Origin of the sequence: Nodosilinea sp. AN01ver1 (genome assembly GCF_050565655.1) — a bacterium.
Lineage (GTDB): Bacteria > Cyanobacteriota > Cyanobacteriia > Phormidesmidales > Phormidesmidaceae > Nodosilinea.
Genome location: NZ_JBNXVS010000010.1, coordinates 1 through 115,343, shown reverse-complemented (window position 1 = coordinate 115,343; position 115,343 = coordinate 1). Strand labels below are relative to the sequence as shown.

Sequence of the window (115,343 nt, the reverse complement as noted above, 5' to 3'; positions counted from 1 at the left end):
GACGTGGTACACCGAGGCCAGCGGCAACAGCGCCTGAATACCGGGCATTAGCGCCAGCCCCGCCCGCAAGATCGGCACGATCATGGTTGGTACGTCGGGGTTAATAAAGGTGGCCGGAGCCGGGCCTAGGGGCGTATCGACCGTCGTATCCATCGTTGGTAGCCAGTCGCGCACCGCCTCATAGGTCAGCCAGCGGCCCAACTCTTCCATGGCCGAGCGAAACAGCGGCCCCGGCGTTTCGGCATCGCGAGCTACCCCCAGCCAGTGCTTTACCAGAGGATGCGGCGGAACATAAATACGCAGTTGGAACGATGACATAGCCCGGCTACCACAAAAAATCTGCCACATCATAACCTGGAAGCCCTGTTGAGCGGCGATACGTCGGCAGTTAATAGGGCTTTACGGCTTTTGCCCTACGGTCGATTCGGTGTAAAAACCCCGCTTTTACAGGGGTAAGCCACACCTGTATTTGGGCTTTGGTTTTGTCAAGATAGTTTTGTCAGCGAAAGGAGATAGCAATGGCAAAGCGATTTTTTGGTAAGCCTTTTATGAACTGGTACCGTAAACTGCTGCGGAACTCGAAATATCGTTGGGTGGTGTTATTTGGCACCCTGGTTTACCTGGTCAGCCCCATTGATATTTCCCCTGACGTATTCCCCGTTTTGGGTTGGATTGACGATGGCTTAGTCGCCACGATCGCCATCACAGAAATCACCCAAATTTTGCTCGATCGCAAGCGCAACCTGCGCCAGGTTGACGAAGCCGTGAGGATGACAGAAGCCGTGGACAATAACGAGCAAGTCATTGATGTCGATTCTGTCGCAGTAATTTAGTGCCGAACAAATTGAGCTGTAGGTACTTTTTTGTGAACACTCTACAGCTCGTTGTTGAGATGGTTTAGACAACCCTAACCCCCATTTTTAATTAGGAGAAGCCCCCATGACTAATACTGTGCAAGACCGCGTTAAGACCGAGTGGGAAAAAGCCCAAAAAGAGGGCGGTCAGCGCTTGGAACGGATTCGCGACATTGTTAAAGCCGCCGCGATCGAAACGCTGGCTGAGCTTAGAGAAGGCTCGGGCGAAATTGAAACTCAGGGCCGCAAAACGCTGGCCGAAATGATTGAGCAGCTCAAGGCTAACGAAGCTGCCGACGCCGCTACCGCTGAAGCTGTCGCCGATGCCGTAGCTGAGGCTGTCCAGGCCGAGGCCGACCACACTGAGACGGTCTATACCGAGGCTGCCAACGAGACCACGGCCCCTACCTGGGCTCAAATCTTTGCCGACCTGCGCTACTTAGCCAACGATCGCAAGGTGGACTGGGCCCAGCAGCTGCTTGCCAGCCTGCAAACTCACCTCGATCGCTTTGATGCCGATATGGTCAGCGAGTACGGCGATCGCTACAAGCCATTCCGCACGCTGGTGCGCGGGGTGCGCTCCCTGATTGCAATGGCCTACAGCAAAGTTAGCCAGGCGGCTGAACCTACCGCTCACACCCCCGTCCAGATTGAGGTGATCGAGGTGGTGGATGACACTGAGCACCGGGGTGACGCCCAAGCCTAGGTTTTGAGCTGGTTGTGTGATTAACCCTTAGACAAGGCTAGAGCGCTGCGATCGCAGCGCTTTTTTTGTTGCGTCAACTAAAATCCTGAGAACGGTAACAAACCTACAGCATTAATATTGCGCTCTGCGAACCTGTGCAACGTTTCCTGGCAACGGGTTAACGATCCGCTAAGCCGCTTGGTAGAACAATGAAACTAAGGTTGGGTGGCTAGCTCTACCCACTGGTCATCGTCCAAGAATCGGCCTTCGGGCCACCGCAATATCCTCACACTTTGGCGAGTGTTTACCTATGGTTAGCTCTCCTCTCGCCCCGTCGTCTCCCTTTTCCCAGCGCCAGCAGGTGAACCGCCCCGTCGCTACCGACCCCCAGCTGGCTCTGGCGGTCGCCGACGACAGCTTTTTGCGATCGCTCCTAACCGAGAGTTTGCCCGCGATCGCCCATCCCCACGAAATTGGCTCTGTCACCGTTGAGGTTGGCGTACCCCTGCCCAATGCCGCCCAGGGCCGGATGGATGCCGTGCTCACCTTCGAGCACATCAACTGCGTGCTGGCCGGGTCTTACCCCGATGCGCCGCCGCTGCCCGACCTCCACAACCACCGCGAATACCAGGCCATTACCCCCTGCCACTCCGACCTGTCTACCCTGGCCCAAAATGTGTCGCTCTCCGAGGCGGAGGCACTGCTGGCGCGATCGGGCTTTGAGCCAGACGATGTACAGCACATTCTCAACCTGCCCTCCCAGGGGTGGCACAAGTCGTGGTGGTACAGCCTCGCCCCGGATGGGTTTCTCACCCTGCCCTTTCAGCGCCACATTCGCAGCCGCTGCTATGCCGATGGCACCGTCACCCTACAGTTCAAAGATCACTACGCCCAGCAGCGACCCGAGGGCTTTCGCAGCCAGCCCCAAAAGCTGCCGGTGGTGGTGCATTCGCCCCAGGTCAGCTTTGGCGACAATCTGGCCGCCATCAACCTCAGCCGCCAGGCCTTAGCAACTCCCCAAGCCATTTTGATTGCCGACGACCTGACCGAGCTTGAGGTAGAGGGCTACATTCGCCAAAACGTCAGCCTCCACCGCCAGCGCAGCCTGGAGTATTTACTCAACGCCAACTGCCGCTCCTGCGGTCAGGCCAAATGCCCGCTTCAGGGGGTAGGCTCGTCGCCCGTGCTGGCCTGCAGATCGTTTAAGCCCGTAGACGTAGGGATGTAAACTTGCCCCGGCGGCTGTAGCATAACCGGCATTTTGCTCGATGTGGCATGGCGCTGAATTTGCCCCCAGCTCAGGGTTATGGCCCCGCCCGCCAGCAGCAGCCCAAACAGAGCCAGCGATACTTTTTCCTCCGCTGACCCCATTAAGCCATCTACAGCGCCAACGGTGAGCGCCGTAGCCAGCCACGGTTGTTTTCGAAACAGTGCCTTAATGATCAGTCTCCCAACAAATACAAGGGACGGAGGGGAACGGGTTAGAGGTTCAAGGTGTAAGGTTTCGGGTTTCGGGGGTGTAAGGTTTCGGGTTTTGGGGTCGAGGCAAAGCGCCAGAACCTGCACCTTAACCTAAGACCTAAAACCCTTCTACCGCAGCCCCAGCCAGGTTACGATCGCCTGCCCGGTCGCCCACTCAAACAGCACCAGCCCAACAAAACCGAGCATAGCCGCCCGTCCGTTTAGCCGTTCGGCGTAGTCGTTGAAGCCCGCCTTAGAGCGCTCGATGGTGGGGGTAACGGTGGGTTCGAGATTGGCCATGGGTTCGAGTAATATCATTTGTTTTCTTAGACTACCCCATGGGTTGCCCGTTGTGGTATTGCGTGTGCCATAGGCAACGACTGGCCCGCCGGGGCGATCGCCGCCTGCGGTAGCAAGGGGGCTTCAACTCGGCCTAGCAGCAGCCACCGCCGGAGTAGTGCCAGGTCGATGGCGTAATCAGCACGTCAGCATGCCCGCTCAGATTTGTGGCGGTTTTGTCGCAGACAGCGGCGGGCACCCCCTTGCTCAGGTAGTGGCCTGCTCCGTCGTCAAAGGCTGAGTCTGGGCCGACATAAACGGCGGTTTTGCCGGTAAAAATGCAGGCCCCATCGGGGGCGATCGGCACCTTAAACGACACCGTGTCCAGGCTTTCTAGCAGCAGGGGCTGATCGAGGGTGTACTGCACCGAGTCGAGCGCCCGGTAGGGACGGCGGGCCCGCACTTCGATCTGGCCAAAGCCGGTGCTAATCAGGTGCTGCGTATACTCGTCGTAGGTGAGCGCCCCCGACAGACAGAGGGCGCGCAGGCGATCGTCTTGCTGTAGGTGGACTGGGATGGGGCGGGTCGCGATCGGGTCGCTCATGATCAGCCTGCCGCCGGGCTTTAGCACCCGGTAGGCTTCGCCCAGCGCCCGCATCAGATCGGCGGGTTCAAAGATGTTAAACAGGCAGTTTTGAGCCACCACATCCACCGACTCGTCGGCCAGAGGCAGAGCAAAGGCATCGCCCAACCGCAGGGTGACAAAATCGGTCTCAAACCAGTCGTTGAGCTGGGCGGCCTCGGCCAGGTTGGCGGCGGCGGCCTGACGCATCTCATCCACCGGGTCGATCGCAACTACCGCCCCAGGGCGGCGCGAAAAGTAGCTAAACTGCAACGCCTCTAGACCACCGCCCACGCCCACGTAGGCGATCGTGGGCTGCCCCGATAGCTCTGCCGGGTGCACGGTGGTGCCGCAGCCGTAGTTCATCGCCTGCATCCGCTTTGGAATTACTAGCCCTGGCATGGTCAGCGGGCTGCTCTGCACACAGCACAGGCCTACCTCGGGCGTGGTGGCGACTTCGGCGTAGAACTCAGCGGTAGCGTCAAGATAAGTCATGGGTAAAGAATTTTAGAGGAGCCCAGCCAATATTTTAGGAGATTTGCAGAAAGTACTGGCCCCGTCATTCCCGCAGAGGCGGGAATCCAGCGGCGCAGCTGGTTGATATCGGATATTTTTTCCAGAGAATACCTTAGCCGTCAACGTCGGGTTGATCGGCCATGCGATCGCGCCCTGTGCTCAGCAGACACCAACCCCTCCCCTTACAATAGGTACTCATCCCCCGACGACTGGAAACCGCTGTGGCAGCCAACCCCTCCCAGGCCGACAGGCCCACCCTCATGCTGGTCGATGGCCATTCTTTGGCCTTTCGCTCGTACTTTGCCTTTGCCAAAAATGCCGACGGCGGCCTGCGCACCTCCACCGGCATTCCCACCAGCGTGTGCTACGGCTTTCTCAAGTCGCTGCTCGACATGATGGAGGTCGAAAAGCCCCAGTATGCCGCCGTCGCCTTTGACCTCGACCAGCCCACCTTTCGCCACACCGCAGACAGCACCTATAAAGATGGTCGCCCTGAGGCTCCCGAGGGCTTTAGCGAAGACGTGCGGAATCTGAAGGAACTGCTGAACGACTTCGGCCTCAATATCTACGTCGCCCCTGGCTTTGAGGCCGATGACGTGATCGGCACGCTGGCCACCAAAGCACTGGCGGAAGGCTTCTGCGTCAAAATTCTCAGCGGCGATCAGGATCTGTTTCAGCTGATCGACCCCGATGAGTGCATTACCGTGCTGCACCTGGGCAGCGCCTTTGCCAAGGGGCCGAAGAATAGCCTGGCCCAGGAGTTCAAGATTGAGGAGGTCAAGGCCAAGCTCGATATTTTTCCCCACCAGGTGGTGGACTACAAAGCCCTGTGCGGCGACTCGTCTGACAATATCCCCGGTGTAAAGGGCATTGGAGCCAAAACCGCCGCCAAGCTGCTGGCAGAATACGGCGACCTAGACGCTATCTACGCCGACATCGACAACATCAAAGGCGCGACTCAAAAAAAGCTGATCGAGGGCAAAGAGTCGGCCTACCACTCGCGCTACATGGCCAAAATTATTACCGATATTCCCGATGGGGAGTTGGCCATCGACCTGGCCACCTGCAAACTGGATGGGTTTGACCCCGATGTGGTGATACCGGCGCTCAAGAAGCTGGAGTTTCAAAACTTTGTCAACCGCTTGGGCAAGCTACAGGTAGCCTTTGGCGGGGCGGCAGCAGAGGAGACCGCCGCCAAGGCCGCTCAGGCCCTGAACGCTAGCAATACTGGCAGTGATCAGCCGTCCACTAAGCCCCGCTTTCACGATACCGGCGGTGCCGATGTGGCCTTCTTTACGGCGGAGGAAACCGACAACGCCCAGGGGGTCGATGAGGTGGCCATTCAGCCCCAAATTATCGCTACCGAAGCCCAGCTCTACGAACTGCTCGACATTCTTTCTGAGCAAAAGAATCCTGAAACTCCTGTCGCCTGGGACACCGAGACTACGTCGCTGGAACCGCGAGACGCCGCTCTGGTGGGCATCGGCTGTTGCTGGGGCACCGGGCGAGATCAGATAGCCTATATTCCGGTCGGTCATGCCGAAGGCCAAAACCTTCCTCTAGACATGGTGCTCGACAACCTGCGCCCGATCCTGGAGAGCGACGAGTTTCCCAAAGCGCTGCAAAATGCCAAGTACGATCGCCTGGTGCTGCGCCACCAGGGCATTGCGCTGGCGGGGGTGGTCTTTGACACCATGCTGGCCAGCTACGTGCTGAACCCCGAAGCCAGCCACAACCTGAGCGACCTCAGCCTGCGCTACCTCAATCTGGTGGCCCAGAGCTACGAAGACCTGGTGCCCAAGGGCAAAACCATTGCCGATATGGCGATCGCCGCTGTGGCCAACTACTGCGGGGCCGACGTACACACCACCTATCTGCTGGTGCCCAAGCTGCAGGCTGAGCTAGACCAGGTACCCGATCTCAAAACCCTGTTTACCGACATCGAAATTCCCCTGGAGCCGGTGCTGGCCGAGATGGAGTGCACCGGCATTCGCGTGGACCCCGACTACCTGGCCACCTTCTCCAAACAGCTGGAAACCGACCTGGCTCGCATTGAGCAGGAGGCCTATGAGCACGCGGGAGAAACTTTTAACCTGGGTTCGCCCAAGCAGCTCAGCGAACTCTTGTTTGAAAAGCTGGGCCTCGACAAGCGCAAGTCGCGCAAAAACAAGTCGGGCGGCTACTCTACCGATGCCGCCACCCTCGAAAAGCTCCAGGGCGACCATGCCGTAGTGGACTTGGTGGTCGAGCACCGCACCCTCTCAAAGCTCAAATCGACCTACGTAGACGCCCTGCCGACGCTGATTCGCCCCGAAACCCACCGGGTACACACCGACTTTAACCAGGCGGTGACGGCTACGGGTCGGCTGTCGTCGTCGAACCCGAACCTGCAAAATATTCCGATTCGCACCGCCTTTAGCCGCCAGATTCGAGCGGCCTTTATTCCAGAGCCGGGCTGGCAGCTAGTGGCCGCCGACTACTCGCAGATCGAGCTGCGCATTCTCGCCCACCTCAGCGGCGAGTCGGTGCTGGTGGAAGCCTACAGCACGGGCGACGACGTTCACGCCCTGACGGCTAAGCTGCTGTTTGAGAAAGACGAGATCACCTCAGAAGAGCGGCGGGCGGGCAAGGTGATCAACTTTGGCATTATCTACGGCATGGGGGCATCGCGCTTTGCCCGCGAGGCCGGAGTCAACCGCGCCGATGCCAAAACCTTTATCGATCGCTACTACGATCGCTACCCCAAAGTGTTTGAGTACCTGCAGCAGATGCAGCGCGAGGCGATCGCCCAGGGCTACGTGCAGACCATTCTTGGCCGACGACGGTACTTTAACTTTACCGATGGCAAGCTGCGATCGCTGCGCGGCAGCGACCCCGCTTCTATAGATTTAGACACCATTCGCCCCGGCGGCTACGATGCCGGATCGCTGCGGGCCGCCGCCAATGCCCCCATCCAGGGCAGCAGCGCCGACATCATCAAAATCGCCATGATTCGCCTGCACGAGTTGCTGAAAGATTACCAGGCCAATTTGCTCTTGCAGGTGCACGACGAACTGGTGTTTGAGGTGCCCCCTGCCGAGTGGGAGGAGCTACAGCCCAAAATTATCGCCACGATGGAGTCGGCGGTAGAGCTGAAGGTGCCCCTCAAAGTCGAGGCCCACGCTGGCCCCAACTGGATGGAGGCGAAGTAGCCTACTGCACCACCTGGCGCATGTAGTTGCCCCACACTGCCGCCGCCTGGCCGCTGCTGCCCCGCGTCGGGGTGTTGTCGTCGTTGCCCAGCCACACGCCCGTCGTCAGGTCGCGCCCCGGCACAAAGCCTACAAACCACAGGTCGCGGTTATCGTCGGTGGTGCCGGTTTTGCCCGCCTCGCCCAGGCCCAAAAAGGCGCTGCGCCCGGTGCCGCCCTGCACTACCCCCTGCAACAGCCCCGTCAGCGTGCTGGCAATACCAGGGTCGATCGCCTGCCGGTTAGAGTCGCCCGCCTGACCAAACTCATAGATTACCCGGCAGGTGCTGATGTCGTTGGGGTCGGTGCAGTCGCTGCTGTCGAGCACCCGCTCAATGCCGTGGGGGCGGTTCCACACGCCCTCATTGGCCACTGCCGCAAAGGCTCCGGTAATTTCGAGCGGGGTGACTTCGCTTTCGCCCAGGGTTAAACCAGGGGAGGCCACCAGCTTAGACTCAATGCCCAGCCGCTGAGCCAGATCTATCACGTTGCGCAGGCCCGCCTCTTGGGCAATTCGCAGGGCTACCACGTTCTCAGAGCGGGCCATACCGGCGTACATATCGAGCGCCCCCGACCCTGAGCGGCAGCCCGCAAACCGCTGCCCGCTCCAGTTCATCGGTGCGCAGGAGAACGACTGACCAGGCGAAATGCCCTGCTCCAGAGCCGCACCATAGGCGAACAGCTTAAAGGTAGAGCCCGGCTGGCGCAGGGCCTGGGAGGCGCGGTTGAACTGGCTTTCGCCAAAGTCAACGCCGCCGACCAGGGCGCGAATGGCCCCACTGCTGCTCTCAAGGGTGACGACCGCCCCCTGAGAATAGGCGAGAGCCGCGCCCTGGGTCGCGACATCCTGGCTGAGGGCACTTTCGGCGGCGGCTTGCAGGTCGAGATCAACGCTGGTTTGCACGTAAAAGTTGCCCTCGCGAGCCAGAGATGTGCCCAGCACGGCATCGAGTTCTTCGAAGACGTAGCTGTAGAAGTAGGGAGCCCGAGTGTTTTGCAATTGGCGGGTGGCATCGGGGCTGATTTCAATGCGCGATCGCCGCGCCCGCCGCGCCTCCTCCTGGCTGACCATGCCCAGGTTCACCATGCGATCGAGCACGCGATCGCGGTAATACACCGCAGCATCGTAGTTCTGCACGGGGTTAAAGGCGTTGGGGCCAGGCAAAATGCCCACCAGAGTCGCCGCCTCCGACAAGGTCAGGTCGCGGGCGGGCTTATCGAAATAAAACTGAGAGGCATCCTCAAAGCCGTAGAGGTTGTCGCCCAGGTAAACCCGGTTCAGGTAGGTGAGCAGCAGGTAGTTTTTGCTGTAGAAGGTCTCTAGCTTGAGGGCTGTCACCGCCTCGCGCAGCTTGCGCCCCGCCGAATCGTCGGTGCCCACATACTCACGGTAAACGCTGCGGGCCAGCTGCTGAGTAATCGTGCTGCCCCCCTGGAGCACGCCGCCGCCGCGCAGATTCACCACCACCGCCCGCAAAATGCCGAGGGGGTCTACCCCCAGGTGCCAGTAGTAGCGACTATCTTCAGAGGCGAGCAGAGCCTGGGGCAAGTAAGGCGAAAAGTCGCCCATGCGACGCAGTTCTTGGTGAGACTGGGTCAGCTGCTCCCGCAGGGGCACGGTCGCGCCATCGTCTTCACCCAGTACCACCACAGGGCCTTGTACCGAGTCGGGCAGAGGCCGCATCGGAATTTTGGGCCACTCGACGCCGACAATCCAGGCTCCTACCGCCAGCGATAGCCCTGTGAACCCGTAGAGGGTGTAGCGGGCCGTTTTGACATACCAGGGGGGCGGTTCGCTGAAGCGTAGCGTAACGGCGTCTTCGAGTTCTGGCGGGCCAAGGGTGTAGACATCGCCGTGGTTCATCACCGCCTGGGTCAGCCGCTTTTTGCCCCGGTAAATGCCGTTGGTTGAGTTGCGATCCTTCATTACGAAGGGCTGGCTGGGGCGATTGGTGTCGCGAGTGAGGGTGGCGTGCACCTGGCTGACGATGGGGCTGGGGGCCACAATGTCGCACTGGGAGCTGCTGCGCCCCATGATGTAGTGCTCACCCAGCAGAGGATAGCTGGTGGGCTTGCCGTTCACCGTGACTTCTAGCTCGGCAGCGCGAGCACCGGGCTTGACCGCTAGCTTGCCAAAGTCGACCTTGGCTTGCACGGCCTGAAACGCCTGGGTAACGGTTTTGAGCAGGGTGCGGGGCGGGGATGGAGGTGAGGGCGACATGGCGAGTGGCAATAAGCCCAACCGAAATACTGCCTTATTGTAGTCATAAGCTCCGCGATCGCTCTGGCAAGTAGGCCACTTTCAGAGATGGTTAATGCCGATATCCCTCATCAAACGACGCTGTAGGGTGTGCTGTGGCGATAGCTCAACGCACCGCAGAGTCTAGGCTCGGTGCGTCACACTGGGCGATGAATTACCCGACGAACAATTGCGATCGCCTATTGATTCAAAGCGCTGACGCTGCGATCGCGCGAGCAGCCTCTGCTCACCATCCAACGCGGAGTACTGTTTGGCAATCCCAAAAGGTTTATTTTGCCCTTGGTCGTTGCGTGCGGCAGTACTGCACTAGAGCGACGAAGATCGCCGTTCCCACCGCATACTTCAACGCGTTTGGAATCCAGGTTTGGGGCGAGAAAAATCCTTCAATCAGCCCAGCAATCACCAGCAGAACAATAACGCCGTAGAGCAGCTGGGCCGCCTGCAGCCCGTAGAGCTTGAGGGCATCGATGCGGCGGTAGGGGCCGGGCAGCAAAATACCTCGGGCCAGCAGCAGCCCCGCGCCGCCAGCCATAAAAATAGCCGGTAGCTCCAGCGCCCCGTGGGGAAAGACAAAGGCCCAAAGGTCGTAGGCCAGGTTAGCCTGGGCCACCAGCACCCCCACGCAGCCAATCATCACACCGTTGACCACCAGCAGAAAAACGGTGAAGGCCCCCGGAGGGGTAAGCATCGGCACCGAGGGCACAACCATGGTGACGCCGCCCAAAAGCGCCCTCAGCGAAACCCCAATGTTGTTGATCATGATGCCGCTAGAGGCGACGGGTTCCACCCCCATGATCGAAACCGTCCAGAGTTCCTGGCTATTTTTCACTTCCTCGACAAACTCCTGGCCCAGCACCAGGGTGAGAAAGGCTGGGTCTTGCCAGGCCAGCCACCAGCCCAGCAGCCCACCAATCACAAACAGAGCCGTTGCGATCGCAATATAGCCCCAGCTCTGCTGCACCACCGCCGGAAAGCCATAGCGGCAAAACTCCAGCAGCGCCTGCCACTCCTGCCGCCGTGAGCCCTGGTAGATCTGGCTGTAGCTGCGGCTGGTGAGCCGCTGCAGGTCTTTGATTACCGCCTGCCCCACGCCGTTGCCCTTGGCTCGGGCCAGATCGGCAGACACCGACCGATAGAGGCTGGCCATCTGCCGCACCTGCCCCCCCGAGAGCGACCTGAGCCCGTTCTTTTCGGCCTGGGTCAGCAAAGCCTCAAGCTGCCGCCAGCTCGCTTCTCGTCGTGCCATCCAACGCTGAACATTCATGAAGCAAAGGAGAAAAAACGGGCATTCTACAGAGCAGTGTAGGCTAACCTCAAAATGAACGAACATCAGCCCGCATTCCAGCACACACCAGCCTGTTTTAACCAACTTAGAAGGCGGCACCGATGAACCCATCCACACAGCAGGGTAGCCAGCTCGGCCCCCTCAACCCCGGCGACGTCGTGAGCGCCGCCCTGCGGCTCTATAAAGATCGCTTCAAAACCTTCTTTCAGCTGGCACTGTTGGCAACGCTGTGGATAGTAGCGGGGCTAGTGGGTCTGGTGCTGGCGATCGCCATTCTGGCGGGCATTGGCGCTGGGGTCGGCGGCGATGTTGGAGCCGTGATCGGTGGCCTGGTGGGGTTGCTGGTCGGGTTTGCGCCCCTGCTCTACGGCTCAGCCAAGTACTACGCCCTCGCTAGCGTCATTGGCCGCCTGTCGTTTCACGATCTCATCAATCAGCCCGAGACTTCCCTCGATGCCCGGCGTCAGGTGGCCCCCCGCCTGGGGCAGTTTTTGCTGCTGGGCTTTTTGCTGCTGCTGGCCTATATGGCCTCGTACCTGGTGGGGACCATCGCCGCAGCGATCGCTGGCGGCAGCGTCGGGTTTTTAACGGCAGGCATTTTAACCGCCCTGATTAATCAAACCGTGGGCGGTGTAGTAGGCGTCTTTTTGGGCCTGGTGCTGGGCCTCGGAATTTTGCTAATCGCGCTGATTTGGGTGGCCTCGCGCCTGTTTATTGCTGAGGTAGTGCTCGCCATCGAGCCCCAGCAAGACGCGGGCGGTAGCATGACCCGCAGCTGGGAGCTTACCCAAACGGCAATTATGCGCATTCAGGTGGTATTTCTAGCCACGTTTCTAATTCAGCTGCCCCTGCTCTCAGTTACCAACTACATCCCCAGCATTTTGCTAGAGCTACTGCCCGCCGACGGCGTTGTCTACGGCATTACCTTCGCCCTCAGCCTGGTGCTCAGCCTGCTGGGCAGCATGGTAGTGCTACCCCTGTGGCAGGCCGTCAAAGGCGTGCTCTACTACGACCTGCGCAGCCGCCGCGAGGGCCTGGATTTGGCTCTGCGCCATGAGGGGGAGCCTGAGGTGTAGATAAGGGGGATGAGGGGATGGGGAGAGGAATGCAAAATGCAAAATTGAAAATTCAAAATGTAGACGCACAGTAGCTTGCCGCAGGATGGTGCTAGGGAGTAGATGAATGCAAAATTCAAAATTAAGAATTCAAAATTTTGCACTTTGCATTTTGCACTCCCCTGCCCTCACCCTCCTCACCTTCCCCACCCTCCTCACCTTCCCCTTCTCCCAATGCCCCTCTTCAACACCGTCACCATCCGCACCCCCGAGAGCGTTGAGCTAGAGTTTGTATTAGCTGGGGTGGGCAGCCGAGCGGTGGCGCTGACCCTCGATTACCTGTGTTTGGGCGCAGGGCTCACGGGGCTGGCTCTGGTCTACAGTTTTTTGCTGGTGCGGCTGCTGGCGATGGATACGGTGCTGTCGATTCCGAGTGAGACGGTGCAGCTGTGGGTAACAGCGATCGCAGCCGTTCTGGCGTTCTTTCTCTACATTGGCTACTTCGCGCTGTTTGAAACCTGGTGGTATGGTCAAACCCCCGGCAAGCGCTACGCCAAAATTCGCGTCATTCGCGACGACGGCCAGCCCGAGCGGCTGCCCCAGGCCACGCTGCGATCGCTGCTGCGACCCATCGACGACATTTTGTTCATCGGCTTTTTCTGCATTTTGCTCAGCAAGACCGAGAAACGGGTGGGCGACTGGCTGGCGGGCACTCTGGTGGTGCAGACCGACCCGGTTACCGCTGGCGAAATTCAGGTGCCGGAGCGATCGCAGGCGATCGGCAAAGACCTGCTGGGGCTGGTCGATATCACCCGCCTCTCCCCCGACGACTTGGCTACGGTACGCGAGTTTTTGCAGCGGCGGCAGGCCATGAGCCCCAAAGCCAAAACCCTGGTCAGCGACCAGCTCGCCCGCCGGTTCAAAGACCAGCTAACGCTGGAAACTTTGCCCACCGAAATGACCACCGATACCTTCTTAGAAGCTCTTTACTCCGCCTATCAGCAAAGTCGATGAGGGGGTAAAGACCGATCAGGTGGGTGAGGGTTCAAAGTACATAATTTAAATTATGAGGAGCACCTTAAAGCTTAGAGAATTCTTATAGTCGGCCTGTTATCATTCGCAGCATGGTTTCGCTAGTTAACCCTTCATTCTGTTTCAGGTCATGTTCTTCGACCCTATTTACATCCTGCTGGTTGCTATTCCCACAGCGGTTCTAACCTTTTGGGCGCAGAGTAAGGTCAAAGGCACCTACCGCAAATACTCACAAGTTCAGTCCAACATGGGCATGACGGGAGCCCAGGTGGCTCAAACTATTCTGGCCAAAAAGGGCGTGCGCGGTATCAAAGTCGAGCCTGTAGCGGGTGAACTGACCGACCACTACGATCCCAGCGCCAAAGCGGTACGACTCTCCCAGGGCATCTACGGCTCCGGGTCGCTGGCGGCGGCGGCGGTGGCGGCCCACGAGTGCGGCCACGTGCTGCAAGATGTAGAAGGCTACAAGTTTATGAACCTGCGGGCGGCGCTGGTGCCAGCGGTGAATTTGGGCTCTCGGCTTGGCCCCATCCTGATTATGGCCGGGCTAATTCTCAACGTTTTGAACCTGGCCTGGCTGGGGGTAATTTTCTTTGCCGCCGTGCTGCTGTTTCACGTGGTAACCCTGCCGGTCGAGTTCGATGCCTCACGCCGCGCCCTGCGGCTGGTCGACGAACTGGGCATTTTGCAGGGCGAAGAGAATAAGGGAGCGCGGGCCGTGCTGAGCGCGGCGGCTCTAACCTACGTAGCGACCGCTTTTACGGCATTTCTCAACCTGCTGTACTACATCATGTTAATCAACCGGCGTCGCTAGGGGCCGTCATCAACTGGCCTCCGAAGGTTCAGAAAACAACGGTTACAGACCCAACCTGTTTTTAAGGTCGGGCGGGGCAATCCTGATAGGATCAGGACTATAGCCAGAATTGATGACACGCCCTGGCTCCGTGCTGCCATGACTGCGCCGTCACCCGCTCCCTCGCCAACCGTTGAGTTTTACGAAGGGATTGCCGAAACCATCGACAATATTAGCCTCAGGCGCGATCAGGCGACGGGCGATCGCATTGTGCTGCTGACCTTCAATCAGCTGCGGGCGATCGAGCAGTTTCAGAGTTTTCGCAGTCGGTTTGCCAAGGCCCTCAAGCTGGTGGATGAGGAAGGCGCGATCGCCATTGAGCCCGAGGGCATTAAGTTTATTTTTGGTGGCCCCGAGGGCGACGACCTGCAGCGGGTAGAGTGCAAGCTAGTCATCGATCGCGACGATCACTGGGATCGCCTGATGCGCTTTATGCAGCGCTATGCCCAGGCAAACGGCATGGCCTATGGTGAATCGCCCCAGGCAGATGGTTTATCCTAGACCAAGCCCACCGCTATGGCAGGGTTTTGTTTACCCAGAATCAGGTGCCCATGAAAATTGCAATTACTGGAGCCACAGGTTTCGTCGGCAGTCGCCTGGTAGAACGGCTCCAGGCCGACGGCCATAGCGTGGTGGTGCTCACCCGCAGCGTTGAGCATGGTCGTCACGTCTTTCCCGCCGCCAATTTCCCCAACGTTGAGGTCGTGGGCTACAGCCCGCTCGAGTCGGGCGAGTGGCAAACGGGCCTGTTCTCAGGCTGCGATGGCGTGGTAAACCTGGCCGGAGCACCAATTTCAGAGCGCTGGAGCGACGAACACAAGCAGGCCATTCTCGACAGCCGCCAGATCGGCACCCAAAAGCTGGTTGAAGCCCTGGCCCAGGCCGACCCAAAGCCGACAGTATGGGTCAACGCCTCGGCTATCGGCTACTACGGCACCAGCGAAACCGCCACCTTTGACGAAACCAGCACCCCGATCGAAAACGACTTTCTCTCTCAGGTGTGCCAGGCCTGGGAAGGGGCGGCTCAGTCGGTTAAAGACTACGGCACTCGCCTGGTGATTTTGCGCTTTGGCATTGTGCTGGGCATGGGCGGAGCGGTGGCCAAAATGCTGACCCCCTTTCGCATGTTTGCGGGCGGCCCCATCGGCAGCGGTCAACAGTGGTTTTCCTGGATTCACCGCGACGATGTTGTCAACTTGATTCTGAAAGCCCTGCAAGATCCGCAAATGGAGGGGGTTTACAACGCCACCGCGCCGAACCCTGTGCGCATGGGTGAGTTCTGCAAAACCCTCGGCAAAGTGCTCAATCGTCCCTCCTGGTTGCCGGTGCCCGACTTTGTGCTGGAGGCGATTTTGGGCGATGGGGCCCAGGTCGTTCTGGAGGGACAGCAGGTGCTGCCCAAGCGCACTGAGGCCAGCGGGTTCACCTACCACTACAACCAGGTGAAAGCCGCCCTCGAAGATATCGTTTGAGCTTAAGTGTTACTCCTTGAAATGAACTAAAGCACGCCATGGATATTGGTGAACTGCGTCGCGACTATACCCAGCGAGGGCTGGATGCCAGCGACCTTGACCCCGACCCCTATGCCCAGTTTGAGCTGTGGTTTCAGCAGGCCCGTGACGCTGAGCTGCTAGAGCCCAATGCCCTGGTGCTATCGACAGTATCGGCGGAGGGGGCACCCTACCAGCGCACGGTGCTGCTCAAGTATTTCGATCGCGATGGCTTTGTTTTTTTCACCAACTACGGCAGCCGCAAGGCCCAGCACATGGCGGCCAATGCCCAGGTTTCGATGCTGTTTCCGTGGTACCCATTAGAGCGACAGCTGGCGATCGCGGGTACCGCCAGCAAAATTTCGGCAGCAGAGTCGCTCCGGTACTTTTCGTCGCGCCCTCGCGGCAGCCAGATTGGGGCCTGGGTGTCGCAGCAGAGCAGCATTATTTCCTCGCGGCAGCTGCTAGAGATGCAGTTCGAGAAAATGAAGGAGAAGTTTCTCAATCAGGAGGTGCCCCTGCCCGACTTTTGGGGCGGCTACCGAGTCAAGCCCACCAGCTTTGAGTTTTGGCAGGGGCGACCCAGCCGCTTGCACGATCGCTTTTTATACAGCTTTGACCAGGGGGAATGGAAAATTTCCCGGCTATCGCCTTGAATGTTGGAACTAACCCTATACAAAAAACTCAGCAGACTCTTCTCTAAAGAGAGGATACGAAGCCGAAAATCTGTTATTTTTTGCCTCTGAGTTCATTTGCCGTACCAGTAAAAGCCACTGCCATAAAATGTTTAGCAAATTGTCAGATATATAACTTATCTTAGCAACTCAAGAGGAGAGAATTAACTAAGACGGTTCAGCTGTCGATCTCTAGATTCAGCTTTCTGCTTTAAGCAAAAGCCTTGCCTGTTTTACTGATCAATTCTATATCAATAAGAGGATGAGCAAACGCGGAAGGATTTTTATTTCGTATAGACGAGCTGATAGCCTCTCCGAGAGTGGACGAATTTACGATTGCTTGTCCTCAGAGTTTGGCGAGAATTATGTATACAAAGATGTTCATTCTATTTCAGCCGGGTCAGATTACAGAAAACACATAAAAGATGCCCTTAAGAAATGTGATATTTTGATAGTTATCATAGGTAAAAGCTGGCTAACCGTAATGGAGGCGGATGAGCAAACGCGACGATTAGATAATCCGGAAGACTGGGTTAGACTTGAAATAGAAACAGCTCTAAAGCGCAAAATAGTTATTATTCCCGTTCTTGTGGGCGGAGCAAGTCTACCTAAAGCTCATGAGTTGCCTAAGAGCTTAAAAGATATCACGTACTTAAACAGTGTTTGGATTCGTGAGGATCGAGATTTTCGCAATGATATAGACTATTTAGTTGAAAGCATTAAGGATCATTTTTCTAAGCGAAATCTTGCCGTCGGAAACTCTCAAAAGACTGAAAGAAATCAGAACACAGAAGTGGTTCAGGTCGCTTTTCGACTGCCCAGAATAAAAAAGAAAAGCGATATATCTCAGGGAGATAGAATAGCCTGTTTTGTATTTACTGTTTTAGCTTTCGCTTTTCCAGCAGTTGCCTCTAATATTGTTAGTGCCATGTTTGGCTGTGTTTTTCTTGCCATGATCGCAGTTACATGTATCTACCGATTAGAAAAATAAAGCCAAAATGTAGCAATCAGGATTGATTTATACAGGTAGGACGGGCATCTGATCGGTGTAGGCAAAATGCCTTCCTACAGGTTTTCGCGATTTACAGAAATAATCGTCATCGCTACAATGTAGGCCAGTTTAAATTGACCACCAGGTCAAACCCACCAGCTTTGAGCCCTAGCAGGGACAACCCAAGCGTCCTTAGAATCGCTTTCTATGCAATCTAGATGCGAAAGAGTGGGAATTTTCTCGTCACTCCCTAAGCCAGCAGGCTAAAGTCTACCCGCTCGTAGATATCCATCATCGGCAGGCGAGCATCGGTAATCGCCAACTCCACCACCGAGTCAAGACCAGTCTGCGCCGTCATGCCCCACAGGTGTTCCTCGGCTCGATAAAATTGCTCAACCCGCGGCTCAGTCTGGTGCACGAATACATAGGCCTGTAGGTAGGGAATAGCTCGGCAGTAGCGAAAAATACTTTCCCGCTCGGGCAGCGTAGTCGCCTCTGGACCGTAGCCAGGGGTAGGATTGGCCAGAATCTCAAACATGACGCAGGGGTTGAGCACGCGATCGTCCTGGCCGTTGTGCAGCAGCGGCTCTCCCGCCACTACTATCAAATCAGGGTAGATGCCTTTACTCCGCTCTGGCAGCCACACCTGCACCCCTCGAGGCAGCACCTCGTAAAGACTGTGGCCGCAGGTGACATCCATCAGGCGCATCAGGTTGCGCAAAATGCGGCCCTGGTTAACCGAGCCGTTACTCATACCAGTCTTCGGCTTCGCCCCCTACAACCACGTTGCGAATCCGCAGGCTGGGGCCGCCACAGCCTACCGGCAGCCCATTTTGCCCACCCTTGCCGCAGCCGCCCGATTCATCCCAGTAAAAGTCGTCACCGATCGCCTCGATATCGGCCAGAGTGCGAAACACGTTGCCCGACAGAGTGACATCGCGCACGGGCTCGGCAAGCTGCCCATTGCGAATCATCCAGGCTTCCCCAGCCGTAAAGGTAAACATTTCGCCGTTGGTCATGCCCTCTAGCCAGTTGCGGGCATAAACCCCTTCTTTGATATCAGCCAATAGATCATTAACCGGAGTGGTGCCGCGCTCAATCCAGGTGTTGGTCATGCGCACCAGGGGCGAGTAGTGATAGTTGAGGCAGCGGGCGTTGCCGGTGGGCTGCTCGCCCAGCTTACCTGCCGTCTCGCGAGAGTGCAGCCGACCCACCAGCACCCCATCCTGAATCAGCTGGGTGGTGGTAGCAGGGGTGCCTTCGTCGTCGTAAAAATAGCTGCCGCGATGGCCCTCTGGGGCTGCCCCGTCGAAAATTTGCAGACCGCTGGGGCCAAATCGGCGTCCCATACTCATCGATTCCAGTAGGTCGGGGTTCTCGTAGGCCATATCGGCCTCCGAAAGGTGACCAAAGGCCTCGTGCACAAACAGCCCAGACAAAATGGGGTCAATCACCACGTCATAGGCCGCTCCCCGCACCGGGGGCAGCTCCAGCGCCGCCACAGCCCGCTGAGCCGCTCCCATTACCTGGGTATCCAAATTCTCCAGGTCCTCGTAGGCTTTGCGTGAGCCAGTCGTTTCGCGCCCGGTTTGTACGGTATCGCCATCGCGGGCGGTAGCGGCAAACCGCATTTCCATATCTGACCAGGCCTGATCGATCAACGTACCTTCGGAGGTGGCTAGCAGCACCCGTTGTGCGACATCGGTGTAGCGTACGGAGGTGGTAGCAATGCGATTATCTACGCTCTGGAGTAGGTCAGCGTAGTGGCTACACAGTGCTTTTTTGCGGGCTAACGGAATAAAGCGTGGGTCACTACCCGTCAGGGGTAGGCGACGGGCAACTTGCACGGGGTCAATGGGAGCCAGCAGGGTTTCATCATGGCCGACCAGACGAGCGGCTGCTACAGCCGCCTCCACGCAGGGAGCCAAACTCTCTAGGTCGTTAAAGCTGGCAAAGCCCCAGCCGCCTCTATAGCAGGCTCGCACATGACCACCGATCGCGATCGCCTCGCTGAGGGTCTCGGCCTGCCCGCCCCGCAAAAAAATATCGGTGCCCTCTGACTGCTCCAGGCGAATCGCCAGGTAGTCTACCTGCCCGCCCCAGCGATCGCACAGTTCCTGCATTCGGGTCTTAGCCTGATCAATCGCCTCTGTCATGCCCTAAAACCCCCGACGCTTTACCCAAATGTATCATTCAGAAGCCCCTGCCCAGGCTAAGATCACAGGTATGACTACAGACTTCGACTACACCCTACCTCCCGCCGTGCGGCGCATCTCAGGCTCCTTTCGCCTGGTAGGCTGGATCAGCTTTTGGACGCAAGTGGTGCTGGCCGCCATCTCTAGCCTGGTGTTGATGTTTGCCCTGGTAAATTTGGGGGCGCGATCGGGCCAAAACAGTAACCCTGGCACTGGCGTCGGGCTACTGTTAGCGGCCCTCGGCCTGGTAGCGGTTTATCTCAGCGCCTTTTGGGCCTTTCGCTACACTCGCTTAGGGCGGCGGCTGCGCAGCCGTGACACCGCCAAGCGCCCCAGCCCCAAAGATGCCCTCCAGACCCTACGGCTAGGCACCGTCATCAGCATGGCAGGCATGTTGGTAACCCTGTTTGGTAGCCAGGCGCTGATTGGGTCACTGTTGGGCAAGGCTCTGGCTCAGCCTCAAGGGGGTACAGTGTTTGTGCCCGGCAACGTAGGGCAGTACGTCGAAGCGTTCGATATTTTTGTCGTGCAGGCCAACACCAACACGCTGCTGGCCCACTTTGTGTCGCTGGCTGCCACGCTCTGGCTGCTGCGCACCGTCAACCGCGCGTAGGAAAAACCGGATTTCTACTCTTGCTGTTACCGGCCAATAGCGCCGCTGACCCAGAAACCCAGTTTCTTAAAGCATCGCTAAGCCATCACCATGCCGCCATCGACGTTAAAGACCTGCCCAGTGATGTAGGCCGCCGCCGGATCTGCCGCCAGAAATCGCACCATACCGGCAATATCTTCAGGCTGGCCAAACCGCCCTAGGGGAATGAACTTGAGAATGTCTTCGGTGTTGTTGAGCTCGCCGGTCATATCGGTTTCAATGAAACCGGGAGCAACCGCATTGGCCGTTACCCCCCGACTGGCCAGTTCTTTAGCCACAGTTTTAGTAAAGCCGATCACTCCAGCCTTAGCGGCGCTGTAGTTAGCCTGCCCAGGGTTACCCATCTGCCCGGCTACCGATGCGATATTAATAATGCGGCCCGATCGCTGCTTCAGCATAATTTTGGCTACAGCGCGGGTACACAAAAACACACCAGTCAGGTTGAGGTCAATCACGGCCTGCCAGTCTTCGGGCTTCATGCGCAGCAGCAACGTATCGCGGGTAATGCCGGCATTGTTGACTAAAATATCGACCCGGCCGAATTTCTCCAGGGTACCAGCGATCAGCGCATCCACCTGATCTGCCTTGGAGACATCGGCTTGAATCGCTACAGCACTGCCACCACCCTTCGCTATTTCGGCCACCACCTCATCGGCAGCAGCGCTAGAGCGGGCATAATTGACAACGACTTGAGCACCAGCAGCAGCAAGCGCTATTGCCACCGCTCGACCGATGCCGCGTGACGCCCCCGTAACGACAGCAACCTGGCCCTCTAAAGATGGGGATGATGCGCTCATAGGGTCACCTCGCTCAGCAAAACGTGCCCATTGTTTTTATCACAAAATGGGGGCCAGGCGAGAGTGGGCAGCCGCAGCGCCGCGAGTTTCACTGCTTGAGAATTTGCCTGCGTATGCAACAGTTTAGTCTCAGCTAGTTAAGGCCAACTCTGGGGTTGTCGCACTCGGTATTGTTGGCGGTTTTGAGACTGCCCAGCAGATTAGCCACAATTACACACTGCTGAATTGTGCCTGGGCCGCCACTAATAGTAATTACAAAGGGGAGCCTAGTTCTATCGGTAGGTAAGCCCTGGTGGTTGAAGGCGATACTGTTTACCGCCGTGTTTTTGGTACCGTTTGGCAGTACCGTATATGCGCTCAGCGTAATTTGCCCTGTTCGGCTAGCTTCTCCCCCGAGCACCTGCTCCCTACCGTTAAATACCGAGCTGCCGCTACTAAAATCTAACGAGCCAATTCTGAGGGTGGGTGGGGTACCCGGAGTTGTAACAACCTCTATCTGTCTAGCCTGTCGCAGTTGGATAGCATCTTGCTGGGCGTTTTTAACGGCTTGAATAACGTCGCTGCGTACGGCGATCGCCCGCTGACGGCTGGAAAAGGCAAACCAACTCGGCGCTGCGATCGCAGCTAAGACCGCAGCGATCACCACCACTACCAGCAGCTCGATTAGGGTAAACCCTGCTTCAGACTGTTTAGCCGACGTGCTCAGGCGTTTCATAGCAGGCACCAAAGTAAAACAACTCAATTTGAACTAACCTCAAAACGCACCCAAGCGGCTACAGCCCAGGCTGCTTGTCTAGCACACCCCGAATCAACACCTCAGACCTCAGCGTGGGCAATCTGCCAGCTTGTGAAAAGGTACCAAGAGCAGGATTCTCAGTATCAGCATTGCCCCGCAAAAACACAATTAGCGTTTGGTTGCTGCCCACAGTTAAACTGGCATCGTCAGGGTTAGCTTGCGTAGTATCTTGCAGTACGCAGGCATAAAAGTTGTTGGCATTAGCTGGAGTTTGCAGATAGCCGACTGGACAGAGGCCAGTCGTGGTTGCCCCTGGGTCGCTATTATCGACAAAGTCGGTAAGTACCGACCGGTTGCCTTCGGGAGTCCCTGTTCCCTTAGTCCAGTTTTGAAAATTATTAGTGCTTCCTGTCGGTTCTGCATAGCCGGGTGTGATGGGTAGGCTAGTTGCCCCAATTGCAGTGTATTTAGGTAGCTCGTAGCGCACAATTCTAGATTTGCCACCCCAAATGTCGTTGCCGGTATTTTGTTGCTGAGCATAGATTACCAGGGTGTAGTAGCTCTGACGAAGCTTCAATGTGTTGCATTCACTCAGTCTGCTCGCAAAAGCCGTAGAACAGCTGCTATTAAAAAAAGCTCTCACGTTTGCATTGTTGGGGTCTAGCGGGTCTAGCCGCCAAAAGGCCAGCACTGGCACTTCAGTAGCTCTGGGAAAGTTAGTCCCTAACTGGCCAATAACCGCAGCAGGGCTTGAGTAGATATAGACAGCTTCACCAGCGTCGCGGGTAATGTAGTCGATCGCGCGACGCATATCTTGCTGAGTTTGAGTGAGGACTTCTTCTCGGCGGTTGATTTTTAGCAGCTCAACCACCAGAAAGAGCATAGTGCCAACAATGAGCGACCCCACTACGATCGCAACCAGCAGTTCAACCAGGGTAAAGCCACGCTGCCCGGTTCGTTTAGCCCGTAGTAGCCAAGCAAGCATTGAGTTCATAGCGGCTTCTTTAGCCATAGGGTGTCACCCTCAAGAGACGATTGTAGATCGCACGATTCGTTGCAGCTAGTTACAGCCGGTAGGTACCGAAGCTGTGGCATTGATATGCTGAATGTACTGGCAGAGAGACGTACCCCCCTCACCTACCGTGACATTTGTGTAGAGCGCAACTAGGGGGCGTCGGCCCCGCTGCCCTACACCGTTGACCATACGTAAAGCAGCGGGGTTTTTGTCTAAGTTACCGGTGCCGTTTAGGACGGCATCGTAGTCATACACGCGCACGCCCATGCCAAAGGTAACGGGCACACTGCCTACAAACCTGCCCGGCGTCCGGTAGACCTGCACCGCAAACTGGTTGCCATTGAGGTTTGCGGTGCGAGTTTGAAAGGCCGTCGTGGGTGCAGCTACAGGGGCACCGTAAGCTGGACCTGCGACCTCAGCCACCCTAGTATCTGGGTTGGTGCCTGTAATAGGTGCTGAGGGAGGCAGGTTAAAGGTGTTGGCCTCAGACCGCTCGACGAGTAGGCGCACCCGGTCAATTTCAGACTGAGCCAGCTCTAGGGCCTGCTCGGCCTTTTGGCTTTGTACCCGAGTGGCTACCGAAATAACCAGGGCGGGGGCAATGGCGCTGCTAACCAGACCCACAATAATAATGGCGACTAGACATTCAATCAGGGTAAGGCCCTGCTGCCCCTGGGCTGGGGAGCACCCCCCAGCCTGGTAGTAGCGTTTGAGACGGTTAATCATCGTGCGGTCTCCCGGTATGACAGTGCGAGGGCAGTGGTTAATTAGGCTCTTGTACAGAGATTGGGCATCAACCTTGCACCAGCGGCATTCCTTGCGCAGCGCAGATTGACGATGTAAGGATCGTCGGCGGGCAGCTCGCGGTAGTACTCACTGCGGGGGGTGCCAATGCTGACAAAGCGACGGGCAGCTGGGGCAGGAGGCACATAGAGCAGCGCCACATCGTAACCCCAGCGACGGCTAGGAGGCTTGTAATAGCCCAATGCCTCGTCGGTGGGAGGCAGAGCGGCACTTGGGTGCCAGAGGTCATGCTCGAAGGGGCCAGTAGCATTGGTCGAAAAGTTGAGTTGAATCAACGACCCGGCAATGTGTAGCTCAACATTGTCATTCCAATCCTCCAAAAAGCGTAAGAAGTTGTGAAGGCCACCGTAGCCCTGCTGGGGTCTTTGAGGGACTAAGCCACTAACAAAGGTGCCGTTGACAAAGGTTTCGGTAGCGCGCTGTGTGTTTCGATGTCTCTCAGAGGTTGCTGTAGAGAAATTAGTCCAATCACTATTGCTGTTGTACACACTATAGAAAGGCTGGATTGGTGAACCAGTCGTCATGTTGCTGCGGTAGTAGGTGCCGTTGCGGTCAACCCACACCGGAGCGCCTGTAGCTGCACTCTCACGCACCCAGTTCGTTTGGTCAGCCGTCAGGGTAGGGCGATTTTGGTTCATGTAAGACGAATTAGCACCCCCTGCGCTTGCAGGCCTAGCTTTGGTAAAGGTGTCTTCTACAGCACCGTCTTTAAAGCTGCCCGAGAGAACGGTAATGGCATCGGCCAAAATCTCTACGGGTCGCCAGTGGTCTGAGGTCAGTGTGGCAAAGGTGCCGGTATTGAGCTCGTTAGCAGTTCGATTGTTGTAGAAGGGCAGGCCAAAAGCGGCGGCAGGGGTCTTGTCGTAGAGGGTATCCGTAAACTCCTCAATGATGTTGTCAACTCCTCCAGTGGTGCTGTGGGGGTTGAAATCGCCCTGAATGTAGACGCTGTTGTCGGTGACAAAGGTCATCCCTACCCGGCGAGCAAAGGCAGTGCCGCTAAAGTCGGCTGGGTTGCCGCTAAAGGTGCGGAGCCTAAAGCCATGCGCTCGGCGTTCTGGGTCGGCAAAAAAGTCTACAGGTTTGAGACTAATTAATTCTGTCGTTAAAGGAGGATCCTGAAAGACAGGAGTTGTACCAGGCTCAACCCGCATGTGGCAGGTTTGTTGGGTTTCGATATTGAATCGTACGGGACCAGAGCCGTCTTGGTTTTGGCAATAGGCAGCAGTGACGGTGGCAGTCGCGTTCTTAGGCCGCGTAATTTCGTCTTCTCGCACGGCGTCTTCTCTAAAGGCAAAGACCACGCCCTCACCCCTATTGTCTGGGTTGGCCGAGAGCCAGAAGTCGCCACCAGAAGTAGTACGCCTGGTAAGCGCTTCAATGTCAATGTCGAGCACCCGAGCATTCAACTGCTCGCGACCGTTGTAGACACCTTTATCTAGGAAGGGAACCCGAATGACCGCGCCACTAGGGCCAAGAATTTTGAAGGCTTGAGCCTGATCGCTGATGTTGGCGGTTGTGGGTGCCCCAGTAGTACTGGCAGCAGGTATAGTCCAGGTGCTAGCAGTAGCCGAGGCGGGCACCGCTGCAAGGTTGTCGACATCTGCGACGGGGTCAGTGCCAGAGCCTACTCGGCGGAAAATAACGGTGGTGGAGCCAGGAGGATTAACTGCCCTTACATACGGGTTAGTGATGTACTCCTCAGCACCCTGGGGGATAGGGAAAACAGTGCCATCGGGTTGCTGGGTGCGGCCATCGCCATCGAGGTCGTGGTTGACCAAGGGAAACAGGTAGTACAGCGACGGATGGCGAACAGCCATGACTGTAGATTGGCTACAGCCAATGTAACCAAAGACCGCGACGTCATCTCCTCCTCCAGATCCCCCAGCAACTGTTTTGCTATAGAAGTTGGGGTCGCACCGCAGTTTAAATTTGGCGTCGTAGTTGGGAAGTTGAATGGGGGCTGTGTAGCCAGTTGTACCATCCCAGTTTACAAAATTTCCTGGAGCAGTTGAAGGACTAAGGGAGGTCGCTGGCAATCCTTGTCTAAAGCCAAGTTCGCGATCGCGAATAGTGCTAGTGAGAAAATCAATCTTTTCAGCGAAATTAGCAATTAACGTGACTTCAGCAGGGGTGGCGGTGGTAGCATCGCTGCTGAGAATTTTAATCCAGTCTTCGCGGGTGTACTCGGCGAAGTATTCGCCAAAATCACACTCTCTTTGATAGCCTGCGGCATCGGTAAAGCCAGTTTCACAAGCGGCATTGTCGATGTTGTTATCTACCCAAGGCCTGCTTTTGCCCAAAATGGCAAACAGCTCAGAAACCCTTAAACCTGCCCTAATTAAAGGGTCGTTAGAGGTAGACGACATGTAATTGCTGATGCGCATCACCGCGTTGCGCATGTTGGAACCAATATTTTGGAAGTTAAAGCCAGGATTGTCTGCCAGGGCGCGCGCTTCTAGAATGTCGCTCTGGATGTTGTAGGCCAGCAAGCTGACGGTGCAGGCGGCGCTGTGCAGAGTCGCTTTATCAGCGGGGCTAAGGTTGGCATAGGTAACGGCTGGAGACGCATCGAGATATTCAGCAAAGACGCGGCGCAGCGGGGAGAAGTCGCCCCACATGTTGAGATAGGGGGCCGGATGCACCTCAGAACCAACGGCACCAGCTACATCCTGCACTGGCTTAAACGAGGGAGCACCGCCCTTGGGGTCGCCCGCGAAATAAGCCAGGTTTCTGAGGGCGTTGCCCAGAGGTTCGCCAGAGGCAATAGCCCCAGCGAATTCGCTTTCGGTGTTGTAGGCTTCAGGGAACTTAAACTCCCAGCCGTTGGTACCCGTACCGGTTAAGAAATCGGCTCGCAGGCGTGTGGTAGCGGTGGGGTAGTTGGCAAAGGTGCGGCTGTTGAGAATGGTCTGAGCTGTGCCAGGGTGCGCCGTTGAGGCAACACAGGCCGCGGGAAAGGTGCCATCGTTGATTTGGTAGTGGTAAACCACCATGCCTTGTACAGCAGCCAGATTGTCGCGCAGAGCTTTGCGCTGAAGGTACTCGTGGGATAGACCAAACCGGTTATCGGCGGCGGGTCTCACTTTTGCGGGGTAGAGAGGGTCGGCCCCGTTATCAGCCGTGAGGGCAGCACCCACAGGGCTAGAATTCCAGACGTTGGCGTTGCCAAGCTCTAGACGCTGGCCCACAATTAGTCGCATACCAGTTTTAATGGCCTGGCGCTCCCAGTAGCCGTCGAGGCCATTGTCGGTATCGGTGAGTCGCCCCAGACCGGTAATGCGATCGCCAATAGTAGCCGCATTATTGGTGACGTCTAGGGTGGTGTCGCGGCTGTCGTAGCGGGGTTTTGGCCCCCAGCGGTTGTCGGCTCGGTAGAAGTCGTCCACAAAGGGGCGCGCTACCTGATCATTGATAATGCGTTCCCGAGTTTTGAAGCCGTTTGCATTGTTTGCATCCCAGTTGGGGTCACGCTGCCAAGCAGACGGGTTGATGTGCTCAGTGACATCTCGCGTAAACAGGGCCAGCGGGTTCATGGCAACATCCGAAGGCCGCACGTTGTTATCTGAGCCACTCGTTCTGACAGAGTCGTTGTTATTGCCGAGGGTAAGGTCAATTTTGGCGGCCACCCCAGCGCCGTTCCAGACGTGGATGATAGAAGGGCTGCCACTGGTGGTGTTGTCAAACCGCATGGTGCCTCTAACGGCCTGTCCCTGAAACTCTTGCTGACCGTTGACGACGGTACCTGGTACACCTCTATCGTCGCCGTTGAGGTCAACCTCAGACAGTGAAATCTCAGAGGCTTCCTGGCTGTAAAGGCAGGAATTGTGGGAACTGATCATGTGCGATCTGTAGCCATCCCCCGCACCAGTACCGCTGCCGGCAAAGGTAAAGAAGTTGCCATCGGTGTGCATGGCCCCGTTCCAGTTAAATTCTGGACCAGGGGAAACATCTAGGTCGTAGCGGAACCAGGCTCCCCACTTGTTGGCCCGGGCGGCAGTGCGAGACTGCTGAAACTCTAGAGTTTCAAAGGTGCGGTTGGCGTCGTTGAGGTTGGCGACAAAGGCGTTGACCTGAAAGTTCTTTTGTAGGGTAGAGTTGTTGCCCTGCTGCACGACCTGCCAGCCGCCTTCTGCCAGCGCACCCGCGCAGGCCGCGCTAGCTTCGGTAGTAGCCAGCGGCCCGGTGCGGGTTACCAGGGCATCGGCCTTGGCCTGGTTTACGGGGCCATCCACACGAACGGTAGTAGCGGCTTTTGGCCCCGCTTCGTCGACCAGAATGGAGTAGACAACTAACTCGTTGCTGGCGACCGTACCATCGCCATTGAGGTCAATGTTGAACGACCAGGCGTTGTCTAGCTCGCCATCGCCGTTGATATCAACCCGGGTTTCATCGGGCAGGGTGTAGGGGTCATTGGCACCTGGCAGGCGCGTAACTCGGCCTGTATAACCCGCATAGGTGTTGGTAATAAGCATGAGGTCAGCCAGAATGTCGCTGGCAGGCACCCCACTGGGAAAGCGGTTATCGGTTTGGAACAAAAACTCAATTTTGGCCTTAGCTCGGTCGACAGCAGGCGTTGCCGCGTTAGAGATAACCTGCTGCTCGCGCTGGGAGATGGCCATATCGCTACGGGTAAAGGAGCGATAGGTGAGCGCAGTAGCGGTGAGTACCACCATCAGCACCAGTAGCACCGTAGTCGGCAAGACAAAACCCGACCGGGCTAAGCGGGCCGGTCGGTTGGCTAAAAGCACAAGTTGTAGCAGCCCGGTAACCAATCGCTTAACTGCTGCTTGAGGAAGCCGCAAAGCTTGTCGTAGTAGATGACGACTCATGTTTCTAAGACCAACGTGCCAAACAACAAAACCGATAACTCGCGCGGGTAAGGCCCAAATGGGAGGCATTAGCCTTACAGCAACAGCAAAGTAGACCTAAAACGATTAGCCATTGCCCGGTGAGGACAACTGGACAAGAGAGGGAAACGAGGGTACTCCACTAGCCGATATAAAGGCCAGCAAACGTCATGGGCACTTCTACGGAAGCGACAGGCGTTTACTGACTAAAATACCCAGCTATTGTAACGGAGCGATCAGAGTTGTAAAGTCGCTTGACTTACCCCTGCGATCGCTGGTTATCGTTTTAACCTCACTCCAAGAGGGCTGAAGGAGAAAGAATAAGCCTAGGGGGTGTGCACCTCAGGCTTCTATCTTATTGAGAACTTCACAGTCTGTACTGAGTATTTTCTCGATACTTAATCGAAATTGAGTAACTTTTTTATGCTCGTACAGGCTAGATACTGAGATCGCTAGTGCTCTACGCCAGCAATATCGGCCAGTGCATGGGCGTAGGCTTCTAGGCCCTTTCTGAGTTGACTGAGTTCTTGGCGCAGGGTGGGCTCTAGCTCCCATCCCTTTTCATGGGCAACGGCGCTGACACCCTGGGGCCTTTGGGCTTCCCACTCCTGCAAAATCGGGTGCCACTTAGACATGAAGGGGCGCAGGCCGTTGTTGAGGACAGCGATCGCAATGCCCCCCACCGACTCTTTAGAGGCTCCCACTTTGGGGCCAGCGGTGCGCAAAATCTCTCGGGTAGAGCCAAACAGGCTGTAGAGCGAGTTGAGCGCTTCCCTTACCAAACCGGCATCGGCGTCGAGGGGCTGCACGGCAACGCGAGTGACCAGCTCAATGTAAAGCTCCCAGGCGGCAGCGCGCTCGGTGGTATCGGGCTTCCACTTGGCCCCGCCAATACCCCAGGGCAAATTTACGGAGACCTCTGTAAGCTGAACCGCATCAAATTTGGTCATGGGGGCGGGGAGAATGTTTGGCCCTCATTATATAGGGTTCAAGCTGGGGGACGCTGCGATCGCAGCATCCATTTTCTTGTCGTCCCTAATCAGGCAGCTTGTACTGACTGACGATGCGCTTGGCAAACTCTGGCACGTGGGCGGCCAGCTTTTGCGGGTAGTTGCGCTTGACGTACAGGTAGTTGCGGGTGAAGTGGGAATCGATGGAAAAGCGGGCGTACTCTAGCCCCTTGGGGCCGATGCGCTCGATCACCACACCCATTAGCTTGGCCGCCCACATGGGCAGAGTCACGGCCTTGTCGTAGGCGGGAATACTCTGCTGCACGGCGGCCTTGCGATCGCCCTGCGACATCACCGGCTGGGTATCGAGCTGATCCATCACAGTATCGAGCATGGTTTGGCCGCGATCGTTGCGCACCACGATCCACTGCCAGCCAAAGGGAGCCCCCATATAGCCCACCACCAGGTCGGCCAGCCCATTCACGTAGTCAAAACAGCTCATGCAAGAGGGGGCAAACACATCCTTGAGCTGGTTGGTCTTGAGGCCAAAGAAAGGCACCGTTTCGGTGGAGCCGTCTGAGTGTTTGAAATGCACCCGAAAGTCCTGCATAAACTCGTAGTGGACTACCGTATCGGGCGAGCGGCTGGTGGTTTCGAGAAATTTTTGCAGGCCTGCCCGGCTGACGTTGTCGACGCAAGGGGTACCCAGCACGTAGAGCTGCTCCAGGCCCAGCTGCTTTTCGATCGCCCGCAGCGCCTGAATTTGGCAACCGACGCCAATTACCAGCAGCCGCTTCATGCCCGACTGCTCAACTTGCTCCAGCACCGACAGGTTGGGCGACAGCGTGGGCTTGTTAACCCGCGCCGCCAGAATTTCCTCAGGGGTAGTAGCGAGAATGGGCTGGGGCTGAAAGCGATCGCTCTCGGTATTTTGCACGCACACCACCCCTTCAACTAGGCCCCGGGTCAGCATTTCGATCGCGATCGTGCTGACAATGCCCGTCCACTGGGCTCCCTCAATGGGCTGCTGCTTGCGGGCAGCCATCATGTCCTGGTGAACGCCGAAGTAAACCTCATCGTCGGTTTCCAGATCGCGGCTGCGCCCGTGGCTCTGCTGCTCCAGGGTCGGAAACTGCTGATTGAGAAAGGCACAGGCCTCTTTGACGTAGTGGATGTAGTAGGTATCGCAAAAGCCGCACTCGCTACAGAGTTCTTTGGCCGGGCGAGTGGCTCCTGGGCGCAGGGCTTTGGCTTTGTTGTGGGGAGGCTGGGCCAGGGTCATAGGGGCGGCAGCGCATTGCTCAATTAACGACTGTTCTTCACGATACCGCAAGGGTTTGGGCGGATTGGCGCGATCGCCCTAAATGTTACGAAATATAGCGTTGTCAACGCAGCAGCAAAATCCCCCTTCTCCGTCCGATTGCAGGTTAAATGGAAGTAAGCATAAGCAAAAACTATGCCTCTGCATCCCTGGGTTTACCGTTGTGATGATCTGCTGTCTCAATCCCCACTGTACCCAGCCCAATCACGCGACCCTGGCTGCGGTTTGTCCCACCTGCGGCACCCCCCTAGAGCACCGGCTGAGGGGCCGCTATCGCCCGCTAAAGCTGATCGGGCGGGGAGGGTTTGGGCGCACCTACTTTGCTCTCGACGCCGATCGCCTCAACAGCCGCTGCGTGATCAAGCAGTTTGCGCCTCAAACCCAGGGCACCAAGTCATTTCTAAAAGCCGTGCAGCTGTTTGAGCAAGAAGCCGTGCGACTGCACGAGCTGGGGGAGCACCCCCAAATTCCCACCCTGCTGGCCTACTTTGAGCAAAACAAGTACCTGTACCTGGTGCAGCAGATGGTGCAGGGCCGCACGCTGCACCAGGAAATTGCGGTCCAGGCCGCCTACAGCGAAAGCAGCCTGCGCCAGCTGCTCGAAGATTTGCTGCCGGTGCTGCACTTTATTCACCAGCACGGCGTCATTCACCGCGACATTACGCCCTCCAACATCATTCGCCGCAAGGTTGACCAAAAGCCCGTGCTAATTGACTTTGGCGTGGCCAAGCAGTTTAGCGAAGCCATTCGCTACGAGCCAGGTACTCGCATTGGCACCGAGGGCTACGCCCCCATCGAACAGCTGCGCAGTGGTCAGGCTTACCCCTCCAGCGATCTCTACAGTCTGGGAGCCACCTGCCTTCATCTGCTAACCGGCTGCAAGCCCGAAGACCTCTACAGCCCCCAGGAAGGTCGCTGGCTGTGGCAAGAGTACCTGCAACACCAGGGACGCACCATTAACCCCGGTCTGGCCGCCGTGCTCAACTGCATGACTAAAGATTTGGTCAGCGAGCGCTACCAAACCGCCCAGGACGTGCTGGATGACCTGCAACGGCTGCCCAAACTGGAGGGCACCGTGCCGGGCTGGGTTTCAAACCAGTCAGGTTCGAGCCTGTTTGCGGGGCTAGATCGCCCGCCTCTGAGCGGGCCAGGGCAATCCGCTGGCTTGGCCATGCCCATTACATCGCTGCCGCCACCTGCGGAGAGAGCAGGGCCAACGTCAAAACCGATCTCACAATCCGGTTCAGAGCCAGCCTCCAAACCGGTTTTAGACTCTGTGCCGAGCCGTCCGGTGAGCCAAACCCCTTCCAGCCCGCAGGTAAGCAAACCGTCTTCCAGTTCCCCGGCAGCCACTCCTAATTCTGGTACGTCTAGCACTCAACCCAGCAGTTCTAGATCACCTAATTCTGGTACGCCTAATTCTGGAGTGCCTAGCTCGGGGCCTGCCACAGGTGGGGGCTGGCAGCTGGTGCAGACTCTCGCAGGCCACCAATCATGGGTAACGACTGTCGCCTTTAGCGCTCAGCAGTCTGTGCTGGTCAGCGGCAGCCTCGACGACACACTGCGCATTTGGAATTGGCAGTCGGGAGATTTGCTGCACTCGCTCAAAGGCCATGCCCGAGGGGTAAACGATGTCGCGATCGACAGGCGTGGTCAGCTGCTGGTGAGCTGTGGCGACGATGCCACCATCAAAGTCTGGAGCCTGGGCGATGGTACCCTGCGGCACATACTTAAGGGACATCTGCGGGATGTCACCGCGATCGCGATCGGCAGCAGTAATCTGCTATCCAGCGCCAGCGAAGACGGCACCCTCAAGCTGTGGAGCCTGAGCCAGGGCACTTTGATCAAAACCCTGCCCGGCTCGGCGGGAATGCTCAAAACCGTAGCCCTAACCGATGCCGACCAGCGCCTGGTTAGCGGCGGTTTCGACAATACCGTACGGCTGTGGAATGCCCAAACAGCACAGGCGTTAAAAGTCTTTTCGGGCCACACTAATACCGTTAATCAGGTGGCGGTCAGCCCCGATGGTGGCATCATCGCCAGCGCCAGCAAAGACCGCACGGTGCGCCTGTGGAATGTCGCGACCGGAGCCCTGCTGCACACCCTACAGGGACACACCCAGGAGGTGAACACGGTGGCCTTTTTCCCCGACGGCAAGCGGCTGGTCAGCGGCAGCAGCGACGGCACCCTGCGGCTGTGGAGCAGCCAAAGCGGCACGCTAAAAGAGACCCTGTGGGCTCACATCAACCCAGTGCATCAGGTGGCCGTACAAACCAATGGCAAGCTGATGGCCAGCGCCAGCGCCGACAAAACCATCAAGCTGTGGCAGTGGCAGGGTTAGCAGAGCCGCCTGCGAATTTGCTTAAAAAATAGCCGCTCCCTGAGCGGAGTCGATGGGAACGGCTATGGCTGTTTTGATTGTTGGGGGTGCTGCACTAGCGGTATGAACGATTAGGATTAGATCGGCTTTGACGTCAGCACCAGCCGCAGCTTGGCATGAATGAGGTTGAGCTGTGCCAGGCCCAGGTCAACATCGCCTTCAACGACGACCCCTGTATCTAGCAGGCGATCGAGCAGCTCTAGAATGGTGGGATTCTGGTTTTTGGCCCCAGGGTAGTAGCTGCCTTCCTTAGGCAACAGCGTGCCAATTTCTCCCAGGTCGATATTGAGATCGGCGGGGTCAACATCAAAGATTTCGCACATATTCACAACCTGCTCTTCCAGCTTGCGCAGGCTGTCAGCCGCTCGTTCCAGATCCTCATCCCCGAGATCGCCCGATTCCATGCGGCGAATAACCTGGGCCTCCATGAGCTGACGCACCAGCTCAATCACAGTGAGCAGCAGGGGCGCTAGGCCCGCGTCGGTTTTGGCGGGGGGCTGTAGCGCCAGGCTGGGCAATAGGTCTGGCTCGACGTTTTCGGGGGTCATAGCCACAGTCTAGTGCATCTCAGAGCTTGCATTTTTGGGCTGGCAATTCTGGCGGTTAAGGGGGCTAGGGGCGATTTCTCCACTGCTGCTGAAGCCACTGGCGGCGGGCTTCTTCGGCCTGGGCACGGCTCTGGTGGTGACCCATGCGCCCTTGGTCAGCCCAGCGAGGGTGATTGCCCTGACTACGGCTGGGGGCCGAGCGAAAGCTGGCAATCGTGCGGCTGGTGGCAATCTGACGTAGGGTGCGGAGCGTCAACATAGCGGTTCTCATAGCGTGCAGAGTGAATGGCAAAGCCCCGAGTTCCAATGAAACCCGAGGTTTTAGCCTAATTTGAAAGATGCCGGATTGACCTGGCGATGGCCTAGCTAACGGATTCAGCGGGGCGCAGAGTTTTTAGTTCAGCCTCTAGACTCTCAAGCCGAGTTTGAAGCTGTTGATTGGCCTCTAGCAGCTCGTTGGTGCGGCTGCTCAGGTAGGGATCGCTTTCCCACCAGTTGATGCCGATTTCGCGGGCCTTATCGACCGATGAAATGATCAGGCGAATGCGAATGCTCAGCAGTTCGGTAGACCCAACCGAAACTGAGATATCGCCAGCGATCACGATACCCTTGTCGAGCACTCGCTCAATCACATCCACCAGGGATGATCCCTGGGTAGCGGTAGCCATACTTCGACCCATTGGGGGACGGGTGGGGGCGGGGGCGGTGGAAGTAGACACAGTCAATTATCTCCAGTGAGAACTTAGTTGATAGCCCTGTAGCTGGCCGTCGGTTTCCTGCTTTTCTACCAGACCTTGATCGAGCATGGATTTGAGGGCGTTGACCACCTGAAAGCGGTTTAGCCCCAGGGCAGCCTCAATTTTGACCAGGGACACCGTACCTGTAGCATCGAGGAAATCAAAAATACGGGTTTCAATGTCGTCGCTGGGGCTGTCCACCTTAGGGCTGGCTTCTACCTGGGTATCAGGCTGAGGTTCAGCTTCTGGAGCGTCGATTGTTGCCTCGTCGAGGGCGATCGCCTCGGGCTCCAATAAATTAGCAGGTACAGCGTCCGGTTCAGCTGCCGGGGCATCTTCCAGGATGGCTTCGGTAACGTCATCCAAACGGGGCACCTCCAGGGGCACGGGCACCGAATCTTCCTCTTCTTCACCGTGCAGACGAGCCGCAGGCTGAGTCTCGGGCTTGAGGGTGAGGTCGTTGACCAGGGTGGCCTGGGATACTACGAAGCGGTTAAACAAATTCCACAGGTGGCGAGTCGCCTCGGGCGTGGATTCTTTAGAGCGGGCCAGCAAAATATCGCCGCAGACATCGCGAAAGTCGGCATTTTCGGCCAGGGGCAAAATACCGTGGTCGTGGCAAATGGTCGCAATCATCAGGCTGGGGCGCAGGCTAGAGACCATGTCTGGCGCTGCCGACGACTGGAAGGCCTTGACGAGCTGCACAATCTGTAGTGCCGCAGAGCTATCAATGCCGACTTTTTGCACCAAAATTTGCTGCTGGGCCAGTTCGTCGGGCTCGGGCATGTTGATGGTGATCAGGCGGTCTTGCAGGGCGTCCTGAGTGCCATGAACGCCACAATACTCTTCAGGGTTAGAGGTGAGAATGGCGCGAAAGTGAGGGCTGACGCGAATGTACTCAGCCCGGTTGTTGCTGGGCGGCAGCACCAGCAGTTTTTCCTCAAGGGCCGAGAGCAGCACGTTATTGACCTCGGGGCGCGAGCGGTTGAACTCGTCGTACACCATGGTGAAGCCTTCGCGGCAGGCCAGGGTGAGGCGCGAGTCAGTCCAGTTCTGGCGCAGCTCGTCTTCTACCTTCACAACGCTGTGAATGTAGTTGTCGACCACTTTTTTGCGGGTGTAGCCCGACTGGTTGCCGATTAGGTCTGAGGTTTTGAACTCATCATCGCCAAACAGCAGCATGATTGGGCGGGCCAGCAGGTCGGCCAGGTGCAGAGCCAGGGTAGTTTTGCCGGTGCCAGCTGGGCCTTTGAGGTGGATGGAGTACCCCGATTGTAAATACCGCAGGGCTCTGAGAGTGGTTCGCTCCAGGGTGGGGGTAGAGACGAAGTTGCGGGGGCGGGCTTGTAGAACGGTGTTCACAGAACGGCTTCCTCTTGGACGAGATAGGTACGGTCTTGCTTAATCACGAGATCTTTTTGAACCAGCGATCGCAGCGCATCTACCGCCTGAAACCGGTTGATGCCTAGCTCCGTCTCAATTTCGCTGAGACGGGCACCCTGGGCTAGGTGCAGGTAGTTGTACACCACCTCTTCGAGGGAAGGGGTTTCGGGGGCAGGGGCTGAAACTGGGGCGGTGGAAACCGCCGCTGGAGCCGCTGGAGCGGTGACAGTAGCGACAGGCACAGCGCGCTCAGCCGCACGGACGGTCGCCGGAGCAGCTGGGGTCGCCGGAACCGTCGCTGGAGCGGTCGCCGGAGCCGGAACAGTAGCGACAGGAGGTTTTGACGGAGCCGTCGCTACCGCCTTAGGCGCAGGTTTGCTCGAAGCGATCGGACGGCTTGTGACCCTCGTGACTGCGGGCCGAGTGACTGCGGGCCGAGCGGCAGGCGTGGCGACAGGCTGAGCGGCTACTTTTCCACCCCATACGACGTGGGAAAGCTGGGCTCGCTGGGCCTGCAGCTGATGGCGAAAGTCAGCCAGTTCATCAAATATGGCATCGACAGAATCGGTCAGCGCCTGGCGATCGCTCTGGCGTTGGGCCTGGTTAACCACCGCCGCCTGCTGGCGCACTGCGGTCAGCTCTTTGAGCGTGACCTGCACCTGCACCTGCAAATCTTCAACGTAGGCCGTCAGCTGGGGCAGCAGTTCGGCTCGCACCATCGCCTGCTCCTGGCGGTAGCCAGCCAGATCGACCGCTGTTTTAGCCTGAATCTCAGCCACCTGCTGCTGCACCCGGCGCAGCTCCTGGGCAATTTCTAAGCGCAAATCGCTCACCGTATTTTGGAGAACCTGGCAATCGTGCTCAAGCTTTTGCCGCACTTCGGCAGCGCTCAGCTTGCGATCGGCCTGGTAATGGGCTAGCAGCACCTCTGTATCGACCTGGAGCTGCTGAATGTAGTCTTGGCGAGCCTGCTGCCGAGGCAAAATCTGGGCCTCGCGATCGACGGTAGTTTGGGCCAGCCACAGGGCCGTGTTGGTGCGCAGGTCGGCCATGAGCTGATCGAGGTTTTGACGCAGCTGCACAGCGTGGGCCAGCCGGTCAGCCTGCCAGCGCTCCAGGTCAGTAAAAACCTGGTCGCGCCGACTAACTACCTCGCTCTGGCGCAGTTGTCGTGCGGCTTGCCACTGGTCATAAAGTGCTGTCACAGGACTGCTCTCCCTTGGGCGAAAATGAAACGTATTGAATATTGCGGAGAATCTTTTGAGTAAAAAAGAGAAGGAATAGCGTCAAAAAAAGAAGTTTTACCAGGCCTTGAATCTAATTATTCTTAAGCATTTGGCATCACTATGGAACGCTATCTTCAACCTTTTCGACGGCAAACTTGCAATTAACAGCCAGCCGGAATATTGACCCATTGGATCTATGGGGCAGCTAAACGAGGGTCAGACCTATAGTTCTACTGCCCCATAGGGTTGCATTTGCTAGGCAGCGGGTACGGCAGCTTGAGCAGTCAGGCCAACGGCCTCGGCGTACTTGAGGTAGGTGTCTACAGAAGCAATGACGACACGAGCTTCAATAGCCAGCAGTTCAATACCAACCAGAGAAACACGAACCCAAGCATCTACAACGATGCCTTTGTCCAGAATGCGGTCAACAACTTCAGCCAAGCTAGAGGAAGAGTTTACTTTTTCAACAGCCATGATTTTGAACCCTTAAACAATTAATGTGCTCAATGAAACTGCAAGTATAGTTCCCTCAAATGCACCTCGCTGCTACTGCAAAGAAGCGGTAAAAACAGTCTCAGTACGTAGGGATTATGTCTTGCACAGTTGTAGTCTGCCCATCTGCTTAGAACAGCTCACAACTTTTGAAAAAACAGTTCATTTATTGTTACCCGTAGGGGTTTGAGCTGTAGCCCAAACGGCCCTAATGCCTTTGAGCAGCTAATTTCAGCCGAATGCTGGATAATAGAGGCGCAACGCTACAGCCAGGCTCAGGCATGATGGATGACTCAACGTTAGAAGTGCTGCTGCAAAGCCTGAAGCAAGATGACGAATATCAGCGGGAGTTGGCCACTGCCGCCCTCTGGCAGCGCTGGTTTTATCAAAAGGGAACGGTGGGCAACCAGCGGCTGCAAGATGCCCAAGCCCTGATAGACCAGGGCCAGAGCGATGCGGCAGAGGCGCTGCTATCGGCCCTGGTGGTCGAGCTGCCCGACTTTGCCGAAGCCTGGAACCGGCGAGCGGTGCTCTACTTTATGCAGCATCGCTACCTGGAGGCCAAGGCCGACTGCCAGCAGGTGATTGAGCTGGTGCCTTACCACTTTGGTGCGCTCCACGGGCTGGGGTTGTGCCATGCTGCCCTGGGAGAATACGAGGAAGCGATTCAGGCGTTTCGACGGGCTCTGGTGGTGCAGCCCTACGCGCTAGTTAACCAGCGGCTAATTTTGGAATGCACGGCTCAGCTAAGCTGAATGTCGTCGTTGGTCAGGGCGCTGGCTGACGGTAAGACTGGAGGGCCTACAGGTATCTCAGCCCGGGTTGGGACGTTATCTCGCCGCAGCCGTCACTTCAGGTATTCTGCTGTTGTCAGGTCTTAACCTAGACGGCGATGCTATATCTGATCAAACCTATCTCGTCAGAGCCTGCTATGCCTGAGAACACAGCCGCCATAATGGCCCGTTTACAAGAGAGCAACACTCGCTTTGTCCGGGTGGTGTGGTGTGATAACGGCAACGTCATTCGCGGTAAAGCCATTCATATGGATGCCCTGGGGCGGCAGCTGGAGAGGGGCGAGGCCTGCGCCGTAGGGCTTTCAGCAGCGCAGCAGGCGATTCCGGTGGTGGCGGATGGGGTGGCTCCCGGCAGCGGTTTGGGGCCGGTGGGAGAGGTGTGGCTGGTGCCTGACTGGAGCACGATTCAAAGCCTGCCCTATGCCCTTGGGCAAGCGCGGGTGATGGGCAGCATGGTCAAGGACGGCCAGCCCTGGCCCTGGTGCGCGCGTCAGTTTCTGCTCCGGATGGTGCAGCGGGCTACCGCCCAGGGGTTGACGATTAAGGCGGCGTTTGAGCCAGAGTTTTACCTGCTGCGTAAAGATGGGGAAAAAATTCTACCTGCGGATACCACGCCCTTTGCCGCCACGATGGCGATGGATGTGCATGGGGAGGTGATTGGGGCGATCGCCGCTGCTCTTAGCGATCAGGGACTCGCGGTGGAGCAGTACTATCCAGAGTCGGGGCCGGGGCAGCAGGAAATTTCGGTGCGCTACACCGACGCTCTAGCCGCCGCTGACCAGCACATTGTCTACCGCGAAACGGTCAAGGCTGTGGCCCAGCAGCACGGACTGTTGGCCTCCTTTGCACCAAAACTGTTTGAGGGTCAGGCGGGCAGCGGCTGTCATTTGCACCTGAGCCTTTGGCAGGGCGACCGCAACCTGGTTCCCGATGGTGCGGGCGGCCTGTCGGGTATCGCCAAGGCTTTTGCCGCCGGGCTGCTGCACCATCTGCCCGCGCTGGTGGCCATCACAGCGCCTAGCCCCAACTCCTACCGTCGCCTGCGCCCCCACTGCTGGAGCGGAGCCTACTGCACCTGGGGTATGGACAACCGAGAGGCGGCGCTGCGGGTGCCGAGCAATTTTGCTCAGCCCAGCCCCACCCACCTGGAGCTAAAGACCGTAGATGGAGCGGCTAACCCCTATCTGGCACTGGGGAGCGCGATCGCCGCTGGCCTGGACGGTATTACCCAAAACCATCCCCTGCCCGACCCGGTTCAGCAAGACCCAGGGGTGCTGTCGGAGGAGGAGAGGCGTGATCGCGGCATTGCCCTGCTGCCCCAATCTTTGACCGCAGCCCTGAGCGCCTTTGAGCAGGACACCGTACTGCTAGAGGCCTTGGGTAAACCGCTAGCGCAAACGCATCTGGCCGTGCGTCGGGCCGAACTGGCCGCCATGGAAGGCATGACCCTGGACGCCGAGGTGGAACTGCTGCGCGATCGCTACTAGCTGTTTCGCCGTAGACGCTTTGGCCATTCTCAACAACCTGAGTCTTACTGACTGCAAGGCCTCTGGCCCCAACTGGGGCTATTCAACGGTGAGCTCATGGATATTCCACAGGGCACCACCTAGGGCCGTGTACTTCACCCCATCTACCCGATTGCGTACGGCAGTCAGCGACAGGTTGTTGATTAAATAGGTAAAGGGCAGGTACTCCTGGGTCAGCTGCTGAGTCTCTTTATACAGCTCAAAGCGCTGATCTTCATCGATCACCTGAGCCGCCTGAATGTAGAGATCGGCGATCCGGCGCTCCCAGTCGGCAGCCTGCCAGCCCTCTAGCGGATCTTGGCCGGGGCCAGCATTTTGGTTAAAGGCGTGGAGCGCCCCGTCGAGCAGCCACACGTTGGCCCCGCCGTTGGGTTCAGTACCGCCGGTCAGGCCCAGCACCAGGGCTTCCCACTCCAGGCTGTCGGTGAGGCGATCGACTAGGGCATTAAAGGCCAGGGGTTGAAAATCGACCTGGATGCCTAACTTAGACAGGTCGTTTTTGATCTGGGCCCCAATCGATTCGCGAATTTTGTTGCCCGAGTTGGTAACCAGGGTAAAGCGCACCCGATTTCCCGCTTCATCCAGCAGTTGACCAGCGCTGTTGTACTGAAACCCGTTAGCTTGCAGCAGTTCCTTGGCCTTTTCGGGGTCATAGTCGTAGGTGCGAATACCCATTTCAGGCGGGGCGTAGAAGGGACTGGGCACCGAAATTGGCGAGGTCTGGGGCTGACCGAGCCCCTGGAAAATGTTGTTGACCATCGTCTCGCGATCGATACCGTAGGAGATCGCCTGGCGAAAGGCCACGTTGTTGAACCAGGCCGATCGCACCGGGTTGACCAGGGGTTTACCGTTGCGGCTAGCCCGGTTGAGGTTAAACGCAAAGAAATTGGTGCCCAGGCCAGGGCCGCCGTTATAGATGGTAAAGTCGCCCCGTTCTTCTTCACGCTTTAGCAGCGAGAAAAAGTCGGGCTGCACGCTATCCATATCCAGCCCGCCGGAGCGGAACTGAAAGAAGGAGGTATCGGTAGAGCCGACAATTTGCCAGACAACCTGCTCAATATAGGGTTGAGGGTTGCCCTGGTCATCCTTCTGCCAGTAGTAGGGGTTGCGCTCAAAAACCACTCGCTCGCCCGGCACATACTGAGCTAGCACGTAGGGGCCATTGCCCACAATTTGACGAGGCGGTGTATCGGTACCCCAGGTGGTGAGAAACAGCGGATTGCCCTGAGCATCAAGGTTTTCGACCGTAGGCCGGAGAATGTGAGCTGGAATAATTTCTAGCGCTGTGTTGCCCAGCATGGGCGCGAAGGGCTCGGGCAGCGTAAAGCGCACGCGGCGATCGTCTATTTTGCTGACCTCAGGCAGCAGCCCCTGGGTGCCAATGCGAAACCCATCGCGGCTATTAGTCAGAATGGCCGGGTTAAACAGGGTGTCGTAGGTAAACAGCACATCATCGGCGGTCAGCGGTTCGCCATCGGACCAGCGCAGCCCCTCGCGCAGGGTAAACTCCAAAAGCTTGCCGTCGTCAGAGATCTCCCAGCTTTCGGCCAGGGCGGGCACCGTTTCACCGCTGATGCCATCGGTGGTAGTCAGGCCCTCAAAGGTAAAGCCAAAGATATTCGGCGACTCTTGACTGAGGGTGGGGTTGAAGGTTTTGGGATCGCTGAGGGTGCTCAGCACCAGCCGAGGCACATCGGCACTGGCCTGGGCAAACCGGGCGGGGTTGCAGCCGGTGCTCACCAGCCCGATCACTAATGCCAGCATCAGGGCAACGGTCTGCCTGGCTCTGGTCATCCAGATGCCTGTCGTCTGCCAGCGATTGGTTGCCCCAGGTGCAATGGCCACGGTTGCGAGTCTCCTACTTGCCAAGACAATGCCTAAACACTATAGCGATTAACCCAGGGCGATTGACATGTCTAGGATCTGGCTGGGCGGCGATCGCAGGTCAGGTTTCTCCTTAGCGCTGAATAGGCACAAGGAAGGGGCAGAACCGCATCAGGGGCGATCGCAGCGCCTGTCGAACAATCCCAGGGTTTGGGGCACCCTAGGGGCGTTCTCCCATCAGACGCCCCCGAAGAGAGACCTATGGCTGATCGCTACTACTTGTACGGCATTTTTCCGGCCCCTGGCCCCGCTGAGCTGCCCCTGGATGGCTTAGACGCACAGACGGTACAGGCCCAGCAGCTGGGCGACTTTACCTTTCTTTATTCCATTGCCTGTCAGAAACGCTACCTGTCGAGCCGCAAAAACCTGCTGGGTCACGAAAAGGTGCTGGAAGCCGCCATGGAGCAGGGCTACCGCACGCTGCTGCCGCTCCAGTTTGGGCTGATTGTCGACAGCTGGGAGCAGGTGCAGGACGATCTGGTCGCCCCCCATTCTGAAGACCTGGCGCAGTTGTTTAAGCGCCTCGATGGCTGCCGCGAAGTGAGCATCAAAGTGCAGTGGGAGCCCTCGACAGAACTTGAAATGATGATGGCCGAAGATGCCACCCTGCGCGCCCAGCGCGACCAGCTGGAGGGCACCCAGCTGGGCATGGAGCAGGTGATCTTTATTGGTCAGCAGATCGAAGCGGCGATGGAGGCGCGCAAGCAGGGTATTGTTGACCAGTTTCGCCAGGCGCTGACACCCCTGGCCAAAGACGTGCTGGAAAATGCTCCCCAAACTGACGTGATGATTTACAACGCCGCTTTTCTGATTCCGTGGGAAAGCGAGGCAGAGTTTAGTCAGGCTGTCGATGCCGTAGACGCTACCTTTGGCGATCGCCTGCGCATTCGCTACAACAACTTTACCGCCCCCTACAACTTCGCCCAGCTCAACTAGCTGCCGTCTCCTATGCTGCTGAAACTTCTCTTTGCCCCCGTGCTTGGCCCCATTGAGGGGGTAAGCTGGGTGGCCAACAAAATGCTAGAGCAGGCCGACTTTGCCACCAACGATCTGGAAAGCCTGCAAAAACAGCTGCTCGCCCTACAGCTAGCCTTTGACATGGGCGATGTTTCCGAAGCCGATTTTGAGGCCCAGGAAGAAGAACTCCTCCTAGCTATTCAGGCAATTGAAGACGAGGAAGACGACTATTGACTTAAAACTGGGGTGCTAGGATTCGAACCTAGGAATGCCGGGACCAAAACCCGGTGCCTTACCGCTTGGCGACACCCCATCGTTATCGCTTTGACAATATAGCAGGTTAGGCACTGCTGATGTCAAGCAGTCAGAAAAAATTAGAGCCGGGCCTGTGCCTTTGCTACAAAACAGGCCCAATCGCTGCGCTCCCAGTCGGGTAACTCCCCCCTGGGTCAGGTGGTGTATTCGGCGTTGATTTTGACGTAGTCGTAGCTGAGGTCGCAGCCCCAGGCCTGCCCTTTGCCGGGGCCATCGCCCAGGGTGACGTGGATGGCCACGGTGTCGGTCTTCAGGTATTCGCCCTGGGTAGCTGCCGTCAGATAGGCGCTGGCGGCGGGGCGATCGAAGGCCAGGGGCTGGCCGTGCTCCATCAGCAGAAAGTCGCCCAGCTGCACCCGCAGGTCGCTCTGGTCGAAGGTAACCCCTGCCCGTCCGGCGGCAGCGGCAATGCGGCCCCAGTTGGGGTCGTGGCCAAAGATGGCCGACTTGACCAGGGATGAACCAGCGATCGCGCGGGCAACCTGGTTAGCAGCGGCGGTGTTGGCGGCCCCGGTGACGGTGACCTCGATCAGACAGGTGGCCCCTTCGCCGTCGCGGGCGACCGACTTGGCCAGGTGCTGGCAGACGGCGGTGAGCATGGCCTCCAGCTGGTCAGACTCAGCCCCCTCGTCGGTGATGGCGGGGGTGCGCGAGGCACCGTTGGCCAGGGCAATCAGGGTGTCATTGGTGCTGGTGTCGCCGTCGACGGTGATCTGGTTAAAGCTGCGATCGGCGGCGCGGCGCAGCATGTCTTGCCACAGGGTGGGCGACACGGTGGCATCGCAGGTGACAAAGGCCAGCATGGTCGCCATATTGGGGTGAATCATGCCCGAGCCTTTGGCGATACCGCCGATGCGCACGGGGCGATCGTGGATGGTGGTTTCCATCGCCACCGATTTAGGCACCAGGTCGGTAGTGATAATTGCCCTGGCGGCGGCATCAGAACCCTCAGACGACAGGCGTTTGACCAGCTGAGGAACGCCCGCCTTGAGCTGCTCCATCTTGATCCGCTGGCCGATCACTCCGGTAGAAGCGATTAGCACGGCCTCGGGAATCAGGTTGAGGGCAGACCCAACAGCAACAGTACTCTCGATCGTGTCAACCCACCCCTGGTTGCCAGTGCAGGCATTGGCCTGACCCGCATTGACCAGAATGGCGCGGGCGCTGGGGCGAGCTTCGAGCCGCTGACGGCAGTAGTCAACACAGGCAGCCCGCACGTGGCTGGTGGTGAACACACCCGCTGCGATCGCCTCAGCGTCTGAATAAATCAGCGCCAGGTCGGGTGCGCCTGAGGGTTTAAGCCCGGCTGCAATACCTGCTGCCTGAAATCCTTTAGGGGCCGTAATGCCGCCCTCAACTAGCCGCCAGTCTGCCATGCTGCTGTCATCCCATAGGTATTGCCGGGGATTATATAGCAGAAGAGGGTAGAGAGTAGACGGCAGATAGCAGAATGACCAGCAGGCTATCCGCTCGGCTGTATGTGAACAAAATTGGTTATCAACAATACCAATACTGAGGCTTAATGCTTGGCCTATGGTAAGGAACACTATCGCGTACTTTCCCTTCTTGCTTTAAGCACCAAACCAATACTTGCAAGAACCACATGTCTTGAGTGTTGCAGCAAAGTTCTGGGAATCCTATTGACAATAGTATCGCAAGTCATTCCTTCGAAAGATTGCGAATGACTAAGCACCAACAACGTTGACCAGATGATTTCAAATAGCCACAACCAAAACTCTTCAGAAGGAATCGCTCTCGAAAATCATTCTTCACAATCGTTTTATAGACCAGAGATAGATGGACTTAGGGCGATCGCGATTATCGCCGTCATCATCAACCACTTCAACAAAGAATTCTTGCCGAGTGGCTTTCTAGGAGTAGACATCTTTTTCGTCATCTCTGGCTTTGTCACTACCAATTCCCTAATCGCCAAATCGAGCATCACGAAACCTCATAATTTTTTAGCCACTTTTTATGCCAAGCGAGTAAAAAGACTAATTCCCGCGCTCATCGTCTTTTCGCTAATAGCCGGAATTGCAGTTTGCATGTTCGACGAAAACCCAGATGCATCATTGTGGACAGGTATATCTGCATTATTCGGCATAGCCAACCTGACTTTATTCAATCAATCTACCGATTACTTCTCTGCTCCTACCGAACTAAATATTTTCACCCATACTTGGTCACTAGGGGTAGAAGCCCAATTTTATCTTGCATTTCCACTTCTAATCTATATAACTGGCATCAAATATCGAAGGCTCGAAGTTCAAAAAATTTTAGTGGCAATAGTTAGCTTCCTATCCTCAATCTCGCTAATCTCTTTTCTCTATTTTTACCCAATCAACCGCTCGGCAAGTTACTTTCTTACTACAACACGCTTTTGGGAAATCGGCTTCGGCGTTCTTCTGTTTTTTCTCATAAGTAAGAAAAAATTTATTTCGCATAAGTCAGCAAATGGGTTGGCGCTGCTGAGCATCTTGCTGATGGTGGCTACATTCTGTCTACCTGTCACTTTGGCTGCCTTTTCAACCGTGCTAGCTGTTGGGCTAACTTCAGTATTGATTATTTACCTCGGCCCAGATTCCGGTCTCTGTCGTATCCTATCCAACCCTAAAATTGTTCACATTGGCATCATATCTTACTCGTTATATTTATGGCATTGGGGTATTCTGTGCATTAGTCGTTTGACGATTGGCATTCATTGGTGGTCAATTCCAATTCAGTTGGGACTGACAATGATTGCGGCAACTGCGTCCTTCCGTTACGTTGAAAATCCTCTTAGATTATCTAAATGGCCAAGTGGGCACTGCCGATCCATTGCTTATTGGCTATTGTCATCATCGGTCATTTCAATTTTGTTCCTAGCACTCATAAAAAACCCTGCTTTTTCTATCTACACAGGTAATAATCCATCGCCAGTTTTAGGGGGTGTTTTGTCGCTAATGGAACCCTATTACTTGCCAGGGTCTAAAACTTATTGGCAGGGGGATCGTTGCATCTTATTCGACAATTCTCAAGCTAGGTTGGGGAAAAAAATCTTGGTTGAGGAATGCACTCTAGGAAGCTTTTCCGAAGGAGAAAAACGAGTAGCAGTTTTTGGGAATTCTTTTGCTGCTGCCTTTGTCCAAGGCTTTGATGACCTGGTGGCATCAGACAAATATGCTGTCACAATAACCTCATCCTGGGATGCTTCTCCCGTCAAAGAAGTACCTAACGTCGGTGGATATGCTGAGGCGAGCAACTACTACTGGGCTGTCATAGTCCCTTCTATCGTTGAAAATCTAAGATCAGGCGACTGGGTTTTTCTCGTTAACGATTTAGCCTGGCTCTCCCCAAAAAACAGGACTCCTGAAACTGAGACATCCCTTGCTCAGTTAAGCACTGGATTAGACAGTTTTTCAGGTGCTCTTGCTGCTCAAGGGATCAAGTTGGCTGTATTACACGGCAACCCCTTTGCCCGTGAAGCCTACTGCAAACCTTCGGCGGCAGCTAAACAATGGTTCCAGCCGTTCAAAGACTCTTGCAAATTGCCTGATAAGAATGAATCTTTAGTTAGAAGAGATGCGTTAGATAAAGCACTTAGGGCTTTAGAGAACAAGGGAAAAATTCGAGTTGTAGATCTATTTGATGTTTTTTGTCCAAACGATCGCTGTACCTATAGCGCCGCCAATGGTGAGATGCTGTATAGAGATGAAAATTCACATCCTTCAGTCGAAGCAGCTCGTTTGTCTGCACCTATAATTCGCGAAATTTTGACCTCTTCATGAGGAAAAGAGCAAAGAGATAACTCTTCCAAGATTTTATGGATTTACTTTTCTAGAGTTCTCATCCAAAGGATACTGCAAGAAGGCAAATTCCTCGACCACCTGGCCGCCGATCAGGTGCTCTTGAATGATGCGCTCGATCACCGCTGGGGTGGCGCTGTGATACCACACGCCGTCGGGATAGATCAGCAGGATGGGGCCTTTGTGGCAAACCCGCAGGCAGTTGGCCTTGGTGCGAAAAACAGATGTGGGTCGCTCTGCCGTGGGCCGATCCAGTCCTAATTCCTTCAGCCGATTCTTCAGGTAGTCCCAGGCGACGATGCTGTCGGCTTTGTCAGAGCACTTGGGCTTAGTCTGGTCGGCGCAGATCAACACGTGGCGCTGAATAGTGTTGAGCGCCAGGGCTTCTACACAGGCGGCCAGAGAATCACAGGCGTCGGGGGCGTTACTCATTGGGGGTGACAGCAGGTTTTGTGGGGTCAGTGGACGCCTGTGATTCGGTGGAGGCTGGAGTTTCGGTGGCCGCTGCGGATGCTTCAGGTTCTGAAGACGTTGTTGCCAAGGGTTCCGTTTCGGCAGATTCAGGGCCGGTGACGGCAGGCGCTGATACCGGGACAGTTTCCGGCCCAGGAGTAGAAACCGCTTCGATCGCAGGTAGCTCAGGGCGCACCCGGCGAATGGGCAGGTTGGCGATCAGTGCCGTCATGCGCTGATCGCTTTCGAGGGTAAATTCGAGGTGATCCTGGTCCAGCTCAACGTAGCGGGAGACTACTTCGAGAATTTCCTGGCGCATTTTTTCGACCATTTCGGGGGTGAGGTCGGCGCGATCGTGGGCCAGCACAAACTGCAGCCGCTGCTTTACCTCGGCCCGAGGGGTAATGGTGCGGCTGCGGTTAAACAGCTTGTCGAGAAGTTCGCTTAGCATCGGCACTGGCGGCTAGGTAGAAATAACATCAAACACCGAGATCGTTTAGGAGAACGTCAGCCGCGAAAGAAGCGGCGCAGGCGGCTAAATAAGTCATCGTGGGTAGCGGTGAGGTCGATCAGGGGTACCTCTTCACCCGTCAGCCGCCGGGCGATGTTGTTGAAGGCGACCCCGGCCAGCGAGAGCTGCTTGTCGAGCACCAGGGGTTCGCCCCGGTTCGACGACACAATCACCCGTTCGTCGTCGGGCACGACCCCGAGCAGGGGCACCGCCAGAATATCGAGCACGTCACGCACGGACATCATCTGGTCTTCCTGCACCATTTTGGGCTTGATGCGGTTGATCAGCAGCTTGGTGAACTTGACGTCGTTAGCCTCCAGCAGGCCAATCACCCGGTCGGCGTCGCGCACGGCAGAGATTTCGGGGGTGGTGACAACGATCGCCTCTTTGGCGGGGGCGATCGCATTCTGAAAACCCATCTCGATGCCCGCCGGGCAGTCGATCAAAATAAAGTCGTGGCTGGGAGCCAGGCCCGCCACCAGCTCTTTCATCTGGTTGGGGGTGATGGCCTCTTTGTTGCGGTTTTGGGCGGCGGCCAGCAGGCCCAGGGTGGGCTGGCGCTTGTCTTTGACCAGGGCTTTTTCAACCGTACAGTCGCCCGCCAGTACATCGAGGGCGGTGTAGACAATACGATTTTCCAAACCCAGCAGCAGGTCGAGGTTGCGCAAGCCAAAGTCGGCATCGACGACGGCGACCCGCTGGTTGCGCTGGGCCAGGGCCATACCCAGGTTGGCGGTGCAGGTGCTTTTGCCAACGCCCCCTTTGCCCGAGGTCATTACGATAATGCGAGTCATGGCCGAACCCAATCCTTAAAGAACCAACTACCCGACGAAAACAACCGTTAATAATACGCCATGGTCGGCCTTAGAACGCATCGGTGGGCTGTGCTCCCTGCCCCAGGGTGGCGTCGAAGTGCTGGCGAGCAAAGGCCTGGGCCTGGGCAATGCGAATGGCGTTGTTGCCGACGTAGGCTACCTCTGGCAGGTAGTGAGCGCTGGGGCTATCGGGGGCGCGGGCGACCAGGTCGGCCAGGCGCAGCTGGGTGGGCTGCATCTGGAGGGCCATAATGTAGCGATCGCGATCGCCCCCAAACCCAGCATGGGCAATGCCCCGCAGCCTCCCCCACACCAGAATGTCACCCTCGGCTACCAGCGAGCTGCCGGGGTTGGCATCGCCCAGCACAATGATGGTGCCGGGATGGCGAATTTCGACCCCCGATCGCACCGTAGTTTGCAGGTACAGCGGCTCGGCCAGAGGCTTGCCCGGCGGCGGGGGCGACTGCACCAGCGTATCTTCGGCCTCCAGCTGATCGACCGAATAGCCCACCGTTACCGCGGCCATCGCGGTTTGGCGACGGCTGGTCATCACCCGCTTGAGGCGGAGCTGGGCCGCCGTCAGAACATCGTCTAGCGCCTGGAGCTGGCGGGCATCGAGCAGGCGATCGTTGGCCGCCAGATGCACCACCGTATTGGGTTGCCAGAAAGGTTCACCGCCATTTAGCCGCTGTCTGAAGTGCTGCAACAGCTCTCCCCAGGCCAGGGCACCCCCTTCAGTGTCGCTCTGCGGCCCGTTGGGCATCAACAGCACCAGGCGATCGCCATCGTTGCGCAGCCGCAGCTGGGTGCGGGGGTCAACAGGTGGAGCGGGCTGGGGCGCATCGGGTGTCGAGGCACCCTGCTCTGCCTCCACCGCCTCGGCTGGGGAGGACAACTCAGATACGGGCACATCTGGCGTGGAAGCAGAGGTGTCTGTACCTGTAGTCGGATCGGAGCCAGGGTCAATGGCAGAATCGGTCACGGCAGCGGCAGAGTCGTCAGGAGCCATAGGTGCTAGCAAGGAATGAAAAGACCGGGACAAGCTCGGTGCTGCCATATTAGATCACGGCGGCGGGGATGACAGGCGACCCGATAAAAGAAGGTCGGTTTTCCCCTTGCGGTTTACCCCAGGCTGTTGGTTATAGTGAATGAAGTCTCACTACGGCGTTGGTGACTGCCAACAATGTTTGTCGATCTATGTTTGTTCCGAACGGGAGCCAAGCTGCATCGGCGGCAGTAAACCGAGCTTGTACTCGGAAACTTTAAGCCAAATGCCACGGCACCCCCCTGGTTTTCCCAGGTCGGAAACTGAGGCAAGACGGCGCTGCGGTGAGACCCTTCAATATTTTTGACGTTCCCCTGTCTATCTGGATGGGGGAATTGTTTTAGGAATGTGATTTAGCCTACTTGAGCGCTAGTATTGACAACAGAGCTAGACCCGCAACTGGATCAAGCGGTGGCTGACCAGTCTGGTTGAGGGGTTGCTGAGTATTTTTTGTAGGGCCTGCGCCGTTGAATTCGGTTGATTTTCCCGCCAGTGTAATTCGTTTGGAGAATGGGCTGACCCTGATCCACCAGGAGATTGCGGCAACGCCCGTGGTGGTGGCCGATGTGTGGGTGAGGGCCGGGGCGGTGAGAGAACCGGCGGAGTGGGCGGGCATGGCCCACTTTCTAGAGCACATGATTTTTAAGGGCACCGACCAGCTACCGCCGGGGGTGTTTGACTACGCGATCGAGACCCAGGGGGGCATGACAAACGCGGCCACCAGCCACGACTACGCCCACTTTTATATCACCATCGCCGCCGACATGCTGCCCCAGACGCTGCCGTATCTGGCCGATCTGCTGCTGCACGCTGCCATCCCCGCCGATGAGTTTGGCCGCGAGCGCCAGGTGGTGCTCGAAGAAATTCTTCAGGCCCAGGATGACCCCGACTGGCTGGGCTACCAGGCGATGTCGGAGCTGGTGTACCAAGACCATCCCTACGGTCGTCCGGTGCTGGGCACGGCTGAAATTTTGCAGCAGCGATCGCCTGAAGAGATGCGCTGCTTTCACCAGGCCCACTACCAGCCTGACCAGATGACGGTGGTGATCACTGGCGGCATTCCGCTGGAGCCCACGGTGGAGCTGGTCAAGCACGCCTTTCGCGGCTTTGCCCCACCGCCCCCCTGCCCCCCGGCGGCGAGTGCTCGAGTGCCCTCTCTGCCCGGCGTGCGGCGCGAAATTTTGCACCTGCCGCGCCTGGAGCAATCGCGGCTAACCATGGCTTGGATTGGCCCCGGCATTGGCCAGCTCGAAACCGCCTACGGGCTCGATTTGCTGGCGGCCATTTTGGCCGAGGGGCGCTCGTCGCGGCTGGTGCGCGAGCTGCGAGAAGACCGTCAGCTGGTGCAGGACATTGGGGCCGGGTTCTCGCTACAGCGAGAGTGCAGCCTGTTTACCATTCAGGCCTGGCTAGAGGGCGACGATGTAGACCGGGTGGAGGCGATTGTATGCGATCGCCTCAGTGAGCTGGCCGCCAAACCCATCAGCGAGGCCGAGCTAGCCCGCGCCCAGCGCCTGCTGTGCAACGACTACGCCTTTTCCACCGAGGCCCCAGGGCAGCTGGCGGGGCTGTACGGCTACTACGGCACCATTGCCGCCGCCGATCGCTGTCTTTCCTATGTGCCTACTCTGCAAAGCTACACGGGCGATCGCCTGCGATCGCTGGCCGACCAGTACCTCACTCCCCTGCGCTATGTCTCCACCATTCTGCACCCCGCCTAGCCTGCCGGGCGCGATCGCCTGGGCAGACTATAGCCTGGGCGGTCTATAGTTAGACTGGCCTGCCAGTCAGCTTTGTTCTCTACACCGCTTATTTCTTGACCTGTGACAGCCTCCCTTCTTCAAGCGCCCCGCCTGCACCGCACCGTTCTAGCCAATGGTTTAACCGTTCTGGTTCTAGAAAACCCGGTGGCCGATATCGTCTCAGCCCGACTGTTTATTCGAGCCGGCAGCACCTTTGAAGCGCCCCACCAGGCCGGGTTGGTGAGCTTTTTAATGGGCCTGCTGACCAAAGGTACCGATACCCTGTCGTCGATGGCGATCGCAGAAGCCGTTGAGTCGGTGGGGGCCAGCCTGGGCACCGATGCCGCCGCCGACTACAGCGTCATTAGCCTCAAAACCGTCTCCGCCGACTTTGCCGAAATCTTTGCCCTGGCCGCTACCGTGCTGCGCCAGCCCAGCTTCCCCCTCGACGAAATTGACCTGGAACGCAAGCTCACGCTGCAACAAATTCGCTCCATGCAGGAGCAGCCCTTCACCGTAGCCTTCAACCAGCTGCGCCAAGCCATGTACGGCGAGCACCCCTACGCCCTGCCCGGCATCGGCACCGAGGCTACAGTCAGCGCCATTACCCAACAAGACCTAATTGACTTCCACCGCCAGCACATGCGCCCCGACAGCGTGGTCGTCACCATCGTGGGCCGCATTGCCCCCGAAGCCGCCCTGGCCCAGGTCGAGCAAGCCCTGGGCGATTGGTCAGCCCCCGCTACCCCGCTCCCAGCCCTCACTCTGCCCACGGTAACCACAGCCCCCGCCTGCTCAGTAGTCACCCAGGAAACCAACCAGGCGATCGTCATGGTGGGCTACCCGGCGGCCTCGGTCAAGCACCCCGCCTATCCTGCCCTCAAGCTGATCAACACCTACCTGGGCAACGGCCTCTCCAGCCGCCTGTTTGTAGAGCTGCGCGAAAAACGTGGCCTCGCCTACGATGTGTCGGCTTTTTACCCCACCCGCCTCGGGCTATCGCAGTTTGTCGCCTACATTGGCACCGCCCCCGAAAACGCCGCCACCGCCCTGGACGGGCTGCGGTTCGAGGTCGAGCGTCTGCAAACCACAGTGCTCTCTGATGAAGAGCTACAGTCGGCCAAAAACAAGCTGCTGGGCCAGTACGCCCTGGGCAAGCAGACCAACGCCCAGATCGCCCAACTGCTGGGCTGGTACGAAATTTTGGGCCTGGGGGTCGAGTACGACCAGCAGTTCCAGGACATGGTGGCCGCCGTCACGGTTCTGGATGCCGAAGCCGTGGCACAGGAATTCTTCCAAACCCCCTACATCTCCCTGCTAGGGCCAGAGGAGGCGATTCGCCCTGTAGCAAACGCTCAAAGCTGACCATCAATTTGACTGCACTCATGAGATTAAAAACAGCATGAGCAAAGCTATTTTTATAGTGCCTAAAGCTTGGCCAGGTAGAGTTTTTGTGTTCGCAAAGTCTTTACTAATCAGTCAATCAAAAAATCTGTAAGTATCCCACGCCTACAGCGATTAGCAGACATAATGTCAGACCCTTTGGCCGCTACTCTCTTGTAATGAGAGAATAGCTTTCGCAGCCTCTCGTCCAGCTTCATCAGGAGAAGCCGCTTTCGATCCGACATTCCGCAGGTTGACAAAAAGGATATTTGGGGGAGCTGAGGTAAGCTCAGAGCAAGCTATGGGATCGCGCCTTGGAGATAGAGAATCTGGACCACTTAGGGTTGGTGGCGGCCTTAGTTGATGAGATCGGACTGGTCGAGCTAACCGACGAGCTTCTAGCCCCGCATCCGTTGAACTACATCAGCCCCGGGCAAGTGGTGAAAGCGATGATTCTCAATGGGTTAGGGTTTGTTAGTGCACCGCTGTACCTGTTTAGCGAGTTTTTCGAGGGCAAACCGGTGGAGCACCTGCTGGGGGCGGGGATTAAAGCGGCGCACCTGAACGACGACCGTTTAGGACGGGTGTTAGATCAGCTGTTTGAGTACGGGACAACGCTATTTTTTCTCAAGGTAGCGATGCAGGCTGTGCACCGCTTTGGAGTGAACATCAGCCAGTGCCATCTAGATTCGACCTCCTTTGCCCTGGATGGGGAGTATCCCATCGTAGCTAGGGCTGAAGGCGCATCAGAGGCTGAAGCACCTCAAGCGATTGAGATCTGTCGGGGCTATTCGCGAGACCATCGGCCCGAGTTGAAGCAGTTTTTGCTCAACTTGATCTGTAGTGCCGACGGCGGCATACCGGTGTGGTTCAAGGTCGGCAGCGGCAATGAGACCGATAGCCAGAGCTTTGCGGGGCTGATGCGAGCCTTTGCCGAGCAGTGGCAGATGCCTGCTTTGATGGTGGCCGATGCGGCGTTCTACAGTGAACCGAACCTGCAAGCGGTGGGGAGTTTGCCCTGGCTGAGCCGAGTGCCACAAACCCTCAAGGCGGCTCAAATTCTGGTGGATAGCGCTCCCGACCCGTTAACAGAGATGCCCTGTGACCTCGACGGCTATCAGCTCTGGGAACAACGGCAGCGCTACGGCGGGGTAGAACAGCGCTGGATTTTGGTAGAAAGCCCGCACCGGAAGCAGTCAGAGGATTGGCTCAAACCTCTGGAAAAGCAGGAAAAGGGGTTGAAACGGTCGTTGCGCCAGCTCTGTAGCCAGGTGTTTGCCTGTAAGCCCGATGCTGTGGATGCACTCCTGCGCTTTCAGGACTCTCTCACTGGCTACACCCTGACTCAGGTAGCGCTGGTCTCGGTTGCCGCTAAGCGACCCCCCGGTCGCCCCAAGCGCTCTCAACCCTCGGGCTTACCGGCTTTGGGCTATCAATGGCAGGCGACTCTGGAGCGCACTGCTGAGTATGAGGCCCAGTGTCAACAGCGCCATCGTCGCTTCATTTTGGCCACCAATGTCCTGGATGAAGACACCTATCCAGCCGAGCGGCTACTGCGCGAGTACAAAGCCCAGCAGCATGTCGAGCGCGGCTTTCGCTTCCTCAAAGACCCCCTCTTCTTCACCAGCAGTGTCTTTGTCAAAAAGCCGCAGCGCGTCGAGGCCCTCGCCCTCGTAATGGCTTTGACACTGCTGGTCTACAGTCTCGGCCAACGGAAACTCAGAGCCCAACTCGCTCAAGCCGACGACACGGTGCTCAACCAAAAGCAGCGCCCCACTCGCAATCCGACCTTTCGCTGGATTTTGCAGAAGTTTCAGGCTATTCACCTGGTCTCAATCGGCTCATCTCAGCAGGTCAGCAACCTCTCGGAAGAACGCAGCAGAATCGTTCGCCTTATGGGCTTTCCGGCCTGCCAGTACTACCTCCTAAATTAACCCCTGTCAACCTGCGGAATGTCGGTTCGATAGCTGAAATTGACGTAGTTGGATCGGCATCTCTTGGATATCAAGATCATTTATTAATACAGGAATAATTTGCTTTTGATCTGCGAGGGCAGCCCCTAGCTCAAAGAAAATGAATTGGTTTTTAACGCTAGTGCTACTAAGGAAAACGATTAGTGTCTTGCTAGTGCGAAGCGCTTCCTGAACCTCGTCTTGCCAACGTGAGCCTGGTGGCAGCTCAGCTACATCAAACCAAGTCGTAAGACCTTCCTCTTTCAGAGCATTTGAAAACGCTTTAACCCATTCCCGATCGTTGCTCGCGTAGGAAAGAAAAACGTCGTATTTTTTTTGATTATTCACTTTTCTGCCTCCATGATGCGAGTTTTGAGCTGAGAAAAATACTGATCTATTTCGTTCAGCTCAACCACATCTCTGCTCTTCAAGAAAACAGGTGCATTGGGCTGAGATAGGAAGTCTTTACGGGTAAGGCCATGAAGAACAATAACGATTGGTATTCGACGGATCCATGCCGCGCCAATTTCAGTCCAAACGTAGGGCCTCTATAGAGCCCAAGGTGTGATGAGTACTAACAGCTCATCGGCACGATCTAAAAAATCCCGAAGCGCTTCCTCAAATTCTGCTCCAATATCGATGTTTGCCTCGTCGAGAAAAGCTACTCCTCCTTGTTCCTCGATTGCCCATGCAATTTGGCGTGCGACTCAGGTATCTTGGCCTGCATGACTGACAAACACAAGTCTCATCTTTAACAGCTTCTCCCCGTTAACCCATCATAGTAGGTTTAGAGAGGTGCCCCGACTCAACCTGGAGCGGGTAAATGCTAGACTTGCTCGGCTACTTCTTCGACAGGCTGCATTATCCAATGCGATCGAATCGATGAGGCCTAATCGTAGCGATTGGGGTAGAAGCTACCTGCCGCACTCCCTGGCAGAGAAAATCTCAAAATATACCTTTATGTAGGAGCTTGCAGTGAGCGGATTGATCTTAGCGCTGGTGGGGCTGCTGGCCGGGGTGCTGGCGGGTTTTTTGGGTATTGGCGGCGGCACGGTGATGGTGCCCGTGATGGTCGCTTTGGGCATGACGGGGGTGCAGGCGGTGGGGACGAGCACCCTGGCGATCGCCCTGATTGCCCTGGTCGGCAGCGTGCAAAACTGGCGCATGGGCTTTCTCAAGCTCAACCACGTGGCCATGCTGGGCCTGCCCGCCCTGGTCACTGCCTACCTGGGCAAAGAGCTGGCCACCGCCCTGCCCAACTACGCGCTGCTGGGGATTTTTGGCCTGTTTTTGCTGCTCAATATTTACCTGATTGGTCTCAAAAAGCAGGTGGTGCGCCAGGCCCAGCGCAGCGAATCCGCAGGCCTACCCGCAGCAGAGTCTACACCGCTGCCCGTGTCGCCCGCGATCGCGCGACTCGGCATTGGCGGGCTGGCTGGGTTTCTAGCCGGGCTGTTTGGGGTGGGCGGCGGCGTGGTGATGGTGCCGCTGCAAATTTTGCTGCTGCACGAGCCGATTAAGGTCGCGGTACAGACCAGCCTGGGAGCGATCGTGATTACCGGGCTGTGGGCCTGCCTGTGGCACGCCCTGGCGGGCAATGTGCTGCTGACAACGGGGCTCATTTTAGGCGCAGCGGGGGCGATCGGCGTGCAGGTCAGCACCCGCTACCTGCCTCGACTGCCCGATCAGGCGGTGACCATTATGTTTCGGGCGCTGCTGGCGCTATTGGCCGGATACTTTTTCTTCAAAGCCTGGGCTGGCTACACCGCTCTGTCTGCGTAGGCCTGTTCTAGATGAATCGAATTGCGTTAGGGCGCGATCTAAGGTTAGTTTTTCACCGTACAGAATTTTTTGATCACTGCGGCTGAAGAATTACGCCAACCAGTGGCAACCAACGGCTAAACGGGCTAGCGTGCGGAGGATGCGTTTTCATTCCCTATGCGCCCCCTGTTCACTGGCCCTCTCACTGTGGAAACGGTAACTGTTTCGATTTGTGACCTGCCGGGGCGGCTAGAGGGGTGCCGCATTGTGCAGCTATCTGACTTTCACTTCGACGGTGAACGCCTCTCGCTGGGGCTGTTGCGGCAGGCGATCGATCGCGTCAACGACCTAAAACCCGACCTGATTGCCCTCACTGGCGACTACGTCACCCATGACCCGGCCCCCATTTTTGAGCTGGCCACCTACCTCAGCCAGCTCAAAAGCCGCTACGGCACCGTGGCGGTACTGGGCAACCACGACAACCGCCACCTGGGGGGCCGCCGCACGGTTCTGCGATCGCTGCAGCAGGCGGGTATTTGCACCCTGTGGAACGACATTGCCTACCCCCTGGGCGTCGATCTGCCGGTGGTGGGGCTGGCCGATTTTTGGTCGCGTGAGTTTAGTGCCGCCCATCAGGTGCTCAAGGCTCTGCCCCCGTCTCAGCCCCGCCTCGTGCTCTCCCACAACCCCGACAGCGCCGAAGTCTTGGCTCGCTGGCGGGTCGATTTGCAGCTCTCGGGCCACACCCACGGCGGCCAAATTGTGCTGCCCGGCATTGGGCCAGCCGCCGCCATCATCCAGGCGCTGCAGCTATCGCCGCTGTCGAAGCTATCCTTTGTCCCCCACCGCAAGCGCAAACGCCTAAAAACGGTGCACCACTGGGAATGGGTGTCGGGGCTGCACCGGGTGGGGACAAATCAGCTGTACATCAACCGAGGCTTGGGCACCTATGCACCGGGGCGACTGGGGTGCCCGCCGGAGGTGACGGTAGTGGAGTTGGTGCGGGGGGAGTGAGGGAGGTGAGGAGGCGGGTGGATGGGTAGGCGGGTCGATGGGTAGGCGGGTGGGTGTTTGGACGTTTTCAATATTTGTCGCAGCTTTAGATTGATAGCTTTCCAGGGAATCAGGAGGCGAGAGAGGCGGGTTGATCGCTTGAGGGCAGTTTTTCGCTATCGCGGGTTGGGCTGGGCAAAAACCCTACCGCGCGCAAAATAGCTCCCAGATTAACGCCGTCTTCGAGCAGGCTGGCGTGGCCGCTGTGGGGCAGGGGATATATGCGGGAGTTGGGCAGCAGCTCGGCTAGGCGCTGGGCTTCTTCGAGGGAGGGCAGCAGGCGATCGCCCAGGGAAGCCACCAGCAGCGTAGGCGCAGTAATCCGCTGTAGCTGTAGCGGCTCCAGGCGAAACTGCGTCAGCAGCGCCAGCCGCCAGGCCGCACTGCTTTGAGTAACCGCCGTCATGGCTCGCATCAGCGCCTGTCGGTTGACCTCACCAATGCGGCTGAGGTTGGCCAGCATCGGCAGGCTGAACAGGTTAGAGCTCTGGTACAGCGGCGGCGCTACCCAGGGGGTGAGGTTAGCTACCCAGTGCAGCCACGGAAAGCGATGAAACGACGAGGCCGAATTGATCAAAATCAGGTGGCTGGCTAGAGTTGGAGCCAGCGCCACAACCCGCAGCGCCAGACAGGCCCCAAACGACTCGCCGCAGAGATAGACCGGGGCTGTACCCGCCTCTTGGCGAATGAGCTGCACGGCCTGATGGGCCAGACGCTCCCACGACGACAAATCATCGCCCGGTATGACCAGGCAGCGAATATCAAAATGAGATTTGAGGCCAGCGCTCTGCAGCGCAAAGAGTTCGCCGCTGCCGTCCATACCTGGCAGGTAGACAAACATAGGCCGGTTGGGGTGCTTGCCGGTTGGAGCGTAGAGCTTGAGCGGAACAGGTTCAGCCATAGGTGATTAGTGCAGACAGCGGGGCAGCCCTGAGACTGGCAACAGCGGCCCTAGCGCCGTGCGCCTCCCAACGCGGCAGATCCCAAAAGGACAGCCCCCAGACATCAGTAACACCCCTGTTTTAACAGCTCGGCAATTTCATTCTCGCAGCACTGGGTTAGCTCGTTAGCCACATCGTTTGGGCCTTTGGCGCGATAGCGCGATCGCAGCCGCCCGTCCACCCGCACCGGACGGCCAATCAGCAGGTCAACCTCCTGGTAGAAGACCGCTGGATGCCATCCCGGCTGCTGAAATAGCGGTTCTGAGGAGTCGAAAATACTCAGCCAGCGCAGGGGCACAACCGAATTGGTCGTCTCTCGGTGGGCCGCGATCGCCACGGGCACAATCGCCAACTCGTCGACCCGCGCCCGCAGGGCTAGATGGGCAAACCCCCGGTGAAAGCTGTTCAAATTGTCGGGGGTGGTCTTATTGACCATGGGGGCCGCCCCCTCAGGAAAGATGCCCACGGCCTCGCCATCGCTCAGGGCATGCATGGCGCGGCGAAAGAAGGCGGTCTGGCCCTTGTTGGGGGCATCGAGGGGCAGGCAGCCCAGAGCATTGACAATGTTGCGTAACCCCGGCACCTGGCTCATGTAGTGGTGACAGGCAAAGCGCACCGGGCGACCCACGGCGCTCATCAGCAGCGGCGCATCCATAATGCTGCGGTGGTTGCTAACCACCACCAGGGGCTGATGGGGCGGCAGGCGATCGCGCCCGTGTACCGACATTTTCACCTGCGACAGAGCCAGCAGCCAGTTAGACATATCTAACGGGTTTGTGCTTAGAGAGGTCAGCGGTGGTACAGGAGCTAGAGCCATTCGAACCTACAGAGATGAGGACGGCTGAGCTACCCTGAGCGATGGGCAGCAAAACCTTACTTCTCATAACGTAACAAAATCTCAGGTTGTTAGAAGGCGGCAGACCCACCCTTCTCAGCGAGATCTCCCCATCGGTAGATCGCTAGGGTTGAGAGGCGCGCAGCTGTCCACAGGCTGCATTCTCGTCTAGCCCGCGAGAGTAGCGCACCGTCACGGCAATGCGGCGCGACTCTAGCTCGGCCACAAAATTGCGAATGCTGGCCTCGCTGGGGCGTTGATAATCGGCCTCGCTGATGGGGTTGTAAGGAATCAGGTTGACGTGGCTCTGGAACCCGCGCAGGTGCTGGGCCAGCTCGGCGGCATTGGCAGGCTGGTCGTTGAGCCCGGCCAGCAAAATATACTCAAAAGTCACCCGCCGCCCGGTGATTTGCACGTACTCGCGGCACTCGTCGAGCAGCACCGCCAGGGGGTAGGCCCCGGCGCTGGGAATCAGCTGCAGCCGCTGGGGCTGGTTGGAGGCGTGCAGACTCACGGCCAGAGTCACCTGAAGCTGCTCAGCGGCCAGGGCGCGAATGCGGCCCGGCACCCCCACTGTAGACAGGGTCATAGCCCTTTGGCCAATGCCCACATCGCGGTTGAGGCAGCGAATGGCGGCCACCACATTGGGCACATTCAGCAGCGGTTCGCCCATGCCCATAAACACAATGTGGCTGACCCGCTGGCCAAAGTCTTCCTGCACCGTCAGCACCTGGTCCACAATTTCGTGGGTAGCCAGGTTGCGCACAAACCCGCCTTTGCCCGTAGCGCAAAAATCGCAGGCCATAGGGCAGCCCACCTGCGACGACACGCACACCGTCAGCCGCTTGGCCGAGGGAATGCCCACGGTTTCAATAATTTGACCATCGGCCAGCTTGAGCAGATACTTCACCGTGCCGTCGCTGGCGACCACCCGGTGGTGCAGAGCCGATCGCCCCAGGTCGACCGACTCCATCGCCTGCCGCCAGGCTTTGGGGAAGACGGTGATATCCTGGAGCGATCGCGCCCCCTGCTGATAGATCCACTGGTAGAGCTGCTTGCCGCGATAGCTCGGCTGCCCCTGGGCCTGCACCCACTCGGTCAGCTCCGCCAGCGATTGGCCCAGCAGCGGCCCGGCGGGCGATCGCGTCTCATCCGAGGCAGACAGTCCAGCGGAGGAATTTGTAGCAGAGAGGGGAGTGACAGCCATGGCAGCAGTAAGGTAACTGTCCCCTGAGCGGAGTCGAAGGGGACGTATTGGAGGGGCGTTGGCTTCGACTCCGCTCAGCCAACGTAGTGCCAGGGACGTTTATGCAGTAAGGGCACAGTCTCTTATTTTAATAGACAGCGCCCTAGCGCCGCTGACGGCTGGGGAAGTCGCCCGAGTTGTCGTTAGACCCGGAGTTATCAGACCTGGGGGTAGTGGTGTCGGTTTGAATTAGCTCAACTAGCCCCTCGCTCAAAAACTTGGGGTCCATGAACACGATTTTAGAGTTGTCGCTGCCGCCGAGCTTTTCGTTGGCTTCCACGTAGCGCTGGGCCAGCAAATAGTTGAGAATGTCGCCAGTATCGCCCCGATTAGCCAAGGCCCCAGACAGCATTTGAATCGATCGAACCGTGGCCTCGGCCCGTTTAATAGCGGCCTCCTGCTCCCCCTGGGCTTCGAGTACCGTAGCCCGGCTTTTCAGCTCTGCTGCCTGCTGCAGCTGCATCGATCGCCGCACCTCGTCGGGCGGGGTAATCTCCTGTACCTCCACCCGGGTCACTTTTACGCCCCAGGGTTCGGTGGCTTCGTCGAGCTGAGACAGCAGCGCCCGGTTAAGCTCATCCCGCGAGGAGAAGGTCTTTTCAAACTCCATCTTGCCGATTTCCGATCGCAGGGTGGTGACCACCAGTTCTTCGATGCCCTGCTCCACGTTTTCGATCGCGTAGTAGGTCAGCTCCAGCTCCAGAATGCGCCAGTACACTACCGCATCGACATCCAAAAAGACGTTGTCTTTGGTAATCGCCGCCTGCTTATCGACATCGAGAATTTGTTCGCGCACGCTGTCGCGCAGCACGATGTAGTCGAGCACCGGCACAATAAAATTTAGCCCCGGCTTGAGCTTGCGGTGGTACCGCCCCAGCCGCTCTACCAGAGCTTCGGTGCCCTGGTTAATGATGCGCACCGAACCCACGGTGTAACCAATAATGATGAGCGCCAAAATTCCAATAATCGACGGCACGGCTAGCCCTCAGGACTAAAAGTTGAGTAAACCTGTTCTACCCCCAAGTGTACCGAGTTCTTCCCCAAATGAGCCAAATCCTTACCCTTCTTCCCTGCGAGCCACCTGCTCCAGCACCGTCATAGGCCCCAGGGTCTTCAGTAGCTCCAGCTGCTCCAGATTTTTCACCAGCAGCGACCCGGCAAACCCCAGAGAATTCACCGGAATCGACTGGTATTGCTCCTGCTGGCGGGCTACCGCAACCATCCAGCGGCGAGTGACCAGCAGGTTATAGGGAAAGGCTGCGGGCGACTGGTGCCAATCGCCGCCGAGGTGAGTCAGCAGCGACTGATAGGCGGCCAGCAGCACTTTGCCGCTGGCCCCAGGCTCGGCCAGGGGCAGATCGATCAGGGGCAAAATGGCGTGGTGAAAGGGCAGCCTGGGCGATCGCACCGGGCCATCGACATCGGCGATATCGCCCAGCGCCGCAATGATGGTAGCTAAAGGCAGGGGGCTGCGATCGGGGCAGAGCGGCGGCGGCACCAGCTGCAGATGCTTGTGGCGCTGGCTGGCCCCGGCCAGCCGACCGCCATTGTAAAACGCCAGCCCGTCCATGTCGGCCATCGCGATCGCCAGGGCTTCAAAATCGGCCAGGGTCAGCCAGGTATCCTGGTCTTCAAAGGCGCGAGTGACAATCAAAATATGGTGGTCAACCACGTTGTACTTATTCAGCAGGCACAGGTGAGTCGCCGACAGGTTGGCCACAAACAGGTCTGGGTCGTAGGGCAAAAATGGATTGACAGGCTGACCAGCCTGCTGCTGTTTTTGCTGCACCAGGTCGGCTTTTTCTTTGCGGGTCAGGTTGGCCAAAATTCTGACTAAGAAGCGCATCCCCCCCTGCTCGACAAACTCGTGGCGGGTGTCGATGGGCTGCAGAGCACCGCGATCGAGGGCGTGGTGGGTCTGCTGCTGAATTTTGCTCCAGAGGTCACCGGGGGCCAGCCCGGCCTCAGGGGAAGGGGCCATAGAGACAATAGCGGAACGTTACCCCACCGACTCTAGCAAACCCCTGCCCCCAACAACAGAGGCAAACGGCGAGGAGCAAGACCAAAAAAGACAGATTGATTGACGAGAAGCCGCGTTATTGCTCAGATTATTGCTCAGGAACTTTGAAGGGATTCTCAAACGCAGCCCTTAAACGCAACCTTATCCAAAACCTTTAAATGCAACAACACCCAATCTACTATCAAAGAACTTCCTACATCACGTCGAGCCTATGTGGAGACTGGGAATTCAATTTATTCTCAAAAGAGCATAAATTGCAAACCCCTCAAGCTCCCTTTTGCCTACTTCAGGAAGGATTGAACTGTATCTTGGGTGCTGCTGTTTAGACGAGACAGATGTAAAAGTAACAGCGCTTTCACTCCTTTTTGTGTGTGGACAATTGGCTGTTTTATCTGCCAGGGGAGCCTCATCAGCTCCACATTCAATATAACCTTCTCCTCCCTGTGATCCCCGCCGGTGAAATGATAGTTAACACTGAATTAATCGCTCTTTCAACCCAGGCGAAACCATCAGCAAGGGGGCTGGTCATTTGCGTCTACGCTGCCGCTCTAGCGGGCAAACTCGTATGGGCCGCCCCGTTCTAGGGCCCGCTGATAGGCTGGGTTGGCGTGGATGCGATCGCAGAAATCGAGCAGCTTGGGATAGCTGGCGTCTAACCCACCTCGGGCCACCGCTGCCTCAATAGGGAAGCTCATTTGAATATCGGCGGCGGTGAAATCGCTGCCTGCGAACCAGGGGCTCTGGGCCAGCTCTGCCTCTAAGTAGCTGAGGTGCTGCGTAATTTGCTGCATGATAAACGACGCCTTGGTGCGGCCCGTAATTAACTTGGCGATCGGTTTAATAAAAAACGGCATCGGCTGCTGCTCAATGCGATCGAAAACCAGCTTTAGCAACAGAGGCGGCATTGCAGAGCCCTCGGCATAGTGCAGCCAGTAGATATAGCGCAGCCGCTCTGGGGTATCCATGGGTGGGGCCAAGCGACCGTTGCCATACCGATCGACCAAGTACTCAATGATGGCTCCCGACTCTGCCAGGGTCAGCTCGCCATCGGTGATAACGGGGGACTTACCAAGGGGATGAACCTGCCGCAGGGAGGCGGGAGCTAGCAGCGTCTGGGGGTCGCGTTCGTAGTACTTGATGTCGTACTCCAAACCCAGTTCTTCTAGTAGCCAGAGAATGCGCTGCGATCGCGAATTATTCAGGTGGTGGACAACAATCATGCGGTGCTTAATCTGTCCTATAGCCGCTACAACTAACTAAACCGTAAATCTTAAAGAACAGTCATTTGCCGCTTGCTCAACCCACTCAGAGTAGACGTCAATCGGCAAATACGCTTCTACCCAATGCAGGAGAAACTACTGCAACTCATTTAGCAGCCCATCAGCACGTTGCTCTACCCGGGCCAGAGGCTCCCAGCAACCGCCCCTGGGTAGAAGACAGGCACCTCAAGTTTTGAGAGGCTTTTGTAGATGCTTGTCAAGTCATTGCGCAGGTTAGAGCATTCGTGTGACCCAAACAGCCCCCAACTCAGTTTCCGTTCTCCCCATGGACACCTACAACCAAGCGCTGGTGTCCAACCTGCATCCTGCCGATTGGCAGAATCCGGTTGCCGCCGAACGCTACAACCTGGTGGTGATTGGGGCCGGTACAGCAGGGTTAGTCACAGCCACCGGAGCCGCCATGCTGGGGGCCAAAGTCGCTTTGATTGAGCAGCATTTGATGGGCGGCGATTGCACCAATGTGGGCTGTGTGCCCTCCAAGGCGATGATTCGCTCGGCTCGGGCCGTGCAGGATGTGCGCCAAGCCCACCGCTTTGGGGTGCAGGTTCCCGACGGGGTGCAGGTAGACTTTGCCCAGGTGATGGAGCGGCTGCGGCAAGTGCGGGCAGACATTAGCCAAAACGACTCGGCTCGTCGCATTCAAGATGAGTATGGCGTCGACATCTTTTTTGGTAAAGCCGCGTTTTCTGGCGCAGATACGGTGATGGTAGACGAGCAGCCGCTGCGCTTTCAAAAAGCGGCGATCGCAACCGGCTCTAGCCCCGTGCAGCTGCCCATTGAAGGGCTAGACGAGGCTGGCTACCTGACCAATGAAACGGTTTTCGAGCTAACCGAGTGCCCGCCTCGTCTAGCCATCATCGGCGGCGGCTACATTGGCTGCGAACTGGCTCAAACCTTTCAGCGCCTGGGGTCGCAGGTAACGCTGCTACAGCGGGGCGATCGCATTCTAGAGAAGTCTGACCCCGATGTTTCTGACCTGATGCAGCGCCTCTTTAGAGAAGAAGGCATCGATCTCAAGCTCGACGCCCAGGCCCAGCGCATCGAGCGGCACGGCCAGGAGAAAGTCATTTACTACCAGCAGGAAAATGCGACTCATACCGTGGTTGTGGACGAAATTTTGGTGGGAGTAGGGCGGCAGCCCAATAGTCAAGACCTGGGTTTAGAGCAGGTTGGGGTGGAGGCCGACCCCAAGCAGGGCATCTGCATCAACGACTATCTGCAAACCACCAACCCTCGCATCTATGCCGTTGGCGACTGCTGCATGCGCTGGCAATTTACCCACGCCGCCGACGCTGCCGCCCGCATTCTGATTCAAAATGCGCTGTTTGCTCCCCTTGGCATTGGCCGCCGCCGGCTGAGTAGCCTAACCATGCCCTGGTGCACCTATACTGACCCAGAAGTGGCTCATGTGGGCCTACCCGCCAGCGAGGTAGCCCAGCGGCAGGATATGCGCACCTTTACACTGCCCCTGGCGGAGGTCGATCGAGCCGTAATCGATGGGGAAACTGAGGGCTTTGCCAAAATTCACCTGGCCGCTAATCGAGACCAAATTTTGGCGGCGACAGTAGTTGCTCGCCACGCGGGGGAGATGATCAATGAAATCACCCTGGCCATGGAGAAGAGCCTGGGGCTGGGCGCGATCGCTCAGGTCATTCATCCCTACCCCACCCAGGCAGAGGTGATGCGCAAGGCGGCTGACGAGTACAGCCTGAGCCGATTTACACCCTTAATCAAAAAATTAGCGGCCACCTGGCTGCGGTGGCGGCGATCGCCGTAACCAAAGAGTGAATAAGCTAGGCCAAGCTATGGGGGCGATGACATAAATTTATAGGGGCAGGGGCAAGCGGCCGTTAAGGAAGTTGATATGGGTGGGTATTCTAATCAAACCTTTTGTCAACTACCGGAATGTTTATTCAACGCGAAAGAAACACCATGTTGTGGAAAGCTACCCTGGCGATCGGGGCGGGCATCCTTTTGGGCGGCAGCGCCGCACGGGTTGAGAACCAGGCCTGCATTAAATCAGGAGCACAGCCCATGTACTGCCTGACGGCAGCGCCCAGGGTGCGGGTAGCTAGTGGCATGGCCAGCGGCGCTTTTGCCAGCGGTGGTGCGGTGCTAATGATTGAACTCTGGGGAAGATTACGCAAACCTGACTAACACATATCCGAAAATTACCCTTCCCAAGCGAAAGCTCCAGGGGGTACAGAGCGTTTTCGGATGGGTTCTAGGGGCAGCTAGGATTGTGAGAATCTGACAGCGGTGCAGCTCCGACTGCACGCGATCGGGATGCTGCTGAGTATTTGCAGTAGCGAAGACCTTATTGGCTCGACCACACAGCTTGCGGGTGGCGGGATCTACAAGCTGGTATTCTTCTTCAACGCCAAAGGGTGTAAGCATCAGGCATGGTTTTGCCCTACCTCTAATAAGTTCACAATGACACTTCCTGAGGCTATTGTGCGTCTGTCTACAGGTCCGTCTATAGAACGATAGAGGCGAGGCCACCAGAACTTCGTTAAGTTAAATCTTCTCCGTTTATAGGGTTGGCCCGAGAGCCACACCTGGAGACTGCAGTTTTGCTCGTTAAGGCACAGGCTATGACTCCCTCAAACCCCGTTTCGATCGCTTTCGATGAGGGAGGGGGTGACCTGGCTCTCGTCTTTCTGCACTATTTTGGCGGTGCGGCCGAAAGCTGGCAGTGGGTCATCGACGCTCTTCCCGACAATGTTCGCAGCATTGCCTTTGACCTGCCTGGTTTTGGTCATGCCCCGGCCCTACCAGAGCCTTCGATTCAAAACTACGGCGACTATGTGCAAAAGGCCATTCAGTCGCTACAGCTTGGTAAATTCATGCTGATTGGTCACTCAATGGGCGGCAAAATTGCCCTGCAGGTTGCGGCGGACCAGGCTGATGGGCTAGAGCAGGTCATTTTAATTGCCCCCTCGCCGCCGACTCAAGAACCGATGCCGGAGGAAGAGCGCGATCGCCTGCTCAACCACCACCCCAGCCAAGCAAATGCTGAAACCACCGTGCAGCAGGCCAGCGAAGCTTCCCTCTCGGCCCATCAGCGGTCAGTAGCTCTGCAAACCCACACAGCCGTCGATCAGTCTGCCTGGCGCTGGTGGCTGCTAGAGGGCATGAACCACTCCATTGCCGACCAGATGGCGCAGGTACAAGTGCCAGTTACCGTGATCGCCTCTAAAGATGACCCAGTTATTCCATTCGAGACCATTCAAACAGATGTCATGGCGCTCCTGAGTGGCGCAAACCTGGTTGAAATGGCTGGGTTCGGACACCTACTACCGCTTGAGTGCCCTGAGTTGGTGGCTAAAGAACTCGACAAGCTTCTACAGGCAACCTGATTTGCCCGAAGTATGCCATTCCCAAAATGTCCCCTTCCAAGGAAACGCACTCGGGCTACAAAATGCTTGCTTACATGAGCTTCCCGTTGAAGTAGTCAACTACCCAAAAACCCCTAAAACCTCTTAGCTTCAAGGGTTTTTGAGAATAAGCTGGTGACAAGACTCGAACTTGCGACCGGCTGATTACAAATCAGCTGCTCTACCAACTGAGCTACACCAGCAAAAGCATACCTAGTATAGCAACCTTACCAGGGAGCTCATAACCTATATGGCACTATCTCTACGACCTCACTTCGTCAGCAGTTTCTAGCTCGGGGGCGGGGTCAGCAGTCGCAATCTCGCCCTCGTCTTCTTTAAACACAACCCGCAGCAGGGGCGGAGCTAGGAACGTGGTGAAGATCACCATAACGATAATAGCTGCATCAAGAGATTCTGTAAGTACACCGCTGGCGGCTCCGACCCCGGCAAACACCAGGCCCACCTCACCCCGTGGAATCATGCCGACCCCTACGGCCAGGCGGTTGATGCCGGGTTGCCCAAAGATGACGAAGCCAGCGATCACCTTGCCGATGATGGCAACGACCACCAGAAACGAGGCGATAATTAGCCCGGCTCGATTGGCGGGTTCTAGAGGGTTAAGCACGCTTAAATCAGTGCGCGCCCCCACGGTAATGAAGAAAATCGGCACCAGCATATCGGCAATGGGGCTAATTTGTTCCTCAAGCTCTTTGTGCTTCGACGTTTCAGCCAGAATGAGGCCGGCCGCAAAGGCACCCAGGATAGCCTCTAGCTGAATGGCAGCGGCAATGTAGGCCAGCACAAAGGCAAAAATCAGCGAGCTGATGATCACCTGGCCTCGAGTCCGCATCTGGTTGACCACCATGACAAAGTAGGGGCTCAGCAGGCGGCCAATAAAAATTGACCCAACCAGAAAGGCGGCGGCTCCAGCAATTAGATAGACCACGTTGAGAATTTCGATCTCGCCGGTTTTGGCCAGGCTGGCCACAACGGCCAGCACAATGATGCCGAGCACGTCGTCGAGGACGGCAGCCCCAATAATGATTTGACCTTCTTTAGAGCTGAGCTGCTGCATTTCGGCCAACACCTTGGCGGTAATGCCAATGCTGGTGGCGGTGAGGGCGGCCCCGGCAAACACCGCTGGAATGGTGTCAATGCCAAACAGCGCGATTAGCCCTGCTGTACCGGCGGCAAAGGGCGCGACGACCCCAACCACAGCAACCACCGCCGCCTGAGGACCAACCCGAATCAGTTCTTTGAGGTCAGACTCCAGGCCAATCTCGAAGAGCAGAATGATCACCCCCAACTCAGCCAGGATAGAGATAACTTCGCTTTCGCCCTGGAACACCCGCAGCAGTCCCTCGGGTGATTGACCGGCAGTCATGCCCACCAGCTTCATCAGCAGCGACGGCACTTCGCTACCGCCTTCGGGAAATACAATCAGGTGCATGGCCGAGACGCCCACAATGACGCCTCCCACTAGCTCGCCTAGCACGGCAGGCAGGTTGATGCGAGCACACAGCTCACCGCCGATCTTGGCGGCCAGGTACACCACAATCAGGCTAAGCAGCACGCTGGCCAGCACCAGGGGCTCTAGCTCCGCCTCCGATTCGGCGACTTCGGCCAGCCAGGCACCGGGGCCAGACAGGGGGGAAAGAAAGGGGCTGGAGAAACTAACCAGGTCGCTGCCGATGAGGGCACTCATCCAATTCGCCATGCAGACCGCTACAACTCGTCCCATACAATGTACATGAGATTTCTCCCCGTAAAGAGTTCGTGGGGATCGTTCTAGCCGTAGTTTTACCTAAGGAAACTAGCGTCAGGGGAAGACCCGATGGGCTAAAGAGGGCATTTGGCGGCGCACCTGGGAGATGCGATCGGGGTTGATTTCGGCGATCGCAACGCCCGTGTCTACCCCAGCATCGGCCAGCACCATCCCCCAGGGGTCGATGATCATGGCGTGCCCGTGGGACTGGCGGCGGGCGTTGTGAAAGCCGGTTTGGGCGGGGGCAATCACGTAGCAGGTATTTTCGATCGCGCGGGCCTTGAGCAGCACTTGCCAGTGGTCTTTGCCGGTGAACTCGGTAAAGGCAGCGGGCACCACCAGCACCTCGGCCCCCTGCTGCGACAGGTGACGGTACAGTTCTGGAAACCGCACGTCGTAGCACACTGACAGGCCCAGAATGCCAAAGGGTTTAGAGGGGAACACATCGGGCAGTAGATGACCCGAAATGACGGTGTTGGACTCGCGGTAGGTGTTGCCGTCGGGCAGATTGACGTCAAACAGGTGCACTTTCTCGTAGCGCAGCAGTTCCTGCCCTTCGGGAGAAACTAACAGCGCGGTGTTAAAGACTTTGCCCTCTTTGGCAGGCACCGGGTAGCCGCCGCCAATCAGCGTCACCTGGTAGCGCTGAGCCATCGTTTTGAGAAAGGCTTCGCTGGCGCGGCTGATGGTATCGGCCTGGGCAATTTTGGCGGCCTCATCGCCCAGAAATGAAAAATTTTCGGGTAGGCTGACCAACTCTGCCCCCTGGCGCGCGGCCAGGTCGATTAGCTCTTCGGCCTGGGCCAGGTTTTTGGCCAAATCTGGCACACTGGTCATCTGTACAGCGGCGGCCCGATACGCTCTCATAAATTACCTGACTGGATGTGGAGGAATGTGGAACAGATCTGTTCCCTACGCATCAATTTTATTCGCTCGGGGGAACGGTTTGCCCAGTTACACCAAAACAGCCGCCAGAATCGCTGCCGCCTAGGGATCGCTGACCACGGTAATGGCAAGAGTCTCTGGTTCGGCACTCACGGCAACGGGTGCTCCAGCGGGGATCGGTAGGGGCTGATTGCGTTGCGCAGCGCGCAGGGCGTCGAGCAGCCAGGGCTGGGCGGCGGCCTCAGGGGCAGCCAGGGCGACAAACTGGTTGGCGTAGACGACCTGAGCCATGGTGAGCGCAGCGCCATTCTCACTGCGCGGCAGCCGTAGGGTAGCCCGATCGCCCGCCAGTTCGACAGTAGCCAGGCCATCAGCCGAGCGGCCCCGCACAGAACTGGCCGGGCCAGGGGCAAAGGTAAAGGCGGGTTCGGTACTGGCTAGGGCTGTTTGCAGATCGCGAGCGGCAGGGGAACTGGGAGCTGGGCTGGCCTCAGCCATACGATCGCCCGCGATCGCCCGATTGCCCCGGTATTCCTCAGCCTTAGCCTGGGCCTGGGCATAGTTGGCATCGGCGGTGGGCACGCGCTCCAGGGCGGCGATCGCCTGCCCCCACAGATCGCTCACCCGCTGCCAGTCAGCCTGGGTTTGGGCGCTTTGGGCCGCTACCGCCGCCTGCCAGCCCAGGCCGGTGCCCTGCTGCCAGGGCGACACCGAGAGGTTGTTGAGGGTCAGTTCGGGTTCGCCAGTATTGCTCTGTCTGTTATTTTCTGCCAGATATGACAGGGCGATCGCCGCGGCGGCGATCGCCCCCACCCCGCCAATACTCCAGGCCAGGGGCGACTTTGCTAACTGCTGCACCATAAACACCTCGCGCCGTAGGTAGACCCTTAGTTTTTCGGCAGAGCCAACGCCACAGCCGGGAAGTTTTATAGCCGTTGCCGCGAAGGTTAAGGTGGTTTCACCTGACCAGAAACCTCAAATCCGGCTTAGGTTAAGCAGCTCAGATCGCCCGCTTTCTGGCTGAACAGCAGGTTTTCGCGGTAGTCCACTGGGCAGTCAATCACCGCTGGCACATCGTCTTCTAGCGCCGTTTTTAAGGTAGGAATAAAGTCTTCGGTTGACTCAATTCGGTAGCCCTTTAGGCCCATGGCTTCTGCCAGTTTGACAAAGTCGGGGTTGGTGAAGTGAATGTAGGTCGACTCGCCGTAGTAGTTCATCTGCTTCCACTCGATCAGCCCGTAGCCGCCGTCGTTAAAAATAATGGTGACAAAGGGCGTGCCCACCCGCAGCGCGGTTTCGAGTTCCTGGCAGTTCATCATAAAGCCGCCGTCGCCGGTCACCGCCACCACCTTGCGGTTGGGGTGCACCAGCTTGGCCGCCAGCGCCCCTGGTAGGGCAATGCCCATGGCCGCAAACCCGTTCGAAATCAGGCAGGTGTTGGGGCGCAGGCAGTGGTAGTTGCGGGCCATCCACATTTTGTGGGCCCCCACGTCCGAAATCACAATGTCTTCGGCGCTCAGCACCTGGCGCAGGTCGTAGATCAGCTTTTGGGGCTTAATGGGGAAGCCGTAGTCGTCGGCGTATTGCTCGTAGTCGGCGCGAATTTCGTCGCGCACCTTGAGGCTAATGGGGTCGGGGTGGCCCTGGCGCTTTACCCGCTTCAGAATTTCTTCTAACGAGTCAGAGATGTCGCCAATCACCTCGACTTTGGGAATGTAGCTACTGTCGATTTCGGCGTGGGTAAGGTTAATGTGCAGAATCGGCAAATTGCCATCGGGGTTCCATTTTTTGGGCGAATACTCGATCAGGTCGTAGCCCACGGCAATAATTAAATCCGCCTGTTCCATCGCGCAGCTAATGTAGTCGCGCTGCTGCAACCCTAGGGACCACAGCGCCAGCGGATGGGTGTAGGGAATCACCCCTTTGCCCATAAAGGTATTGGCCACTGGAATGTTGAGCTGAGTGGCAAACTCGGTCAGGGCCTCGCTAGCGCTGGCCCGAATCGCGCCGTTGCCGACTAAAATCATGGGATTGCTGGCCTGGGAAATGGCCACCGCCGCCTGCTGAATGCTCTGCAGCGAAGCGTAGGTTTTCTCTTTGCTATCTTTACGCAGGGCGGTGCCCTCAACCGCCATTTCGGCAATGTTTTCGGGCAGGTCGATGTGCACCGCACCGGGCTTTTCGCTCTGGGCCAGCTTAAACGCCTTGCGCACAATTTCGGGGGTAATGCTGGGCCGCACAATCTGGGCATTCCACTTGGTGACTGGGGCAAACATCGCCACCAGGTCTAAATACTGGTGCGACTCGATGTGCATGCGATCGGTACCCACCTGGCCGGTAATGGCCACCAGCGGAGCGCGATCGAGGGTGGCGTCGGCGACACCAGTCATCAGGTTGGTCGCCCCTGGCCCCAGGGTTGAAAGGCATACCCCCGCCTTGCCGGTCAGCCGCCCGTAGACATCGGCCATAAAGGCCGCCCCCTGCTCGTGGCGGGTGGTAATGAACTGAATAGACGATCGCTTCAGAGCCTGGAGCAGCTGCAGGTTTTCTTCCCCTGGCAGACCAAAGATGTATTCGACGCCTTCGTTCTCGAGGCACTGGACCAGCAATTCGGCGGTGTTCATAGCGTGATTGTGGGGGTAGAGGGTGGAAGAATGGATGGGGGGATGGGGATGGTAAGAGAGGTGGAGGGTGGAGTGGCTATTTAACCCACACAGTTTTGATGTTGACAAACTCGTGAATGCCCTGGCGGCCCAGCTCTCTTCCATATCCTGAGCGCTTAATACCGCCAAAGGGCAGGCGCGGATCAGACTTTACCAAACCATTAATAAAGACTGCCCCAGCCTCTACCTCGGCAATCAGGCGCTCTTGCTCAGCGGGGTCCTGGCTCCAGCCGCTAGCCCCTAGGCCGAAAGGAATGTCGTTGGCCCGCGCGATCGCCTCATCCAGACTGGCCACGCGAAACACCAGGGCGACCGGGCCAAAGAACTCCTCCTGCTCAGCAGGAGTACCGGGGGGAATCTGAGCCAGAATGGTGGGCGGGAACCAGTTGCCGTTCTGCAAGTCAGCGGGCAGTTTGGATTTCAGCGCCGATAAGTTCCCACCGATCAGGGCAGTAGCCCCCGCCGCCAGACAGGCCTTGACCTGCTGCTCTAGCTCAGCGGCGATGTCGGGAGTAGACATGGGGCCGACGGTGACGCCCTCGTCGAGCGGGTTGCCCACCACCAGGGCGGCAAATTTTTCGGTCAGCCCCTGCTCAAAGCGATCGGCGATCGCCTCATGCACAATAAACCGCTTGGCGGCAATGCACGACTGACCGTTGTTGAGCATGCGGGCGGTGGCGGCGGTAGCGATCGCCGCCTCCAAATCGGCGCTGGGCATCACAATAAACGGGTCGCTGCCGCCCAGCTCCAGCACCGTCTTTTTAATCTGCTGCCCGCAGGCGGCGGCCAAACTGGCCCCGGCGGGTTCGCTGCCGGTCAGGGTGGCGGCTTTGATGCGATCGTCAGTGACGAGCTTAGCAATGCGATCGCCCCCGATCAGCAGGGTCTGAAACGCCCCCACCGGCAGCCCCGCCTTCTGAAAAATTTCTGCGATCGCCAGGGCGCACTGGGGCACATTCGAGGCGTGCTTGAGCAGGCCCACATTGCCCGCCATCAGCGCCGGGGCGGCAAAGCGAAACACCTGCCAAAACGGGAAGTTCCACGGCATCACCGCCAGCACCGGCCCCAGGGGCTGGTAGCGCACAAAGCTGCGGCTGGCGTCGGTCGTCGCAGGCTCATCGGCCAAAAACTCAGACCCGTGGTCGGCGTAATAGCGGCAGACCAGGGCGCTTTTTTCGACTTCGGCTACCGCCCCGGCCAGCGGCTTGCCCATCTCCAGGGTCATGATTTTGGCGTAGGCGGCTTTGTTGTCGTCGAGCACCTGGGCCGCCTGCCGCAGCCAGGTGGCCCTCTGTTCATACGATGTCTGACGGTAGGTGGCAAACGTCTCGGCGGCCAGGGCAAGCTTGCGCTCAAGGTCGGCTTCACTCAAGGATTCAAAGGTCTTGAGAACCGCTCCGGTGGCGGGGTTAATACTGCTAATGGGCATGGTTTGACCTCCTGTGGTCACTGAGGTCGGCGGCCAATCCAAGCGCGTCTACGGCACAGCTATTCCCAGAGCGCGACGATTAGGTCGTGCCCATAGGCATTTGAGCTGGGTCTAAATCTCGACAACCCAGCCTGGTTAGCTATGAATTGTATTGGCGTTTGGAACGAGTGCAGCTTTGGTCGTCAACCTCTAAAACAAGTCTTTCTTAACTGTGCCCTGAAGCACAAAAAGCTACCCTCTCATCCTATTACTTCTGCACAAAACATAGTGTTATGTAACGTTGACCAAAGATCGCCTGTTTTCAAGCGGTTTGGGCCTCATCAAGGGTGCTGGTCTGGGCCCAGGGCCAGGGGTTGGCCAGCAGAGCCGTCGCCCCGTCGCGCCCCAGGGGTTGAGAAAACAAGTAGCCCTGTCCCCGGCAACAGCCCATCGCCCGCAGTCGCTCCAGCTGAGTTTCGGTCTCAATCCCTTCGGCGACCAGATCCATATTCAGCTTTTGGCCCAGGGTAATAATGGTGTGCACAATTTCGCGATCGTCACCGCTCTGGTCCATGCGCCCGACAAAGGACTGATCAATTTTGAGCGTATCGGTGGGAAAGCGATGCAGATAGCTCAGCGAGGAGTAGCCGGTGCCAAAGTCGTCGATCGCCAGCTTCAGCCCCAGCTGCTTGAGCCGATGCATCAGATCTACGGCCCCATCGACATCGCGCATGATCATGCTTTCGGTAATCTCAAGCTGCACCCGGTTGCCAACCAGCGCCAGCTCTTGCAGGGTATCGCGGAACTGGTCGACCAAATCAGCCTGGTGAAACTGCCGCCGCGACAGGTTAATGCTCATCGTCAGCGGCTGGTCAGGAAACTGCTGCTGCCAGGCTTGGAGTTGGGTGCAGGCGGCCCGAAAAATCCACTGACCCAGGTGCACAATTAGGCCCGTTTCTTCGGTCACCTGAATAAACTGCCCCGGCGACACAAAGCCTTCTTCGGGCCGATACCAGCGCACCAGGGCCTCAAATCCGGCAATGCGGCCGCTCTGGAGGCAGACGATGGGCTGGTAGTGCAGCAAAAACTCGTTGTTTTCAAAGGCGTTGAGCAGATGGCTCTCCAGCTCTAAGCGGCGCACCGCCTCTTCGTGCATGGTGCTAGCAAATACCTCGTGGCGATACTCGTGCAGCGCCTTGGCCCGGTACATGGCGGTGTGGGCATCGCGCAGCAGATCCTGGGCGGTGGGCGGGTGGTCGCGGTGGGCCATAGCCACCCCCATCGAGCTCGTCACCGAGAGCCGTCGCCGCGCCACCGAAAAGGGGGCCGACAGCTCGGTCTGCAGGCGGCTGAGCCACTGGTCTACGGCAGCCTGATCGTGCACCGGCAGCAAAAAAGCAAACTCATCACCGCCGACCCGCGCCAGCTGAGCCGAGGTGGGCAGAAACTGCCGCAGCCGCTGACCAATGGTTTTGAGTACGCGATCGCCTATCAAATGGCCAAAGGATTGGTTGATCAGCTTAAAGCGATCGATGTCTAAAAACACCACCGTGACCGCTGTGCCGGGGTGGTGCTGCAGCGCCCGCTGCACCTGCAACAAAAACATGTCGCGCCCTGGCAGCATCGTCAGCTGGTCGTAGCTGCTGCGGTACAGCGCTTTTTGGGTGAGCACCAGCCCCAGGGCCAGCAAGAAGGCGGCGATAGGTTCGAGCGTGGGTACCCAGAGCAGCTGAGCCAGAGCCAGACCGCTGAGGCCCCAAATGCCCAAGACAATACCGCCGCTGAGCACGAGCAAACTGACGGGGCGGCGCACGGTCCACCCAGCTACGCCAGCCACCACAGTCCAGCCCAGCAGCCATAGAAACTCGCCCCACTGCGGCAGAAAGCGGTAGAGGGCAGGCTGACCCGCGATCGCATCGAGCAGCTGGCTAATGCTCTGGGCGTGCATTTCCACTCCCGCCATCACAAACTGCGACGACTGATCCTGGCTAAAGGGGGTAAAAAACTCGTCCTTTAAACTAGAGGCCGTCGAGCCAATCAGCACGATGTTGCCCCGCACCCAGTCGGGGGGCACCGCCCCCGCCAGCACCTGGGTAATCGTCAGGCTGGGGGCGGTTTGGTAGGGGGTACGGTACTTCAGCAGCACCTGATAGCCCCGGTTGTCGGCCTGGGCATAGCCGCCATCGCCGGGCAGCAAAGCCGGAAATTCAGTATCCCCAATGCGCAACAGGTCGTTTTGGCGATCGACTTGAAACGGCAGCTCACGGTGGTAGGCCAGCACCACCCGCAGCGGAAATGAGAAAAACGGATTTTCTGAGTCGGAGACGTACAGCAGGTTGCGGCGCAGTACCCCATCGGGATCAATCACTAAATCGTTGAAGCCCACCTGGTCAACCGGCCAGGTGGCCGGGGCCGGCACCTCAATACCTTTCCCCTGCTTGCCCACATTAAAAATGCCAATCACGTTAGGAGCCTCAAAGGCCTGGGCCAACGCGGCCTGACCGGGCATATCCTGTGGGGTGTTGCGGTACAGGTCTAAGCCCACCACTGCCGGATCGTGGCGCTGCACCTCAGCAATAATGTCGGCAATCACCTGATCCGACAGAGGCCAGCCGTAGGCTTCGAGATCGGCCTCGGTAAGTTCTATCAGCAGCAGTCGGGGGTCTGGTGACTCTTGAATTTGAAGCCGGGTGAGCAAATCAAAGCTCGACATCTCGAGAGTTTCGAACAGCTGGAGTCGCTTGCCCACCGAAACCAGCGTCAGCGCTAGCAGGCTCGAAACCAGCACGGCTCGACTGCCAAAATTAATTGGTTTTGAAAAATTAGCGGCCAGCTGACGAAACTGCTGACCCAGGGGCCAGGTCCGGAAATGCACCATGGATTAGACCGACAACGGTAGACGTGACAGTGGCAGGCATTGACTTAAATTCCTGGATATACAGATATACGGGGCATTATCAGCGCTATCCGGACATCGCTAGGGCTTAAATTGCGGCTAGCGCCCCCTAGCACCTCTGGGCCTGCCAAGGCCACAAACGTTAAGCCATAGTGTCATGGTGTAGAGGATTAACCCAGTGGGTGCCGCCCCCCCGCCGCTGCCCCGGAAACTCATCGCGGGAGCCGTTGGCCTGGCGATCGCCCTCCAGACTGGGCCAGTGCAGCAGTAGCAAACTTAACACGCTGATCCCTACCAGCATGGCCGTGCCGCCGGGCCAGATGAATACTCGTATCAATGTTGCCTTCATGGCTGAAACCAACTTTAGGACAGTGACAGAACTCCTGCCTTCCCGCTGAACTGAACTCGCTGCTGCGGCCCTGATACTGCCGGGGGCATAGTGTGATTCTTCACATCTAAGGTTTCATTCGATACTTAGCTATACAGGCTTTTACTGAAGCTTTATGGTCCCGTAAAGGCCTGTAAACATCCCCCAACCCCTTATTTGCTCTGGGGGCGATCGCCGAGCGCGTTTGTTCAAGCCCCGCCGTAGGCAAGCAACCTTGGCGGCTGGAGCAAGCTCAGGCATTAAAAACTTGTTAAGGGAAGGCTCTACCACCTCATTCCCCGGATATGCTTGACGCAAGATACCTCCTAACTGCGTCTCCAGCCCCGTCTGACCCCTCTGTTGGCGTCATCAAGATGGGGCTGCTACTTTGACCGATGCAGTTATGAGTTGGTGTAGTTACGCGGGCGAGTGCTGACTGGAGACTCAGATGTTTCAGGCACCTACACCCAAGCAAATCTTTCAGATATTTCACGACTGTCAACGGCTTTGAACCCTAGGGGCTGGCATCAGCCGTTAGCTGATGGCTCAAGAATCTGCCGTTACAGTCCCTAGCCTGCCCTGATTTGTTGTTTATGGGCCGGGCGTGGTTAGCCCCAGTAGATAAAGAGCCTGGCCAGAATTGATGACACGCCCCAGGTTGATAGCTTCGCCTCGGCGGCTATAGCAGGTTTCAACGGGTTACTCTAAAGGTTCCGCAAAGACTGTCGTTGCAGATACAAATTTTAGATGTTAGGCTAGAAAATTATTTGCTTGTTTGCAAATAACCTTGAAAGCTAACTTTTTTTGCCCTGGTAGCTGAGCAAGCGCTGTTACCGGGGTTGTTGCTTTCTATTGCCCTCAGCTACAGCTTGTCGCTAGGTCTGCCGTCGGGCAGAGCTATGGGTGCTGTGGGCGTTGATCTCAGCACACGCACAAATGACGTTATTTGGACTTTTCTGGGCTGCGCTTCTACCGCATCATCTCAATCAACCTGTTACGCTGCAACCTGTTACGCTGCAAGGTGCTAACCCCTACGCAGCTGCTCATTTGCAGCGCCCACTAGCGGTAGACCCTAGCGCACGGCCCTACTCACCGCTGCATCTGCAGGCGTTGGCTAATCAGCCCCTATCGCTGCAGCCTCAGCTCACCTGGCCACAGGCTGCTGCGATCGACTGGCCCCACTGGGTTGCCACCGCGGCGGTGGCTGTAGTAGCCCAGGGCAACAAGGCCCACGTTAGCAGCGGAGTGACTCAAATTGAACCAGCCGGGGCCTGTGGCAGCGCTATGACCGCCAGTGTCGATAGCTCGGCGGAGGGGTTCACCATTCGGGTCAAAGACGTGCCGATTGGTCGGGTGCTATCTCGTCAGGTGGCAGACCGAATTGCCAATCAAATTCGTCAGGCGGTGCCTGTTCTAGAAACCAAGCCAGACCAGCTTACCCCTAGTCTGAGCCAGCACCAGGCGGCAGCCCAGGTCGATGGCAAAACCGTGTTTGTGCTGCCTGAGCCAGCCCAAAACGTTGTTGCCCCCAAGGACGCGCAGCCTGCTCTACAGGCTACCCAGTGGGTCAACAACCTGCGTCTGGCCTTTGGGGCGGCCCCCCTAGACCCTAGCCAGGTACAAATGGTGGCCAAAGGGCTGGGCGAAACCCATCAGACCTTTGGCGGCATTGCCTCCTGGTACGGGCCGTACTTTCACGGTCGTCAGACGGCGACGGGCGAAACCTTTAACCAGCACGAGCTGACTGCGGCGCATAAAACACTGCCTTTTGGCACCTATCTCAAGGTGCGCAATCAGCTCAACGGTAAAACCGTCGTGGTGCGTATTAACGATCGCGGCCCGTACATTGGCGATCGCTCTCTCGATCTCTCCTACGCCGCCGCCCAGTGTCTGGGCAGTGAGGCGGTCGGGGTAATTCCTTACCAGGCAACCATTCTAGCCCCAGGATTTCCCCACGCCTGGCGCGAGGACGTGGTGGCGAAGCTGCCTTAGGCTTAGGGAGAAAGAGGATCGGGTTCCCAGTTTGTCCGCAAGACCGTGTGCCCTGCTTCAGCCTTTGGGCAATGGACAAGCGGCTAGGCCCGCCACTTGAGCAGCTGCGTCTTAACGGGGGTGACAAACTCGCGATCTTCGGTCTGAGAGCGCTGGTACTCTTTTTTGAGCTGGTAGTACCAGCGGGCCAGAGTATCAGAATCTTTGATCAGCCGCAGCACGGTTTCATGCTTGAGTCCTTCCTGCTGCTTAATCACCACATCGCGGTCTTGGCCGAGGAAGGAGCGAATCATCAGCGGCAAAATAGGCTTGAGCAGAGTACCCCAGGGCAAGTCCCAATACAGCTCAAAGGTGACGTCGGTTTGGTCGTCGGTAAGCGGCGTGACAGTGGTCAGGTTCACCACGCGGTGCTTTGCAGTCGTAGTTTCTTCGGTGCGCACGCCGGGTAGGTAAAAGATGATCTCATTGTCGGGCATGCCACCAATCAGCCAGTAGCCGTAGCCCATGTTCTCGCCCATGCGGTGCTTACGCATAGTGAAGCCGTAGGTAGAGGGGTCGAACCACTTTATTTCGTCGTTGAGAGTAGCGCCGCGCCACCACCACGAGCGGTGCACAAAGGGCGAGTGGGCCGGGTCCATTAACCCCACCACGGCGTGGTCGATATAGCAGGGAAAGCGCATGGTGTAGGTAACCTGAGGCCGCACATCGTCACCAAAGCCCGGTACGCGCGGTACATCGAAGCGGGGAGGCTGGGGGTTGGCAGGGTCGCTTACATAAACCCACAGGTTGCCCTGCACCTCTTTGACCTCGTAGCTGCGCACATCAAAGCGGCTCAGATCCATCTGCTGCTCGGGCATGAGCGATGGAATTTCGGTACACTGGCCGTTTTCGTTGAAGCGCCAGCCGTGGTAGCAGCACTCCACCTCGGTGCCGTCGAAGCGACCACAGCTGAGGGGCACGGCCCGGTGGGGGCAAATATCGCGAATGGCAAAGGCTTTGCCCTGGCTGGTGCGGCCAAAGAGAATTGGCTCGTTAAGCAGGGTTTTGGCCACCATCTTGCCCGCCTTTAGCTCGCGGCTGGGCATAGCGTGGTACCAGATGTTGCGCAGCAGGTAGATGTCGTTAACAGCAACCACAGGGTTTCAAAAAATCCGCATAAGACCGAAGCAAACAATACTTTAGCAGAGGTCAGGCAGCGGCAAAGCTCTCCCTTGGGCCAGTTGGGGGGGCGTCTCGCCGCTGGGTCTTTACCAACGATTGCCCCAGCCTGCTCTTGTCCAGGCTGGGGCAATCGTCAGCTATTCAGTAGCCCTTAAACTACAGGCTGCAGATCTTGCGCATGAGACTGCGGGTCTTGCACCTGCTTGAGCTGTTCGCGCAGAGGGGCACCTTCGATTACCTCGGCCTCTAGCAGCTGCTGGGCCAGGGTTTCGAGCAGTTCGCGGTTTTGCTTGAGAATGTCCAGCGCGCGCTGGTGGCCTTCTTCTACGATCGCTTTCACCTCTTCGTCGATCGCTTTGGCCGTCTCTTCGCTGATGGGGCGGCGGGCGTTGGGCATGCCGCCATCGAGGAAGGCGTTGCGCTGGGCGCGATCGTAGGCGAGGGGACCGAGTACCTGGCTCATACCGTAGGTGGTGACCATCTGCTCGGCCAGGTCGGTCGCTCGCTGCAGGTCGTTGGAAGCCCCGGTGGTAATGCTGCCGAAGATAATTTCTTCAGCCGATCGCCCGCCCAGTAACGTCGCTATCTGACCTTTTAGCTCAGTTTCATCCCGCAAGAAGCGGTCTTCGGTGGGCAGCTGTAGGGTGTAGCCCAAGGCAGCCATACCGCGCGGCACGATAGAGATTTTTTCGACCTCGTCGGTGCCGGGCATCATCGCTCCCACCAGGGCATGGCCGACTTCGTGGTACGCAACAATCTTCTTCTCCTTTTCGTTGAGCACGCGGCTCTTTTTCTCTAGACCGGCGACGACGCGCTCGATCGCTTCGGCAAAGTCTTCTTGCTCGACTACAGCGCTGTTGCGGCGGGCGGCCAGCAGGGCGGCTTCGTTGACCAGGTTGGCCAGGTCGGCCCCGGCAAAGCCTGGAGTGCGGGTAGCGGTCTGGCGCAGATCGACGGTATCGGCCAGCTTGACATCCTTGGCGTGAATTTTGAGAATGGCCTCACGACCGTTGAGATCGGGGCGATCGACTAAGACCTGGCGATCGAATCGACCGGGGCGCAGCAGTGCGGGGTCGAGGGTTTCGGGGCGGTTGGTGGCGGCCAGCACAATCACCGTGGTGTCGCCCGCGTCAAAGCCGTCCATTTCGGTGAGCAGCTGGTTGAGGGTCTGCTCGCGCTCGTCGTTGCCGCCGTAGAAGCCGCTACTGGAGCGCGACTTGCCGATCGCATCCAATTCATCAATAAAGATGATGCAGGGCGACTGCTTTTTGGCCTGCTCGAACAGGTCGCGCACGCGAGATGAGCCCACCCCCACAAACAGTTCCACAAATTCTGAACCGGAGATGCTGAAGAAGGGCACCCCGGCCTCGCCCGCCACAGCCTTGGCCATCAGGGTTTTACCCGTGCCCGGAGGCCCAACCAGCAGCACTCCCTTGGGAATTTTGGCCCCCAGATCGGTGAAGCGCTTGGGGTTTTTGAGGAAGTCAACCACTTCTACCAGCTCGGTCTTGGCCTCTTCGACCCCGGCCACATCGTCAAAGGTGACTTTGCCCGCGTCGCCCTCGACGTAGACCTTGGCCTTGCTCTTGCCAATAGAGAGCGCTCCCTGCGGGCCACCGGCACCGCGCGCTAAGAAGAAGCGCCAGACGCCAATGAAGATCAGCGGCGGAATGACCCAGCTCAGCAGGCTGCCAAACCACTGCCCCTTGGGCGGCGGCACGGCGGCAAACTCTACCCCGTTGTCTTCGAGCCGCTGGGGCAGTTGCAGGTCAAAAATGGGCGTGGTGGTATACACGTCGCCCGGTTCGCCCGTAGTCGGGTCTTTGACCTGGTAGCGAATCTCGTTTTGGCCCACCGAGGCCCGCACTACCTCCTGCTCATCGATGCGGTGAATGAACATGCTGTAGGGCTCGCGAGCAGTTTGACTGCCAAACCCTGAAAACACGATGTTGAGCAGCAGCAGGCCGGTGGCGGCCCAGAGAACAATGTTGGCGATCTGGCGCGATCGCGGCGTTTGAGGGTCTTTTTTGACGGGCATAGCAGGTTTAAATTGGCATTTTTAGATTTTGGCAGAGCGATCGCCCAAACCAAACGGGCGCGATCGTAGGGGGGGTTAGGCCTTTCCAGTCTTTGAGTTCTTCAACGACTTTGGAGGCTATAACCCACCATTAGAAAATCTCACTTAATTAAAATCCACATCCACCGTGGCATCGGCAGCATCGGGGGTGTCGGAACGCAGCCCAGAGCGCTTGTTGGTCAGGCCCGACAGCACGATCTGCGACATGGCCGTAATAAAGATAGAGGCCACCGCCGCATCATCAATCCAGCCGATGATGGGGATAAAATCGGGAGAAATATCGATGGGGCTGAGCAGGTACAGCAGCGTGGCACCGGCCAGCAGCCAGCGGTACTTGGGGTGCTCTAGGGTGCGCTTATACCAGTCGTAGAAGGCCTGAATGGGAGAGTCCATGGGGCAAGGTTGAATGCAATGGCTTTATGGTGCCACGGAACCCCTGGGTTGCCCTGTGGCGGATAGCCGCCCGCCAACGGGGCGAGGGCCGAACTCGGGCGATTTTGGAGCGCAAATCATACCTAAGGAGGACTGAGTCCTTGGCACGCCATCTCGAAAATCCAAAATTATCCCGCCCGCAAATGCCAGGCCCGGGGCTGCAAAAACGTAGAGATTCCCGCCAGTGACAGCGTTGCCCCCAAACCCGAGTGGCCGCGACCGCTCCAGGGCAGGCGAGGACTGACGCGATCGCAGCAGTTCCAGTAGGCACTCCCCGTCTTCAGCTGGCGCAGAATGCCCACCGCCCGCTCCCGCTCCGTCCCGTACACCGCCGCCGTCAGTCCGTAGGGCGTATCCTGCATGAGGGCCACGGCTTCCTCATCGCTGTCCACCCGTTGAATGCCGATCACCGGGCCAAAAGTCTCCTCTTGCATCACGGTCATGGTGTGGTTGACCTCGGTGAGCACCGTGGGGGCGAAGTACCAGCCGGAGCGATCGAGCCTTTCGCCGCCGCCGCGCCGGGTGGCTCCTTTGGCGATCGCATCCGCCACCTGGTCAGCCAGTACATCTAGCTGCGGCTTGCGGCTCACCGGGCCAAGGTAGGTGTCTGGATCGGTGGGGTCACCCAGCTTGAAGCCTTTCACCGTTGCCATGAACGCCTCAAGAAACTCGTCATACACATCAGTGTGGACGTAGATGCGCTCCACCGCGCAGCAGCTCTGGCCATTGTTGTAAAACGCCCCATCCGCCAAACCCGCTGCCGCCACAGCCACATTAGCGTCGGGGCATACGTAGGCCGGGTCTTTGCCGCCCAATTCCAGCTGCGTGCGAATCAGCTTGGGAGCCGCCGCCACGGCAATCTTTTGCCCCGTCGCGTAAGAGCCCGTAAAGAATACGCCATCGATCGGCTGCTCCAGCAGCGCCGCTCCGGTTAGCCCCGAACCCACCACCGGCATGAAAATGTCCTGGGGAATGCCCGCCTCGTGGAGCAGATCGGCGATCGCCCCTCCCGTCAGCGTGGCAAATTCAGACGGCTTATACAGCACCGCATTCCCCATCATCAGCGCCGGAATAAACACATTCCCCCCCACAAAGTAGGGATAGTTCCACGCCGAAATGTTAGCGATCACCCCCAGAGGTTCCTGGCTGATCACTTCCTCTAGGGTGCCAGTCCCCAGCGCAGCACCCGCTGGCTCGGCGTAAACCCGATGGGGAGATAGAACCCGCTCGGCATTCTCCACAAAGAAATCGATTCTTCCCGGCAGGGCCAAAATCTCGCTGCGGGCTTGGGTAACGGGCTTCCCAGTTTCTGATGTCAGCAACGCCGCTAGGGTATCGACCCGTTCGATCAGCAGATCTCGGAACCGCAAAATGGGCGCAATGCGATCGCCCAGAGACAACGCCGCCCACTCCGGTTGAGCCCCCCGCGCCCGGTTGTATTTTGCGGCAACAGCGGCGGAGTCGTCCACTGGCAGTTCTTGGAGTAGTGTCTCGGTGGCGGGGTTGATAATTGAGAGTAGGTCGGCCATGGCGATCGCGATCTTCAAGAGAGGAGGATTAAGCCGCAGAGGCGGAAAGTTAACCTAAAAAGATTCGGCTTTTAGCTCGGGGTTGATGGTGGGCAGTGCCCACCCTACGGCAGTTCAGGTCAATTGCAGAGCAGAACAGGTCACTTTGCAAAATAGAGGTTTAAACCGATGATCGGTAACTCCTTTCCGTGAGGTCAAGGACGGCGGAACGTCTTTGTCGATGGGGGTCTGGGGCCAGCGAAATGGCCCCAGCAGCAGATTTGGCTTATGGACCCAGATTGTGCGCCGCGATGCCTATGAGCCAAGATAGTGGTGCATTGCTTCGCGAATGCACCCTACGGCTGGGTGGGAAAGAACAGGGCGACTAGAAGGCATCTTGATAGATGGCGTAGAAATCCTTCTCTGTAACGGGTCTAGGATTCAACAGATGGCAACCGTCTTTGATCGCCACCGCCACCAGCGGGTCAAGGGAATTGGGGATGACGCCCAAAGCCCCCAGCGAGGTTGGGACGCCAATGGATTCTGACAGCCCCACAATCCAATCCACAAACTCTTGGCCATCGGTAGCCTCGGGCTTGACCACCCTAGCCATCCGCAGGAATTGTTCGGGCGCGGCGGCGAGGTTAAACCGCATTGCCGCCGGCAACATAATGCCATTCGCCAACCCGTGGTGCGTGTCATACACCGTCGAGAGCGCATGGGCGCAGGAATGGGTGACGCCCAGCCCCTTTTGAAACGCGATCGCCCCCATCATCGACGCATTCAGCATCCCTCCCCGCGCCGCCAAATGGGCCGCCGCCGTCGCCTCATCAAAGCGTTCTCCTGCGCCGAGTCGCCGGGCAAAGTCCACACAAGCCTGCAAATTCTGCGCCACCAGGTGAATCCCCTCCAGCGCAATGCCATCGCAGAGCGGGTTAAAACCCTTCGCCAAAAACGCCTCAATTAGATGCGTCAGCGCATCCATGCCCGTTGCGGCGGTAATTTTAGCCGGTAGCCCCAGCAGCAGCTCCGGGTCAGCCAGCACCACCTTTGGCAACAGCTGCGGGTCGAACACAATCTTTTTAGCGTGGGTGTCATCGTCCGAAATCACCGCACTGCGGCCCACTTCGCTGCCCGTGCCCGCCGTGGTGGGGATAGCCACAATCGGCGGAATCGGCTGATCGATCGCGCGGGTACTGTGGCCGTCTTCGTAGTCAAAGAGGTGGCCGGGGTGGTTGGCCATCAGGGCGATCGCCTTCGCTACATCCATCGGTGCGCCGCCGCCAACGGCCACAATGCCATCGGCCCCGCTGGCTTGCCAGGCGTCAACCCCGGCGCTGACCTGGGAGACGACGGGGTTGCCCCAGACGCCGCTAAAGGTAGCGCTTTGGAATTCCGTCAGAGAAGCTTCTAGTTCTGGAAACCAGGGTAGCTGAGCAACATCTTTGTCGGTGACGATTAGGACGCGCTGAATGCCCAGGGCGGTGAGTTCGGCAGTAAGTTCGTGGCGTGCTCCTGGCCCAAAGCGAATGCGGGTGGGGAAGTTATAGGTAGAAATGGAAGACATTGAGAATTACGCCTTGAAAAAGAGGACTTGTAGGGTGCATCGCTGCGCGGATGCACCGTTGTCTTTGGCTAAAGACCCTGCACGCCCACGAGATTTTGGGTTGAGAGCCAAACCTGCTGCTGGGGGCGTTCCGATTGCCCCCAGACCCCGTCGGCCAGGGCCGTTCCGCCGCCCTGGACCCAACGGAAAGGATGGGTCGATCATCGGTTTAAACCTCGGCTCTGCGAAGTAACCTGCCCGGCTCTGCGATCGGCCTGAGCTACCGTAGGGTGGGCACTGCCCACCATCCACCTCGGCCACCCACCGATAAACCCGATTACGGGGCGAACGGCGGTCCCCCTTGCGGGACTAAATATTCACGTACTGGTTCATCTCCCAGGCGGTGATTTGGGCGTTGAAGGCCTCCCATTCCTTCGCTTTCATTTCGAGGAAGGTTTTGGCTCCGAGTTCGCCCATCATGTCCATCAGCAGGGGGTCTTGCTTGAGGGCGACCATCGCTTCGTAGAGGTTGTGGGGTAGGGTTTGCAGGTTGGGGAACTCGTCGCCGCGGGCGAACAGGTTTTCGTCGATGCGCTGGCCAGGGTCGGCCTGGGTTTTGATGCCGTCGAGGCCTGCGGCGAGAATGCCTGCGGTAGCCAGGTAGAGGTTGACGGCCCCGTCGATCATGCGGCACTCGAAGCGGCCTGTATCCGGAATGCGGATCAGGTGGGAGCGGTTGTTGCCGCCGTAGGAGATGTAGCGGGGGCTCCAGGTGCTGCCGGAGGTGGTGCTGCTGGCCCCTAAGCGGCGGTAGGAGTTAACGGTGGGGGCGCAGAGGGCCGCTAGCCCTTTGCCGTGGGCGAGCACCCCGCCGAGGAAGCTGTAGCCGAGGGGCGAAAGGCCGCCGCTGTCGGCACCTTCGGCAAAGAGGTTGGTGTCGCCCTGCCACAGGCTGTTGTGAACGTGGCCGCCGTTGCCAGTGATATGGCTAAAGGGTTTGGGCATAAAGGTGGCGGTAAAGCCGCGCTGCTCGGCCAGGGTTTTGACCATGTACTTAAAGAAAACGTGGCGATCGCAGGTCGTTTTAGCATCGCTGTAGGTCCAGTTCAGCTCAAACTGGCCGTTGGCGTCTTCGTGGTCGCACTGGTATGGCCCCCAGCCCAGGTCTTCCATGTAGGTGACTAGCGTTGAGATCAGGTCAAACTGGCGCATCAGGTTGAGCTGGTCGTAGCAGGGGCGCTCGGCGGTGTCTTTGGGGTCGGCAATTTCGTACCCTGTCTCGGTCTGGCGCAGCAAAAAGAACTCGGCCTCTACCCCCGTCTTGAGGGTGTAGCCCAGCGCTGCCGCCTGGTCAATGACCCGGTTCAGCATCATGCGGGGCGCGGCGGAGAAGGGTTCGCTCTCGTAGTACACATCGCTGGCGACCCAGCCCACGGTCGGCTCCCAGGGCAGCTGAATCAGCGAGTCGGGGTCGGGCACGGCGGCAATTTCTGCCGCCTCTGGCCCCAGACCCAGGTTGGAGGCAAACGAGCAGAAAAAGGCACCGTCTTTTTCTACCCCAGCCATTTGCGAAGCGGGCACCAGCTTAGCCCGGGTGCCCCCCAGCAAGTCGGTGTACGAGACTAAGAAAAACTTGATGCCGAGGGCCTTAGCCCTTTCCGTCAGGCTCTGCACCTGGGTCAACATGCCGACCATAGAACGACTCCGGGAGTTTCAGCCTAGTAAAACAGGCTGGCGAAGTCGCTTTTGTAGCTGAAGATACGGCCACTAAATCTGCGATTTCACAGCCGTTCGATCGAAACGGCAGGCTCTTGCATCGCCCCTTTCTCTGGCCCCGATAGGATTGGCGCGACGACGCCACGGCTCTACCGCCACAGCACTAACTCTCCCCTGGGGCAGAGGCATAACCCCGCCCTCTAGCCGAACCACCTGGGCCAAAACGTGGATAGCTTGTAAACAAGGCCACCCATAAGCGATTGCCCTCAACCGCAGGCAGCGCCACTTTGACACTGGATGAAACCACTATGAACAGCGATAACGACGTAAACCAAACTGGGCGAGGCGTGGATCGCAATCCCAATGCCCGTCCTGTTCCCCCAGCGCAGCAGCCGGTTGAGCGCTCTGGCCAATCTGCTGAAGATACCGGCGTTGGCGCAGCCGGAGCCAGCGTGATAGGTACGGCCATTGGAGGGATTGCCGGTGGGCCGGTGGGGGCCGTGGTCGGAGCCGCTGTGGGGGCTGTTGCAGGCGGGCTCGCGAATGAAGGCATGACCACCGGGCACGCCGATCCGGCCCTGGAAGAAAAGTACTGGCGCGACAACTACCACCGTCGTCCCTACGCCAGGTCAGGCTACAGCTATGACGACTACAGCCCGGCCTACCGCACTGGCTATGAGGGCTATGGCCGCTACTCTAGCCAGGGCCTAGATTTTAGCCAGGCAGAACTCCACCTGCGCCGAGACTACGATCGCCACAACCGCTCAGGCCGCCTCGACTGGGACCAGGCTAAAGACGCCATTCAAGACGCCTGGCATCGGCTGCAGTCTGCGGTTACAGACGACCCTCAGCGGCATCGGCGCTAGCGCGATCGCAGCCAGAGCTCGCCAAGCCCAGAGTTCGCCACAGCCCAAGTTCGCCACAGGAATTATGCGAGGGTCACTCATGCAGCGACCTGCTGTTTCTACCCAAAACCGTTTCTGTGCGGGGCAAAAACTCAGTAGTATAGAAAGTCACACTCTGTGCGAATTATTTGCCAATCTCGAAAAATTCTGAGATAACTTGATATAACAAGTTTGGTGCGCGCCAATTCAGATCACTCCAACCAGACTTGATGGCTGCGGCTGAACGAGATTGCCCTAAGCAAATATCTACCGAGCACACACCTAAAGGCTAGGTCCAACACCCTATGGATATTCTGGTTGTTCAACATGTCGAGGCCGACCCGGTTGGCATTTTGGGCCGATATCTAGAAGTGAATGGAGCCTGGCTGCACACCTGGCTGGTACCTCAGCGATCGACTCCGCCCCAGGGCCACTACGACGGGTTAATTGTGCTGGGCGGCCCCATGAATGCCTGCGAAGACGACGGCTTTCCTCACCTGGCGCGGGTGACAGATCTCATTCGTGATTTTCACAGCCAGGGCAAGCCAGTGCTGGGCATTTGCCTGGGGGCGCAGCTGATTGCGCGGGCCTTTGGCAGCCGCGTCTACCAAAACGAGATACCAGAACTGGGCTTCACGCCGCTGTTTCCGGTGGCGGAGGCGACAGAGCCCTGGATTCAGGACTACATACCGGGCATGCCGATGATGCAGTGGCACTTTGACACCTTTGATTTGCCCACCGGGGCCAGGCTGCTGCTGACCAATGAAGTCTGCGCCAATCAAGCGTTTCGCCTAGGGAGCCACACCTACGGTTTGCAGTTTCATCCCGAAGTCACGCCTGAGATTGTGATGAACTGGATCGCCTTTAAAACCGACTGGATTGAAGCCCACTACCCTCACCTGTTTGAGCAACTGCGGGAGCAGCTGGTAACGCACTGGGTGAAGTCAGCCCAGTTCACGGAAAAGCTGGCCAAAGCCTGGTACGACCAGGTGGTGGCCTCGGCTCAAACGGTATCGCTGCTGCGGCAGGGATAGGCTGCGGCAGCGAGAAAGCGTTGACCAGCCAAATCACCAAGATTTCTCAACGGCGCACCCCAGCGGATTACCGATAGCGAAGGTTCGCTGCCAGCGTCAGAGCTATAGAACCTGAGTGGTACCACCTTCATCAGCGCCATAATCGCGACCTAATGGCCCGTTGGGGTTCAGGGCGCTCCAATGAGCCGCACGATCGCTGCTCAAAGTGTGCCAACCCTCAAACCTTTCTCAATCTTTTGATCATTAATTAGTAATTGAGCCCTAGACACCGACAGCGACCGTTTAGCCTCAAAAATTACTGCGTGGGTCAGCTCAACTGGATTAAGATCATGGTAATAAATACACATGATTAACCCCATTGTGCAGCCAGTGGCCCATGTTCTAAAGCCGCGTCACCGACGACAGCGACGGCTGGTTTTGGCAGGCCTCAGCACTTTTACGGTACTGACGGTAGCTTTTGCGGCCTACGCGCTGCCCGTGAGGGTCAATCGAGGGCTGTCGGTGCGCCAGCTGCAGGGCGAGGTCGTGATGCTGCGCCCCAGCGGTTCTGACTCGGCTGCGGTGGGCGATCGCCTCAATGCGGTAGGCGACGGCCTGCGCACGGGCACGCGATCGTCGGCGGTGCTGGAGGTCGATACCGATGTGGGTTTTTTAGATGTTTCTGAGCGTACTGAGCTGCGCATTCGCACCTTAGAGATGGCTGCCGACGGTGGACGCATTACCCACCTCAGCGTGCCGCGCGGGCAGGTGCGCACAAGGCTGCGGCGCTTTACAAACCAGGGGTCGCAGTTTGAAATTGAAACCCCGGCTGGCATTAGCGGCGTACGCGGCACCGAGTTTGGTGTCAGCGTGCAGGAAAACGGCAAAACCGGCATTGCCACCCTGAGCGGAGCCGTAGATACCGCCGCCGTGGGCGAAACCGTGGCGGTGCCAGCGGGGTTTCAAAACCTGATTTGGCCGGGCGAACCGCCCACCCAGCCCGTGCCCCTGCGGGATGACCCCGGCCTATCCTACGAGCGGCAAGTGACCATTGAGAACAACACTCGCTATGTCACGTTGACGGGTCGAGTTGACCCCGTCAATACCGTCTTTGTGGATGGAACCCCCCAGACGGTCGATCGCCAGGGTGAATTTCGCCTCACCCGGCTGGCAACGGCCCGGTTGCGAGTCGAGGTTGTAGTGATCACTCCCCTTGGCCGCCAGGAAACCCATGAGATTTACCTTCTCTAGCCAGTTTTGGCGAAGGCTAGAATCGCTGTTAACGCTGAGCTTGGCTGGCCTGATTGTGCTGGGCGCAAGCGAGCTGGGCCTGCTTTTGCCCCTGGTGCAGGCCGAGTACCGGCTGCGGTTTCGCCTGCGGGGACAGCGCCCCTGGAGCGATCAGATTGTAATAATTGCCATTGATGACCCTAGCCTCGATCGTCTGGGGGCGTTTCCCTGGCCGCGACGGCGCTACGCTGAGCTGCTGCAACAGCTGCAGGCTGCGCCGCCCCAGGTGATTGTGTTTGACCTCCTGTTTAGCGACAGCAGCCCCGACGATGGCCTGTTTGCCGAGGCGATCGCCGCCTACCCCGCCGTCGTTTTGGCCTCGGCCTGGAACCGCGACGGGCAGCCCCTGGGGCCAACCCCAACCCTGGCCACGGCGGCTCTAGCCAGCGGCCACATCGCGCAGCGGCACCAGGATGGCTACATTCACAGCGTTGAACCCCTGGTGGGGGGGCAGCCAGCCCTGGCGATCGCCACCGCAGAAGCCCTCAGCCTGACCCAGCAGGCGGTGCCGCTGCCGCCGCTCGATCGCCCTCTCTGGGTCAACTGGCCCAGTTCAACCGCCGCTCTGCCCGTCTATTCCTTTGTAGAGGTGCTAGAAGGACGGGTACCGCCCCAGACCTTTGAAGGCAAAGTAGTGCTGATTGGGGCCACGGCCCTGGGCCTCGATGACTGGGTCACCCCCTTTGACACCGACCCGCCCGCCAGCGGCGTGTATTTGCACGGGGCGCTGATCGACAACCTGCTGCGGCAGCGCTGGCTGAGGCCAGCCACCGGAGGCTGGATTCTGGCGCTGGCCCTGGCGCTGGGGCTAGCCCTGCTTTCAAGGCGGGCCTTTTCGGCAGGCGATATGTTGCAGAGCGAGTCTCCCCTGCGGCGCGAGTTGCTGTATCGGCAGGGGGCCTTGATCGGCGGGCTGCTAGCCGCCTGGTGGGGGCTAGCCCTGGCGCTGTTTGAGGTCAATCTCTGGCTGCCGGTGGTGGGGCCAGCTCTGGTAGTCAGTACGGTGGGAGGCCTGGGCCTGAGTCAGCAGCTGGGGCGACAAAATCGCTGGCTCCAGCAGCTCACGGCCAGTTTGCAGCGTCGCCACGGCTCAACCCTGGTGCTGCCTGGAGATGGTGGTGCCCCTGCGGCTCTGGCTGCGCCCCAGCTCACCCCAGGCGTGGCTCAACTGGTCGAGCTGACCCAGCAGCTGGGGCGATCGCAGGCGATTCAGGCGGCCATTGCCCGCAGCTTGCCCCTGGGGCTGGTGGCGGCGGCAGCAGATGGCACCGTGTGGTTTGCCAACCCCCTGGCAGCGGAATGGCTGGCGCTGGCAGCGGGCGACAGCCTCAACACCAGCGCGCTGGCCGACTGGTTTGACGAGGGCACCTGGGCGACGCTGTGGGAACGGGTGGCCCAGGGGCAGCCGGTACCCACCCAGGTGCGGCAGCGGGGCGAGTCGTCGGCCTCTAGCCGCTGGTACGAGCTGCGTCTAGAACCGCTAGTCGCCGATGCCAACCCCCTGGCCGACCGACCCCAGGGCGCGATCGTGCTCATCGAAGACATCACCTACCGTCAGCACATAGAAACCGAGCTGCGGCGGCTCAACGAAAGCCTGGAAGACCAGGTGCAGGTGCGCACCCGGCAGCTAGAGCAGCTCAACCTGTCGCTGCACGAGCAGATTGCCGAGCGGCAGCAGGCCCAAAACCAGCTCGCCTACGAGGCTCTGCACGATGCGCTCACGGGGCTGCCCAATCGCCGCCAGTTTCTCAGCCATCTCAGCGCTCAGCTGGCCCCGCCCGAGGGCGACTTGTTCGCGGTGCTGTTCCTAGACTGCGATCGCTTCAAGCTGGTGAATGACTCCTTTGGCCACTGGGTCGGCGATGAGCTACTCAAGCGGGTGGCGACCATCGTGCAGGATTGCGTGCGACCGACCGACGTGGTGGCCCGCTTTGGCGGCGACGAGTTCACGGTGCTGCTGACCACGCTGGATCAGGTCGAAGATGCGATCGCGGTGGCCCAGCGCATTCGCCAACAGTTTGCCCAGCCGCTGACCATTCAGGAGCACCAGCTCTTTACCAACACCAGCATTGGCATCGTGATTGGCGGCCCCCAGTACCTCCACCCCGACGAGCTGCTGCGCGACGCCGATACGGCCATGTACCAGGCTAAAGTCAACGGCCTGGGCCACGCCCTGTTTGAACCCAACATGCACCTGGACGTGCGCCGCTCGCTTCAGATCGAAACGGCCCTGCGGCTGGCCCTGGAGCGGCAAGAATTTCAGCTTCACTACCAGCCGATCGTCAACCTGGCTACCCAGCAGCTAATCGGCTGCGAAGCCCTGCTGCGCTGGCTCCACCCCGAGCGGGGGCTGCTGCTGCCCGGCGAGTTTTTAGCCATTGCCGAAAGCTCGGGGCTGCTGCTGCCCATCGGCAGCTGGGCGCTGCAAGAGGCCTGTAGCCAAATGCAGCGCTGGCGTCGCCGCAGCCTGATTACCCCAGAGGCGATCATGAGCGTCAATCTGTCGGCCACTCAGTTTTTACAGCCCGATTTGGTGGCTATTGTCGACGGCATTTTAGCCACCAGCGAGCTGCCCGCCGCCAACCTCAAGCTCGAAATTACCGAATCTGTGGTGATGGAAAACCCCGCCCAGGCGGTGCAGATGATTCAGGCGCTGCGCGATCGCGGCATTCGCCTCAGCATTGACGACTTTGGCACTGGCTACTCGTCGCTAGGCTACCTGCAGCAGCTGCCGGTCGATATTCTCAAAATCGATCGCAGCTTCATTGTCGACATCCACCAGAGTTCCCAGCAGTACGGCATTGTAGAGGCCATTATTCGCCTCGCCGCCCACCTCAATATTCAGGTGATTGCCGAGGGCATTGAGCTGTTTCCTCAGCTCCAGTCGCTGGCTCAGCTGGGCTGTGAATTTGGCCAAGGCCACCTGTTTGCTCGCCCGCTGAGCGTGAGCCAGTTTAGCCAGTATTTGCGGCGCGAGGGCGGGGGGAAGGGGAGGGGAGGAGAAGGGGGTAAGAGGTGAGGCGATGAGGAAGTGAGGGGATAAGGAGGTGAGGAGCCGGTGATACCTGATCGGCATCTGATTACCCCAAGGCAGACACGGGCAAACTCGTAGGGGCAAACGGCGTTTGCCCTACCCAAACCAATGCCTTAAGCCAGCACCTTCAAACCTTTAAGGCAAGCAGTCCATATAGTTCTCCACGTCCCAGTTGGTGGTGGTGGCCAAAAAGCGAATCCACTCATCCCGCTTGTACTGGTCGTAGAGGCGGTACATTTCCCCCGGTAGCGCCGACTGTATCACCTCGTCAGTAGCCAGCGCGTCCAGCGCTTCGCCCAGCGACATGGGCAGCTTTTTCACCTGCTTGCCGTTGTCCATCGCCTCGTAAATATTGCGCTGCTCGGGTTGACCGGGGTCGAGCTGGCGGCTGAGGCCGTCGTCAAAGGCCTTGAGAATAGCGGCAGCCATCAGGTAGGGGTTCACCATCGAGTCGACCGCGCGGTACTCAAAGCGACCCGGTGCCGACACCCGCAGGCCGCAGGTGCGGTTTTGGTAGCCCCAGTCAGAGTAGACCGGAGCCCAAAAGCCCGCATCCCACAGGCGGCGGTAGGAGTTGACCGTCGAGCAGCCGATCGCGGTCAGCGCGGGCAGGTGCGCAATCACGCCACCAATGCAGTGCAGCCCCACCGGGCCAGGTATCCGCTTCGAAGCCCCTTCCACCGGCATAAACGTATTCTCGCCGCCCCGATGGTAGGTGTAGTTGCCCTCCAGGCCGGGCAGGGTGTCAAAGCCAAAGGTCTTAATCGCCGTCTCGCCGCCCCGCCACAGCGACAGGTTGTGGTGGCAGCCCGAGGCCGATACGCCCATAAACGGCTTCGACATAAAGCAGGCAATCAGGTCAAACTCGCGCGCTACCTGGGCGCAGATCTGGCGGTAGGTGGTGAGGCGATCGGCGGTGCGCACCGCATCGTCAAACATAAAGTTCAGCTCTAGCTGCCCCGGCGCATCCTCATGGTCGCCCTGAATCATGTCCAGCCCCATGGCCCGCCCGTACTCGATCACCCGCAGAAACACCGGGCGCAGCTCTTCAAACTGGTCGATGTGGTAGCAGTTGGGCTTGGTCACGCCGCCGTTGGGCTTGCCGTCGGGGCCTTTTTTGAGCCACATCATCTCAGGTTCGCAGCCGTGGCGCAGTTGCAAGCCATGCTTGGCCTGAAATTCGGCATGGATGCGCTTGAGATTGCCGCGACAGTCGCCGGTCAAAAACGCTGCCGCATCGATCTCTTCTTCCCGATTGCGAAAGCAGACGCAGTAAACCCGAGCGACTCGCTTATCCCACGGCAGCTGGCAGAAAGTCTCAGGGTCAGGAATCGCCACCAGTTCAGCCGCCTCTGGCCCATAGCCCAGGTACTGACTGTTGCGATCCATCGCCAGGTTGACGGTGGCTCCGTAGACCAGCTGAAAGCCATTTTCCGCCGTAGTCTCCCAGTAGTCGGCAGGGATGCCCTTGCCGACAATGCGCCCGGTGACGGAGACAAACTGGTAATAGATGTACTGAATCCCCAGCTCGTTGATTTTGGCCCGCACCTGCTTAACCAATTCGTCGCGCCCCTCGGCAACGACGTAGCGCTCTAGATCGGTCGAGGTATCGACCCGCGTTAGCACTCCAGTCACCGTGAGACCTCCTAGTTTGCAGAGCAGAATGGTCTCAGTAAAGCCAACTTGTCATAACAAGTTTGTAGCGCTTGATACGTGAACTAGAACCCAGCGTCGCGGCAGGCCTACTCTTCCCCAGCTTGCCGCCGAACGGTTTGCATTAAGCTGTTATCTAATGCTTCAGCAGCAGCGATTTCAGTCTCTAGCTCTGCGACAGACTCGGTAAAATAGGGTACCTGGTGCCGAGCCAAAATTTGGATAAAGTCCCACTTGGAGATGGCTAAAATCTCTGCGCCTTTGCCCGCAGATATCCGCCCCTGGCGAAACAGCTCTAGCGCAACCAACTCAAGCACCTGACTGGCTAGCTGTTTTTCGGGAATATCTAAGGCTCCTAACAGATCTCTGGGCAGTCGCAGGCTAACGGTTAGATCACTCATAGGTGTTGTTTGACGCGGAGGATTCTTTATCTAGCATGGTCACTTTTTCAGAGTTGTGCCAGAGTCTTGAGTCGCAGCCTGAAACACTGTAGGACTATCCAAACTAGAAAAATTGGTGATTTTGACTGATCCTTCGGGGAAGCGAGCAATAATCTCTAGCTCTCCGCCCATGGCTTCGATGTGGCTGCGTAGGGTTGAAATATAGGCATCGGCGCGTTTTTCCATTTTTGCGATCGCAGGCTGATTCACCTTCAACACCTCAGCCAGTATTTTTTGAGACAGCCCCCGAGCTTGTCGAATTTCTTGCAGAGGCATCTCCGCACGCATAGCGGCAGCCTTTGCCGCTGCCCGAGCTTGTGCTTCTGGCGACATGCGAGATTTTAGTTCTGAAAATTTTTTAGCCATCGAGTAAATCCTCTTTTCGTAATTGCGCCAGATGATCCCCATGAGTTGCGCGTCTACAATAGCCCATGTGTTTATGCAGCCCGATCATGTACTTTCACTGCCAGGCCATTAACCTGCGATCGCGCGACCTTCACGCCTCGATCGCCTACTCCGCATCCCCAACCTGTTTTTGCTCCACCTCGCCAAAGATGGCGCTGGGGTGGCAGTAGTACTTAAACTCCAGCAGGTTGTAGAAGGGATCCTGCAAAAAGAAGGTGCGATGCTCTAGCGTGGTGCCTGGAAAGCGGCGCTTTTCGCCCTGGTGAAAGGTGAGCGTTTGCACCTTGGCGCGGTGCAGCAGAGCTTCCCAATCGGTTTCGGCCAAAAACACCAGGCCAAAGTGGCGGGGATAAATGCCCTTTTGGGGCACTAGGTCGGTAGTGGTGTGGGCCACCAGCTGATGGCCATACAGGTTGAGAATGAGCGAGTTAGGGGTTTCTCGCCCCGGTTCACAGCCCAGACCATTCACATAAAAGGTCTTTGCGACAGGAATGTCGGCCACAGGAAAGGCCAGATGAAAGAGGACGGCAGCATCCATAGACCTAGGCCACTACCTGGTGATCGACGGCGTTGAGCAGGGCTTTGAGGGCAGTGTCTTCGGCCTGGCTGATCTGCTGGTCGAGTAGGGCGATGTGGATCGCTTTAGACAGCACAAAGGCCGCCACGTCAGGCTCTAGCTGCTCGACTAAAACCTCCATTGGCATCGGCACTTTGAGGGCGCTTTGAATGCCTCCCAGCATCGCTTCATCCATGCCCATCGCCACCAGGTGGGGCTTTAAGTTGGCCCATTCTTCCAGCGGGTCTTGACCACTGGCCTGCAAAATAGACGCCAGCAGCCGCTGCACCTTGCTCTGCTGAGTCGCAGACATAGCCGTGTAGGCGAGGGTTTCGGCTTCGACGGTGGTGCTTTTATCCTGGTTGAGGTTGTTGAGAATTTGCTGCCACTCGGCCTGGGTGCACTGCTCGGGCTTGCCCACGCAGAGCGACACCTGAATGCGATCGCCCGTCGTGTGCAGATGAGTCACTTCTGCGTGAATGCCCAGGTAGCCCAGCCACTGCGACACCATGCCCACCAGTTTGCCGCTGGCCGACGGGGCCTGGGTGAGCGTTTGCACCTGGGTACGCACCAGGGGGCGAACAAGCTGTACAAGCATGGGCGCTGCCTCAGAACTGGGTGATCACAAGTCGCCTTGATCTTACACAACCCGTCAAGCTGAGGTGGTAATGCAGTACGCCGTTAGCTAACCGGGCCAAGGCGATCGAGGGGCCAGAACCGAAACCGGGCCCGACCAATGATGTTTTGCTGGGGCAGCCCGCCCCAGACGTGGGAGTCGTTGCTGTCATTGCGGTTGTCGCCCATGACAAACACCTGCCCGGCTGGCACCGTTACCGGATCAAGGGTGTAGGCGGGAGGTTCAAGAATGTAGGGCTCTTGCAGAGGTTGCCCATCGACGAGCACCTGCCCCTGCACCACTGCAACCGTTTGGCCCGGTTCGCCAATGATGCGTTTGATAAAGGCCTGGCGGGTTTCGTAGCCCAGGCGCGTGAGCTGAGGCGGCGGCGCAAACACCACAATGTCGCCCCGATGCGGGGGCTGCCAGCGGTAGCTGACTTTGTCAACCAGCAGGCGATCGCCAATATGCAGGGTCGGGTCCATTGAGTTGGAGGGAATGTAGCGCGGTTCAGCGATTAGCACCCGCACCGTGAGGGCGATCGCCAGCGCGATCGCCAGCACCCGCAGGTTGCCCCACTGCCCCTGCCACAGCGATCGCCACCGCCCTGCGGCATTAGTTTTTGGGGCGTTTTCTGGGGTAGCGCGATCGCCCTCGGCAGGGGACGGTGTAGCCTGGTCAGTAAGCTTAGGATCCATAGACATGCAAGCGAAATGGGCCGGGTGACATTAACCCCCACGGCTTTAACCTTACAGGGAATAGAGGAAGAAAGGCAGCGTCATTCCCCGGCGCTAAAACCGAAATTCTAGAACCGCCCCCGTATTTTCGTTAAATTGCTCGTAGCTGGTAATGGCCCGCAGCGTAATCTGGTCGTTGATGCGGTAGCGTACGCTGAAAACAGCGGGGGTGACGTTGGTAAACACCTTTTGCACCGACACCGAAATGCTGGGCGAGAAGTTGTAGCCGATTTCGCCCCCGATATCGACAGCACCGCCCTGGGGGTTGCCCGGCGGCGAGGCCGAGAACAGGCGCAGATCGGTGCGCTCTAGGCCCGATCCCAAAAGGTTTTGCAGGTTGTTGAGCAGGGCCGACCCAGCAAAGGCCAGCAGCCCCTGGAACCCGTCGCCCCCGCCCGACACGCTGCCCAGGGTTGACTCTAGAGCAGCTAAAAAGCCGCCGCTAATCAGCGCCACAATTTCGCCTTCCGAGCGGGGAGGCGTGCTCTCTAGCTCAACCCCCTGCAGGTTGACCACCCGGCTGACCCGACCGTTGACGTTGGCGCGAATGCGAACCGTTTGCACCCCGGCCTGGGTCAGACCCAGCTGGTCGATTCTAGACTCGCTGATTTCGTTGCGGGGGAAGGGGGAGGCGGTAGAGAGGGAAGCGCCAGCGGCAGCGCTATCGGGAACCGCCGCCGACAGCGTGGCCACCAGGTAGGGGTCAATGGTGTCGTCGAGTTCACTAAACTCGGCGTAGTTTTCGTCCCCGGTTAACCGGAACTCGGTCGTCAGCAGATTAATGCGGCCCGAGGGCAGATCGATGCGGCCAACGGGCTTGATATTGGGGGCGGTACCGATTAAATCTAGGGTGCCCTCAGCTCGCACATCGACAATGCCCGGAATCGCGAGCCGAACATTGTCAGCCAAAACTAGCTGAAAATCCTCCAGAATGGGGGGAATGGGGTCAAAAATACGGGGTTCGCGAGTGGGGGCAAAGGCTGTTGGTGCACCACCCCCTTCGTCTACCTCGGGTAGGGTAATCAGGCCGTCAGAGAGCATGACCTCGCCATAGACGAGGGGCGGCAGCAAAAATACGCTGCCATCCACCACGACATTGCCATCCACTCGCCCCCGGTAGGTACCAGCGGGGTTGCGCAGGTCGAGGGCGATATTGTCGAGGGTGACGCGAAAGGGATTGTCGGCCTCAGAGCCATCGGCCTCGGCAGACAGATCACGTCTGTCAAACAGACCTGGGGCCAGATCTTGCACCGAGGGCAGCAGCTTGAGATTGCCCTCAGCCACCACTTTGCCGTTGCTAAAGTCGCCCTGCAGGGTTTGAACATCGAGCACCAGACCGCTGGCATAGACCGAGCTGGCCAGGCTGGTAGCGGGGCTTTCAACCACCCGAATGCTGCCCTGGATATTGGTCAGCGGTTCGGGCAGGCTGCGGGCGCTGATGGTAACGTCCTCAAAATCGGCCTGACCAGTGACATTGAGCGTAGTCAGCGCCTCCTGAATAGACTGATTGGTCGGCCAGCGGCCCTGAACCGCCAGGTCGAGATTGCCCATCCCCGACTCCCAGGCGATCGCCTGGGTAAACAGGTTGATCAGGGCAAAGCCGTCGTCGCGCATTCTCAGCGTGATGTTGACCGTATCGGTCTCGGGCTGCTGATTGAGGCCGGGCAGGGTCAGCGGCACGCTGGCCACCAGCCGCAGCGGATCTTCGACTTCCTCATCCACCGCCACCCGGCTGATCAGGTTGAGGCGGGCGTTTTCGTAGCTAAAGTTGGCGGTGGCCAGGTCAATGGTGTTGCGGTTGATGGTCGCTTCGTTGACCGCCAGCTGACCCCGCACCTGCGGATTGGCCAGGCTGCCGGTGAGGGTAGCGCCCAGGTTCATCAGCCCGTCGAGGTTGTCGGGCAGTCGCAGGGGCTGGCGCAGGGCGTTGAGAGGGACATTGCTGACCTCTAAGCGCATGGTGCGGTTTTCGGCATCGTCGGGGTTGAGGCTAAACTCGCCGTTGAGGGTGGCCAGGGCAATCCCCTGCTGAGTCGTCTCTGAGAAATCCGAAAAGTTCGATCGCACACTGACGGGGTCGAGCTGAATAATGCTGTCCTGGTAGCTGCCCTGGGCAATCACCTCGTCAAAGCGGTAGACGGCACCGTTGCTGCCGTCCGGTTCGCCCCAGACCCAGTTGGTCCCGGCCAGGTCAAAGGTGACGTTGAGATCGTCGGGAACGGCTCCGCTGGCGGTGACGGTGCCGGAGAAATTGCCGGTCAGCTCTTCGAGCGGGGGCAGCGGCGCAGATTCGGCCTGGGCCGCCAGAATGTCTTGCAGCTGCTGCACTTCGGCCAGGCGGCGCAGCTGATCGAGCAGGCTGGCATTGCTGTCGCCCACCGGGTTCACCTCCTCTAAAGAGGCCACCTCCGCCGGGGTGGCGGGGCGGTACCAGTCGGGCGGGCTGAGCAGGTTGGGGCGAAAATCAGTCCATTCAAAAATCAGCAGGGTCTGCAGCAGCTCTTGAATCTGGCCGTTCTCAACCACCAGTTCGCCATTGATTTGGGGCGTTTCGCCCAGGGCGTAGGTGCCGCTGGCCAGGTAGCGGCTGAGGCCATCAGCCGACTCCAGGCTGAGCCCCACCAGGCCAATCACGTTGTTGGCAAAGGTAACATTGCCCCGCAGGCGACCGTAGCGGGTCACCTCCAGCGGCCGCTCGGGGGCGTTGGGGTCGATGGCGGTCAGGGTGGTTTCTGAGGGCAGCCTGATGTAGCTGATGCTGGGGTCTTGCACGTCGAAGCTGGCCCGCAGCGTCGACCGGCGCAGGTCGGCGACGATCTCAGCGGAGGTGATCAGACCGTCGAAGGTGCCAATGCCGCTGGTGCCCGCCTGGGGCAGCCGCAGGTCACCAATGGGCAGATTTTCGACGGTGGCATAGAGAATGCCGGTCTGGGTATAGCCTTCGGCCAGGGCATCGCCGCTGCGCACCTCAAAGGTGAGGTCGCGGTCGCCCTCGGCGGTGGCCACATAGACGCGATCGCCGCCGCCGGTCAAATCGACCGCCAGCGGGCCGCCCTGGGTATAGGCGATCGGCCCCGTCAGGGGGGAGGCGAAGGCGAGATCCCCAGCGGTGAGGCCCACCAGCGAGGCGTCGCCGATCAGTGTCAGCGCTCCGGGCCACCCCCGCAGCCGCCCGTCAAAGAACGCGTTGCCCGCCAGGGGAATGATCTCGGGCAGCGGCAGCGCCGCCAGGCTGTAGCCGTTGACATCGAGGTTGAGATCGAGGTTGGCGATCGCGGGCGCACCGGCACCGCTGAGCTGGGGCGTGATTACGCCGTTGGCCTGTAGCCCCGCCGTGCTGGCCCGCTGTACCAGAATCGACTGACCGTTCCAGGCCAGCTCAGCGGTGAGGGGCTGCCGCACCTGAGCCAGCTGGGGGGCACGACTCGCCGCCGAGGCCAAGCCATCCGACAGCACCAGCTGCCCCTCGCCTCGCACGCCGGCCAGGCTGCGGGTATCGGTGCTGCCCCTGAGCTGAAAGCGGCCTTCGGCAGTGCCCTGCAGATCGGGGGCAAAGGCGGCCAGCTGCAGGTTTTGGCCCCGCAGGTCGGCCACCCACTGGCCGCCATTGAGGCTGGCGCGGGTATTCACCGTACCGCCCGCCAGCACCGCCTGGGCCACCCCCTGCCCCTGAATGCCGCTCAGGCCGCCCGCCAGGGTGCCAGAAAACTGGGCGACCCCGTTCAGCACGCCGTCTACACCCGCCCCCAGCTGGTCGAGCTGCACGGCATCGGCCCGAATGGATGACTCCCACTGGCGGCTGTTTAGGCCCAGGCTGCCCTGGCCGACCAGGGTGCCCCCGGCCACCTGCACAAAGGTATCGGTAAAGCGCAGGGTATTGTCGGCCAGGCGCAGATCGCCCCGGGCCGGGTAGTCGCCCGCCGGAGCCCGCCAGCTGGCGGTACCCGTGAGCTGGCTAAAGGGTCCACTGACCTCACCTTCTAGAAACACCGGCCCCAGAGCCACGGTGTCGGGCAGGCCGTAGGGCTGGCCCAGGGCATTGGCGGGCAGGCGATCGCCCGTGAATGAAAGCGCCAGCTGCCCCGGTTCGCCAAAGCTGTAGAGCCCGCTGCCGTTGAGCGAGCCTCCGGCCTGGGGCAGTGCCTGAAAGCTGTCGATCACCAGGTCGCGTCCCCTCAGGGTGGTGTTGGCTTCGACTGATGTGAAGGCGACTTGATCAACGGTGATGGGGCTTTGGGAGATAAAATCGGTGGCGATAACGGGCCGCCGCAGCGGTCCGGTCATGGTGACGTTGGCGAGGAAAGTGCCCGTCGTCGGTACCGGCAGCGCCACCTCATACAGCTCAGCCAGCTGCTCTGGCCTGAAGGGGTTGACCTGGCCGCTCAGGTCGTAGCCCCCGTCGATGTCGAGGGTGCCACCCGCTTTAGCCGTCAGCTCGCCCAGGCTGGCCGTTACCCCTTCAAACTCAAGCACCCGGCCCCGAAACCGCACGTCGCCCTCTAGATTTTGCAGGGGTTCTGGCAGGCCGCGGGTAATCAGCGAGGCGTCCTCGACCCGCGCCGTACCCACCACGGTGGCCGGGTCGCCGCCGCCGCTTTCGATATCGACCTGGCCACTGACCACGCCTGTGGGAAACTGCACGGGCAGCGGATTCTCTAGAAATGAGTCGAGCAGGGGCAAAATATCGGTCGCCCTGGCCTTCTCGGTGCGCAGGTTGAGCTTGGCCTGCAGGCCGGGGCCGGGGACTTCGGTGGCGTCGGCGATCGCGCCAGAGTCCTGGGGCGGGGGCAGCAGAACGACGCCCTTAACCTCAAGACTGCCGCCCTGGATGGAGTTGCCGCTGAGGGCTAAATTTAGCTGTCGGGTTTCTAACGGAGAGTTGGGATCTGCAGGAACGTCAATGAAGGTGTCGCTAAACTGAAGCTGCCCGTGCAGATCGGCGATCGCCACCCGCACGGGCTCCGCGTCCCCCTCAACGTAGGGCACCATGGTGAGCTGGCTGTCGCTGACGTTAATTGTTTCGAGGTCAACGGCAATAAACGGATCGCGATCGGGATCTCGCTCCGGCAAATCGATGTCGAGGTTAAACCACTCGCCCTCGGCATTTTGCTCCAGGTAAAGCTCCCCCTGCTCCAGAGTGAGGGTGAGCGGCAGCTCTCGCCGCCACAGGTCGAGCAGGCTAAAGCGCAGCTCAACCGCTGCCAGCGACAGAGAATCTGGATCGGTCGCCGTCGGGGGAATGGTAGACGGCCCCACCCGCACTCCGGTCAGCCCAATCTGCTCAAGCGGCCCCAGCTCAACCGGACGGTTCAGAGTTTCAGAAAGCTGTTCAGACACCCAGGGAACGAGGTTATTGCGGCTCCACAGCCAACCGCCCAGCACCGTGCTGCCGCCCAGCACCAGTAGCCCAGACCCAACCACCAGGGCAGACGTTAGCCAGGGTTTGCCACCGTCTGGTTTTGGTGCTTGAGGAGGCTCTGGCTTCTGAGCAGACTCCGGTTCCTGAGACGACTCCGAATCTTGAGAAGGGGTCATACCCGTTTACGCTACCGCAGAACACCCAACATAGTAGTGAACTCCCGAAACTTCTGCCCACCATCCGTAATGAACTGATGGATTTCTTCTCGTTGGGGGATGCACGGCTATGCCGCCATTTAGTTTCTAAAGACGTAGACGGCAGCCGGGGTAACTTTGTTCGCGCTGCGATCGCCCGGTAGAGTAAACAAGGTAATGCTGTATGTGAGATAGGGCTATGGTGGTGTACGTGCTGTTGTTCAACGCCCGCACCGATAACGAGGGCATCCACGCCGAAACCATTAACGGGCAAAATCTAATTCTGATGTTTGAGCATGAGGACGATGCCACCCGCTACGCGCTGATGCTTGAGGCCCAAGACTTTCCGGAGGCCACGGTGGAGGGCTTCGAGCAGACTGAAATCGAAGAGTTTTGCGAATCGGTCGGCTACGGCTATCGCCTGATTCCTGAAGGGACGCTGGCGGTGCCCCCCGAGTACAACCTGGACGAACACCTCTGGGACCCCGACCAGCCCAACCCCGACCTCCAGCCCAAAGATGAGTCCACTGAGCGGCCCAGTGAGCGCCCCAGTGAGCGGCCCGATGAAGCGGTCGGCGGCCTCTCCCAGGCCGAACTCGATCGCATGCGGCAGCAGCTTGAGAAACTGCTCTAGGCTGGCCCGCTATGACCACCCCTCTCGCTACCCTGATTGACCGCGCCCGCCAGGGCGATGCCCGCGCGATCGCCCGGTTGATTACGCGATCGCTAGCCGCCCAGGGCGTGGTAGCCCAGGGGCAGTGGCGGGGCACTCAGCTCTACCTCGACCTAGAGTCAGAGGCCGTCATTGACCAGCGCCAGGTGGTGCCGCAGATTCGGCGCGGGCTGCTGCGCCTGGGGCTCACCTGCCCAGTCGATAGGGTGTGGGTAACGGCCCGCCGCATCGGCTGGGCTGAGGTCACCTGGCAAGAAAGCTTTAGCCTTGAAGGGGCGCTATTTTCCCCGGAAGGCGCTACGGCCGGACCACCCGGCGACACCTTTGCCAATGCTTCGGCGGTAGCCCCGCTCGACTCGGCGGGGGCAGCTGTCCCCGCGCCCAACCCGACCCTACCTAGGGCCGACCGTTTTGACGACCGCTTCGAGGCCGACCGCCCCTCCTCAGAAATAGCTCCAGAAGCGGCCCCAGAAGCGGCTCCAGAAACGCCCCCAGAGATGGCCCCTTCAGACACGACCCTGGTGGCCCTGGCCCATCTCGCGCCGGTCTTGAGCTATCTGGTGCTGGGCAGCCAGTGGCTGGGGGGCTGGCCGCTGCTGTGGGGTGGTTCCTTTTTGCTGCCCTGTCGGGTCGTGGCTCCCCTGGTGCTGCTTTTGGTTAGAGGTACTGGGGCCAGCGCGGCCTCCAACGCGGCCTACGTTCAGCAGCAGGCCAAAGCCGCCCTCAACTTTCAGCTCACGATGTTTATTGCCTGGGTTGTTACCCTGGCGCTGATGTTTGTTTTGGTGGGCTTTTTGCTGGTCGTGCCCCTGGCCCTGTTTGAAATTGTCAGCTGCATTGTGGGGGCCGTGCGGGCGTCGGAGGGCAAGCCCGTCAACTACGTCGCGATTCGGTTTGTGCGCTAGGTGCGCCAGCGCTATACATTAGCGGGAGTGTTTGTTGACTAAGAGATGCCGCCTGTGCCCGCCAGTTCTTCTGTTCACCCGCCCTCAGACCCCGCCGATCGCGGTCATTTGCTCACCGAGCAGGCCAACCCCCGCAGCGCCCAGCTCGATCAGCTCAGCGCCCTTGAGCTGGTTGACCTGTTTAACCAGGAAGACCATCGCACCCTGGCGGCGATCGCCGCCGCGCGCGAGGCCTTAGCCGCTGCCATCGACGCGGTAACAACGGCTCTGGCCCAGGGCGGGCGGCTGTTTTACATCGGCGCGGGCACCAGCGGTCGACTGGGGGTGCTGGATGCGGCGGAGTGCCCACCCACGTTTTGCACCCCCCCAGAGCTGGTGCAGGGCATTATCGCCGGGGGGGCCGGGGCGCTGGTGAAAAGCTCTGAGGGGCTAGAGGATGTGGCCGAAGACGGGGCCGCCGCGATCGCCAATTGCAACCTGCAGCCTCAGGATGTGGTGGTGGGCATTACCGCCGGGGGCACCACGCCCTACGTGCGGGGGGCGATCGCCGCCGCCCGCCAGCGGGGCGCAACCACCGTGTTTATGGCCTGTGTACCCGCCGACCAGGTGCCCACCGAGGCCGATATCGACATTCGCCTGCTGGTGGGGCCAGAGCTACTGGCCGGCTCAACCCGGCTCAAAGCCGGGACGGTGACCAAAATGGCGCTCAATATTATTTCCACCGGGGCAATGGTGCGCCTGGGCAAGGTCTACGGCAACCGGATGGTGGATGTGGCCGTTACCAATACCAAGCTGCGCGATCGCGCCCTGCGCATTCTCTGCGACCTCACCGACCTAGACCGCGATGCCGCCGCCAACCTGCTCGATCGCAGCCACCAGCAGGTCAAGCTAGCACTGATGATGCACCTGGGCGGGCTCGATGCCGACGCTGCCGCCCAGCGGTTGGCCCAGCACGGAGGGCATTTGCGGCGATCGCTGGAGGCCGAGGGATGAGGAGATGAGGTGGGTAAGGAGGATGGGGAGCTAGCGGGTGGAGGACAGCTCAGGGGGCTGGGGGTCAGCTTCATCGATCCAGGCGCGATCGAGGCGAGCCCCTTCTAGCTGGGCTGCTGCCACCGCTGCGCCGCGCAGGTTGGCCCCGGTGAGGTCGGCCCCGCGCAGGTCGGCCCCGCGCAGGTCGGCCCCGCGCAGGTCGGTATAGCTGAGGTTGGCGTTGCGCAGGTCAGCGTTGCGCAACGTGCTGTGGTGTAGCGTTGCCAGGCGCAAATCGCTGCAGCGCAGGTCGGCCCCAGACAGGTCAATGTGGCTCAGCTCGGCCCGAATCAACACCGTGCGGGCCAGATCGGCATTCTCTAAATTGGCCCCCCGCAGGTTGGCTCGCCACAGGTTACAGCCGCTCAGCTTGGCCTCACTCAGCCTGGCCTGATGCAGGTTGACCGACACCAGATTGGCCTGACTCAGGTTGACACCGGGCAGCTCCAGCCCCGGCATCCAGGCCTCGTGGAAGTCGAGGTGGCTAAAATCGCGACGCCCCGTGGCGTACAGCTCTAGCACCTGGGCCATGGTGACAGACTGACTATTCATAGAACCTTCTTCACCCACCCGACATTACTCCAACCGACTCGGCGGCCTGCTCACAACGCGCATGCCACTTCCTGTGGACAGCAACCAGCATATTACTGAATGTTGCGCATTTGTAAATTAATGTAACAATTCCTCATTCCTGTTGCAAGGGGAGGAGGGAGGGTGAGGGGATAAGGAGGGTGAGGGAGGAATGGGTGCTGAGACTTTTTGGTATTTGGGCTTCATACCAATCGTCCATGCCGCCGGCGCGGCACCCCCAACAATGAAAATATCTACAGCCGTTCCCTGAACAGAGTCGCTGGTGAAGCCGCCCCAAAGGGGCTAGGGAACGGCTATTTTTAGGGCAAATCCTATCTGTATACGCACGGCTTGCAGGGGCATTGCAGTGCAATGCTCCCTACGAGGTATCGGCTTCAAATCGGGGTTGTACGACTCGGATTTGGTATCAGGCTATCGAATTGAAAGAGTCAGGATCGCATCCACCCATCCACCCATCCACCCATCCACTCCCTCACTCCACTCCGGATCTCTGAGCGGCAATCTCCGCATCGGTCTGGCTAAAGAGGCCAAACAGCGGCCCCAGCAGGGCACCAATGGCAAAGCCGCCAGCGTGGGCCCAGTAGGCGATGCCGCCGCCTTCCATGCCGATCATGGCGGGGGCACCGAGGCTGGCGAAGCCGTAGACGGCCTGCTGCGCAAACCAAATGCCCAGGTAAAACAGGGCCGGAATTCTCAGCGGCAGGGGGAATGGCCCCAGGGGCACGATGGTGAGAATGCGTACATCTGGGAAGCGAAAGATGTAGGCTCCCATTACGCCTGCGATCGCGCCGCTGGCCCCCAGCGATGGAATGCTTGACCCCATGGCAAAAAACCACTGGGCCAGGTTGGCCAGCGTGCCGCACAGCAGGTAAAACACCAAAAACCGCAGGTGCCCCATCTGGTCTTCGACATTGTTGCCGAAAATCCACAGGTAGAGCATGTTGCCGGCCAGGTGTAAAAAGCCGCCGTGGAGAAACTGGCTGGTCACGACCGTCAGCCATTCTTCGGCATTAATGGCTGAAACGCCGGTAGTCAGACTGGTTGAAAATTCTGAGGGCACGACCGCCCAGGCGTGGAAAAAGTCGTTCAGGCCGTAGGTAGGCAGGCTGAGTTCGTAGATAAAAATGACGATGTTGAGCACAATCAACCCGTAGGTGACGTAGGGTGTACGCTGACCTGGGTTGTAGTCTTTGAGGGGTACCACCGGTTACCTCGCTATTACTGGGGACAATGACGGGAGACAGCCCCACTATTGCAGAGTGTTTAAAAAAATAAAATCCTCCCCTGGTGGGCCTTTGGGTAGAGCGATCGCGCTGTTGGAGAGCATATAGAGAGCACAGTGCAATCGTTTTTTGAGGCCGACTGAGACGGTAGGATGTCGGCTCGCCTTTCGGCCCCATCCCAATTGACCATGCCGTTGGCACGGCACCCCCAACCTGGTCGCGCGATTTTCTAAACTGTAGCTAGGGCGTATCGTCACCGATCTACGGGCGTCAGCCAAATCTTTTTACTACCCGCGCCCTGATCACTGCCATGACTTATCTCCTCACCTCCCGAGGCGGGCTAACGGCATCGATGATGCTGGGCGTTTTGCTGACCTGCTGCGCCGGACGTTCTAGCCCCCTGGCCACCAGCACTAGCCCTACCAGCCCGGCGATCGCGGCCCCCGTTGCCGCCAGTGACCCCTGGTACCAGGCGGTGGGCGAAGCCAACCAGGCGGCCCAGCTGGCCGCCACGGCCACCACCGCGGCCCAGTGGCACCAGGTGGCCGGGGCCTGGAGTCGAGCGATCGCCTTAAGCCATGATCTGCCCACCGATGACCCCCGCCAGGTCTTTAGCCAGCGCAAGGCGCTGGAGTACCAGCGCAACCTCTACCTGGCCCAGCAGCGGTTGGCCCAGCAGGGGTTGCCCCGCGCCTTTCCGGCTCTGGGCAGCGATGTGCTCGACGAGCAGGTTAGCCTGTACCGCGCCTACGTGGCGGCCCAGGGACCGCCGGATGTGCTGATTGTGGGCAGCTCGCGATCGCTACAGGGCGTAGACCCCCAGGTGCTACAGCAGGCGCTGGCCGTACAGGGCTACCCCGGCCTCAAGGTCTACAACTTTAGCGTCAACGGGGCCACCGCCCAGGTGGTGAGCTTTGTGACCCGGCAGCTGCTGGCCCCCGACCTGCACCCCAAATTAGTGATCTGGGCTGAGGGGTCGCGCGCCTTCAACAGCGGCCGCTTCGATCGCACCTTTGCCGAAATTCTCGCGTCTCCAGGCTATGCGGCTGTCCGCGACGGGGCGGCGCTGACTCTGCAAAACCTGGAGAAATCGCCCGCTTCAGCCGAGGCCGCTTCTGGCCCCAGCTCAGAAGCCAATTCAGAACCCAGTTCAGAGGCCGCCCCTGACGAGACCGCCGAACCCGAGCATGGCACGGTTCCCCCCAGCCCAATCAATGCCCAGGGCTTCCTCGCCGTCAACGACCAGTTCAACCCGGCGGTGTATTACCGCAGCTTTCCTCGGGTGCGGGGGCTGTACGACAACGCCTATCGGCCCTTTCGCCTGGATGGGGTGCAGACGACCTCCTTTGAGGCTCTGACCCAGTTTCTCAAGAGCCAAAACATTCCCCTGGTGTTTGTTAATTTGCCCCTCAGCAACGACTACCTGGACGGGGTGCGGCTGGGCCACGAACGCCAGTTTCAGCAATTTTTGCAGGGCTGGGCCAACCAGGGCACCCTCACCCTGGTCGATTTGCTGGAAGAATGGCGCTGGCAGTCGCACCTATTTGCCGACCCCAGCCACGTCAACCGCTACGGGGCACGAGAAGTGGCCCGCCTGATTGCCGCTGACCCCCGCATTCCCTGGCCCAGTGCCGCGCCTCCAACACCTGAAGCTATTCCTTCAGACAGTGACGCTGCGCCCGAGACCAGGCCAGCCAGCCCAGCCGACTCTACGCCTCAAGCAGACAGCGAGGGTTAGCTCTGGGATGGTGGAGCCCGTGGGTCTAGCCGGGAGATTTGAAATATCCAGGTTACCTGACCTGGGGAACACCGCCAGGTTGCCAAAACATCAGCAGGCAAAGACACTATTGCTGCGACCAGCGCTATTTTTAATCAAAGCCCTGGGGCGTTTGACCTGAGGCTGCAATCGCCCTCTCGGGGCCGCTATCGCCTCTGCGCAGGCGTTGGTAAAAGTATTGCGATCGGGCCGGATGCTCTAGACTCGGATTGCTACATGTGCCCCTAAGCCTGCGGCGGAAGGTTGATGACTGTACAGCAATCGTCGCCCCCCACTGCATTTCCCCAGGCGTCTGGCCTAGCGCTCTGGCTGGCGGCCCTGGTCACCCTGGGCATTGTCTTCCGCTTTGCTCATTTAGATCGCCAGGTCTACTGGCACGACGAGGCCTACACGTCGCTGCACCTGTCCGGCTATGCGGTGCCTGAGCTAGAGCAGGCGCTGTTGACTGGGCAGCCCGTCACGGTGGCCGATCTCCAGCGGTTTCAGCGCCTCAGCCCCGAACGCAGCGTGGCCGATACCGTAGCAGTGCTGGCCACCTACGACGCCCAGCACCCGCCTCTTTACTATGTCTTGGCGCGGCTTTGGACCGGGCTAGTGGGGGATTCTGTCACCGCCATTCGCGCAGTTTCGGCCCTGCTGGCCCTGCTGGCCCTGCCCTTTGCCTACTGGCTGGGGTGGGAACTCTTTCGATCGCCGCTCCATGCAGCCCTTCTGACTGGGCTGGTGGCCATTTCTCCGTTCCACAGTCTCTATGCTCAGGAGGCGCGGGAATATGGCTTGTGGACGGCCATGGTGCTGTTTTCCTGTGCGGTACTGCTGCGGACCTTGCGCCACCCGTCGCCCCGCTGGTGGGCGATCTATGCCCTCAGCCTCACGCTGGGGTTATATACGTTTCTGCTTACGGTCTTGGTGATGCTGGCCCACGGGCTGTACGTGCTGGCGATGCAGGGCTGGCGGCTGACTCGCCCCCTGGGTCAGTACCTGCTGGCGACAGCGGCCAGCGGGGTGCTGATTACACCCTGGCTGGTGCAGGTAGCCAATCAGTCCTCGCGGGTGATGGCAGCGACAGCCTGGCTGGGCCAGCCGCGATCGCTGCCAGAACTCATGCGATCGTGGATTGCCGATATCGGTCGCGTTTTTGTGGACTTTAACCTTGGCTCTGACGATCCGCTGCGGCTGTCGCTGCCGATGGTGCTGGGGCTGGCGGGGCTGGTTGGCTATGCGCTGGTGGTTTTGGTGCGTCGAGCACCCGTTGCGGTGTGGGCCTTTGTCGTCTTGCTGGGGGGCGTGACCGCCCTGGGCATGATTCTGCCCGATGTGCTGTGGGGGGGCCACCGATCGAGCATTAGCCGCTATCTGATTCCCACCTGGCTGAGCCTGCAACTGGCGGTTACCCACTGGATGGGTCTGGTTCTGACCACGAACATTGCCGGTAAGCGTTGGCAAAGGGGGGCGATCGCCCTGCTGCTGGCAGCGGCAATTCTATCGAATGGAGCTATTCTACAGGCCGATACCTGGTGGACTAAGTACAGTAGCCAGACTCAGCCTGCGATCGCCGCGTTGATCAATCAATCGCCCCAGCCGCTGCTGGTGAGCAGCAGCTACGGAACGAACATCGGAGAACTGCTATCCCTCAGCCATGCTCTGGCCGATACGGTCACCCTGGTGCTGGTGCGCGAGCCGCAGGTGGTGCCGCCTCTCCCGACGGGCTACAGCGACCTGTTTCTGTTCAACCCGTCGCCCCAGCTCCAGGCCACGCTACAGGCTCGGGGCTACGCCCTAGAGGTGATCTACGAACCGGGCCTGCTTTGGCGGGCAAATAGCCGCTGACCCTGGTCAGCAGTTCTCGCTATACCTCATTGCACCGGGGACTTTGGCCGTTAAGGGCAGAGACTTCGATGAGGTCTACCTAGGGCTTTGTCGCCCGCTGCCACTGCTGCAACTCGGTGGGGGTGTTGAGGTTGGCCAATAGAGCATCATCCACTGCTGGTATTGGCTGAACTAGATTCTGGTTGAGCCAGCCCTGCAGCGATCGCGTTGAAGATGCGATCGCATACTGTTGCAGCGACCCCAGCGCCGCCGTACGGTAGAACCCGCACAGGGGCTCCCAGCGGTGCTGGCGCTGGGGCAAGTAAGCCAGGTAAGGCAAAGGGATGGTGTCCAGTTCGGTACGCCAGGTGCCCAGGGCCACTACCGTCAGGTTGGGCATGTCGCAGGCCAGCACCAGCACCCATTCGGGGGTGTCCTCAGGCCGATCTCGAAACCAGGTCAGCGCCTGCACCAGCGCCACCAGCGGCCCCTGGCAGGTTTCGCCCAGGTCTGGCGGCTCGACGATAAACTGCACCGAGGCGGGTACCAGAGGGCGGTAGCGATCGCCCCAGGGCGTTACCACATATACCGCATTGGCACAGGCGATCGCCACCCGACAGGTGCGCTCGATCAGCGTCTCGGCTCCTAGCGAAATCAGCGCCTTATCGTGGCCCATGCGGGAGCTGCGGCCCCCGGCTAAAATCACAGCGGCCAGGGTGGTCATGGCTGGGCCTCACCGTCCATCATCAATACGGTCAGCACCGTCATGCTTTGCCCTTAGCAACGGTGCCCTGGGCCAGCCTGCGGAGCCGGGCCGCATCGGCTTCGGCCAGCCCTTTAAAGAAATAGATCACCCCAGTCAAAAAGGCCAAAGCCATGTAAAACAGGCGAATACCCCAGCCAGCCCCGTCAAAAATCATTGAGAATACGCCGGGCTCAATGCCGCTGAAGCGGGTCAGCTCTGAGCGAAACCACTTTTGGTCTTCGGCCATGCGCTCTAGCTCGTCTACGGTGGCGGGCAAAATGGGCATGCGGGTCGTGGTGGTGTAGTAGCCCCAAAACCCCTGGCTGCCGCCCTCGCGGCTGAGGGCCTGGTTGGCCAGGGCGGTAATTTGCTGGCGGGTCAGGGTTGACTCGGCGGTAAGCTGGCTGAGCCACAGCTGGTGCCGCAGCCAGTAGCTGCTAAAAAAAACCAGCGGCAACGCCACCAGTAGAGCAATTGACTTTAACCCCAACGAGGTTTTGGCCGGTAGGTGATGGGTGGCGCTGCCCAGCCCAAAGCCCAGTACCGCAAACAGCACAATGACGCTCAGCTCAACGATCTCAAGGCTCTTAAGCCAGCCCCCCAAGATGGGAATCGGGTGCAAAAACACCTCGGCGGCCCAGGTGACTAAAAACCTCACCCCAATCACAGCAGCAGTTACGGCAAAAACCGTCAGCAAATACCTGGAAACGTGGGCTGGGGGGCGCAGGGTAGGCATGGCTGGGGCTTATTGAGACGGAGATTTGGGGCAACGATCCTCCTAATCATAATGATGTGGAGCAAAGGAGCGGCATTTGCTCTAGAAAAATCAATGGTTGTGCTTATAACAAAGATATAGTGGCGTTACTTCGCCTGCAGCTCGCTCAGCTGGTGCGGAGAAAAGGCTCCCCGCTCGGTCACAATCGCGGTAATGCAGCGAGCCGGAGTGACATCAGAGGCAGGATTATAGAACTCAGCCCCGCTGGGAGCAGTAATCCGCTGACCGCCCTGAATAGCGCTCTGAGCGTCGCCCAGCTGATAAATTTCCTCGTGGGGATGCTCGGCGATCGCCATGCCCTCTCCGGTTGCCACCCTGAAATCAACCGTTGATACGGGGGCCGCCACCACAAACGGAATGCCGTGGGCCTGCGCCACCAGGGCCAGGCTATAGGTGCCAATTTTGCTGATCGTGTCGCCGTTGGCGGCAATGCGATCGGCCCCGGCCAGCACAGCGTGAATCAGCCCCTTTTGCATACAGTGGGCGGCCATGCTGTCGGTAATCACCGTCACCGGAATGCCCTCCTGCACACATTCCCAGGCGGTGAGCCGCGACCCCTGAAAGGTGGGGCGAGTTTCGGCGGCATAGACCCGCTCCAGACGGCCCGAGTGCCACAGCGATCGCATAATGCCCAGCGACGTGCCGTAGCCCGAGGTGGCCAGCGCTCCGTGGTTGCAGTGGGTCAGCACCGTCAGCTTAGTTGGGTGCTGCGGCAGCACGCCGACCCCGTAGTCACCGATCGCATGGCAAAGGCGAAAATCTTCTGTTTGAATGGCCTGGGCCTGGGCCAGCAGCTGCGCCCTCACCTCTTCTATCGTGGCGCTGGAGTGATGCACCACCCGCAGCATGGTGTCTACCGCCCACTGCAAATGCGCTTTGTCGGGCCGGGTCTGCTTAAACTGGTCGCCGATCGCCTCAATCCGCTCCCAAAAGGCGGTGGGGTCGTCGGTGTGAATTTCGGTGGCCCCCAGATACAGGCCGTAGGCCGCCGCAATGCCCATGGCCGAGCCACCCTGGACAATGCCCGATCGCAGCGATCGCACCACGTCGTCGCAGCGGTGAATCGACACAATGTTGTAGCGCTCCGGCAGCTGCCGCTGGTCAATCAGCACCAGGTGGTCGTCTTGCCAGAGCACGGGGTAAACGTGGGTATCGCTGGTGGCAATCATGGCGGCTGGGGGAAATACGAGGACGGCGGCACGTGCCATGACTCTCAGTATGGAGGTTTCTTCGCCCCTGTCAATTCATTTCTGTGCCCTTCGACTCCGCTCAGGGCACAGATCCGCTCAGCCTAGGAAAGGCGGCGGCGATCGCAACCAGTTGATCACGATCACAATTCTCTATCCGGAGCCTAACTGATCCCCATTGGAGGTTAAAGCGACACCCCAGGAGAGCCCCCATGTTTACCCTTCGCTTCGCCACCGCCGACTACCGCCCCGATCGCCAGATCACAATTCGCACCAACCTCGACAACTGGGCCAAAGACATCCCCGGCCTCTACGAAAACGGGGCCTGGCGCTTCGAGCTGCCCGCTGCCCGCTACGGCGGCGGCTTCACCTTTAAGTTTGTGCTGGAGCGCACCTACTGGCAAAACGGCCCCGACCTGTTTTTGCAGCCCGTCTCCGGCGGCGACTACCTGTATGCGGCCCCTGTGGTCACCTTTCCGCCCATGACCGAGGTCGTGGTCGAAAACACCAATCTTCAGCAAGAATTCTTTCCGCCCAACCTCGACGAGAACCGTCTCTACGACGTGATCGTGGTGGGCTCCGGCATTGGCGGCGGCATTCTGGCCGACCAGCTCTCCGACCTGGGTCTGGATGTGCTGGTGCTGGAGGCGGGCAGCTACCTGTTCCCCACCCACACCGCCAACCTGCCCCGTCAGCACCGCGTTGGCCAGTTCGACAAGCACGTCTGGAACCTCTACGAACGCTTCAAGGTACAGAACTTTGCTAACGGCTTTGGCTCCGCCTTCGACGGTGGTCAGGCCTTTAACCTGGGCGGCAAATCGCTCTTCTGGGGCGGCCTGATTCCCCGGATGGCCTGGTGGGAGCTCGATCGCTGGCCCCGCAGCCTGCGCTGGTTTCTCGAAGGCGGCGGCTACCAGCAGGCCGAAGACCTGATGAACCGCGTGCCCCCACCCCCCCCCCCCCCACCCCCCCCCAACAAAC

Annotated in this window: 93 protein-coding genes, 2 tRNA genes, 1 other RNA gene and 2 pseudogenes (1 of these 98 running past the window's edge); 38 read left to right on the top strand and 60 right to left on the bottom strand. The window is 58.7% G+C overall.

The features are described from left to right. Nucleotides 1-318 carry the start of a uracil phosphoribosyltransferase gene (gene upp, locus ACQ4N7_RS10840; protein ID WP_430711614.1) on the bottom strand. Its footprint begins 336 nt before the window's first position, so 318 of the gene's 654 nt are visible here — the first part of the coding sequence; it begins with the start codon at nucleotides 316-318; its stop codon lies off the left edge, out of view. Nucleotides 319-518: 200 nt separating this feature from the next. Between upp and ACQ4N7_RS10835 the strand changes: the two genes are divergently transcribed. The 3 genes from ACQ4N7_RS10835 to ACQ4N7_RS10825 all read left to right on the top strand — a co-directional run bounded on the left by ACQ4N7_RS10835 (nucleotide 519) and on the right by ACQ4N7_RS10825 (nucleotide 2,767). Further along, nucleotides 519-833 (top strand): YkvA family protein, encoded by a 315-nt coding sequence (locus ACQ4N7_RS10835; protein ID WP_430711613.1) that lies wholly within the window; start codon nucleotides 519-521, stop codon nucleotides 831-833. 106 nt (nucleotides 834-939) lie between these two features. Next, nucleotides 940-1,560, top strand: a complete 621-nt coding sequence (locus tag ACQ4N7_RS10830) for a hypothetical protein (protein WP_430711612.1) — start codon at nucleotides 940-942, stop codon at nucleotides 1,558-1,560. A gap of 289 nt (nucleotides 1,561-1,849) precedes the next feature. Beyond that, nucleotides 1,850-2,767, top strand: coding sequence for a hypothetical protein (locus tag ACQ4N7_RS10825; protein WP_430711611.1), 918 nt, complete (start codon nucleotides 1,850-1,852; stop codon nucleotides 2,765-2,767). 362 nt (nucleotides 2,768-3,129) lie between these two features. On the opposite strand, the gene ACQ4N7_RS10820 is transcribed toward ACQ4N7_RS10825, so the two are convergent. Both ACQ4N7_RS10820 and arsM read right to left on the bottom strand, forming a co-directional pair. Further along, nucleotides 3,130-3,300 (bottom strand): chlorophyll a/b-binding protein, encoded by a 171-nt coding sequence (locus tag ACQ4N7_RS10820; protein WP_106920681.1) that lies wholly within the window; start codon nucleotides 3,298-3,300, stop codon nucleotides 3,130-3,132. A gap of 133 nt (nucleotides 3,301-3,433) precedes the next feature. Next, nucleotides 3,434-4,396 carry an arsenosugar biosynthesis arsenite methyltransferase ArsM gene (gene arsM / locus ACQ4N7_RS10815; protein WP_430711610.1) on the bottom strand — a complete coding sequence of 321 codons (963 nt, stop codon included), beginning with the start codon at nucleotides 4,394-4,396 and terminating at the stop codon, nucleotides 3,434-3,436. A gap of 281 nt (nucleotides 4,397-4,677) precedes the next feature. Here arsM and polA point away from each other — a divergent pair, with 281 nt between their 5' ends. After that, nucleotides 4,678-7,608: a DNA polymerase I gene (polA, locus tag ACQ4N7_RS10810; protein ID WP_430711662.1), complete on the top strand. Its 2,931-nt coding sequence runs from the start codon at nucleotides 4,678-4,680 to the stop codon at nucleotides 7,606-7,608. A 1-nt stretch (nucleotide 7,609) separates the two neighbouring features. Here the strand turns inward: polA and ACQ4N7_RS10805 are convergent, their stop codons facing one another. Both ACQ4N7_RS10805 and ACQ4N7_RS10800 read right to left on the bottom strand, forming a co-directional pair. Next, a complete protein-coding gene (locus ACQ4N7_RS10805; RefSeq protein ID WP_430711609.1) occupies nucleotides 7,610-9,868 on the bottom strand; it encodes a transglycosylase domain-containing protein in 2,259 nt (752 codons plus the stop codon). Between the two features lie 307 nt (nucleotides 9,869-10,175). Continuing rightward, nucleotides 10,176-11,171 carry a stage II sporulation protein M gene (locus ACQ4N7_RS10800; RefSeq protein WP_430711608.1) on the bottom strand — a complete coding sequence of 332 codons (996 nt, stop codon included), beginning with the start codon at nucleotides 11,169-11,171 and terminating at the stop codon, nucleotides 10,176-10,178. A gap of 122 nt (nucleotides 11,172-11,293) precedes the next feature. Between ACQ4N7_RS10800 and ACQ4N7_RS10795 the strand changes: the two genes are divergently transcribed. The 7 genes from ACQ4N7_RS10795 to ACQ4N7_RS10765 all read left to right on the top strand — a co-directional run bounded on the left by ACQ4N7_RS10795 (nucleotide 11,294) and on the right by ACQ4N7_RS10765 (nucleotide 17,287). Further along, nucleotides 11,294-12,268: a hypothetical protein gene (locus ACQ4N7_RS10795; RefSeq protein ID WP_430711607.1), complete on the top strand. Its 975-nt coding sequence runs from the start codon at nucleotides 11,294-11,296 to the stop codon at nucleotides 12,266-12,268. A gap of 213 nt (nucleotides 12,269-12,481) precedes the next feature. Continuing rightward, nucleotides 12,482-13,261, top strand: coding sequence for an RDD family protein (locus ACQ4N7_RS10790; RefSeq protein WP_430711606.1), 780 nt, complete (start codon nucleotides 12,482-12,484; stop codon nucleotides 13,259-13,261). 148 nt (nucleotides 13,262-13,409) lie between these two features. Then, nucleotides 13,410-14,093, top strand: coding sequence for a zinc metallopeptidase (locus tag ACQ4N7_RS10785; protein ID WP_430711605.1), 684 nt, complete (start codon nucleotides 13,410-13,412; stop codon nucleotides 14,091-14,093). A 138-nt stretch (nucleotides 14,094-14,231) separates the two neighbouring features. Beyond that, nucleotides 14,232-14,633, top strand: coding sequence for a photosystem II reaction center protein Psb28 (gene psb28 / locus ACQ4N7_RS10780; RefSeq protein ID WP_430711604.1), 402 nt, complete (start codon nucleotides 14,232-14,234; stop codon nucleotides 14,631-14,633). A gap of 50 nt (nucleotides 14,634-14,683) precedes the next feature. Then, nucleotides 14,684-15,604: a thylakoid membrane protein ThyD gene (gene thyD / locus ACQ4N7_RS10775; protein ID WP_430711603.1), complete on the top strand. Its 921-nt coding sequence runs from the start codon at nucleotides 14,684-14,686 to the stop codon at nucleotides 15,602-15,604. A 38-nt stretch (nucleotides 15,605-15,642) separates the two neighbouring features. Next, complete coding sequence (gene pdxH, locus ACQ4N7_RS10770) at nucleotides 15,643-16,278, top strand: pyridoxamine 5'-phosphate oxidase (RefSeq protein ID WP_430711602.1); 636 nt, start codon at nucleotides 15,643-15,645, stop codon at nucleotides 16,276-16,278. Between the two features lie 280 nt (nucleotides 16,279-16,558). Beyond that, entirely contained in the window at nucleotides 16,559-17,287 is a 729-nt protein-coding gene (locus tag ACQ4N7_RS10765) for a toll/interleukin-1 receptor domain-containing protein (protein WP_430711601.1), read from the top strand. 250 nt (nucleotides 17,288-17,537) lie between these two features. Here the strand turns inward: ACQ4N7_RS10765 and ACQ4N7_RS10760 are convergent, their stop codons facing one another. Together ACQ4N7_RS10760 and ACQ4N7_RS10755 are read right to left on the bottom strand one after the other, a co-directional pair. After that, a complete protein-coding gene (locus ACQ4N7_RS10760) occupies nucleotides 17,538-18,041 on the bottom strand; it encodes a hypothetical protein (RefSeq protein WP_430711600.1) in 504 nt (167 codons plus the stop codon). Continuing rightward, nucleotides 18,034-19,443, bottom strand: a complete 1,410-nt coding sequence (locus ACQ4N7_RS10755; RefSeq protein WP_430711599.1) for a TldD/PmbA family protein — start codon at nucleotides 19,441-19,443, stop codon at nucleotides 18,034-18,036. Before ACQ4N7_RS10755 ends, ACQ4N7_RS10760 begins: the two co-directional genes overlap by 8 nt. Nucleotides 19,444-19,513: 70 nt before the next feature. Between ACQ4N7_RS10755 and ACQ4N7_RS10750 the strand changes: the two genes are divergently transcribed. Continuing rightward, nucleotides 19,514-20,095 (top strand): DUF3611 family protein, encoded by a 582-nt coding sequence (locus ACQ4N7_RS10750; RefSeq protein ID WP_430711598.1) that lies wholly within the window; start codon nucleotides 19,514-19,516, stop codon nucleotides 20,093-20,095. Between the two features lie 77 nt (nucleotides 20,096-20,172). Here ACQ4N7_RS10750 and fabG read toward each other — a convergent pair whose 3' ends face one another. From fabG to ACQ4N7_RS10715, 7 genes are all read right to left on the bottom strand, one after another. Beyond that, a complete protein-coding gene (fabG, locus tag ACQ4N7_RS10745; protein WP_430711597.1) occupies nucleotides 20,173-20,931 on the bottom strand; it encodes a 3-oxoacyl-[acyl-carrier-protein] reductase in 759 nt (252 codons plus the stop codon). Nucleotides 20,932-21,064: 133 nt separating this feature from the next. Next, nucleotides 21,065-21,646: a prepilin-type N-terminal cleavage/methylation domain-containing protein gene (locus ACQ4N7_RS10740; protein ID WP_430711596.1), complete on the bottom strand. Its 582-nt coding sequence runs from the start codon at nucleotides 21,644-21,646 to the stop codon at nucleotides 21,065-21,067. A gap of 58 nt (nucleotides 21,647-21,704) precedes the next feature. Next, entirely contained in the window at nucleotides 21,705-22,679 is a 975-nt protein-coding gene (locus ACQ4N7_RS10735; RefSeq protein ID WP_430711595.1) for a prepilin-type N-terminal cleavage/methylation domain-containing protein, read from the bottom strand. A 48-nt stretch (nucleotides 22,680-22,727) separates the two neighbouring features. Beyond that, a complete protein-coding gene (locus tag ACQ4N7_RS10730) occupies nucleotides 22,728-23,408 on the bottom strand; it encodes a prepilin-type N-terminal cleavage/methylation domain-containing protein (RefSeq protein WP_430711594.1) in 681 nt (226 codons plus the stop codon). Between the two features lie 41 nt (nucleotides 23,409-23,449). After that, on the bottom strand, nucleotides 23,450-28,318 hold the full coding sequence (hpsA, locus tag ACQ4N7_RS10725; RefSeq protein ID WP_430711593.1) for a hormogonium polysaccharide biosynthesis protein HpsA: 4,869 nt from the start codon (nucleotides 28,316-28,318) through the stop codon (nucleotides 23,450-23,452). A 470-nt stretch (nucleotides 28,319-28,788) separates the two neighbouring features. Next, complete coding sequence (locus ACQ4N7_RS10720; RefSeq protein WP_430711592.1) at nucleotides 28,789-29,286, bottom strand: hypothetical protein; 498 nt, start codon at nucleotides 29,284-29,286, stop codon at nucleotides 28,789-28,791. 85 nt (nucleotides 29,287-29,371) lie between these two features. Further along, complete coding sequence (locus ACQ4N7_RS10715; RefSeq protein ID WP_430711591.1) at nucleotides 29,372-30,568, bottom strand: Coenzyme F420 hydrogenase/dehydrogenase, beta subunit C-terminal domain; 1,197 nt, start codon at nucleotides 30,566-30,568, stop codon at nucleotides 29,372-29,374. A 205-nt stretch (nucleotides 30,569-30,773) separates the two neighbouring features. Here ACQ4N7_RS10715 and ACQ4N7_RS10710 point away from each other — a divergent pair, with 205 nt between their 5' ends. After that, nucleotides 30,774-32,948: a protein kinase domain-containing protein gene (locus ACQ4N7_RS10710; RefSeq protein WP_430711661.1), complete on the top strand. Its 2,175-nt coding sequence runs from the start codon at nucleotides 30,774-30,776 to the stop codon at nucleotides 32,946-32,948. Between the two features lie 116 nt (nucleotides 32,949-33,064). Here the strand turns inward: ACQ4N7_RS10710 and ACQ4N7_RS10705 are convergent, their stop codons facing one another. The 6 genes from ACQ4N7_RS10705 to gvpA all read right to left on the bottom strand — a co-directional run bounded on the left by ACQ4N7_RS10705 (nucleotide 33,065) and on the right by gvpA (nucleotide 37,355). After that, nucleotides 33,065-33,535, bottom strand: coding sequence for a gas vesicle protein K (locus ACQ4N7_RS10705; RefSeq protein WP_430711590.1), 471 nt, complete (start codon nucleotides 33,533-33,535; stop codon nucleotides 33,065-33,067). 64 nt (nucleotides 33,536-33,599) lie between these two features. Next, nucleotides 33,600-33,806 (bottom strand): hypothetical protein, encoded by a 207-nt coding sequence (locus tag ACQ4N7_RS10700; RefSeq protein ID WP_430711589.1) that lies wholly within the window; start codon nucleotides 33,804-33,806, stop codon nucleotides 33,600-33,602. Nucleotides 33,807-33,897: 91 nt separating this feature from the next. After that, nucleotides 33,898-34,215 (bottom strand): gas vesicle protein, encoded by a 318-nt coding sequence (locus ACQ4N7_RS10695; protein WP_430711660.1) that lies wholly within the window; start codon nucleotides 34,213-34,215, stop codon nucleotides 33,898-33,900. Between the two features lie 45 nt (nucleotides 34,216-34,260). Further along, the gene (gene gvpN, locus ACQ4N7_RS10690) at nucleotides 34,261-35,634 is read right to left on the bottom strand and encodes a gas vesicle protein GvpN (protein WP_430711588.1); all 1,374 of its coding nucleotides are present in this window, start codon (nucleotides 35,632-35,634) and stop codon (nucleotides 34,261-34,263) included. Beyond that, on the bottom strand, nucleotides 35,631-36,860 hold the full coding sequence (locus tag ACQ4N7_RS10685; protein ID WP_430711587.1) for a hypothetical protein: 1,230 nt from the start codon (nucleotides 36,858-36,860) through the stop codon (nucleotides 35,631-35,633). Before ACQ4N7_RS10685 ends, gvpN begins: the two co-directional genes overlap by 4 nt. 276 nt (nucleotides 36,861-37,136) lie before the next feature. Beyond that, on the bottom strand, nucleotides 37,137-37,355 hold the full coding sequence (gene gvpA, locus ACQ4N7_RS10680; RefSeq protein ID WP_017300094.1) for a gas vesicle structural protein GvpA: 219 nt from the start codon (nucleotides 37,353-37,355) through the stop codon (nucleotides 37,137-37,139). A 302-nt stretch (nucleotides 37,356-37,657) separates the two neighbouring features. Between gvpA and ACQ4N7_RS10675 the strand changes: the two genes are divergently transcribed. Continuing rightward, nucleotides 37,658-38,128, top strand: coding sequence for a tetratricopeptide repeat protein (locus ACQ4N7_RS10675; protein ID WP_430711586.1), 471 nt, complete (start codon nucleotides 37,658-37,660; stop codon nucleotides 38,126-38,128). A gap of 176 nt (nucleotides 38,129-38,304) precedes the next feature. After that, nucleotides 38,305-39,654, top strand: coding sequence for a glutamine synthetase family protein (locus ACQ4N7_RS10670; RefSeq protein WP_430711585.1), 1,350 nt, complete (start codon nucleotides 38,305-38,307; stop codon nucleotides 39,652-39,654). Nucleotides 39,655-39,732: 78 nt separating this feature from the next. On the opposite strand, the gene ACQ4N7_RS10665 is transcribed toward ACQ4N7_RS10670, so the two are convergent. Beyond that, entirely contained in the window at nucleotides 39,733-41,487 is a 1,755-nt protein-coding gene (locus ACQ4N7_RS10665; protein ID WP_430711659.1) for an ABC transporter substrate-binding protein, read from the bottom strand. A 291-nt stretch (nucleotides 41,488-41,778) separates the two neighbouring features. Here ACQ4N7_RS10665 and ACQ4N7_RS10660 point away from each other — a divergent pair, with 291 nt between their 5' ends. Further along, nucleotides 41,779-42,513 carry a GvpL/GvpF family gas vesicle protein gene (locus ACQ4N7_RS10660; RefSeq protein ID WP_430711584.1) on the top strand — a complete coding sequence of 245 codons (735 nt, stop codon included), beginning with the start codon at nucleotides 41,779-41,781 and terminating at the stop codon, nucleotides 42,511-42,513. Between the two features lie 12 nt (nucleotides 42,514-42,525). Then, entirely contained in the window at nucleotides 42,526-42,768 is a 243-nt protein-coding gene (locus ACQ4N7_RS10655; RefSeq protein ID WP_430711583.1) for a gas vesicle protein GvpG, read from the top strand. A 7-nt stretch (nucleotides 42,769-42,775) separates the two neighbouring features. On the opposite strand, the gene ACQ4N7_RS10650 is transcribed toward ACQ4N7_RS10655, so the two are convergent. Together ACQ4N7_RS10650 and argJ are read right to left on the bottom strand one after the other, a co-directional pair. Next, nucleotides 42,776-42,847 (bottom strand) — tRNA-Gln (locus ACQ4N7_RS10650). Between the two features lie 136 nt (nucleotides 42,848-42,983). Then, complete coding sequence (gene argJ, locus ACQ4N7_RS10645; protein WP_430711582.1) at nucleotides 42,984-44,225, bottom strand: bifunctional ornithine acetyltransferase/N-acetylglutamate synthase; 1,242 nt, start codon at nucleotides 44,223-44,225, stop codon at nucleotides 42,984-42,986. A gap of 333 nt (nucleotides 44,226-44,558) precedes the next feature. Here argJ and ACQ4N7_RS10640 point away from each other — a divergent pair, with 333 nt between their 5' ends. Continuing rightward, nucleotides 44,559-46,616, top strand: a complete 2,058-nt coding sequence (locus ACQ4N7_RS10640) for an acyltransferase family protein (protein ID WP_430711581.1) — start codon at nucleotides 44,559-44,561, stop codon at nucleotides 46,614-46,616. A 33-nt stretch (nucleotides 46,617-46,649) separates the two neighbouring features. Here ACQ4N7_RS10640 and ACQ4N7_RS10635 read toward each other — a convergent pair whose 3' ends face one another. The 4 genes and pseudogenes from ACQ4N7_RS10635 to minC form a co-directional block, all read right to left on the bottom strand. Then, complete coding sequence (locus tag ACQ4N7_RS10635) at nucleotides 46,650-47,066, bottom strand: (2Fe-2S) ferredoxin domain-containing protein (RefSeq protein ID WP_430711580.1); 417 nt, start codon at nucleotides 47,064-47,066, stop codon at nucleotides 46,650-46,652. A gap of 181 nt (nucleotides 47,067-47,247) precedes the next feature. Continuing rightward, nucleotides 47,248-47,538, bottom strand: a pseudogene (gene minE / locus ACQ4N7_RS10630) (cell division topological specificity factor MinE); the annotation flags it as partial. Between the two features lie 56 nt (nucleotides 47,539-47,594). Beyond that, nucleotides 47,595-48,392 (bottom strand): septum site-determining protein MinD, encoded by a 798-nt coding sequence (gene minD, locus ACQ4N7_RS10625; RefSeq protein ID WP_430711579.1) that lies wholly within the window; start codon nucleotides 48,390-48,392, stop codon nucleotides 47,595-47,597. A 70-nt stretch (nucleotides 48,393-48,462) separates the two neighbouring features. Further along, the gene (minC, locus tag ACQ4N7_RS10620; RefSeq protein WP_430711578.1) at nucleotides 48,463-49,422 is read right to left on the bottom strand and encodes a septum site-determining protein MinC; all 960 of its coding nucleotides are present in this window, start codon (nucleotides 49,420-49,422) and stop codon (nucleotides 48,463-48,465) included. Nucleotides 49,423-49,566: 144 nt separating this feature from the next. On the opposite strand from minC, the gene ssrS reads away from it, so the two are divergent. The 4 genes from ssrS to ACQ4N7_RS10600 all read left to right on the top strand — a co-directional run bounded on the left by ssrS (nucleotide 49,567) and on the right by ACQ4N7_RS10600 (nucleotide 54,517). Then, nucleotides 49,567-49,750: non-coding RNA, 6S RNA (gene ssrS / locus ACQ4N7_RS10615), on the top strand. Nucleotides 49,751-49,925: 175 nt separating this feature from the next. Further along, on the top strand, nucleotides 49,926-51,179 hold the full coding sequence (locus ACQ4N7_RS10610) for a M16 family metallopeptidase (protein WP_430711577.1): 1,254 nt from the start codon (nucleotides 49,926-49,928) through the stop codon (nucleotides 51,177-51,179). 102 nt (nucleotides 51,180-51,281) lie between these two features. Next, a complete protein-coding gene (locus ACQ4N7_RS10605) occupies nucleotides 51,282-52,565 on the top strand; it encodes a M16 family metallopeptidase (protein WP_430711576.1) in 1,284 nt (427 codons plus the stop codon). 332 nt (nucleotides 52,566-52,897) lie between these two features. Beyond that, nucleotides 52,898-54,517 (top strand): IS1634 family transposase, encoded by a 1,620-nt coding sequence (locus tag ACQ4N7_RS10600; protein WP_430711575.1) that lies wholly within the window; start codon nucleotides 52,898-52,900, stop codon nucleotides 54,515-54,517. A 6-nt stretch (nucleotides 54,518-54,523) separates the two neighbouring features. Here ACQ4N7_RS10600 and ACQ4N7_RS10595 read toward each other — a convergent pair whose 3' ends face one another. Continuing rightward, on the bottom strand, nucleotides 54,524-54,883 hold the full coding sequence (locus tag ACQ4N7_RS10595) for a toll/interleukin-1 receptor domain-containing protein (RefSeq protein WP_430711574.1): 360 nt from the start codon (nucleotides 54,881-54,883) through the stop codon (nucleotides 54,524-54,526). A 627-nt stretch (nucleotides 54,884-55,510) separates the two neighbouring features. Between ACQ4N7_RS10595 and ACQ4N7_RS10590 the strand changes: the two genes are divergently transcribed. Together ACQ4N7_RS10590 and ACQ4N7_RS10585 are read left to right on the top strand one after the other, a co-directional pair. Further along, nucleotides 55,511-56,317, top strand: coding sequence for a sulfite exporter TauE/SafE family protein (locus ACQ4N7_RS10590; RefSeq protein WP_430711573.1), 807 nt, complete (start codon nucleotides 55,511-55,513; stop codon nucleotides 56,315-56,317). 186 nt (nucleotides 56,318-56,503) lie between these two features. After that, nucleotides 56,504-57,310 carry a metallophosphoesterase gene (locus tag ACQ4N7_RS10585; RefSeq protein ID WP_430711572.1) on the top strand — a complete coding sequence of 269 codons (807 nt, stop codon included), beginning with the start codon at nucleotides 56,504-56,506 and terminating at the stop codon, nucleotides 57,308-57,310. A gap of 109 nt (nucleotides 57,311-57,419) precedes the next feature. On the opposite strand, the gene ACQ4N7_RS10580 is transcribed toward ACQ4N7_RS10585, so the two are convergent. From ACQ4N7_RS10580 to ACQ4N7_RS10555, 6 genes are all read right to left on the bottom strand, one after another. Continuing rightward, nucleotides 57,420-58,250: an alpha/beta fold hydrolase gene (locus tag ACQ4N7_RS10580; RefSeq protein WP_430711571.1), complete on the bottom strand. Its 831-nt coding sequence runs from the start codon at nucleotides 58,248-58,250 to the stop codon at nucleotides 57,420-57,422. Between the two features lie 104 nt (nucleotides 58,251-58,354). Further along, the gene (locus ACQ4N7_RS10575) at nucleotides 58,355-59,053 is read right to left on the bottom strand and encodes a lysophospholipid acyltransferase family protein (RefSeq protein ID WP_430711570.1); all 699 of its coding nucleotides are present in this window, start codon (nucleotides 59,051-59,053) and stop codon (nucleotides 58,355-58,357) included. Nucleotides 59,054-59,249: 196 nt separating this feature from the next. Continuing rightward, a complete protein-coding gene (rlmN, locus tag ACQ4N7_RS10570) occupies nucleotides 59,250-60,332 on the bottom strand; it encodes a 23S rRNA (adenine(2503)-C(2))-methyltransferase RlmN (protein ID WP_430711569.1) in 1,083 nt (360 codons plus the stop codon). Between the two features lie 142 nt (nucleotides 60,333-60,474). Next, a complete protein-coding gene (locus tag ACQ4N7_RS10565; RefSeq protein WP_430711568.1) occupies nucleotides 60,475-61,347 on the bottom strand; it encodes an SPFH domain-containing protein in 873 nt (290 codons plus the stop codon). Nucleotides 61,348-61,428: 81 nt separating this feature from the next. Next, complete coding sequence (locus tag ACQ4N7_RS10560; RefSeq protein WP_430711567.1) at nucleotides 61,429-62,352, bottom strand: ATP adenylyltransferase family protein; 924 nt, start codon at nucleotides 62,350-62,352, stop codon at nucleotides 61,429-61,431. Nucleotides 62,353-62,939: 587 nt separating this feature from the next. Then, entirely contained in the window at nucleotides 62,940-63,611 is a 672-nt protein-coding gene (locus ACQ4N7_RS10555) for a glutathione S-transferase (RefSeq protein WP_430711566.1), read from the bottom strand. Between the two features lie 286 nt (nucleotides 63,612-63,897). Here ACQ4N7_RS10555 and ACQ4N7_RS10550 point away from each other — a divergent pair, with 286 nt between their 5' ends. The 3 genes from ACQ4N7_RS10550 to ACQ4N7_RS10540 all read left to right on the top strand — a co-directional run bounded on the left by ACQ4N7_RS10550 (nucleotide 63,898) and on the right by ACQ4N7_RS10540 (nucleotide 67,030). Beyond that, nucleotides 63,898-65,448: a mercuric reductase gene (locus ACQ4N7_RS10550; RefSeq protein WP_430711565.1), complete on the top strand. Its 1,551-nt coding sequence runs from the start codon at nucleotides 63,898-63,900 to the stop codon at nucleotides 65,446-65,448. Nucleotides 65,449-65,603: 155 nt separating this feature from the next. Continuing rightward, the gene (locus ACQ4N7_RS10545; RefSeq protein WP_430711564.1) at nucleotides 65,604-65,828 is read left to right on the top strand and encodes a hypothetical protein; all 225 of its coding nucleotides are present in this window, start codon (nucleotides 65,604-65,606) and stop codon (nucleotides 65,826-65,828) included. A gap of 437 nt (nucleotides 65,829-66,265) precedes the next feature. Continuing rightward, complete coding sequence (locus tag ACQ4N7_RS10540) at nucleotides 66,266-67,030, top strand: alpha/beta fold hydrolase (RefSeq protein ID WP_430711563.1); 765 nt, start codon at nucleotides 66,266-66,268, stop codon at nucleotides 67,028-67,030. 148 nt (nucleotides 67,031-67,178) lie between these two features. On the opposite strand, the gene ACQ4N7_RS10535 is transcribed toward ACQ4N7_RS10540, so the two are convergent. The 8 genes from ACQ4N7_RS10535 to ACQ4N7_RS10500 all read right to left on the bottom strand — a co-directional run bounded on the left by ACQ4N7_RS10535 (nucleotide 67,179) and on the right by ACQ4N7_RS10500 (nucleotide 77,014). Beyond that, nucleotides 67,179-67,251, bottom strand: a tRNA-Thr gene (locus ACQ4N7_RS10535). A gap of 59 nt (nucleotides 67,252-67,310) precedes the next feature. Beyond that, a complete protein-coding gene (locus tag ACQ4N7_RS10530; RefSeq protein ID WP_430711562.1) occupies nucleotides 67,311-68,753 on the bottom strand; it encodes a cation:proton antiporter in 1,443 nt (480 codons plus the stop codon). Nucleotides 68,754-68,867: 114 nt separating this feature from the next. Continuing rightward, a complete protein-coding gene (locus tag ACQ4N7_RS10525; RefSeq protein WP_430711561.1) occupies nucleotides 68,868-69,680 on the bottom strand; it encodes a carbon-nitrogen hydrolase family protein in 813 nt (270 codons plus the stop codon). A 120-nt stretch (nucleotides 69,681-69,800) separates the two neighbouring features. Then, nucleotides 69,801-70,559 carry a hypothetical protein gene (locus ACQ4N7_RS10520; protein WP_430711560.1) on the bottom strand — a complete coding sequence of 253 codons (759 nt, stop codon included), beginning with the start codon at nucleotides 70,557-70,559 and terminating at the stop codon, nucleotides 69,801-69,803. Nucleotides 70,560-70,684: 125 nt separating this feature from the next. Next, nucleotides 70,685-72,322, bottom strand: a complete 1,638-nt coding sequence (locus ACQ4N7_RS10515) for an acetolactate synthase large subunit (RefSeq protein ID WP_430711559.1) — start codon at nucleotides 72,320-72,322, stop codon at nucleotides 70,685-70,687. 76 nt (nucleotides 72,323-72,398) lie between these two features. Continuing rightward, nucleotides 72,399-73,790, bottom strand: coding sequence for an NAD-dependent succinate-semialdehyde dehydrogenase (locus tag ACQ4N7_RS10510; RefSeq protein WP_430711558.1), 1,392 nt, complete (start codon nucleotides 73,788-73,790; stop codon nucleotides 72,399-72,401). A gap of 301 nt (nucleotides 73,791-74,091) precedes the next feature. Next, entirely contained in the window at nucleotides 74,092-76,647 is a 2,556-nt protein-coding gene (locus tag ACQ4N7_RS10505; RefSeq protein ID WP_430711557.1) for a putative bifunctional diguanylate cyclase/phosphodiesterase, read from the bottom strand. Nucleotides 76,648-76,807: 160 nt separating this feature from the next. Beyond that, on the bottom strand, nucleotides 76,808-77,014 hold the full coding sequence (locus ACQ4N7_RS10500; RefSeq protein ID WP_430711556.1) for a hypothetical protein: 207 nt from the start codon (nucleotides 77,012-77,014) through the stop codon (nucleotides 76,808-76,810). A 1,128-nt stretch (nucleotides 77,015-78,142) separates the two neighbouring features. Between ACQ4N7_RS10500 and ACQ4N7_RS10495 the strand changes: the two genes are divergently transcribed. After that, a complete protein-coding gene (locus tag ACQ4N7_RS10495; RefSeq protein WP_430711555.1) occupies nucleotides 78,143-79,024 on the top strand; it encodes a septal ring lytic transglycosylase RlpA family protein in 882 nt (293 codons plus the stop codon). Nucleotides 79,025-79,107: 83 nt separating this feature from the next. Here ACQ4N7_RS10495 and ACQ4N7_RS10490 read toward each other — a convergent pair whose 3' ends face one another. From ACQ4N7_RS10490 to glnT, 6 genes are all read right to left on the bottom strand, one after another. Then, nucleotides 79,108-80,160, bottom strand: a complete 1,053-nt coding sequence (locus ACQ4N7_RS10490) for a Rieske 2Fe-2S domain-containing protein (RefSeq protein WP_430711554.1) — start codon at nucleotides 80,158-80,160, stop codon at nucleotides 79,108-79,110. Between the two features lie 176 nt (nucleotides 80,161-80,336). Further along, nucleotides 80,337-82,223, bottom strand: a complete 1,887-nt coding sequence (gene ftsH, locus ACQ4N7_RS10485; protein WP_430711553.1) for an ATP-dependent zinc metalloprotease FtsH — start codon at nucleotides 82,221-82,223, stop codon at nucleotides 80,337-80,339. A gap of 144 nt (nucleotides 82,224-82,367) precedes the next feature. Beyond that, entirely contained in the window at nucleotides 82,368-82,655 is a 288-nt protein-coding gene (locus ACQ4N7_RS10480) for a YkvA family protein (RefSeq protein WP_430711552.1), read from the bottom strand. 167 nt (nucleotides 82,656-82,822) lie between these two features. Continuing rightward, nucleotides 82,823-84,223 carry an aldehyde dehydrogenase family protein gene (locus ACQ4N7_RS10475; RefSeq protein ID WP_430711551.1) on the bottom strand — a complete coding sequence of 467 codons (1,401 nt, stop codon included), beginning with the start codon at nucleotides 84,221-84,223 and terminating at the stop codon, nucleotides 82,823-82,825. A 364-nt stretch (nucleotides 84,224-84,587) separates the two neighbouring features. Then, nucleotides 84,588-85,769 (bottom strand): iron-containing alcohol dehydrogenase, encoded by a 1,182-nt coding sequence (locus ACQ4N7_RS10470; protein WP_430711550.1) that lies wholly within the window; start codon nucleotides 85,767-85,769, stop codon nucleotides 84,588-84,590. Nucleotides 85,770-86,117: 348 nt separating this feature from the next. After that, a complete protein-coding gene (gene glnT, locus ACQ4N7_RS10465) occupies nucleotides 86,118-87,443 on the bottom strand; it encodes a type III glutamate--ammonia ligase (RefSeq protein ID WP_430711549.1) in 1,326 nt (441 codons plus the stop codon). Nucleotides 87,444-87,772: 329 nt separating this feature from the next. On the opposite strand from glnT, the gene ACQ4N7_RS10460 reads away from it, so the two are divergent. From ACQ4N7_RS10460 to ACQ4N7_RS10445, 4 genes are all read left to right on the top strand, one after another. Then, nucleotides 87,773-88,330, top strand: coding sequence for a hypothetical protein (locus ACQ4N7_RS10460; RefSeq protein WP_430711548.1), 558 nt, complete (start codon nucleotides 87,773-87,775; stop codon nucleotides 88,328-88,330). A gap of 323 nt (nucleotides 88,331-88,653) precedes the next feature. Continuing rightward, on the top strand, nucleotides 88,654-89,382 hold the full coding sequence (locus tag ACQ4N7_RS10455; RefSeq protein ID WP_430711547.1) for a type 1 glutamine amidotransferase: 729 nt from the start codon (nucleotides 88,654-88,656) through the stop codon (nucleotides 89,380-89,382). A gap of 345 nt (nucleotides 89,383-89,727) precedes the next feature. Beyond that, nucleotides 89,728-90,612: a FecR family protein gene (locus ACQ4N7_RS10450; protein ID WP_430711546.1), complete on the top strand. Its 885-nt coding sequence runs from the start codon at nucleotides 89,728-89,730 to the stop codon at nucleotides 90,610-90,612. Continuing rightward, nucleotides 90,593-93,670 carry an EAL domain-containing protein gene (locus tag ACQ4N7_RS10445; protein WP_430711545.1) on the top strand — a complete coding sequence of 1,026 codons (3,078 nt, stop codon included), beginning with the start codon at nucleotides 90,593-90,595 and terminating at the stop codon, nucleotides 93,668-93,670. The genes ACQ4N7_RS10450 and ACQ4N7_RS10445 overlap by 20 nt, the downstream gene beginning before the upstream one ends. Nucleotides 93,671-93,820: 150 nt before the next feature. On the opposite strand, the gene ACQ4N7_RS10440 is transcribed toward ACQ4N7_RS10445, so the two are convergent. From ACQ4N7_RS10440 to ACQ4N7_RS10410, 7 genes are all read right to left on the bottom strand, one after another. After that, entirely contained in the window at nucleotides 93,821-95,320 is a 1,500-nt protein-coding gene (locus tag ACQ4N7_RS10440; RefSeq protein ID WP_430711544.1) for a glutamine synthetase family protein, read from the bottom strand. 107 nt (nucleotides 95,321-95,427) lie between these two features. Beyond that, nucleotides 95,428-95,739, bottom strand: a complete 312-nt coding sequence (locus ACQ4N7_RS10435; RefSeq protein WP_430711543.1) for a UPF0175 family protein — start codon at nucleotides 95,737-95,739, stop codon at nucleotides 95,428-95,430. A gap of 39 nt (nucleotides 95,740-95,778) precedes the next feature. Further along, nucleotides 95,779-96,144, bottom strand: coding sequence for a helix-turn-helix domain-containing protein (locus ACQ4N7_RS10430; RefSeq protein WP_430711542.1), 366 nt, complete (start codon nucleotides 96,142-96,144; stop codon nucleotides 95,779-95,781). Between the two features lie 145 nt (nucleotides 96,145-96,289). Further along, nucleotides 96,290-96,721 (bottom strand): VOC family protein, encoded by a 432-nt coding sequence (locus ACQ4N7_RS10425; RefSeq protein ID WP_430711541.1) that lies wholly within the window; start codon nucleotides 96,719-96,721, stop codon nucleotides 96,290-96,292. A gap of 4 nt (nucleotides 96,722-96,725) precedes the next feature. After that, nucleotides 96,726-97,337 (bottom strand): hypothetical protein, encoded by a 612-nt coding sequence (locus ACQ4N7_RS10420; RefSeq protein WP_430711540.1) that lies wholly within the window; start codon nucleotides 97,335-97,337, stop codon nucleotides 96,726-96,728. Nucleotides 97,338-97,420: 83 nt separating this feature from the next. Next, nucleotides 97,421-98,053 (bottom strand): signal peptidase I, encoded by a 633-nt coding sequence (gene lepB / locus ACQ4N7_RS10415; protein ID WP_430711539.1) that lies wholly within the window; start codon nucleotides 98,051-98,053, stop codon nucleotides 97,421-97,423. Between the two features lie 93 nt (nucleotides 98,054-98,146). Continuing rightward, nucleotides 98,147-103,627: a translocation/assembly module TamB domain-containing protein gene (locus ACQ4N7_RS10410; RefSeq protein WP_430711538.1), complete on the bottom strand. Its 5,481-nt coding sequence runs from the start codon at nucleotides 103,625-103,627 to the stop codon at nucleotides 98,147-98,149. A 217-nt stretch (nucleotides 103,628-103,844) separates the two neighbouring features. On the opposite strand from ACQ4N7_RS10410, the gene ACQ4N7_RS10405 reads away from it, so the two are divergent. The 3 genes from ACQ4N7_RS10405 to murQ are packed head-to-tail and all read left to right on the top strand — an operon-like array spanning nucleotide 103,845 to nucleotide 106,216. After that, on the top strand, nucleotides 103,845-104,279 hold the full coding sequence (locus tag ACQ4N7_RS10405; RefSeq protein ID WP_430711537.1) for a DUF3110 domain-containing protein: 435 nt from the start codon (nucleotides 103,845-103,847) through the stop codon (nucleotides 104,277-104,279). An 11-nt stretch (nucleotides 104,280-104,290) separates the two neighbouring features. Beyond that, nucleotides 104,291-105,223 carry a DUF4870 domain-containing protein gene (locus ACQ4N7_RS10400; RefSeq protein ID WP_430711536.1) on the top strand — a complete coding sequence of 311 codons (933 nt, stop codon included), beginning with the start codon at nucleotides 104,291-104,293 and terminating at the stop codon, nucleotides 105,221-105,223. 54 nt (nucleotides 105,224-105,277) lie between these two features. Next, on the top strand, nucleotides 105,278-106,216 hold the full coding sequence (murQ, locus tag ACQ4N7_RS10395) for an N-acetylmuramic acid 6-phosphate etherase (RefSeq protein WP_430711535.1): 939 nt from the start codon (nucleotides 105,278-105,280) through the stop codon (nucleotides 106,214-106,216). Between the two features lie 30 nt (nucleotides 106,217-106,246). On the opposite strand, the gene ACQ4N7_RS10390 is transcribed toward murQ, so the two are convergent. Both ACQ4N7_RS10390 and ACQ4N7_RS10385 read right to left on the bottom strand, forming a co-directional pair. Then, nucleotides 106,247-106,807, bottom strand: coding sequence for a pentapeptide repeat-containing protein (locus ACQ4N7_RS10390; protein WP_430711534.1), 561 nt, complete (start codon nucleotides 106,805-106,807; stop codon nucleotides 106,247-106,249). 511 nt (nucleotides 106,808-107,318) lie between these two features. Beyond that, the gene (locus tag ACQ4N7_RS10385) at nucleotides 107,319-108,050 is read right to left on the bottom strand and encodes a rhomboid family intramembrane serine protease (RefSeq protein WP_430711533.1); all 732 of its coding nucleotides are present in this window, start codon (nucleotides 108,048-108,050) and stop codon (nucleotides 107,319-107,321) included. A 329-nt stretch (nucleotides 108,051-108,379) separates the two neighbouring features. Here ACQ4N7_RS10385 and ACQ4N7_RS10380 point away from each other — a divergent pair, with 329 nt between their 5' ends. Further along, on the top strand, nucleotides 108,380-109,807 hold the full coding sequence (locus ACQ4N7_RS10380; protein ID WP_430711532.1) for a hypothetical protein: 1,428 nt from the start codon (nucleotides 108,380-108,382) through the stop codon (nucleotides 109,805-109,807). Nucleotides 109,808-110,092: 285 nt separating this feature from the next. Further along, nucleotides 110,093-111,676, top strand: a complete 1,584-nt coding sequence (locus ACQ4N7_RS10375; protein WP_430711531.1) for a glycosyltransferase family 39 protein — start codon at nucleotides 110,093-110,095, stop codon at nucleotides 111,674-111,676. Nucleotides 111,677-111,755: 79 nt separating this feature from the next. Here ACQ4N7_RS10375 and ACQ4N7_RS10370 read toward each other — a convergent pair whose 3' ends face one another. From ACQ4N7_RS10370 to mtnA, 3 genes are all read right to left on the bottom strand, one after another. Then, nucleotides 111,756-112,379: a molybdenum cofactor guanylyltransferase gene (locus ACQ4N7_RS10370; protein WP_430711530.1), complete on the bottom strand. Its 624-nt coding sequence runs from the start codon at nucleotides 112,377-112,379 to the stop codon at nucleotides 111,756-111,758. Between the two features lie 40 nt (nucleotides 112,380-112,419). Next, nucleotides 112,420-113,136: a hypothetical protein gene (locus ACQ4N7_RS10365; RefSeq protein ID WP_430711529.1), complete on the bottom strand. Its 717-nt coding sequence runs from the start codon at nucleotides 113,134-113,136 to the stop codon at nucleotides 112,420-112,422. A 125-nt stretch (nucleotides 113,137-113,261) separates the two neighbouring features. Further along, nucleotides 113,262-114,344 carry an S-methyl-5-thioribose-1-phosphate isomerase gene (gene mtnA / locus ACQ4N7_RS10360; protein WP_430711658.1) on the bottom strand — a complete coding sequence of 361 codons (1,083 nt, stop codon included), beginning with the start codon at nucleotides 114,342-114,344 and terminating at the stop codon, nucleotides 113,262-113,264. A 230-nt stretch (nucleotides 114,345-114,574) separates the two neighbouring features. Between mtnA and ACQ4N7_RS10355 the strand changes: the two are divergent. Continuing rightward, nucleotides 114,575-115,343, top strand: a pseudogene (locus ACQ4N7_RS10355) (GMC oxidoreductase); the annotation flags it as partial.

Bases quoted from the DNA above. Each gene is read 5' to 3' on its own strand.
- ACQ4N7_RS10835 (WP_430711613.1), top strand. From the start codon at position 519: ATGGCAAAGCGATTTTTTGGTAAGCCTTTTATGAACTGGTACCGTAAA.
- ACQ4N7_RS10830 (WP_430711612.1), top strand. From the start codon at position 940: ATGACTAATACTGTGCAAGACCGCGTTAAGACCGAGTGGGAAAAAGCC.
- ACQ4N7_RS10825 (WP_430711611.1), top strand. From the start codon at position 1,850: ATGGTTAGCTCTCCTCTCGCCCCGTCGTCTCCCTTTTCCCAGCGCCAG.
- ACQ4N7_RS10820 (WP_106920681.1), bottom strand. From the start codon at position 3,300: ATGGCCAATCTCGAACCCACCGTTACCCCCACCATCGAGCGCTCTAAG.
- arsM (WP_430711610.1), bottom strand. From the start codon at position 4,396: ATGACTTATCTTGACGCTACCGCTGAGTTCTACGCCGAAGTCGCCACC.
- polA (WP_430711662.1), top strand. From the start codon at position 4,678: ATGCTGGTCGATGGCCATTCTTTGGCCTTTCGCTCGTACTTTGCCTTT.
- ACQ4N7_RS10805 (WP_430711609.1), bottom strand. From the start codon at position 9,868: ATGTCGCCCTCACCTCCATCCCCGCCCCGCACCCTGCTCAAAACCGTT.
- ACQ4N7_RS10800 (WP_430711608.1), bottom strand. From the start codon at position 11,171: ATGAATGTTCAGCGTTGGATGGCACGACGAGAAGCGAGCTGGCGGCAG.
- ACQ4N7_RS10795 (WP_430711607.1), top strand. From the start codon at position 11,294: ATGAACCCATCCACACAGCAGGGTAGCCAGCTCGGCCCCCTCAACCCC.
- ACQ4N7_RS10790 (WP_430711606.1), top strand. From the start codon at position 12,482: ATGCCCCTCTTCAACACCGTCACCATCCGCACCCCCGAGAGCGTTGAG.
- ACQ4N7_RS10785 (WP_430711605.1), top strand. From the start codon at position 13,410: ATGTTCTTCGACCCTATTTACATCCTGCTGGTTGCTATTCCCACAGCG.
- psb28 (WP_430711604.1), top strand. From the start codon at position 14,232: ATGACTGCGCCGTCACCCGCTCCCTCGCCAACCGTTGAGTTTTACGAA.
- thyD (WP_430711603.1), top strand. From the start codon at position 14,684: ATGAAAATTGCAATTACTGGAGCCACAGGTTTCGTCGGCAGTCGCCTG.
- pdxH (WP_430711602.1), top strand. From the start codon at position 15,643: ATGGATATTGGTGAACTGCGTCGCGACTATACCCAGCGAGGGCTGGAT.
- ACQ4N7_RS10765 (WP_430711601.1), top strand. From the start codon at position 16,559: ATGAGCAAACGCGGAAGGATTTTTATTTCGTATAGACGAGCTGATAGC.
- ACQ4N7_RS10760 (WP_430711600.1), bottom strand. From the start codon at position 18,041: ATGAGTAACGGCTCGGTTAACCAGGGCCGCATTTTGCGCAACCTGATG.
- ACQ4N7_RS10755 (WP_430711599.1), bottom strand. From the start codon at position 19,443: ATGACAGAGGCGATTGATCAGGCTAAGACCCGAATGCAGGAACTGTGC.
- ACQ4N7_RS10750 (WP_430711598.1), top strand. From the start codon at position 19,514: ATGACTACAGACTTCGACTACACCCTACCTCCCGCCGTGCGGCGCATC.
- fabG (WP_430711597.1), bottom strand. From the start codon at position 20,931: ATGAGCGCATCATCCCCATCTTTAGAGGGCCAGGTTGCTGTCGTTACG.
- ACQ4N7_RS10740 (WP_430711596.1), bottom strand. From the start codon at position 21,646: ATGAAACGCCTGAGCACGTCGGCTAAACAGTCTGAAGCAGGGTTTACC.
- ACQ4N7_RS10735 (WP_430711595.1), bottom strand. From the start codon at position 22,679: ATGGCTAAAGAAGCCGCTATGAACTCAATGCTTGCTTGGCTACTACGG.
- ACQ4N7_RS10730 (WP_430711594.1), bottom strand. From the start codon at position 23,408: ATGATTAACCGTCTCAAACGCTACTACCAGGCTGGGGGGTGCTCCCCA.
- hpsA (WP_430711593.1), bottom strand. From the start codon at position 28,318: ATGAGTCGTCATCTACTACGACAAGCTTTGCGGCTTCCTCAAGCAGCA.
- ACQ4N7_RS10720 (WP_430711592.1), bottom strand. From the start codon at position 29,286: ATGACCAAATTTGATGCGGTTCAGCTTACAGAGGTCTCCGTAAATTTG.
- ACQ4N7_RS10715 (WP_430711591.1), bottom strand. From the start codon at position 30,568: ATGACCCTGGCCCAGCCTCCCCACAACAAAGCCAAAGCCCTGCGCCCA.
- ACQ4N7_RS10710 (WP_430711661.1), top strand. From the start codon at position 30,774: ATGATCTGCTGTCTCAATCCCCACTGTACCCAGCCCAATCACGCGACC.
- ACQ4N7_RS10705 (WP_430711590.1), bottom strand. From the start codon at position 33,535: ATGACCCCCGAAAACGTCGAGCCAGACCTATTGCCCAGCCTGGCGCTA.
- ACQ4N7_RS10700 (WP_430711589.1), bottom strand. From the start codon at position 33,806: ATGAGAACCGCTATGTTGACGCTCCGCACCCTACGTCAGATTGCCACC.
- ACQ4N7_RS10695 (WP_430711660.1), bottom strand. From the start codon at position 34,215: ATGGGTCGAAGTATGGCTACCGCTACCCAGGGATCATCCCTGGTGGAT.
- gvpA (WP_017300094.1), bottom strand. From the start codon at position 37,355: ATGGCTGTTGAAAAAGTAAACTCTTCCTCTAGCTTGGCTGAAGTTGTT.
- ACQ4N7_RS10675 (WP_430711586.1), top strand. From the start codon at position 37,658: ATGGATGACTCAACGTTAGAAGTGCTGCTGCAAAGCCTGAAGCAAGAT.
- ACQ4N7_RS10670 (WP_430711585.1), top strand. From the start codon at position 38,305: ATGCCTGAGAACACAGCCGCCATAATGGCCCGTTTACAAGAGAGCAAC.
- ACQ4N7_RS10665 (WP_430711659.1), bottom strand. From the start codon at position 41,487: ATGACCAGAGCCAGGCAGACCGTTGCCCTGATGCTGGCATTAGTGATC.
- ACQ4N7_RS10660 (WP_430711584.1), top strand. From the start codon at position 41,779: ATGGCTGATCGCTACTACTTGTACGGCATTTTTCCGGCCCCTGGCCCC.
- ACQ4N7_RS10655 (WP_430711583.1), top strand. From the start codon at position 42,526: ATGCTGCTGAAACTTCTCTTTGCCCCCGTGCTTGGCCCCATTGAGGGG.
- argJ (WP_430711582.1), bottom strand. From the start codon at position 44,225: ATGGCAGACTGGCGGCTAGTTGAGGGCGGCATTACGGCCCCTAAAGGA.
- ACQ4N7_RS10640 (WP_430711581.1), top strand. From the start codon at position 44,559: ATGATTTCAAATAGCCACAACCAAAACTCTTCAGAAGGAATCGCTCTC.
- ACQ4N7_RS10635 (WP_430711580.1), bottom strand. From the start codon at position 47,066: ATGAGTAACGCCCCCGACGCCTGTGATTCTCTGGCCGCCTGTGTAGAA.
- minD (WP_430711579.1), bottom strand. From the start codon at position 48,392: ATGACTCGCATTATCGTAATGACCTCGGGCAAAGGGGGCGTTGGCAAA.
- minC (WP_430711578.1), bottom strand. From the start codon at position 49,422: ATGGCTCCTGACGACTCTGCCGCTGCCGTGACCGATTCTGCCATTGAC.
- ACQ4N7_RS10580 (WP_430711571.1), bottom strand. From the start codon at position 58,250: ATGGCTGAACCTGTTCCGCTCAAGCTCTACGCTCCAACCGGCAAGCAC.
- ACQ4N7_RS10575 (WP_430711570.1), bottom strand. From the start codon at position 59,053: ATGTCTAACTGGCTGCTGGCTCTGTCGCAGGTGAAAATGTCGGTACAC.
- rlmN (WP_430711569.1), bottom strand. From the start codon at position 60,332: ATGGCTGTCACTCCCCTCTCTGCTACAAATTCCTCCGCTGGACTGTCT.
- ACQ4N7_RS10560 (WP_430711567.1), bottom strand. From the start codon at position 62,352: ATGGCCCCTTCCCCTGAGGCCGGGCTGGCCCCCGGTGACCTCTGGAGC.
- ACQ4N7_RS10555 (WP_430711566.1), bottom strand. From the start codon at position 63,611: ATGATTGTTGTCCACCACCTGAATAATTCGCGATCGCAGCGCATTCTC.
- ACQ4N7_RS10545 (WP_430711564.1), top strand. From the start codon at position 65,604: ATGTTGTGGAAAGCTACCCTGGCGATCGGGGCGGGCATCCTTTTGGGC.
- ACQ4N7_RS10540 (WP_430711563.1), top strand. From the start codon at position 66,266: ATGACTCCCTCAAACCCCGTTTCGATCGCTTTCGATGAGGGAGGGGGT.
- ACQ4N7_RS10530 (WP_430711562.1), bottom strand. From the start codon at position 68,753: ATGAGTGCCCTCATCGGCAGCGACCTGGTTAGTTTCTCCAGCCCCTTT.
- ACQ4N7_RS10525 (WP_430711561.1), bottom strand. From the start codon at position 69,680: ATGAGAGCGTATCGGGCCGCCGCTGTACAGATGACCAGTGTGCCAGAT.
- ACQ4N7_RS10520 (WP_430711560.1), bottom strand. From the start codon at position 70,559: ATGGTGCAGCAGTTAGCAAAGTCGCCCCTGGCCTGGAGTATTGGCGGG.
- ACQ4N7_RS10515 (WP_430711559.1), bottom strand. From the start codon at position 72,322: ATGAACACCGCCGAATTGCTGGTCCAGTGCCTCGAGAACGAAGGCGTC.
- ACQ4N7_RS10510 (WP_430711558.1), bottom strand. From the start codon at position 73,790: ATGCCCATTAGCAGTATTAACCCCGCCACCGGAGCGGTTCTCAAGACC.
- ACQ4N7_RS10505 (WP_430711557.1), bottom strand. From the start codon at position 76,647: ATGGTGCATTTCCGGACCTGGCCCCTGGGTCAGCAGTTTCGTCAGCTG.
- ACQ4N7_RS10500 (WP_430711556.1), bottom strand. From the start codon at position 77,014: ATGAAGGCAACATTGATACGAGTATTCATCTGGCCCGGCGGCACGGCC.
- ftsH (WP_430711553.1), bottom strand. From the start codon at position 82,223: ATGCCCGTCAAAAAAGACCCTCAAACGCCGCGATCGCGCCAGATCGCC.
- ACQ4N7_RS10480 (WP_430711552.1), bottom strand. From the start codon at position 82,655: ATGGACTCTCCCATTCAGGCCTTCTACGACTGGTATAAGCGCACCCTA.
- ACQ4N7_RS10475 (WP_430711551.1), bottom strand. From the start codon at position 84,223: ATGGCCGACCTACTCTCAATTATCAACCCCGCCACCGAGACACTACTC.
- ACQ4N7_RS10470 (WP_430711550.1), bottom strand. From the start codon at position 85,769: ATGTCTTCCATTTCTACCTATAACTTCCCCACCCGCATTCGCTTTGGG.
- glnT (WP_430711549.1), bottom strand. From the start codon at position 87,443: ATGGTCGGCATGTTGACCCAGGTGCAGAGCCTGACGGAAAGGGCTAAG.
- ACQ4N7_RS10460 (WP_430711548.1), top strand. From the start codon at position 87,773: ATGAACAGCGATAACGACGTAAACCAAACTGGGCGAGGCGTGGATCGC.
- ACQ4N7_RS10455 (WP_430711547.1), top strand. From the start codon at position 88,654: ATGGATATTCTGGTTGTTCAACATGTCGAGGCCGACCCGGTTGGCATT.
- ACQ4N7_RS10450 (WP_430711546.1), top strand. From the start codon at position 89,728: ATGATTAACCCCATTGTGCAGCCAGTGGCCCATGTTCTAAAGCCGCGT.
- ACQ4N7_RS10445 (WP_430711545.1), top strand. From the start codon at position 90,593: ATGAGATTTACCTTCTCTAGCCAGTTTTGGCGAAGGCTAGAATCGCTG.
- ACQ4N7_RS10435 (WP_430711543.1), bottom strand. From the start codon at position 95,739: ATGAGTGATCTAACCGTTAGCCTGCGACTGCCCAGAGATCTGTTAGGA.
- ACQ4N7_RS10430 (WP_430711542.1), bottom strand. From the start codon at position 96,144: ATGGCTAAAAAATTTTCAGAACTAAAATCTCGCATGTCGCCAGAAGCA.
- ACQ4N7_RS10425 (WP_430711541.1), bottom strand. From the start codon at position 96,721: ATGGATGCTGCCGTCCTCTTTCATCTGGCCTTTCCTGTGGCCGACATT.
- ACQ4N7_RS10420 (WP_430711540.1), bottom strand. From the start codon at position 97,337: ATGCTTGTACAGCTTGTTCGCCCCCTGGTGCGTACCCAGGTGCAAACG.
- lepB (WP_430711539.1), bottom strand. From the start codon at position 98,053: ATGGATCCTAAGCTTACTGACCAGGCTACACCGTCCCCTGCCGAGGGC.
- ACQ4N7_RS10410 (WP_430711538.1), bottom strand. From the start codon at position 103,627: ATGACCCCTTCTCAAGATTCGGAGTCGTCTCAGGAACCGGAGTCTGCT.
- ACQ4N7_RS10405 (WP_430711537.1), top strand. From the start codon at position 103,845: ATGGTGGTGTACGTGCTGTTGTTCAACGCCCGCACCGATAACGAGGGC.
- ACQ4N7_RS10400 (WP_430711536.1), top strand. From the start codon at position 104,291: ATGACCACCCCTCTCGCTACCCTGATTGACCGCGCCCGCCAGGGCGAT.
- ACQ4N7_RS10390 (WP_430711534.1), bottom strand. From the start codon at position 106,807: ATGAATAGTCAGTCTGTCACCATGGCCCAGGTGCTAGAGCTGTACGCC.
- ACQ4N7_RS10380 (WP_430711532.1), top strand. From the start codon at position 108,380: ATGACTTATCTCCTCACCTCCCGAGGCGGGCTAACGGCATCGATGATG.
- ACQ4N7_RS10375 (WP_430711531.1), top strand. From the start codon at position 110,093: ATGACTGTACAGCAATCGTCGCCCCCCACTGCATTTCCCCAGGCGTCT.
- ACQ4N7_RS10370 (WP_430711530.1), bottom strand. From the start codon at position 112,379: ATGACCACCCTGGCCGCTGTGATTTTAGCCGGGGGCCGCAGCTCCCGC.
- ACQ4N7_RS10365 (WP_430711529.1), bottom strand. From the start codon at position 113,136: ATGCCTACCCTGCGCCCCCCAGCCCACGTTTCCAGGTATTTGCTGACG.
- mtnA (WP_430711658.1), bottom strand. From the start codon at position 114,344: ATGATTGCCACCAGCGATACCCACGTTTACCCCGTGCTCTGGCAAGAC.